Source organism: Rhizobium sp. BK399, assembly GCF_014194695.1.
Taxonomy (GTDB): domain Bacteria; phylum Pseudomonadota; class Alphaproteobacteria; order Rhizobiales; family Rhizobiaceae; genus Rhizobium.
Genome location: NZ_JACIAH010000003.1, coordinates 283,264 through 388,345 on the forward strand (window position 1 = coordinate 283,264; position 105,082 = coordinate 388,345).

A 105,082-nucleotide genomic window follows, 5' to 3' on the forward strand; every position below is an offset into this window, starting at 1 on the left:
TTGCGGCACGGGGACGTGGCGGTTTGGGGCGGCCCCTCGCGGCTCTTCTATCACGGTGTTCCCGAATTAAAGGATGGCGTCCATGCGATCGTCGGACGCATGCGCATCAATCTCACCTTCCGGGGCGCCTTGTAGCGCTCCATCTTCTTTCAGTTTGACGACAACAATCGGAGCGCCGCGGGAACCGCCTTATGGCCAAGTGGATCGTTAATTGGGGGGATGTGCGATTGTCGGATTTTTGCGATCTGGCCGCGTGAGGGCTAGCATAAGGAAACGGACGCTCATGTTTTCACAGGGCGGATACGGCGCCAGCACGAGCCGGCGCAAACTAGTCGGAACCAACGCCGTCGACATGTTCGTTGCGCGCGCCCAGGGCAATCCGGACAAAGCCCTCGTGATGACATGTATCGGGCAACTCGTAATCGCCGGCCATGCCGAGTTTCAAATGCTCGGCAACGGGGAAGTCGAAGTCCTGTTCACCTCGGGCGAGACCCATCTTCTCGCAGAGACGACAATCCTCAGGCTCGCTTGGTCTATCGATCAATCGGAGCGGCATGCACGCGCGGGCGAAGTGGCTCGAACTCTGGTCATGGGCCGGCCGCGAGCGTCTGGCGCTTCCCTATTTCCCCAGGCGAAACTTCGATTTGAAAGCAAGGATCGGAGTTTGGCGATGCGGCCCCGGCGGTAGGTTGGATCATCCGATCAAAGCAAGGAGTGACGGCAATGAATCTCATCGTCGAAATGAACACGCCGCGGACAAAGCTGCACCTGAAGCCCGCCTCGCCTCCCGCCGATGTCCTATCCTATGCGGTCGCCGCTTGCGACTTCGGCAGGGTGTTGGTCGCACGCAGCGCCAGTGGCGTTTGCGCGATCCTGCTCGGAGACGAAGCCGAAGAGCTGACGGCCGATCTCGCCAACCGTTTCCCGCAATCCACACTCGTTGCAAGTGAGGATGCCGTGAAGGACGACGTCGCAAAAGTCCTGCAATATATAGAAAAGCCTTCCGGCGGGCTCCATCTGAAGCTCGACTTGAGAGGCACCCCGTTCCAGCGCCGCGTCTGGGAAAAGCTGAAGACCATCCCGGTCGGCAGGACGGTCAGCTACAGGGAACTGGCGAGTTGGCTCAGCCCGCTCGCCAGTTCCCGTGCTGTCGGCAACGCCTGCGCCGCCAATCCGATCGCGCTGGCCATTCCCTGCCATCGCGTCGTGCGCGGCACCGGCGCGCTTGCCGGCTATCGCTGGGGCATCGAGCGCAAGCGTGCCCTCATCCAGAAGGAAGCGAAGGCATGAACAAGAACGCGATCGACATGGTACCGGCCTCAACGGTTGCATCCGCGGAAGCACGAATTGTCGCCTACGACTGGACAGCGCTTGCCGACGAACTCGACGGCTTCGGTTGCGCCGTCCTTCCCCGCCTTCTCACGCCCGACGAATGCAACAACATTGCGTCGCTCTATCCCGACGAAAGCCACTTCCGCAGCCATGTCATCATGGCGCGGCACGGCTTCGGGAAGGGTGAGTATCGCTATTTCAAATATCCGCTGCCCGATCTCATCGGCGGCATCCGCACGGCGCTGTATCCCCGCCTTGCCGTTGTCGCCAACGCATGGAACGAGCGAATGGGACTGGAGCAGCGGTTTCCAGACGAACACGCCGCATTCCTGCAGCAATGCCACGACGCCGGGCAGACGCGCCCGACACCGCTTTTGCTGCAGTATGTCCCAGGCGACTTCAACTGCCTTCACCAGGATCTTTACGGTGACCTCGCGTTCCCGATCCAGGTGGCGATCCTGCTCGCAGAGCCGGGCCGTGACTTCACAGGCGGCGAATTTGCACTGACCGAACAACGACCGCGCATGCAGAGCCGCGTCGAGGTCGTACCGCTTCGCCAGGGCGACGCTGTCGCCTTCGCTGTCCACAATCGACCGGTCCAGGGCGCCAAGGGGAATTACCGCGTAAACCTGCGCCATGGTGTCAGCCGTGTGCGCTCCGGCATGCGTCACACCGTTGGGATCATCTTTCACGACGCGCGTTGATCTCACAATTCCGGCGGCGCGCTGCCGCAGCGCCGGAATTGAACTTTGATTGGCTCTGCCAGTGCCAGAGGCCAGCCCGGCGGCGGCCCGTCAACGGCAGCGATCGTTGCGAATGCAAAACGCTGACCTTGACCTTTACATCTGACTTTCTGCGACAGAACTCCTATGAATTGCCTATTGCTGCGCTGCAATAATCGCCATAGGGTAGAGATGCTGAAATGGGAAGGTCCGTATGCCGCCAAGACCACGCAGCAATTCTCGCCCCGCGCGATCCGGCAAAGAGCCAATCGCTATTGATCTCGCCCTGCAGGGTGGTGGAGCGCACGGCGCGTTCACCTGGGGGGTCATTGAGCGGATTATCGACGAGCCCGGACTTATCATTTCAAGCATCAGCGGCACATCCGCCGGGGCGATGAATGCGGTCGTCCTTGCCCACGGCTTTGCAGTGGATGGAGAGACGGGGGCAAAATTGGCGCTGGAGGCGTTCTGGAGCCGCGTCAGCGAGGTTGCGCGCTTCAGCCCGTTTCAACGCACCGCACTTGACGTGTTGACCGGCAACTGGTCGCTCGACAATTCCCCGGCCTATCTTTTCTTCGACGTGATGAGTCGGCTGTTTTCGCCCTATGAGATCAATCCGGGCAATATCAATCCGCTTCGGGATATCCTCGAGGAAAGTGTTGATTTCGAGCTTCTGAAACACTCTCCCATCAAACTGTTCATCAACGCGACCAACGTGCGGACGGGTCTGCCACGGGTCTTTCGCAACGCTGAACTGAACGCCGATGTCGTGCTGGCATCCGCGTGCTTGCCGATGTTGCATCAGGCGATCGAAATAGACGGCGATCCTTATTGGGATGGCGGCTTCTCAGGCAATCCGCTTCTCACGCCGGTGGTTCGCGAGAGTGCGGCGCGTGACCTCGTGCTTGTTCAGGTCAATCCGGTCGAGCGCGCAGGCGTTCCCAAAACCGCGCGTGAAATTCTTAACCGCGTCAACGAAATCTCATTCAACTCCAGCCTGAAGAAGGAACTGCGAGCGATGGCCATACTTCAGCGGATGCTTTCGGAGAGCGGCGTTGCACCGGATGAGATTGCCTGGGCAAAGGAATGGTCGAGTGTCCGGCTCCACCGTATAGCCACGCCGCCGAGCATGGCGGAATTGAACGCGTCATCCAAGATGAATGGCGAATGGGAGTTTCTATCCATGCTCCGGCAAGAAGGGCAGGCAACCGCGCACGAATTTCTAGCACTGCATGGGGCAGATATTGGGACGCGGGCGACCTTCGATATTGAAAGTCTGCTCGATACGGTTCTGCAATAGGCGCTAGGAACCGTCATGGATATCATTGGTCGTCGTCATGACCAATCTTGTGATGTCGTTCGCGACCTTGCCGCGTATCGACGCGAGCTTCCTTGCCGAACCGGGCTGGGGCGCCACCTCGCTTTAGCGGTATGCGGGGTTTCGCATAAGGACGGTTATGTCGATCTCGCTATGGCGGCTATCGCAAGTGCGCTTGTCGCCCTTGTCGCCGTGATCACGATCGGAAATCTCTTCGGATCATTCTGACGGCCCGAAAGCAGTAGCGCTAAGCAAACTCGATTGACCATTGGGGGCGCTAAGCAATTCGGTCTAACATCCGTACGATATCTACGGGGTCGTAGGGTTTTGCAAGACGCAAGCAACCTCGGAATTTCTCAGGCATGCTTTCGGCCCCATATCCGCTGAGAAATAGGAAAGGGATGCCCCGTTTTGCCAGTTCCTCGGCAACGGGATACGACCTTTCACCATCCAAATTGATGTCGAGGATCGCGGCGTCGCACGGTTCATCGATGGCTGCACGAAAAGCAGTCTCGAGATCTCGGAACGGGCCAACCGCCACGTAGCCGGCCTCCACCACATCCTGCTCGAGCATCAGGGCGAGGATGGCCTCGTCTTCGACTAGGAGTATTCGCCGTGGTGTATCGCTAGACTTCGGCACAATACACCCTAACCCGCTGCTCGCCGGCGGCTTTGGAGACGATCGCGAACCGGCAGCGACAATGAACACCGAACTCCTTGCCTGTCGTACTCGATGTCCACTTTTCCGTTCAGATCAGCGGCGAGGATCTTTTCTGGCAGTAGTCGGCCAAATCCGGACCGCGTCGGTGGATCGACCAAAGGTCCGCCATGCTCAGTCCACTGGATCAGCAACCCGTCGTCGTGCAGTTCCCAGTCGACCGAAACATAACCACTCGCATCACTGAACGAGCCATACTTCGCCGCATTGGTGGCTAGCTCGTGGAAGGCGAGACCAAGTGCCAGCGCGGGCTTTGGCGGTAGGGAAACGAGTGGACCAGCCATACGTATGTTTTGGCCGTCCTCGCGCCGGAAGGGTGATAGCTCGTCGTCCAGAATGGTCCGCAACGACACGCCGGACCACTCTGTCTCAGCAAGTCTTCCATGTGTTTGGGCAAGTGCCCTGATCCGGGCCTCGAAGGAGCGGCAGTCCTCCCTTGCACTGGAGGAGAAAGACTGCCGCGCAATAGCAGTGACTGTAGCGAGCGTATTCTTTACACGATGGCTGAGCTCGGCAATGAGTATCTCTCGCTGCTCTTCGGCCTGCTTTCGCGCAGTAATGTCCATGCAAATGCCACTAAGTTTCTTCAGTGCGCCGTTGCTTTCCTCGAAGCAACGACCAAAGGCTTCCAGCCACCGTTGCTCTCCATCCGGAAGCAGCGCTCTGTAAATGGCGTGATAGGGCTCTCGTTTCGCCGCGGCGGTATGGATAGCGGACTCGACCTCGGCGATATCCTCCGGATGGATGTCTCGCTTGAACTCAGAGAACGACCCGTCGAAAGAACCAGGCTGACGTCCATGGATCAACTCCAATCCTGGCGACCAGATGATCTTGCCAGAGGTGAGGTCCCATTCCCAAGCGCCCATACCTCCAGCCTCAAGGGCCAACTGCAGTCGCTGCTCACTCTCCCGCAGTTCTTCTTCCGCACGTAGGCGGCTTTGCTCGGAACGAACCCGCTGTATGGCGAAGCCGAGTTGTCGAGCGATCGCTACGGCGACAGTTTCCTCCTCCGTGCTGAACGTATGCGGTTGATCGTAGTAGGCCATGAATTTCCCAATCACCCTCCCCTCACCGAACAAGGGGATGAATGCGAGCGCGCCGATCTTCTCCGCCTCGATAGTCGCTCGCAACTCCGCTGGCAGATCGGCCTCCTCGAGGGTCGACACATACATCGGCGTCGCATCGGTTGTTTCTGCCGTCCACGGGGAATGGCCGTCGACAGCGCGCCTGTGTGCCTGTGACAAGCCCCGCCACGCGACGAAGCGCATCACCTTCTGGTCATCGAAAAGCAAGATCGACGCTCGAGCGCATCCCAACGCGCTAGTGATTGCATCGAGGGCAGCATCAAAGGCAAGCTGCAGCTCTGACCCGTGATACAGGCGGTCCGTCATGCGATGGAGCACCGCCTGCTCCGCCGTTCGCTGCGCCAAAGCTTCCTCGGCGCGCTTCCGATCGGAGATGTCGCGGGCGATCTTCGACGCGCCGACAATCCGACCCTCCGCATCCTTAACGGGAGAGATGGTGAGAGAGATGTCGATAGGCGTTCCGTCCTTGTGCACGCGAACGGTTTCATAGTGCTCGATCCGCTGACCGCGTCGGATGCGATCGATGATATCCGCCTCTTCAGCAATCAGCTCATCGGGGAACAACGTTGTAACCGGTCTTCCAACGATCTCCGCGGCCGTGTAACCAAACAGCCGTTCGGCTCCTTGATTCCAACTCGTAATGATGCCGTCGAGGCCCTTACTAATGATTGCATCTTGCGAAGACTCCACGATAGAAGCCAGCCGCCGGGCCGCGAGTTCCGCCTGTTGGCGATGCTCAAGTTCATTTTGAACGGTGCGCAAGAGGCGGGCGTTATCAATTGCCATCGCAGCATGTGCAGCGATCCCGGCTACGATCTCCTCAGTTTCCTTGGTAAAGACACCCGGCCGGCTATGGCCGAAAAAAAGACCGCCCAGGACTTCGCTACTGCGTGATACCACCGGAACCGCCAAGTAACTCACGACTGGCAGGTGTCCCTTGGGCATGCCGTGATGCGGCTCGTTGTGCCCGTAACGCGCGTCCTTCCTGATGTCGTCAGAGCGAACGATGCCCTCCCCGCGGAAGGTAGGCTCAAAGACGCTTGTATTACGCGGCACTCCGAACCTCTCGAACGCTTCCCGCGGCGCCCCTGAGAGCGTGTAAAGCGTCAATCGTTCGCCTTTTGCGTCATTGAGATTGTAGAAAAAGGCGCCGAATTCGGCACCCGAGAGGCTCGTTGCGTTGTCAGTCACTGCCTGGACAACTCGTTCCAGTTCGAGGTCGCTCGACACAATGTGCGCTACATTGTTGAGCGCTTGAAAGCGTCGCTGTACCGCCTTTTGCCGGGAAATATCGAGAATGCTGACAAGCGAATGCTCGCAGTTTTTGCCCTCCCAGGCGATCGTCAGGAGGATCTCGAGATGCTGCCCTTTGAGCGTACGGACATGAGCCTCGCTCTCAAAGCGCTTACGGCCCTCCCAGAGGGCGACGATCTCGTCGAGGAAAACTTCCGACGTTTCTGGGAGGAAAGTTGCGCCCAGATTACCTGTAAGCTCAACCTTGTCGTGAGCCTCGAAGAGCTCCATGGCGTAGACATTAACGTCTCGCACGTGAACCAATTTGACCGCATCCGCTGTCGCTTCGGGATGCATTTGAAAGTAGCCACGTATGTCGTCAACCCCGTCTGCGCGAAGCTCTTCCAATCGTGTCACCAGGCGAGAGAAGTCCTGATCCCACAATGCAACATGGGCACCATCGAAAATCCGACGGTAATGCGCCTCGCTTTCATCAAAAACCTTCCAAGCGGCGCGCTGTTCCTGAGCATCGAGAACCGAGCAAGCCTCCGTAACCATGAAGTCCCCCATCGAAACGATATACAACGCAACTTGCTCCAAATGGTTCCGCAGTTCCTGAGCGAACGGGGCGTCACTCAAAGACTTCGTGAGGCAGGCGAGAAGTCGGATCGCAATTCCGCTGGGCAGCACGGATCAAGCCAAACGACGAGGGCGACACACCTCAGCCGAACGATTTGCGCGAGCGACGCAAGAACTTGAAGAGCCGCCGCTTCCGCATCTTGTCGCGATCAAGGACGGCGCGGTTGTAGGCTATGCCTACGTCGTCCTGTTTCGCAAGCGACCTGCCTACCGCCACACCGTCAAGCGCTCGATCTATGTTCACCACGACCACCTCGGCCAAGGCATCGGTCGCCTGCTGATGCACGACCTGATCGACGCTTGTGCCGCCGCCGGCTTCCGGCAGATGATTGGCTATATCGACGCCGAGAACACTGCTTCGCTCATGCTGCGCGAACGGTTCAATTTCGTTCGCGTCGGTCTGCTGCGCGGAGTCGCCTATCGCTACGGCCGTTGGGCAGACAGTGTTATGGTTCAGTGCTCGCTCGGTCCTGGCTCGACCGCGCCGCCACCTCCCCCGCCGCTCTCCACCCGTTGAGGCGCAATTCCAAGGCCGCTGACGGAGCGGGACACGAGTGCCGTCGCGGCCTTCGTCGCCCTCCACTTGAGCACTGGCGAACTATTTGTCGTACGGCCATGCGTTACATGGCGGATCGGGTTGAAACGGCCTCTTTATGCCTCTACGAAATCAGTGCCCCGTGTGATGGCCTCCCATGCGTCGATCTCCTCGACGACCTGATCGATTTTGCTTCGTGTACGACGCAAAGCGTCGCTTCCTAGCAGGAGATGAAGAGGAGGGTTGTCAGAGTTCACGAGTTCCAGGATCGCCTCCGCGGCCAGGACCGGATCTCCGGCCTGCCGGCCATCGGCAGCGTCAAAGGCCGCCGAACTTTTCCCGATTGTTTCAGCGTAGGCTTCACCGGCGGCGTCGCTCTTGCGGATTGAGTGGGCCGACAGGAAATCGGTTCGGAAGGCACCCGGAGCGACCGCGGTGACTTTAATGCCAAAAGGCTTGACCTCCGAGGCAAGACCTGCGGACATGCCCTCAAGGGCTGCCTTGGCGGCGGAGTACATCGCGGTTCCGACACCGGGCGCGCGGCCTGCGACGGACGTTATATTGATGATGTGACCACGTCCCTGCGCTCTCAGATATGGCAGGGAAGCCTTGATGATGCGAAATGGGGCGAAGACGTCGACGGCGAAAAGTCTTGCGACATCCTCGTTGGCGGCCATCTCGAGCGCGCCAAGCAGGCCGTAACCGGCGTTATTGACGACGATATCAATCTGACCCGCGATCTCAAACGCCTGGCGGGTCACAGTCTCCGCGGTCCCACCATCGCTCAGGTCGGCTGAAAGAACGTGCAAACGACCCGAACCGTCCTCTACCGGCCGATCGGTTCCCCGGACCGTGCCAATGACAGTATCGCCCCTTGCCAGCGCTGCCTCGGCCAGCGCTTTTCCAAGCCCGCGTGAAATGCCGGTAATGAACCAAGTGGTCATGAAATGCTCCTTTGCTTTCGGTAAGAAGGAGTTTGCCACACCGTCCGACGCTGTATAATCCGCGAAAAAGTAAACATCCTTGTTAGGTGGACTTAACAATGCAAGACATGTTGGCGGACAGGCTCCCGGCGGGGAACGACTACAACCAAATGCGCGCTTTCATCGCCGTTGCCGAATACTTGAGCTTCAGCCGTGCCGCTGAGGTGCTCGGCGTATCGCCTTCGGCACTCAGCCAGATGATCCGCAGCTTCGAGAAGCGGGTCGGAATGCGCCTTCTTCACCGAACGACGCGCAACGTGTCATTGACGGAGGTTGGCGAGAACCTCTTCCGACGGGTGAGACCGGCGGCGTTCGAACTGGGGGACGCCCTCGCACAGACAAGGATTGCTGGCGAGCGGCCGGCAGGCACTGTCCGTGTGCACGCGTTCCGCTCGGCCGCGCAGAAGCATATCCAACCAATCCTCAAGAGCTTTGCCGAACGCTATCCCGATATCGTGCTGGACATCACGATCGATGATGAGACGGTTGACATTGTGGCTGGCGGCTATGATGTCGCGGTGAGGATCGGCGAGGTCATCGAACGAGATATGGTCGCCGTCCGTCTGGGGCCCGAATTGCGGCAACTGGCTGTCGCGACACCCGACTATTTCAGCCAGCATGGTCGCCCCGAGCATCCACGTGATCTTGTCCACCACCGATGCGTACGGTGGCGCTGGCCTGGACATCAGGCTCCCTATGCCTGGGAATTCTTCGAAAACGACGCGTGGTTCAGCGTCGCCGTCAACGGTCCCCTCATCTTGAGCGACAAGGAGACGGCGTTGAATGCTGCTCTTCAAGGGGTAGGAATAGGATTTGCGGTCGAGGACACGGTAGCGGATTATATTGGGCAGGGGCGGCTAGTCAGTTGCCTCGAAGCTTGGTCCGCACCCTTCCCGGGTTGGTTTGTTTGCTACCCGCAGCAGCGGCAGATGGCGCCTGCCCTGCGAGCGTTCATTGATGCCGTCAGATCAGGTCCCGATGCTGGCCTATCAGGAGAAGCAAAGGTTGTCGTTTGAGCGAACGGACGAGCTTGCGCGCCTCTTCGACGTGCGACCGCCGTCGAGTGAAGGTAACGCAGACGCATATTGGAAGTCGATCGCTTCAATCTTCTCTGTGCTCTAGCGGCCGGATGACCACTTCGAACCGAAAGCAGACGACCGCATCGTCCGCAATCTCAAATACCGAGACTTGATGACCATGCCTAGGAGCCTAGATTTCGACTATGGGCATCTTTGACGTCGGGGACGGCACGCACCGAAAGGATTTGAAGCAGGGTCTGCGCCGGATCGAACGAGCCGACGGCCGGCAAGCATTTTTGCTACAGGCCGCGTTTGCGCTTGTCGATATCGCTATCCTCGCCTTCTTCATCTTGGGGCCATACCTCCGTTCAGGCCCCTCTTATCTCATTATCGATTACGCTATCGCCGTTTGGATCGCAGTGGAAATGATCGCCCGCGCGATTGCGGCGCCATCCATTCGCCAATGGATCCTTCGCCCAATGACGTGGATTGACGTGGTCGTCCTGGCAACCCTCGCCTTCCCGGATTTGCTGTTTAATTTCGCGTTCCTTAGAGTCCTTCGACTTTGGGCGATCGGTCGAAGTCCGCTGATTAAGGAAGCTCTCAGCAGGGCGGGCTACGTTCATCTTCTCGATGTTGTGAGAGCGATCATCAACTTCGTGGTATTCCTCTTCCTTATCACCGGCTTCGTCTATACCTCGTTCTTCTACGACAAAGTTGGGGGAGAAGGGTTCGTCGACGCGCTTTATTTCACGGTCGCGACCGTCACGACGACGGGCTTCGGAGATATCACGCTTCCCGGCACTGTTGGAAAGCTCACATCCGTCGTAACGATGATCGTTGGCATCTCGCTGTTCGTCCGACTGGCCCAGGCGGTGGTCCGACCCCATAAGGTCACATATGCCTGCCACCGATGTGGACTACTGCGACATGACGCGGACGCCGTTCACTGCAAGGCCTGCGGCGAAATCCTAAACATTCCTGACGAGGGCTCGTAAGGCTGCAGGCGATCCAGAGCATCCGATGGCGACTGGATCCCGGCTGCGGAATCGAAAAGCGGATACGCCACGGCGAAATTCGACTTTTCCTGTAGGTCGGTTATACCCCGGAAGGTGTTGGGCCCACCGCAATCAATAGGCTGGCTTCAGTTCTCGAAGCGGTTTGTTTTGCGCCACTCCTCGTACTCTCCGCGGGCATCGTCATGCAGTGGATAGTAGCGCTGCAACGACCCACCCTCCATAAGCTTCATTCGCGAGAACTCCTCCCAATCGTGATGCTTTTGCGATTCCTCGATCACCTTCGAGGCCATTGCGACTGGAAGCACGACCACCCCGTCGTCGTCTGCGACGATGATGTCACCGGGGATTACAGTGACACCACCACAGGCAATCGGGACGTTGACGGCATTGGGATAGATGCTGGTCTGCACATGATAGTTGGGCGTCCAGCCGCGCAGCCATAGGCAGAGATCTAGCTTCTCGACATTGGGCCGATCGCGCATGCACCCATCGATCACGATGCCGGCGCCGCCTCTGCCCTTGAAATACGTCGACATCATATCGCCGAAGACGCCCGAACTCATGTCGCCGCGGGCGTCGACCACGACCACATCGCCCTCTTGCGCGTGATAGAGCACGTGGCGGTGCAACTGCGTCTCCGGATCGGCATATTCTCCCTCGCTGAAGAGGTCCGGTCGCTGCGGCAAGAATTGAAGCGTCAGGGCCGGCCCGACGATCGATTTCCCGCGGTTCTGCGACACGGGACCGACCATGTGCGGATTGCGGAAGCCCATGTGGCCAAGTGTGCCGGCAACCGTCGCGGCGCCGATTTCCTTCAGTGCGTCGATCAGCTCCTTGGGCGGTCGCGTAATGTCGGGCGTATGCGTCATTTTAGACTCCGGTGGATGAAACTACCAGTTTGTGACAGAACCGTCGCGGCGCTTCAGGTGAGGCGCTTCCCAGAAACGAAAGCTCTCCGCCTTGACCGCCTCTTCGTTGACCTCCACACCGAGCCCCGGCAGATCGCTGACCGGGTAGTTGGGGCCGTCGAGGCGTGGCTGCACGGGGAAGAAGTCGGAATTATCGAAGCCCAGCTTTGCTTCGGGAGCCCTGGTCTCGAGCCAAGCGAAATTCGGCACCGCTGCGGCGAGGTGGATGGTTGCGGCCGTGCAGACTGGCCCGAGGGGATTGTGGGGCATCAGGTCCACATAGTGCGCCTCGCTCCAACCCGCGACCTTCATCGCTTCGGTGAGCCCGCCCACATTGCAAACATCGAGCCGGTTGAACTGATGGATGCCACGCTCGATGTAGGGCAGGAATTGCCACTTGCTGGCAAATTCCTCGCCTATCGCGAACGGGATGTCGGTCATCGTGCGCAGGGACTCGTAGGCCCCGGGTGTCTCGTCTCGTATCGGCTCCTCGAGGAAATCGAGCACGCCGCGGCCGAGCTTGTTACAGAAGCTCGCCGCCTCGGCCACCGACAGCCGATGATGATAGTCGATGCCGAGGACGACGTCGTTGCCCAACGTCTCGCGCGCCTTGTTCAGCATGGTTGCTGTAGGCCCGATCGACTCGCGCGGCTCAAAGATGTCCTTGCTGCTTTGCCCGATGGGGAAGAAGCGGATCGCCTGCCACCCTTGCGCGCGTAGTTCGCGAGCTCGCTCAATGGCTACATCGCCTTCGGCCTCGTCTCCGGTCGAGGCGAAGGTAGGTATGCGGTCGCGCTGCTTGCCGCCCAGCAGTTCGTAGACCGGCACGCCCAGCGCCTTGCCCTTGATGTCGTGAAGGGCAATGTCGATCGCGGAAATCGCCGCCTGCAGAACTCGCCCGCCTTCGAAGTATTGGCTGCGATAGACTTCCTGCCAGATCCGACCAATCTGCATCGGGTCGCGGCCGATGAGAAACTCGCGAAAGTGCTCGATCGCACCGGCCACGGCCATCTCGCGACCGCTTAAGCCGCTCTCGCCCCAGCCGAAGAGGCCGTTGTCAGTCTCGACCTTGACCAGCATTTGGTTACGCGTTCCGACCCATACCGGATAGGGCTTGATCGTCGTAATTTTAAGCTTCGTGGTCATCCACGCCCTCGTTTCACACGCATCCGCTTGGTCTCAGTTGGCCTTGAGGGCCATTTCTGTTTCACCGTCGAACAGATGCATCCGCTCCTGATCGAATTCGAGCCAAATCTGTTCATCAGGCGCGACGGCGATGGTCGGCGGCACGCTGACATTGACGATGGCGCCGGACAGAAACGCTTGAACGAAGGTGACATCTCCGGTCGGCTCTACCGTGTAGGCCTTGGCAGGGACGCTTCCGGGCATCGCACTCTTGTGCAGCTTGATCGTCGAGTGACGTGCGCCGAGCACGACTTTCCTGGTTTTGGCCCTTTCGACCTTCCGGGCGTTATTTGGCGAGAGCTCGAGACGCCAGCCCTCCGCGCTGGTCAACACAGTGTTTCCGCCTGCCGTTGATGCCTCTAGCGGAACAAGGCTCATAGCCGGGCTGCCGACGAAGCTGGCGACGAACATGTTGACCGGGTGGGCAAAGACCTGCGCCGGCGAATCGTATTGCTGCAGGTAGCCGCCGTTCATCACCGCCATCCTGTCGGCCATGGTTACCGCTTCGAGCTGGTCGTGCGTCACGTAGATGATCGTCGCCTTGAGGTCCTGGTGGAAACGCTTGATCTCCGACCGCATCTGCACGCGCAGCTTTGCGTCGAGGTTGGAGAGTGGTTCATCCATCAGAAATACCGCCGGATCGCGAACAAGGGCACGGCCCAGGGCCACGCGCTGCTGTTGCCCGCCCGAAAGTTCGCGTGGCTTGCGCTCGAGCAGCTGCGTCATGTCGAGCACTCGCGCTGCTTCCTTGACCTTCTTGTCGATCTCGTCCCTTGGCAATTTGCGCATCTGCAACGGGAACGCGAGATTCTTGTAGACCGATTTCTGCGGATAGAGCGCGTAGTTCTGGAACACCATTGCGATATCCCGGTCCTTGGGATCCAGGTGGTTGACCACCCGGTCGCCGATGACGATGTCGCCAGATGTGATGGGGATAAGCCCCGCCACAAGATTGAGCGTGGTTGTCTTGCCGCAGCCTGACGGGCCGACAAGCGCAACGAATTCGCCGTCGTTGACCGTCAGCGAAACATTGTTGACAGCCTTGAAGCTGCCATAGGTCTTGACCAGATCTTTGAGGACCACGTGGGCCAACGGCAACTCCCCTAGTGCTTGACTGCGCCTTCCGTGAGGGCGCGTACGAAGTATCGTTGCAGGACGAGAAACAGGACTACGACGGGCACGCTCATCATGAAGCTGGCCGCCATCAGGCCCGGAAAGTCCGTCGTATTCTCCGAGAAGAAGCGCTGGATGCCGACCGGCAGCGTCAACTGCTCGTTTTTGGAGAGGAAGGTGTAGGCGTAGATGTACTCGTTCCATGCGCCGATGAAGGAATAGATCGCCGTGGCAATGATTCCTGGCGCCGAGAGCGGCATCACGATCAGGACAAAGGCCTGGAACCGCGTTGCGCCGTCGATGCGCGCCGCCTGCTCGAGTTGCACCGGGATGTTGTCATAGAAGCCCTTGAGGAGCCAGATTGCCAGCGGCAGGCCGAATGTGAGGTAGGTGAGGATGAGCGACCCATGCGTGTTTACCAGCCCGATCGCGCGCATCAGGATGAAGAGCGGCACGAGAAAGATCACTGCCGGGAACATGTTGCGAAGCAAGACGGCGAAGAACAGAAAGTTCCGCCCCGGGAAGGTAAAGCGTGAAAACGCGTAGGCCGCAGGAACTGCCACGATCACCGAAAGGATGGTCGTGGCGGTCGAGACGAAAAGGCTGTTCCAGAAGAAGCGCAGGAAGTCCTGGCCGACGCTGTTTTGCGGATCGAGCAGCTTCTGGTAGCTGGCGAGCGTGGGTTGGTCCGGCCACCATTGCGGCGGGAATTGCATGGCCGCGAAGCCGGACTTGATCGAGGTGATCAGCATCCAGATCATCGGTAATGCAGTGTAGAGCAGCATGAACACAAGGAAGATGCGTCCGCCCCACCGCCATCCATCGATGCGCATGCGGCGACGCCCCTGGTCTCGATGAGGAGTCTCGGCAATCGTGCTCATTCGCTCGCATCCCTCTGCTCGTTGCCGCTCAGCGCACGGACGTAGAAGTAACCGAGCGACATCAAGATCAGGAACAGCAGCACCGAATAGGCCGATGCCACTCCCCAGCGCTGGCGGCCGAAGGCGAGCTCATAAATGTGGGTGATCCAGATATGCGAAGCGTTCGACGGCCCGCCGCCGGTCATGATCCAGGGGATGATGAACGAATTGAAGTTGGCCACGGCAAGCAGAAGGATCGTCACCGTCGAGACGTTTCTCAAGTGCGGAAAGGTGACGTGCCAGAATCGCTGCCATGCATTGGCCCCGTCCACCTTTGCGGCGCGCAGCAACTGGTCGGGAACCGTCTGCAGGCCAGCCATCATCATGATCATGGCAAACGGAAACTCTCGCCAGATATTGACGACGATCAGCGAGGGCAGCACGGTGCTGACGCTGTCGATGAAATTCGGCGGCCGGTCCGCCAATCCGAGGCCGACCAGCACCGCGCCAATGATCCCAAAGTCCGAATGGTAGATCCACTTCCAGATGTAGGACGCGGCGACCGCGCTGATGACCCAGGGAATGATCAGGACGGCGCGCAGGATGCCACGGCCGATAAAGTCACGATGGAGCGCCAAGGCGCAGGCAAACCCCAGGACAAATGAGATGAAAGTGGACCCGAGCGTCCAGACAAGAGTGTTCGAGGTGACCTTCCAGAACACCGGACTTGTGAGGATGGCGATGTAGTTGTCGATGCCGACAAAAATCTTGTCCCGGAGTTGCAGGCCGGGAGGCGTATTAAAGAACGAAAGCTCGATCGTGTAGTAGATAGGGTAGGCTATGACGATGAGCATCACGGCGATCGCCGGAAGTACGTACGCGTAGTCAGCGCGATGCTCCCAGATCTTTTGCAGCACGCCTGGCCTATCGGGTTGCAGTCTTCGGCGAGTCTCGGCCTTGCCAGTCAAGATCGTCACTGTGCGGTGCCCTTGTTCGTCGGAACAAACCGGCTGCGATCGGGGCGCAGCCGGTCAGATCTTCAGGCTTGGACTAGAGTCCGCCGTCCATCAGGTCTTTTACCTTCTTGGCTGCGTCGTCCGCTGCCTGGTCGACCGTCATGGCTCCGGTCAGGGCATTCTGCAGCATGTCCGGGACGATGATGTTCATGATCTCGGGGGACTGCGGCAGTGCCGGGAACGGGATGCCGTATGGCAGCATCGAGGTCGTGACATCGAGGAATTTGATGCTGTCCAGACGTTCCTTCATCCATTTGGTCTTGAAGCCGTTAAGGTTTCCCGGGTTCGAGCCGGCATAGGCCATCTTCAACGACCACTCGGGGCTCGTCCACATGCAGATGATAGCCTTTGCAGCCGGCTCGTCTACCTTGCCGCCCTCGACATATTCGGGCTTCAGGATGTGAATGTTGGAACCGCCAAACACGACGGCGCGCTTGCCGTCCGGGCCAGTCGGAATAAGGCCGTAGCGCATGTTGTCGATGACCGTCTGCGCCTTGGCCTTGTCCGTGTCCGTCGCCTTTTTCTGCAGGTCGAGCATGACGTTGTAGTCGGACGGGTGCGAGATCATCATGCCGAGCTGGCCAGCGAGGAAGAGGGGCTGGTTGTCGGCCTGCTGGTTGGTGAGCGCCGAAACCGGAACCGACTTGTCGCGAACGTACATGTCGTAGGAGGCTTGCAATGCCGCCTTGCTCTGCGGGCTATTGAGCTCGACTTCCTTGTAGGCCGGGCTCGCGGTTGCTTCGTCGAAGACGCCACCACCATAGGCCCACAGCTGCGGCATGAAGCGGTACGGCGTATTGCCGGCATTCTTGCGAGCCACGAGGCCGTAACCTGATATGCCGAGCTTGTCGTGGATCTGCTTAGAATACTTGACGACATCGTCCCAGGTTGCCGGAGCCTTCTCCGGATCGAGGCCTGCGCGCTTGAAGACGTCGGCGTTCCAGATGAACGCCATCGTCTCGTTGTTGGTGGGAATGCCGTAGGTCACCCCATCCCAGGTCACGGCCTTCATTGCGCCTGGCCAGAAATCCTCGGTCGAATATCCAACGTCCTCGGGTTTGAGTGGCTGCAAATAGCCCTTGGAGGCGAACTCGGTGCCACCCAGGATTTGCAGGCGGACCGCCATCGGCGCTGCATTGCCAAGGAGCGCGGTCCGGAACTTGTCCAGCAGGTCATTATAGGTGAGGGCTTGTTCCTCAAGCTGGATGTTTGGGTAGGTTTTGCGGAAGGTCTCGAAGAATTCCTTGTAATACTGGCGCAAAAGATCGGGGTCGCCCTCGAACACGCCTTGATACCAGAAAGTCAGTCGTCCCTTGTAATCGAGCGGGGTGACCTTGGCGCAATCGGCCGCCGTGTCGAAGTTCTCTGTGCCGGCAATGGAGCGCACATATTGCGGCGACCACTGGCTCAAGTCGACCGACGCCCCCAGCGCCGACGCGGACATCAACGATACCATCAAAGCAGTGGAGACAGTGCCGCGCAGGACGGCACCTCCGAGTGAAATCCTCGTCATAGGCATCCTCCAGGTTCTCCCATGCCGCTCTGCCTCGAGGCGAGCGGTCTTTGCTCGCCGGCTGGGCGTTGCCGCCAATGTATCCGTTCGAGCTGATTATACGTTTTCAGATCATGGATTGCCTGTCAATCGGAGAAATCGTACATTGTTTGTGGAAAGATCGCGTGATATCCGAGCAATCTATGTATTGATTGGAGACAGTCTTGGCCGAAACGAGCGATTTTAAAGCACAGCCACCCGATGGGATCGACGCTATCGGGGCCTCCAGCGAGGGCGCCTCGCTTTATCAACTGATCAGGGATGACATCATCGAAGGGCGGCTCGCTGCCAACGAACGGCTTGTCGTCACTGATCTCGCCCGGCGCCATGGCACCTCAACCAACCCAGTGCGCGAGGCTCTGCAACTGTTGCGCGGCGAAGGTTTTGTTACCTTCGTTCCTAACCGCGGAGCGCGTGTCCGGCCTATTGATCAGGACTTTGTTCGAGACATCTACGAGATAGGAGTCTTGATCGAGCCGGCACTGACGCGATGGTTCGTGAGTATGGCCACCGTCGAGGACATTGCTGAACTCGAACGCATCCAAGGGTTGATTGAAGAGAACGACTTCGCCGATACGGTCAGGCACAGCGAGCTGGACACCGCCTTCCACACCGTAATGTACCAGAGGCACTACAACCGCCACGCAGCCGAGCTTTGGTGGAAGCATCGCGAAGTGCTTCGAGCCGTGAGCCGGCGTTTCGACTTCACGCTCGCTCGGCGCGCCGCGATCCTTCGCGAGCATCGCGAGCTCATCGAGCATGTAAAAGCGGGAAACGCGAACGAGGCAGGCGAACTCATTGCACGCCATGTCGAAGGCTCCGGCCGGCACATCCTAGAACACATGCGTGCGCGTAACGCCGCTCGGGCAGGATAAAATACCTGGCCCCGCAACATCGCTATCCCGACCACTTCTGACAAAGGCAGTTGATATGAAAATCACCAGCGTTCGGCCGTGGCTAATCAAGTCCGATGCTTCTTATTGGGGAGAGTTTCTGTTCGTCGAGGTGACGACCGACGCGGGGGTGAGCGGCTGGGGCGAGATCACCACCACGACAAGGCTCGCCAATCGCGCCCTCTGTACGATCCTGCGGCAGATCGGTGCCGCTGTGACGGGCGAGGACCCGGCGCGTATCGAGTACCTGTGGCACAAGATATTCCGCAGCTTCACCTACATGGGCAGTCGCGGCGCCGCAGTCGAATGCGTCAGCGCCATCGACATAGCTCTTTGGGACATCCGAGGAAAAGTCCTGGATAAGCCGATTTACGAGCTGTTGGGTGGGCCGCTACGCGATGAGATCGCGCTCTACACCCACCCGAACCAGGCTAAGTTTACCAGCAAAGAGGCTGTGGTCCGCGAAATTCGAGACATCGTCGAGTCTGGCCACACTGCGCTCAAGTTCGATCCCTTCCCCCACCAAGGCCGCACCGCCGATGGGCTGCCTCGCGAACAGCGGGACGGCTACCTCGATGGCAGCATGACCCGCAAGGATGAGCGCGAAGCCGCCGAACTCACGGCTCTCATCCGCGAAACGGCGGGCCCTGATGTCGACATCCTCATCGATGCGCATGGCCGGTTCGACGTCCCGACCGCCATTCGACTTTGTCGGAGCCTCGAGGAAGCTGGTCAGATCGACTGGTTCGAGGAGCCCTGTCCGCCGGAGAGCCTCAACGCGCTGAGACAGGTCCGTGAGAAGGTCAGTGCCGCTATCTCTTGGGGGGAGCGCGGTCACACGAAGTGGGATTTCGTGCCGGTGCTCGAAAACAAGCTCGCTGACTACATTATGCCTGACGTCACTTGGACCGGCGGCATTACTGAACTCAAGAAGATTTCTGCCCTGTGCGAAGCCTACTACATCCCGGTCTCGCCGCATGACGCGGCAGGGCCGATCAACGTGGTTGCGGGAGCACAGGTGATGATGACCGTTCCTAACTTCTACAAACTCGAAACATCGGAGTGGAACCTTGGCAAATACGATCACCTCATCGACCGGCCGCTCGATGTTTCGAACGGCAGTCTCAAGCTTACGCCCAAGCCTGGTCTCGGCGTTGAGATGAACCGCGACTACCTTCAAAACCATGAGATAGAGCTGGACTAACTAGCAACGCACCACGCCGCCCCAGCGCGCGCGGCGATGAGCCCCGCCCACCAAAACGAGGATAAATCATGCCAGAGGCAGATGGAGCCGACGAGGCGCTCAATCGGGTGAACATGTATTCCAAGCCGTCCGACCTTCGCATCACCGACATGCGGGTAGCGGAAATTGTCGGGGCGCCGTTCACCACAGTGCTGCTTAAGATTTACACCAACCAGGGCATCGTCGGGCTTGGCGAGGTGCGCGACGGCGCCAGCGCCACTTACGCGCTGATGCTGAAGAGCCGGTTGCTTGGCGAGAACCCTTGCAACATCGATCGGCTGTTTCGCCGGATCAAGCAGTTCGGCGGGCACGGTCGGCAAGGCGGCGGTGTATCGGCAGTTGAAATCGCGTTGTGGGATCTTGCCGGTAAGGCCTATGGCGTCCCGGTCTACCAGATGCTCGGCGGCCGGTTTCGAGACAAAGTGCGCGTCTACTGCGATACCGACGCCACCGTGCCGAGCGGCACCGAGACCGGAAAGCGCCTCAAGCAGCGCATGGAGCTCGGCTTCACTTTCCTCAAGATGGATTTGGGACTGATGCAGATTGCGGATGTGCCCGGTGCGGTCGTGTTTCCTGCCGGCTCACTGGAAGGATACCGCGACCATCCCAGTCGCGGGCCATTGAAGACCATCGAAGAGCGCCGTGTGCGCAACGCTGCGTACGATTTGCATAACGTCCAGCACCCGTTTACCGGCCTCCACTTTTCAGACAAGGGCCTCGACCTGCTTGAGCAATACATCGCCGAGGTTCGCGAGGTCATCGGCATGGATGTGCCGCTCGCCATCGACCATATCGGCCATATCTCGATGCAGAACGGCATTCGCCTTGCCCGGCGAATTGAAAAATACGTGCCAGCCTGGCTCGAGGATGTGATCCCATGGCAGTATACCGAGCAATATCGCCAACTGCAGGACGCCACCACGGTCCCGATCTGCACTGGTGAGGACATATACCTCAAAGAGGGCTTCGAGCCTCTGCTCAACAGCGGCGGCGTCGCCGTCATCCACCCGGACCTGCTCACCAGCGGGGGCATCCTCGAGACCAAGAAGATCGGCGACATGGCGCAGGACAAGGGTGTCGCCATGGCCATCCACATGGCGGAAAGTCCAATCGCCGCAATGGCCGCGGCACATGTCGCGACCGCGACCGAAAACTTCACGGCGCTTGAATACCATTCCGCCGATGTCGACTGGTGGGACGATATCGTCACGGGCCTTCCCAAGCCGCTGGTGAAGAACGGCTTCATCACAGTTCCCGACAAGCCCGGCCTGGGGATTGACGACGTTGTCGATGAGGTGATCTCGCAGCATCTGCAACCGGGTGTTACCGGCATTTGGCAGCCGACGGATCACTGGGACGATGAATATTCCTGGGATCGCACCTGGAGCTGAGGCAAAAAGGAAAACGAAGATGAAGATCACCGATCTCCGCTGCGCCGTTATCGGGAAACACCCGATCGTCCGCATCGTTACGGACGAGGGCCTCTATGGCTTGGGCGAAGTCGAATTCACCAAGTCCTATCTCAAGCCCTGGGTGCTGCATTTCCGCGAGGCGCTGGTCGGCGAGGATCCGACCGACGTCGAGAGAGTAATGCTGAAGATCCGCCAACGCGGCTCTTTCAAGCCGTACGGCGCGGCGGTGAGCGCTATTGAACATGCGCTTTGGGACATTGCTGGCAAGGCCGCGGGCGTGCCCGTCTATAAGCTGCTCGGCGGCAAGGTGCGGGACAAGGTGCGCGTCTACAACGGCTCGATTCGCCAGAAACGCACGGGCGATCGGCCGGAGGATTACGCCGCTGACGTCAAGTGGATGATGGAGCAGCCGCAGAACTTCTTCATGGTCAAACAAGGCATCTCGTTCCACTCCAACATGAAGGACACCATCGAGGGCTTCCACTACGGCGTGACGCAGAAGAAGGCCGGCTATCACGGTGCCATGGACCAGGGCGTTATCAGCGAACGCGGTTTCAATCACATGCTTGACTGCGTGATCGCGATGAAGGAAGTGCTGGGCGACAAAGTCAGTCTGGCGCTCGACTGCGGCCCGGGCTGGATGCTCCCCGATGCGATCAAATTCGCTCGCGCGGTCGAAAAATACAATTTGATGTGGCTCGAGGATATGCTGACAGGCGACTACGTGCCGTGGGTCAATCCGCAGGCCTATCGGGAACTGACCACTTCCACCTCTACGCCAATCCACACCGGAGAGCAGATCTACCTGCGGCACAATTTCAAGGAACTGATCGAGACGCAGGCGGTGCGCGTCATCGGCCCCGATCCAGCCGATATTGGCGGCATTGCAGAGCTCAAATGGGTCGCCGAGCACGCCTACATGCACTCGATCCTCATGGCACCGCACGGCACCGCAAACGGCCTGCTGGGCCTCGGCGCGTTGATCAATGTCTGCGCTACGCTGCCGGCAAATTACGTCGCCTTCGAATATCCGAGCGCCTCCGACCCCTGGTGGGAGGATCTGGTAATCGGCTTGCCGCCGCAGATCGTGAAGGACAGCATGGTGGACCTACTGGAAGCGCCGGGCCTGGGGCTCGATATCGACGCCGAAAGGGCCAGGAGATATCTCAGAGAGGAAGATTCGGGGTTCTTCGACTGAACCTCACTCCACACGCGCTGAGGCCAAACGCAAAAAGCGTCCTCGACGCGTATGCGTGAGGAGCTTTCTACGAGGCGACTTGAATGGGCAACTGCCGGCGAGGCGGCGTCGAAAGCGGTGATGCGGCATAGGTCGGAGCGCAACCTCCGGGTACCGCCCCCCTGTTTCGACATTCGAATTCCTTGGACGCCACAAATACTACCTTATGGGTCCCGACATCCTGCCAGCTTATCAACGCGACGCTCGAGGGATAGTAGTGCGTCTGCAAGAGCCGGCACGCACTCAAGACCGGATATCCACGAGCCACATGCGAAACGCTCTTCTGCTGGCATTTTGCGACCGATAATCCGGGCAATACTCCGATGTTCGGCCCTCATGATGCGCTGGCGGAATCCATCGGATTGCCGGCCCTGTCTGTTTGAAATCCAACTGTCACTCCGGTCTGACCTCTGCGCACTTCACCGGCGAGAGCGGCGATTGGATAGCATCCTGACGAAGTACCGAATGAAGGATGCACTACGCCGATCGTATCCAGATAGCCTTTTTGCGATCAAACTCCTGGCCCTGCCAGAGCGCTCAAGGTGTCTGGCCTTATTGCGATTTCACCAGTCCCGAGAAACCGGCGACAGCCAGTAGGCTGAGCGCCCAGCCGATCACCGACTGGAAGAAATAGTACCTCAAAGTGAAGGTGCCGGTTGGTTTCAGCGAGTCCGGCCGCCAGTACTCCTTTTGTCCGATCGACGCCACCGGCAGAAGAACATCAAGCGAATACATCAATGCATTGAATTCCGGGTAGCTGGCTGCCTCCGGCTGATTGCGAAAACAGGTCAGTTGGTTCTGCCCGACTTCGGCACGTCCCCTCAGATCCTGTCCCGCAGACGGCATGAAGCGGGTTTCGGTTCGTTGCAGATCGCACATCGTCCATTCGGGGGAGCGCAGCACGACCGGGCTATTCGGTTTCATCGCGCCACTTCGGTAGGCAATCCCAAAGACCCCAGCGCCAATCGCCCAGAAGAGCATCAGCCAGACCAGCGCCAGAAGTGGCTGCCGCCCATAGCGCAGCGTCACCGCAAGGATGGCGTCCATAACCGCCAGGACGACCCTCAAGGCCGGGTTCTTGGCACGCGCCCGACGTGCCTTTCGCTGCAGCCGCTCCTTGGTGATGAGGACAGCGCGGGCTTCCTCGTCATGGCCCATTTCCCTAAGGACCTTCGACAGCTGCTCATAGGGTTGAGGCCAGAAGTCCGCCCCCCAGCGTTCAGGCGTTTGGCGTGCAAGCCAGTCAAGGCGGCTTTCCGCGTCCGCAGGACCACCGATAAAAGCGCCGTACCGGCAACGGTTTAAAAGCAAGTCGCCGGTTTTCGGCCAACTCGCCATCTCGTCATCAATCGCACCGATTGTCGTGGCTGTCAGGTCGAGTGTGCCCTCGACCGATGCGTTTTGCCGCAAAAAGAATGCGCCGTCGATCGTGGTTCGATTGAGCCGCAATGCATAGCCCCCCGGCTGCGAAAGTGAGGCCGACGTGCAATCAATGTCGCCACCAAATCGGGCACCGAGCAAACGTGTCTCGCCGACAATGATTGCCCCTCTTAGGGCGAGGTCGCCTGCCGCCACAATCCCGTCACCGTTCAGGACGACTTCTCCCGGCCGCTCCAGGCGAGCCCCGACCGCATTGACGTCACCACCAAGGCGGACGGCAGAAAGATTGAGACCACCACGCACATCGGCGCCGCGCAGCAGAATGCCCCCACTGGTTTCCAGTCCATCGGCGTCGAGCGCGATGCCGTCCGGCGAAGCAATCGAGACGCCATCCGCTTCGATGCTGCCGCCGATACGCGCGCCGGGGAGCCGGATTTCGCCAGTTACGATCGCGGCACGAAGCGAGAGGCAGCCCCGTGCTTCGAGCCTATCAGCCTGCAATCCGGGCAAGGCTGAGCCATCCAGGAACAGATTGTCGATAATCGCGGAGCGCAATATCGGCGAGGCTTCGAAATGGCAGTCCTTAAGGCCAATGTCGCGGGGAATTCTGCATCCCTCGAGGTCGAGGATACCGGTGATCCACGCTCCGGTCAGCCTTAGCCCTTTTTCATGGAGACGGTATTCATCGTTGCCGAGAATGAGATACCGCAAAAGCTCCGCCCGCACCGTTCGCTCGGGATCTTCGTCTCGCGGGCGCAGGCCGTCGCCTAAACGGTCGAAGTCGCCCATTTGGAGATGCGCAACCACCTTTTCTTCTGCCACGCTGAGCGGGCGATAGTCAGCAAGGCTTAGTGCGGCGGGAACGGCAGATACCGATTGCGAGGCTTTCTCGTTCATGAAATCGGCATCCGTTTGGATCCGGCTACATCTATTGATCCGACACAGCGTTGCAGGGGAGCAAACCTACGCGATTTGCGCATCATCCGATCGACTTGAGATGTCTGAAAATTCATAAGATCGTTCCCTCCAGCACGACGTCTACGCTAATCCCCGCCGGTGGGCGTGTCGCCAATCAAATGGGCGTTCCGACGTGGCACAGAGCATGTTCCGCACGTAAGCCTTGTGCCAGCGTGATTGATTTCGCCGTTTTGGATACAGGTCAAGAGATGGCACAAAAATGCGCTCCGATGCGGCGGCATATCGGACCACAGGCATAGTTTCTGGATTCAGTGCCGATCACAGTCCGATGCAGCCGATGCTAATGTGTTGCCAAGACCGACCAAAACTCGCGGATCGACATCGCCGCGCGAGTAGATGCATGAACTTAAACCTACCGACCCGGAATGCGCGCTACCACTCCACCTGAACCCGTTGAAAGCCTGCGCGATGCCAGACGACCAAGCAACATCCCAACCGCGCCGATCAGGATTGCCACAGGGCGTGGTCCTTCTCGCAAGCTTCCTGTTTGTGGTCTGGCTGGTGGTCAATTCATCGGTTGAAGCCCCGATCGTGGCCGTGGGCGCTCTGGTATCTTTCGTCTTGGCATCGATCTTCGTGCGTCGCGGCGATGCCTGGAAGATCACGGTAACGCCAACCAAGGTTCTGCATTCCATTGCCTATACCGGCGTTTTCCTCGTCGAGTTGGTAAAGGCAAATATGAACATGCTGCGCTATGTCTACGCGCCGCGCATTGTTATTCGTCCGGGGATCGTCAAGGTCAGGATGCCACTCACATCGCCGATCGGTCGGCTGGTCCTTGCCAATTCAATCGCGCTTACGCCCGGCTCGCTTGTCATGGATCTTAGAGGTGACGCCCTCTTCGTTCATTGGCTTGACGTAAAGACCACCGACCCGGAAGAAGCGACGCGGATGATCATCGGTCCTTTTGAGAAGCACCTGGGGGCGGTATTTGGCTGAAATCATCCTGCAGATTGCCGTGGTCCTGATCTTCTTCAGCATCGTCTTTGGTGTGCTGCGGCTGATCATCGGCCGCACGGCGATCGATCGTGTGGTGGCGATCGACATGCTGACCGTTGTGACTATCTCGTTGATAGCGCTCTACGCCCACATATCAGGACGCTTTGTCTATATCGACGTTGCACTTGTCTACGGACTGCTGAGCTTTCTGGCGGTTCTTGCCATTGCTCGTTTCCTGGAAAAGGGGCCATAGCCGCCATGCTCGAGATGCTCATCCTGTTGGTGTGCGGGAGCATTCTGGTGAGCGGAGTGCTGGCCGTCTTGCTGAGCAATCTCATGGCGGCGATGGTCAGCGCGGGTCTCGCAAGCCTGTTTGCGGCCGCGTCCTATGTGCTCTTGGCCGCGCCAGATGTCGCCATGGCCGAGGCAGCGATCGGCTCGGGCCTGGCAACACTGATCTTCCTTTACGCGATCCGCAAGACCAGAGGCGCAGGAGCGGTCGATGAGTGAGCTGATCGGCAGTCTGACGATCCTCGTTGGGGCGTTCTTCCTCTTTTCCGCGGGTATCGGGCTGCTGCGCATGCCTGATGTCTTCACCCGCATCCAAGCGGGCACCAAAGCCTCGACCTTGGGCAATATTCTCGTTCTTGCCGGACTTGGCATCTATCATCCGGACTGGTCGTTGAAGCTTTTGATCATCGCCTACTTCGTGCTGATGACCAATCCGCTGTCGTCACATGCGCTGTCGCGGGCGGCGCACGCAATCCGTACGCCGATGGCGGCGGCGACCGTCGTTGATGCCCTGCGCGACGAGAACGACCGTGCTGGCAAAGAGGGCTCGGCATGAGGCGCGTATTTGGCCTGCTCTGTGTGCTGATATTCGGCGTCATCTTTGCTTCACTCGTGAGCGACTATGACGAGCGCCAGACGCTCTCGGCGCTGGCAGTTCACTATCTGACTGAGGTGCCCGCCGATCTTGGTGCGCCAAACGTTGTGACCGGAATTCTGATTACCTTTCGGGGATTTGATACGCTCGGCGAAGTCGCGGTGCTATTCATGGTGGCGGCGAGTGTGGGCCTGCTCCTTACGGGCGAGGCGGGCGGGAAAGCACCTTCCCGCGATAGCGCATCCCATATCATTGGTCGCGGCCCGAGCGAACTGGTGCGCAATGGTGCAGAGGTGGTTCTTCCGCTGATCTTCCTGTTTGGCGCCTATGTCATCATGAATGGTCACCTGTCGGCCGGCGGTGGTTTTCAGGGGGGCGCAGTCGTTGCTTCCGGTGTCATGCTCCTGATGCTCGCCTACCCTTCCGGATCGATCAACCACGGCTTTCTCAGCACAACGGAATCGCTTGCAGGTGTGTTCTACGTCCTGATCGGCATCGTCGGTATTGCCTTCGGCAGCGGGTTTCTGGACAGCCATATTCTACCACGCGGCAATTTTGGGACGCTGATCAGCGCCGGGGCGATCCCGCTGATTTCGGCGCTCCTGGGCATCAAGGTCGGCGCGGAATTGAGTGTCATTATCGACCGGTTTCGCAGCTAGACGAGATGGGAAGCGCCATGGGGCTGCCGATATCACACATACTTCTGGCCACCGGATTTCTTCTCATCCTCATTGGTTTCTGGGGAATGCTGAGACATCGCAACATCCTTCGCATCATCATCGGTTTTTCGCTGATCGACACAGGCATGCACATCGTCCTCGTGGCGACCGGCTATGTCACCGGCGGGACGGCGCCGATTATCGACGAGGCACTCAGCGCTTCAGACGCGGCCAAGCACGCCGTCGATCCGATTCCGGCCGCGCTCGTCGTTACGGCCATTGTCATCGGCTTTTCGGTGACTGCAATCATGCTGTCCTTCGCGATCCGACTCCACGCCGTGAGGAAAACACTCTCGATTGACGCGCTGACGGAGTCCAAATGGTAGACAGCCTTCTGCAGCCGCTGAATATTTTCTTGCTTGGCATTGGCGGAGGATTTCTCATCCCCCTGCTCTACCGTATCGCCAAGCCATTGCCGGCGGTTGGTTTCGTCGTGGCGATGCTGGGAATGACCGTCATTTCATGCGTCTGCCTTTGGCGAATCCACAACGGCGAGCCGACCTTCGAGATCCTGACGGCTGGCAGCGTGCCACCGTTCTCGATCAATTTGCGGTTTGGTCCATGGGAAGGTTTTTTCTCTGTTTGCGTCAATGTTGTCGGGCTTCTTGGCGCCTGGCATCTCTGGGAGCGGCTGCGCTTAAACTATTCGGCACTTCTGCTGTACCTGATCCTGATCATGGGCATCAACGGGATGGTAATGACCCGCGACCTGTTCAACCAGTTCGTGTTCCTGGAGATCATGTCGATCGGGACCTACGGGCTTCTTGGATTGGAGCGGACCCCGGCAGCGCTTGCGGCCAGCTTCAAGTACATCATGGCGACGGTGCTCGCCTCCTCGTTCTTTCTTTTGGGCGCCGGGCTCCTCTATCATGTGACCGGTACACTCAATATCGACGAGATGGTCACCAACCGGGCGGCGATAACCGGGCCGATCGGGGCGACTGCGCTGCTGTTCGTGCTTGCCTGCCTCGTACTCGAGCTGAAGCCGTTCCCTGCCAACGGTTGGGGGCTCGACGTCTACGAGACGGCCCACAGCGGCATCGCCGCGCTTTCCTCCGTCGCAGTGTCGGCCGGCGTGTTCTTCGCTCTTTTCAAGCTGCTGCCGCTCTTTGAAGATCAGCTGGGCATTCTCGCAGTGTCGGGCGGCGTCACCTTCCTATTCTCCAATCTCGTTGGGCTGAGGCAGACAAGCGTGCAGCGGATGCTCGGCTACTCCTCGATCGCACAAATGGGGCTGCTGGTGCTGGCGCTTGCGCTGCTCCACCACCTCGAGGCCGAGCAGTCGCTGCCGCTGGTTGTCGGGGGTCTCTTCGTCAATCATCTGTTGGCCAAGGCCGGCCTGTTCTGGCTTGCCGGCATCGTCGAGCGCACCGAGGTCGACCGTTGGTCCGATATTGCCGGAAATCGTCTTTTGCTCTCGATCCTTGCAGTGTTCTTGGTCGCTATTTCCGGGCTGCCGCCCTTCCCAGGGTTCTGGGCGAAATGGGAACTCGTAATGCAAGCTGCAGCTGGGGAGCGATCTGTCTGGATCGCTGTCATCCTGGTCGGATCGCTGCTTGAGGCAGCCTATATGTTCCGCTGGTTCAAACAGGCGACGCGACCGCCGTCGAGCGCGAAAGACACCAGCTCTCCGACAGGAAACCCTGCCTCGCTCGAGCTTTCTCCATTCAGGTTGTTTCCGGTGGTGGCCAGCGCTGTGTTGCTGTTTGTGAGCGGCACCGTGGCGGCGGCTCTTGCGGGCGCAGCGTCCCCATGGCTTGTCGCGCCCCTTTGTGTCGGTGGCCTGCTTTGCCTTCTCGATGGGCTTCCGGGTAGGATCAAGTGCGTATTGATGCTGGCGGCGGTGCTGGTTGTCGGATCGTGGATCGCTGCCGACCTCGAAGGTTTGCCCCGACTGTTTGCTGCACTTCTTCTTGCCGGCGGTCTGGTCATTGCTTTTGCCAGTCTCTATCGGGCCGATCCTCGCCAGGGCTTCTATCCAATGATGGCGATCCTGCTTTTGTCGATCGCCGGTCTGTTGCGCGCCGCTACCAGCCTGGAGTTCTTCTTCCATTGGGAAATCATCACTCTCTCTTCCTATTTCCTGATCGCGCAACGGCCCGGTGCTCACTCCTATGTGTTGCAGTTCCTGCTTTTTTCCCTGGTATCGGCCTTTTGCCTGCTTGCAGGCTTTGGCGTTGCCACCGATGCCAACCGCAGCACCGCGCTTTCGGCTTTCGCTACGGCTGGCCCGGATGCGGCGCGTGCCTTCATGTTCCTCGCGATCGGCTTTCTGATCAAAGCCGGCGCGGTTGGCGTTCATGTCTGGCTGCCTGGCGCCTATGCCGAGGCTGACGACGACCTGTCGGCAATGCTTTCCGCCGTGATCAGCAAGGTTGCGGTCTTCGGGCTGTTCATGGTGACATACCTCGCCATTCGCTCTGACGTCGGACTCGAAATGGCGCACGTGATGGGTTGGATCGGACTACTGACGACCGTCGCTGGTGCCGTTATGGCGTTCCAACAAACCGATCTGAAACGAATGCTCGGCTATTCCAGCATGAGTCAGATTGGCTACATCATCACGGCGATAGCGTTGATGAGTCATCTCGGTTGGGTCACGGCGTTCTACCTTGTTGCCAATCATCTGATGGTCAAGGGTGTCCTCTTTCTTGCAGCCACAGCCGTCATTCTGCGAACCGGTACCCGATTGTTCGATGAGCTCGGTGGCCTCGCCAGGGAAATGCCTCTCACCTTTGCTTGCGTGATTGTTGCCCTTGTCTCGATGTCCGGCCTACCCCCACTTGCCGGCTTCGGCGGCAAGTGGTTGCTGCTAAGCGCAATGATGGACAGGGGCTGGTATGGTCTCGCGATCGTTGCCGTCCTCGCGACCTTCATCGGTTTCTTATACATGTTCAGATTTGGCTATTCGATCTTCCTTGGTCCAAGAAGCCCCGCAGCTGAGGCTGTGGCGGAGGCGCCCTTGCCGCTCTTGGCCGCGCAATTCGTTCTAGTCCTCGCAATTGTCTTGCTGTCGTTCTTTCCGAAGCTGGTAATGGATCCGGTGTCTGCGGCGATCGATCCTTATTTCGCCTCGACTCTGGTCTGGCAGGGGATGTCGCTTGAGACCATCTATGGCTACTGGAATCCTATCCCCATCATGGCAGTCACTGTCGCGATCACAGCGGTTCTTTTAGGGGGCTTCCTATTGGTCTATCGAACCGGGCGCGGGCGCTCCATTCCCGTCAGCACGACGCATTTTTATGCCTTCTATCGATCGGCGTTTGCACCGCTCGTTACCCCAATTGCAAACTTTATCTGGGACGGAATCTGCGATCTGACGATCGGCGCGGCGGGAGTAGTGCGAAGGGTCTACACGGGCAACGGCCAGACATACGCGCTCTATGTGCTCTACTATGCAATCGCGATCTATCTGCTGGGGACGTTCAGGCTTCTTCCAGCTTGATGTCCGGCAGCGGCCCAACAATCTTGGCCCCTGTCATCGCTATTGGCCGGCCGCCTGTGCGATCCCACCCAGAATGCGGCTCGGAAGGAAAATTATCAGTGATGCAGCGCCCTCGATCACCGATGCGCCGTCGGCCAGCATCGTCTGGCTAGCCGGCGCTTGGTCTTCTCTGAGAATACTGCGCATCAAGGCATCGTTGTTGACCACGTCCATTAGCGTGGGTGAACTGGCAAAGACACTATGCCTGCCACCATCGATGTCGGAGACATCGATAACCGCGATCTCTCTCTTTTGAAGGGCAGCAACCTCGGAGCCGCTGCCGACACGCGGGTGACCACCCGCCAATCGCCGGGAAAATCCGAGAGCGCGATCGCGCTGTGAGACGATGATTGCAAATGGTCGCGGGATGTCACCAATGTCGTCAATCTGGCTCAGGAAGACGTCGACATCGATATCAGGTGCGGCGAGAACGACGCCACCCAGCCGCTTCAACGTGCTGGTACGCCCCCTGAGGGCCAGATCGCGCAACGCTTCCGTGACGACATAGGCGCCCATGGAATGACCAACCAGGATGATTCTCGTTGCATTGGTCTCTGCGGCGATCTCGATCGTCTCGGCAAGTCCTCGCCGGCCAACGAGGGCACTGTCACGATCGAAGACGTAAAGCGGGATCGACGCTCCTGACGGCCAGGCGTAATGCAGCGAGACCGACTTGATATTGTAGTCGTAGCTGATCTGGGCGTTGCGGAAGACGCTGTCGGCGAAGTTGTTGTTGTATCCGTGAACGAAGATGAAAATCTCGCGATTTTCCGATGCCCGCTGCGCGAGCGCGACATTCATCTGCCTGATGAAGTCCTGCCGCTCGGCAATCGGCTGATAGGTCCGTGCTGAAAAGTGCCTGCTTGGATCAGGAGCACGGCCGCTTTTCTCGACGCGGCCGGCAACGTGGTTTTGTGGTATGCCAATGTCGAGTTTCGCAAAATTCAACGTCCTCGATCGCTCGGCCGAATACGGCAGCGAAAGATTGTCGGATCGGGCGCGGGTAGTCGCGACGTAGATTGGAACGATTGCCCGTGGTTCTGCTCCTGACGATGATGCCGTGGGAAGGCCAAGCACGGCGCGTGGTCCGCCACAGCCGACGAGAGCCAACAGGATGATCACAATGACTGACAATCGAATTGAGGACACGGGCTCGACCTAATTCCCTGGCAAGCTGCTAAAATCGTTCAACAACAAAGACAATCGGCTGGATCGTTCACCCTGGCCACACGCATGAGGCGAAGCACTTCCTTGTTCTAAGCTATCCGCGGCGGGTGCGGTAGACGAATTCCAGCTGTTGCTCGCAGCATCCAGATTTTCGTGTCGTTCCGGCGACAGAATGATGCGGAAAATCTTTGCGCCGATAGAGACCTCCCGCCGATTGCCAAAATCTGGACTGCAGGCATGTTTGCGGGATTCTATGCTGATCACTTCGCTTCTTGAACCGCTCTATAGTTCTTAACCAGAGCGCCTGCGCCTTCGGTTCCGAAGACCACGCAAGCCGAGCCGGACGTTAAAGGAGCACGATCACTTGAGTCCCTACTCAGGACTTCTACCGTTCGCGTTGATTACTGGCACAGATCGATTGATGTGTAATGGGCGCATATTTCCGATGCCCAGTGACGCATCAAACCCGCCAAAATGCATTTATCTCATTGAATCTATCCCATTTTTACAGCTGTCCGCGCATGGAGAAACGCCATCGCGCCAGTAGGTATCCGGGGGAACCGCCCATGAAGATGCATCTGGCTACTTCGAAATCCCGCGCAATGTTTGGCGTGTCGGTCGCTATGCTGGCGACCATCCTCCTGGCGGGTTGCCGAAACGAGGAGGAGGCTTCTGAGCGCCCTCCAAGACCGGTCAGAACCGTCGCGGTTTCATTCAATCCCGAGGATACATATGGGTCGCTCGTCGGGGAGATCCGTCCGCGTACAGAAACCAGCTTCAGCTTCAGGCAGGGAGGCGAGGTGCGCGAGCGCGACGTCGAGGTTGGCGACCTCGTGAAAGTGGACACCGTTCTCGCCCGTCTTGATACCGAAGACGCTCAGGACGCAGTGCGAAAAGCTGAAGCAAATCTCTTTGCGGCTCAGGCCCAATTCCAGAACGCAGAGACCGAGCGTGCGCGTCAGCAGCAACTTTATCCCCGCACATCAACCCGTCAGGCTTTCGATGCAGCGACCGCCCAGGCGAGTATGGCACAGGCTGGTGTAGACGCGGCACAAGCCGGTCTGCGAATAGCGCAGACCAATCTTGACAACCGCGTCCTGAAGGCAAATGCCGCAGGCGTCGTCACCGCGATCGGAGGTGAAGTGGGACAGATCGTCGGCGGTGGACAAATGGTGGTGCGGGTTGCCCAGCTTGGAACACGTGACGCGGTTTTCCAGGTTCCCGAAGCCACAATCCAGACGACCGGAGGCGATGCCCGCGTAGACGTGCAGCTTCTCAGCAACCCCGCCATCAAGGCGACAGGAACGGTTCGAGAGATTTCGCCGACTGCTGATCCGATCACCCGCAACTTCACGGTCCGCGTCGGGCTCGATACCGCGCCCGACGAATTCCGCTTCGGAAGTGCCGTGCGTGGTACAATCCGGCTTTCCGGTGAGCCCGCGGCGCGGCTGCCAATAACAGCACTTTTCAGCCAAGGTAGCGAAAGTGCCGTCTGGGTTGTCGATGCGGCCAGCAAGACGACAAAGCTTGTGCCGGTCGAGGTCCATCGCTTCGACACGAAAGATTTCCTTGTGACCAAGGGCCTTTCAAGCGGAGACAACGTGGTGGTTGCCGGAGTGCAGCAACTGCGCCCGGGCATGCCGGTTCGCTTGCTTGAAGGAAGCGTCGAATGAACGAGGGCTTCAATCTATCGCTCTGGGCGATCCAGCGACGGAGCCTTGTGATCTTCCTCGTGGTTCTAAGCGCCATAGCGGGCATCCTTGCCTACATCAATCTGGGACGCGACGAGGATCCAGAGTTTACCTTCAAGACGATGATCGTCTCCGCCGGGTGGCCGGGCGGAACGATTGAGCAGACCACGGATCAGATCACCGACCGTCTGGAAAGGACGCTCGAAGAGGTGCCCCACCTCGACAGTCTGCGCAGCCTGACAACGGCCGGACAATCAATCGTCTACGTGACGCTCGACGATTCAACGCCGCCCGATCAGGTCGGAGAATCCTGGTATCAGGCCCGCAAGAAAGTCGGAGACATGGTGTCGACGCTGCCAGCTGGTGTGCGCGGACCCTTCTTCAACGATGACTTCGGTGACACCTTCGGCATCATCTATGGCTTTACATCCGATGGCTTTACCGATCGCGAAGTCCGTGACTGGGCCTACGAGGCCCGCACCCGGCTGCTCAAGATCGACAATATCGGCAAGATTCAGCTTATCGGGACCCAGGACGAGACGATCTATATCGAATTCTCGACCGAGCGGCTCGCTAGCCTCGGCCTCAGTGCTGCAACAGTGATCGGAACTATACAGGCGCAGAACGCCGTCCTGCCTGCAGGTCTCATAACCTCGGCGCAGGATCGAACAATTCTTCAGGTTTCCGGCAGTCTCGCCGACGAGGCAACGCTGCGGCAACTGAACATTCCAACCGCATCCGGCTTCGTGCGTCTTGGAGATATTGCCAGTGTCGTGCGCGGAACCGTAGATCCGCCCCAGCCGCGATTCCGCATCAAGGGTAAGCCGGCTATCGGTATCGCCATCTCCATGGCGTCGGGGGGCGACATCCTGCAGCTTGGCCAGAATATCGAAGCGACGATGCAGAAGCTTGAGGACGATCTGCCAATTGGCATCAACCTCACGCACGTCGCGAGCCAGCCTGCGGTCGTCAAGACAGCGATCCGCGGCTTCACAACCTCGCTCGGCCAAGCAGTCGTCATCGTTCTCGGTGTGAGTTTCCTGGCTCTCGGAATTCGAGCCGGCATCGCGGTTGCCGTGTCAATCCCGCTTGTTCTTGCCTTGACCTTCCTGTTCATGGACATATCAGGCATTGCCCTGCAGCGCGTCTCGCTGGGAGCATTGATCATTGCGCTGACGCTGATGATCGATGACACGATGGTCACCGTCGAGACGATGATGGCGAAGCTTGAGCAGGGTTACGAGCGGGTTCAGGCGGCGTCCCACGCCTACACTTCAACCGCATTTCCGATGCTGGCCGGCACGCTGGTAACGATCGCTGGCTTCATTCCTGTCGGTTTTGCAAGCAGCTCTTCGGGCGAGTATGCGCGATCCCTTTTTCTGGTGATCGGCTTCGCGCTCATCGTGTCCTGGCTCGTGGCGGTGCTGCTGACACCGATCGTTGGTCTTGCCGTCCTGAAATCAGGGACTGCAACGGGTCCGAAGGAGGATGGAGCACTCATCCGCGGCTTCAAGAACCTCCTGTACGCCTGCATGCGAATGCGCCTCCTTGTCGTGCTTGCCACCGCCGCTTTGTTTGTGGCTGCTCTCCTTGGATCGTCCGCCATGAAACGGCAGTTCTTTCCAGCGTCAGACAGGCCGGAGCTTATCCTGCAGCTCACCCTGCCGCAGAGTGCATCGCAGGATGCGACCGCCGTTGACGTCTCGAAGGCGGAAGAAGTTCTGGCCGCCGACGAGGATGTGGCTGACTGGAGCTTTTATATCGGCTCCGATCCCGTTCGCTTCTACCTGTCGATGGACCTGCAGGCTCCAGCACCCTCCCGTGCCCAGGCAGTGGTGATCGCCAAGAGCGTTGGTGTGCGCGAGGCGCTGCAGGCACGCTTGCAAAAGGCGCTCGACGAGAAATTGCCCGATATCATCGTGCGCGTTTCGCCGCTGGAAATGGGACCGCCGGTTGGCTGGCCTGTTCAGTACCGGGTCAGTGGACCGGATATTCCGGGCGTGCGAAATGTCGCCTGGCAAGTCGCCGACGCCATCAGCAAGGTTCCGGGCGTCGTCCAGCCCAACCTCGACTGGAATGAGCCGGTTCGAAAAATCGTCATCAATGTCGATCAGGATCGTGCCCGGCTGGTGGGCCTCAATTCCTCTGTGATTGCCCAGACGCTGTTCGCCACGGCATCGGGAATTCCGATCACGCAGGTTCGGGACTCGATCTACCTTATCAATGTGGTGGCGAGAGCGGCCGCCGACGAGCGCGTCGACATCAGCACCATTCGCACACTGCAGATCCCCGTCGGCCCCAACAATACGGTGCCGCTCTCCAGCATCGCCACGATCGACTACCAGACCACACAGCCCGTCATCTGGCGTCGCGATGGCTCGACGACGATCACTGTTCAGGCAGACACCGCCGAAGGTGTGCTGGCGGCCGGTGTCGTCGAAGCTGCGGCTGCCAAGATCGATGAGCTGCAAAAGGCCAACCCGCGCTACCCGATCGAGGTAGGCGGTGCAGTCGAGGGGGCCGAAGAGGGGCTTGCATCGGTCGTCGAGATGCTTCCGGTGATGGCCGTCATCATCCTTATCGTGCTGATGTTCCAACTGCAGAGCGTACAGCGCCTGCTCCTCGTCATCAGCGTTGTGCCTCTGGGGCTAATCGGCGTCGTGCTGATCATGCTGATAACCAATACGCCGGTGGGCTTCATAGCCGTTCTGGGCATGATCGCACTTATCGGCATGATCACCCGAAACTCCGTGGTGCTCATCGACCAGATCGACCTTGCCATTGAAGAAAAGGGCCGGACGTGGCGCAGCGTGATCGACGTTACCGCCCAGCGTCTGCGACCGGTCTTCCTAACAGCGGGATCGACCGTGCTCGGAATGCTGCCGATCATCCGTGATCCCTTCTGGTCACCCCTCGCCTTTACCGTCATCGGCGGTCTCGTGGTCGCTGCGGCGCTGACGCTGATCTTCCTGCCGGTACTTTACGTCCTGTGGTTTCGCATTCCGGCTAAGGCAGAGGCCGAAAAGATCGAAACTTCCACGACTAAACCGGCTGCCGCTGGAGTGTGAGAGTTCTCCAGCCGCGTCTCATCGCGTGGTCGTGCTCAAAGCCTCGCTCGACGAGACAAAGGAACAGGTTGGGGTGACGCATTGCAAAGGACAACCGCTGTCAGCTAGGCTGCAGTCGGTCGGTGGCGTATTTGCGAACTTGCCACTGCCTGGGGTGCAATCGCTTTCGCGCTCAACGACATCCCTTTCCTCGGGCCGTTTGCTGCAACCGCGCTTCCGACACTGTTTGCCATTGCCCAATTCGACAACCGGCAGACGGCAGTGCTCATTTTCGCGAGCCTGAACGTCATCCAATTCATCATCGGGAGCTATCTGGAGCCGCGGCTCAGCGGTGCCTCGCTTGCAATATCCCCTTCGCCATAATGTGGGGCACATCTGGGGCTTTCATCGGCTGCCCACCCGATCGCGTTCATTGTTTATAGCGCAGGCACGCCATCGGGAAAGTGGGTCGCAACGCTGCTGTCGGGCGGTTCCAACGCAGACATGGACCACGGACCGTGAAGCTGGATCTCCGGCGTGCACAGAGATGTGTTTAAAGCCATCTAAAACAACTTGAAACGCTAAAAGCGACTTCCTCTGATGCTTGTGCATCTGACAGTTGAGAAAGGACGTCGACGGCGCTAGATTACGCTTGGGAGGAACATCGACTGCCATAGGCGGCTTTGCCGCAAGATAGGGACGAAGGCTGAAACCCAGCTTTCGCCGCGCGAAGTGCTCGCTTCAGTCGCTCGCAAACCAGTCCGCTTGCATCATTCAGACATCATCCGGCCCTCGCTCTTGGGCCCAAGAGGAGAGTTAAGAATGAATCGCATAAGTGTTCTCTCACGCATCCTGTCGAGCAGTGCATACCTGGCACAGAACTTCGAGCGCGAAACGATCGCCGCGATTTCGAGCGCTGGTTTTCGATGCAAACCCGTGACGCCAACCAGCGCCTCTCACGCCTGCGCGGGCGGCTTCGCCGCTAAGCCTGGCACGATACGTTGGAATGACGGCGGCAATATGGTTGCCGGGCAAGCGGCGCCTGGCGATTCCGTCTTGCCTACGGCCAACTGAGGGTGACGCGATGACGACAGAAGACGTCATGACTCCTGCCAGCTTGCACGAACGGCAACTGAACCACATGAGCTTTGCGAGCTCGGACTACGAGGCCGTTGATGCAGAGCCGGAGGAAGGTACGCCTTCGTTTTTATCTCCTTTTGAGTTCTCGACCGAGGGGCTCTCGCGGCCGGATCAGTTTGCGGCATGGCGCAATAGCTTCGCACCTATGCTTGAGCTTTCTGATACCGATCCAATGACGGCAAACTTTAGCGGCCGGCAGGAGCTTTGGGATCTTGGCAGTCTCGTCCTTGCCAGGATCAGCACTGACAGCCTCGCCTTTTCTAGCCTTCCAGGACATGTTCGGCGAGATCCGGTCGACCACTGGACCATGACAGTTCTGTTGTCCGGTCAAATAAGCACCAATGCGGCAAGGCACGAGTTTACCGCGGATCCGGGCGAGTTCCAGATCCATTCGCTTGGCCGTTCCTTCACCGGCGTCGTCGACAAAAGCGAGATGCTAATGCTGTTCGTGCCGCGGGATCTTTCTCTCGAAACGGCGGCCACCCTTGGCTCGGCCGAATTTTCGACACTCAGGTCAGGCATGGGACGACTGTTCTCGGACTATCTGATTGGCGTGAGTAATCGCCTGCCAACGCTGGTTCATGCCGACTTGCCTGGGCTGACCGCAGCGACACAGGCAATGATCCTTGCCTGCGTTTCGCCATCCGCAGACCATATCGAGGCCGCCGAAGGACCGATTGCCAATGTGCTTCTCGAAAGGGCGCGGCAGCTGGTGCGAAGCCGGTTGCTCGATCCGAAGCTCGGCAGTGAACTGATACGCCGAGAGCTCGGCATTTCGCGCACGCGTCTATATAACCTGTTTGAGCCTTTCGGCGGGGTGATGCACTACATCCAGCATCGTCGATTGCTCAGCGCCTACGCCGCTTTAACCGACCCCAACGATCGAAGGCTCATATTCCAGATTGCTGAAGAGCGTGGATTCAGCGACGGGGCCGAGTTTGGCCGCGCATTCAAGCGAGCGTTCGGCCACAGCCCGAGTGAAGTCCGGAATCGAAGCGGTGGCGGCATTCCGCTTTGCCCGGACCTTGAGGATTGCGCGTCCGAGGAAAGACTTGGTGTGCTACTGAGGAGGCTACAGGGATAGCTCCGGTGTGCGTGCTGACGGTCGAACACAAGGTCGTACGCATTTGTCAGAATCGGCGTCTCCGAGCGTTCTTGATGATCCGTGCTGGTAGGCCCTCACCGGACAAGAAAGCCAAGAGCGGCGGCGTTCGCAAGGTCGATAAAGAAAGCCGAAACGAGGGGCAGGATGATGAAGGCGATCGTTGCCGCGCCATGGATTTTGGTAACTGCGGTCATATTCGCGATCGCTGTGGGGGTCGCACCCAGCGAAATACCACAGAACCCGGCGGAAATGACCGCCGCTTCATAGTTGCGCCCCATGGCCGGAAACACCACAAAAAGTATATAGGCAATCGCAGCGATCGTCTGAATCGCCAGCACGATGACAAGCGCCAGACCGAGCCCACCTAATCCCCACAATTGCATGCTCATCAGCGACATCGCGAGAAACACGTTCAACGAGAGATCTGAGATAAGTGAGAGCGCGCGGCTGCGCGTTGGCCAAGGGAGGTTCGGTGCTATGGAGGGGATAGTGTTCGTCATCACAATAGCGACCAGCAAGCACACAACAAAGAGCGGAAGATTGATGCCGGCGTCCAGGATGATCTCATGGAGTGTGTATCCTATGAGGATAGCGATGTTCGTCACTAGGAGAGTGCGCAAGAGGCTGATGTAGCTGACCTCGTCATCGTGCGTGCTGGCAGCTGTTCGGGACACACCTATCGTAAGTTCTTCGTCTTTGCTTCCGCTCAGCCGATAACGGGTGATGAGGTACTGTGCGATCGGCCCGCCGATGAGACTGGCAATCACAAGACCAAGCGTGGCGCTGGCAATGCCAACCTCCAGTGCGCTCGTAAGCCCGAAACGATTGCTGATGATCGGAGCCCATGCAATGGTGGTGCCATGACCGCCGATCAGGGACGTCGACCCCAGTAATATCGCCATCCCTGGGGGAAGACCAAGCAGATTGCTGGCGCCGATGGCAATTGCGTTCTGGATGACCAGGAACACAAGCGTGATGGCAAGAAGGATCAGTAGTGGCTTTCCACCTGCCACCAGATCGGAAAGCCTGGCGTTAAGCCCGACGCCCGTGAAGAAGTAGAGAAGCAGCATGTCGCGTGCGGCAAGCGTAAAACTGATCTCGACGGAAAAGAATTCGTAGGCGGCAAGTGTCGCCAACGCCGCGAGAAGTCCGCCGGTGACTGCTTCCGGAATGCTCCACCGAGCTAGCATGGGAATGAAGCGATTGAGATTGGCACCAGCAAAAAAGACGAGAATTGCGATGGTAAAGGACAAAAGTCCCGGGACCTGTATCACCGACATGTGTCACCCTTACTGACATCCTGGCCTTGCCGCACTTGCAGTCGACTGTTGTTCCAGCGCGCCTCTGCCTGGATAACCGGCAGCTTAGAAGCGCCAGATTAGAGGGACGATGAACACTGACACGACGAAAAACCAGATCAGCAACGGCAATCCCAGTTTCCAGTAGTCGTTGAAGGCATAGCCCCCCGGGCCCATCACCATCAGGTTCGTCGGTGTTGCGATTGGCGTGAGGAAGGCGCCGGCGGCTGCAACGGCCGTGCTCATAAGGACGGGGCGCGGAGAAATGCCCATGGCGGTGGCCGCTGCGACGCCGATCGGGATGACAATCAATGCTGTTGCAGTGTTGGAGATGAGTTGCCCCATGATTGCCGTCAGAACAAACAGTCCGGCAAGCAGCGCAACCGGACCGGCGTCACCCACGAGATTCACCAGATGCTCCGCCATCAGCTTCGCCGCGCCTGTTTCTACCATTGCTGTCGAAAGCGGCATCATCGCGCCAACGAGGATGACGGTCGTCCAGCCCACAGCCCGATAGGCTTGTTCGACGCTCATGATCCCCGAAAGGATGATTGCTCCTGCAGCAAGTAAGCCAGCCACCGCCGGCGGCACGATACCAGTGGCAAGCAGCAGAACCATCGCAATCAGGATGATAACGGCCTGACGCGCGCCGGGACCCATCGGGACCGCTTGGCGTCGGACAAGCTCGGGCGAATTGACAACCAAAACGTCGGGATCGTTCAGGTGCACATCGAGCGCCTTCCACGTTCCCTGCAGCAGCATTGTGTCGCCTGCCTGCAGGACGATACCGCCCGCTTCCTTGGCGGCGCTGCCAGGCGATATTCCGGCGCCGGCGCGCTGGACAGCCAGAATGATCAGATCGCCGCTCTCGGTCACCATGCCGGGAAAAACTGCTTGGCCGATGAGGCCGGAGCGTGGCGGGATGACGACCTCTGCAAGGCCTGAGTTGCGATTGAACAAGGTCTCTTCACCCTGACCGTTCGCCTTGTCGTCGCGAAGGGCCAGGTGCATGTCGGCAGCGTAGGCCGCTGCAACGTCAGGTTCACCGCGCAAGATAAAATGATCGCCCTCAGCGATGGCAGACCTGCGCAGTGGACCGGCCGTCTCGCCCTCCTGAATGGCGACGAGTTGCAATCCCGGATGGCCCGAAAGATCGAACGCGCTCGCGGCTTTGCCGACATAGGGCGAGCTTGCACGCACTCGCATCTGGTAGATCCCGCTTGCAAGGCCGTATTGTTCTACCAGTGTCTTGGCATGGCGACTGAAATCGGCGGGCATAGTCGCGCCGTTACGCTCCGGAAGCAGCTGCTTTCCGAAGAGGATGATGATGGCCATGGTGCCTGCCAGGAGTGGGATGCCCGCAAGCGCAAATTCGAAGAAGCCGAACCCACCGACGCCTGCGTCGATGCCTGCTTCTGAAACCAGCACGTTGACCGGTGTTCCGGTCAGGGCCAGCATCGAGCCTGCATGTGCCGAAAACACCAGCGGCATGAGCAGCTGCGACGAACTGCGCCGAAGGCGGACAGCTATGACGACCACGACCGGCAGCAGGGCTGCGACAGCGCCATTGACGCTGATCAGCGCGGTCAGGAGCGATACAAGTGCCATGGTCAGGAGGAGAAGGCGTGTCCGGCTTTCCTCGCCGGCCCCGCGGATCAGCAGTTGTCCGGCCCAAGCGGTCACCCCGGTGACCTCGAGCCCGGAACTGACGACGAAAAGGGATGCGATGAAGATGACCGCTGGATCACCGAAACCGCCAAGGGCTTGTCCAAGCGTCAGGACACCACTCGCCCACAAGGCAAGTGCCGTCAGCATGGCGACGAAGACGACCGGCAGCTTGTTCCAGACGAACAGTACGACGGCAACGGCGATGATAGTCGCTGTGTATGCTATTGGACTCAATCGCCCTGCTCCCTCTTGCCTGCCCGAACCGTCCAAAATCAAGCCGGCCCCAGCGCAGGCGTTCATGAGCGCCGAGCGACTGCGGCCGACCAAATTAACCTTCCAGAACTCGTCAATCGTCGAGTGTCGCCATGAGTACACCCAAACGGCAGCCCTTCTCGTATTCCTTGAGGTTCACATATTCCTTGATCGTGTGGATCTCGGCTTGCCCGGCTCCGATGGTGATGGTTGGCACACCATGCTTGTCGAGCCAGTTGGCATCCAATCCCCCGTTCGAGAAGACATACACTGGCTCGATGTCAAGCATTTGCAAGGCCTTTGTCGCGCGCTTCACGATCGGCGTGTCCTTGCCCAACTCGAATGGCGGATAGGAGGGCTTGTGGCTGAATTTCACCTCTGCCTTGTCGCCCTGATAGTCGGTCACTTCGCTCTGCGCCTTCGCGAACGCCTCCTTGTAACCGTTGGCAATCTTCGTCGCGAAAGCAGCTTCCGGGCTGCGCGCTTCGCCCTTGATGAAGGCGTAGTCGGTTACGACGTTGGTCGCATCACCTGCGGGTTTGTTGTCCTTGCCACCGAAAATACCGACGTTGCTTGTGCCGCGACCATCCGGTTTGACCACTTTGCCGAACCAGCCGTTATGCTTTGCTTCCGCCAACGCCACGGCGCCAACCAGTGTCGCCGAAATACCCTTCTCTGGCGCAACGCCGGCATGCGACGCGCGACCTTTGATTTCGACTTCCCAGTTTTCCTGCCCGACAGCGCCGACAATGAGTTCTGAAGCCATCTGGCCATCGACATTGATGCACATTGCCGCGCCGTTGAGGTCAGCCGGGTTGAGTTCTCGTGCCCCATGCAGCCCACTCTCCTCGCGAACGGTAAACAGTAGGGTGATTGGCGGATGAGGCAGCTTATGCTTGATCAGCGTCTCGGCAACCACGACAAGGAGTGCCACCCCGGTTCGGGCATCGCCGCCAAGTGCCGTGGTCCCGTCGGACACGATGCGGTCGCCCTCGCGCTTTGGTTTGGCGCCCGCGCAAAGCGGCACGGTGTCCAGGTGGGTGGAAAAGAGAAGGCGTGGCCCGGGCCGCGTTCCCGGGATGTCCACGATCAGATTGCCCGTCTCCGTCGGCAGCGGAATACGCTTGTTGGCGTCATCGAAGCGAATAGCCGATTCCGGGACGCCGATCTTCTTCAAGGCGTCGCAGACGGCAAGGCCGATGTTCCTCTCAGACCCGGTGACACCCTCCACCGACAGGAAACGCATCAGATGGTCTTCAGCTGCGGCGACGTCGAGAGGAATTGAGATGTTGCTCATGATGTCCATCCGTTCGTTCGAGTATCTATTCGCTTGAGGATTGTCATAGGCCCCATGGCAGTCCGAGGGCCTTCCAGACCGCAAAGAGGCCGGTCCACAACACGAACATCAGCACCACATAGGGAAGCATCAGTGAGACGATCGTGCCGACACCTGCGGACTTGTCGTATTTCTGGGCAAAGCCGACGACGAGTGCGAAGTAGGCATTGAGTGGAGTGATCGCGTTCATTGGGGAATCGCCGACGCGATAGGCGGCAAGGACGGCTTCCGGTTCAACACCAAGCTTCATGAGAAGCGGGACGAAGACCGGAGCGAAGATTGCCCACTTGGCAATGGCGCCGGTTAGCAGCAGGTCGATAATCGCGACCACAACGATAAAGCCGATAAGCAGCGGCAGTGCGCCAATATTGGCTGCCTGCAACACGCCTGAAAGGCTGAGCGCCATGACGGTGCCGATGTTTGTATAGGTAAAATAGGCGACAAACTGGCTAAGAACGAAGAACAGGAAGATTGTGCCGCCCATGTTCTTGATCGACTTCTCGATCGCCGCGATGACCTCGGCCAGCGTTTTCAACGTTCCGGCGCCGATGCCATAGGTCCATCCTGTTACCAGGAAGATCAGCATGATGAGTGCAATCAGGCCGTTCATGAAGGGTGAGTTGCCGATGAGCTCGCCGGTATCGGGATTGCGCAGAGGCGCGCCGCTCGGGATGGTCAACAGCAGGAAAACAACCAGGAGACCGATAAGGCCGTATAGTGCGAACCGCAAGCCGCGTGATTCCTGCTCAGAAAGGGTGGCCCCTTGAGCCTGCACACCGCCTTCCGCCGCTGCCGGATCATACTCACCAAGCCTGGGCGCGATCATGCGATCGGTTATGAACGCTATCACCACGGTCAAAAACAGCACCGAGGCAATGGAAAACCAGACGTTTGATGCAAGACCGATTGAACGCGCTGGATCAACCAGATGCGCAGCGTCGTTGGTAAATTCAACGAGCACGGCATCGAGCGGCTTGATCAGCATGTTGACCGTGAAGGCACCAGCCACGGCGGCAAAACCAAGCGCAAGACCAGCCAACGGGTGCCGCCCGACTGCCATATAAGCCACACCGGCAAGCGGGATCAGCACCAGATAGCCGGCATCTGCCGCGATGCTTGCGAGGATACCGACGAAAGCCAGGATATAGGTCAGCGCCCAGCTCGGCGAGACAATGACGAGCTTGCGGATCAGCGCTGTGACGAGACCGGATTCTTCGGCCACGCCGGCACCGATCATGGCAGCGATCATCAATCCGACAGCCGTAAAACTCATGAAGTTGGGAATAAGGGACGAATATAGAAAGCGAATGCCCTCGACATTCAGCAAGCTTCGGATCGATGTCGACGCTTGCTCAATCTCGTGCGTGTCGGGATTGATGCGCTCATAGCTTACGGCCGCTCCGAAAGCGCCAAGTACGGCTGACAGGACGATGACGATGCCAATCAGGATCAGGAAAATGATCACAGGATGGGGAACCATGTTTCCCACTTTTTCGACGCCGTCCAGGAACCTCTGCATCGTGGTCTTTGATGCGGTATTGGCAGTGGCCATGTCTTGCCTCCAGTTGAACCGACGTATGTCGCACCCGATGGATGGTCAAATGAGCTTGCTAGGTGCGTTGCCTTAACAGTGGTCGGCCTGCGAAATGGCACGAATGGAGCGCTATGGATCAACCGCTTTGCACGTCGCCGGCAAGTGAACCCGTTGCTGCAACGACAAATATAATTTTATATTTCAATGCGTTAAACGCCATGCCTGCTCATTCACCAGAGCCGTTGCAGGAGCTAAAATCAGCGCGCTCTTTCGGTGACGGGAATGCCGCATATCGCAAAAATCCAGCCGGCGTCAGGATGGCCCGTGTTGAGAGAACGTGTTGGCCCCCATCGCCTGCTCACGCGAATGACACCGCCCGTCTTCATCGTTAGCGCGGGCAGGCTGCGATATAGCGCCGACCGTTGCGATCGCGAAACTCGCACTGGCCCGGACGACCGGCCACGTTTCCGATCACGGCGCCGGAGGCTCCACCGATCGCCGCGCCGACGGCCGCACCACGCACGTCGTTCGTGACGGCACCACCAACCACCGCACCAGTGGCGGCGCCGATACCCGCACCTTGTTGCGTCGGTGTGCAGCTCGCAAGCGCCAGGCCCGCCAACGAGAAAATCAGTAACCTCTTCATTAATCTCCCCTTTGCGACGTTTTACAAATCCGAAGACCGTAGGAGAAAGGCGTTGCTTGCAGTGACTATAGTGTGGCCAAGATGGCTGTGATCAGCATAGAATCCCAAAACCAAGCTCTGAGTTCAAATCTCTGGACAATGTGGCAAGGGCCGTCCGCCGGGGCGGAATGATCAGACTGTCCTCACACCCGCCTGGCAGCCCTCGATTACGGTCCACACCGCTTCACGTCGGCATGTTCATCCGCACAGGTCCAGTCCGCCGTGATGTCATGAGTCGCCTCAACAGACGGGCAGCTTGCCCTGAAGCCCGATAAGTCGACCTGCATCAAAGAACTCACTGCCTCTCCTCGACAATTTGCCCCGATATTGCTGACAATTATGCAACCAAAACACCAATTGCTACGGTTGACTTTCCCTGCGGCATCGAGCTTCTCTTACCCGAATGGGAGTGAATTTCGTGACCGAACAACCTGGCCCGTCTGCGCGACAAATTGTCGAGAAAGTCTGGCTATCTATCGCTGAGCGCAGGCTCCGCCCCGGTATTCAGCTCAAGGAAGAGCAACTGGCGGCGATTTTCAACGTCAGCCGCGCCCGCATCCGCCAGGCCCTCACGGTGCTTGAACGCGATGGTCTCGTCACGATCATTCCCAATCGGGGCGCGTTCGTCTCCAAGCCTTCGGTCGAGGAGGCCCGCGATGTCTTCTTCGTACGCCGCACGGTGGAGCGTTGCGTCGTCGAACGCCTGTGCCAGTCTGTCAACAAGACCGACCTCAGGCGGCTGCGCGACCATGTTGCCAAGGAACGGGCTGCCAATGCCGCGGACGTCACGAGCGACATCATCAAGCTCTCCGGTGGCTTCCACCTACTGCTAGCCGAAACCGTCGGCTCCGACTTCCTGTTCACGACGATGAGGGATCTGATCGCCCGCTCCTCGCTGATCACTGCTGTCTACCGCAACACGAACCGCCGCTTCAATTGCGGACCTGACGAGCACGAGGAGATCGTCGAGGCGATCGCCGCCAAGGATGCCGAGAAGGCCACTCACCTGATGGCCCATCACCTAGAGCACGTTGAATCAGAACTCGACCTGAGCGAAATCCGCGACCTTTCCCATGACCTGCGAGCAGCCCTTGCGTAGCTGTATCCTTAAGCAGATGTCGCCTCCTTGATAAACCCGATGCCGCCCGGGAGTTCACGGGGCGCGTTGTTTGTCGCGGTGACCCGGAAATTCTAGTTCGAGATAGCGGACGTCGATGACCGCCTACCGAACTTCACCCAAGGTCAGCGTCAACCGGATAGCTGGGAGCGAAGATCTCCGAGACCGGGGGATTGCTCCAGCTTCGTTCGGGATACTTGGCGATCAGCCCGTCATACTGCGCCTGCGCCTGTACCCGTGCCTTCTCCATGTCGAGGCCCGCAACCTTGCGGGACAGCATCGAGACGCGGCCGTCGACGAACACAGCGCGCGTCACCTTGCCCGAACCGCTGGTGACCAAAGTTGTAATAGGATCGATCGACGGCGCCATGATCACGTCGTCGAGATCGAAGACGGCGATATCGGCACGAGCGCCGGGGGACAGATGGCCGAGGTCCGTCCGGCCAAGCGCACGCGCGCCCCCAAGCGTCGCGGCATCGAAGAGATCGGCCGAGCGAAGCCGATCCGGCGCGCCATCGTTGATGCGGCCCGTGATCAACCCGACGAGCAGGTTCATCCACATGTCAGCAGGCGCCGTATCAGTGCCCATGGCGATGTTGATGCCACGTTTGCGGCAGGCCGAGAAGGAATTGAGCGTGCTCCCGCCGCGGCCCGAGACCAGCGGGCAATGAACGATGGAAACGCCGTTTTTCGCGTAGAGGGCAAGGTCCTCCTCCGTTGCATTGGTGGCGTGAGGCGCGATCAACCGGTCGCTCAAAAGGCCGGCCTTGGCAAGCCAGACAGGGGCGGTCGAGCCGTGCAGCATGCGAACCGTATCGACCTCCATGGCGCCTTGCGCCATGTGCAGGCGGAACTTGCAACCGAGTTCGCGGGCCGCAGCATCCGTGCGCTGGAGGAGTGCCAGGGTAGACGTCTCGACGCGGTCAGGCGCCAGCATTCCACGGACGAGATCGCCGTGACGACCGTTCTGCCGCTCGATGTAAGAGATAGCGTCCTTCAGGCCCTTCAAGCCGCGCTCCTCATCAAAGACCGGCACCATGCGCCCCGGTTCTTCCAGCACCATGCCGCCGGAGCGATAGGCGGGGCTGAGATAGACCCGGAGACCGAGTTCGCCGGCCGCATCAGCCGCCGCATCGAATTCGGCCACGGTCTCGCCCCACTCGCGGTAGAACAGCGAGGCGATCGGCGCTGCCGTCGTGATGCCGTTCAACAGCAACTGGCCAAAGGCGAAGCGCTTCTGGAAGGCCAGTTCGTCCTGGCTGTACATCTCATAGGGGCCGGCCTTGACATAGGAGCGCGGCCAGACGCGACCCTTGGCCCAGCCGGGATGATTGTCGATGGCGAGAATGGTCGTGTCGAGATCGGACAGTGCGTCGAGATCGATCAAGCCGGGGCTGATCAGTGCATTGCCGAAATCGATGCGCCGAGCCACTTCGCCAGGAAAGCGATGGCCGACGAAGAGAATTTCGTTGTTCTCGAATACCACTTCGCCATTGCGCAGCAGGCGGTGGGAGCCGTCCTGGTGGCCAACAACCCAGCTTGCGGTAAGAAGCGTACGGCCTTCGGGGCGGCGGCCGAGTTCCAGGGATGCTTTGTTCATCACGGCATCTCCACGATGGCCTTGCCCTTGCGGGCAACAACGCGGCCGTTCTTGACGACCAGTGGTCGGGGCGCGGTGTCGACGACGGCGTGCGCAAGTGTCTCCCCGGTCAGAAGCGTGAAATCGGCATTGCAGCCAACATCAAGGCCGTAACCGTCGATCCGCATGACGTCGGCGCCGCCCTTCGAAACGACGTTCAGAACATGGGCAAGCTCCTGGTCCGTGCGCAGTCCATTCTTCATGCCGATCACCTTTGCGCGGTCGAGCATGTCGGGCTGCCCCCACGGGCCCCAGGTATCGCGTATGCCGTCGCAGCCACCACCGACACGCACGCCCGCTTCCTTGAGCCGCATGATCGAGGGCACGTTGACGGACGGCGCACCGGTCGTCAGGATCGCAACGTCGAGACGGGCGATCTCTTCTATCAGTTTCCCGACCCTGACATAGTCATTCATGCCGAGCGCAAAGGCGTGGCTGATCGCCACCTTGCCTTCCATGCCGTTGGCGCGGATGCGTTCGAAGATCAGTTCCATGGTGAATGCGCCGAGATCTGCGGCTTCATGCAGGTGGATGTCGATCGGAACGCCGTGTCTCACGGCGAGTGCAAACAGGATGTCGAGTTGTCCCTTGGGATCGCGGTCGATCCCGCAGGGATCGATGCCACCCAGCACTTCGCAGCCCTGCCGCAGTGCCTCATCCAACAGATCCACCGTACCCGGCATGACCATGACGCCGGATTGCGGGAAGGCGACAATCTCGATATCGATGATGTCCCTCAGCGCGTCTCGCGTCCTCCACACCCCCTCAACCAGGGACAGCCCGTGCCTGGTGTCGATATCAACATGGCTGCGGATGTGGCTCGCGCCGTTCGCCGCAAGGCCGATCGCATGACGCATCGATTGCCGGTGTGCGTCGATGCCGATCTCCTGCCGGTTTTCTCTTTCGAAATCGATCCGCCCCTGCAGGATCGCGGGGCGATCGTTGACATGCCAGGGCATGCCCCAGGTCGTCTTGTCGAGATGGGTGTGGGCGTCGATCAGGCCCGGCACGACTATCGCGCCGTTGCCATCCTCCACGGCCATGCCGTCTTCTGGCCGATACGATCCAAGACCCGCGATCTTGCCATGCCTGATCAGGATGTCGCAGCTTTCGCCAGCCATCGGCCTGGCGTTGCGGAGTAAGAGATCGTGCATGGGGTACCTCCGTTTCGGCTTGTGCGCATCAGGTGGGCCAGTTGACAGGATGCGGCTCGGTCCGTTCGCTAAAGGGCGGACGGTTTTATCAATGACTTCAGGTTGGGAGAAAGCCCACACGGAAGGCTGGTCCAGCTCGTTTGCAGCCAGTCCAAGCCGCAACGCCTTGCTACACTGGCAGGGCGAATGCTCCTCCGCGAGCAACCACGTCCCTTGCTCCCGCGTCGGCTATTAAGGCAGCCTTCGAAGCTATGTCAACGCAAATTGTCTACAATATTTTACTGAGCCAAAGACTGTGGCTACGCTCCACAGGCTTGCAGGCCGCGCGTTTCACGGCAGTCAGAGCTTCCCCGATCAAAGGACAGGCCATACGTTGTCAACGCAAATAATGTATTGTAGACAATATTGGAGGCATTATCGTACCCAAGGCGAAGAGGAGTTGCCGACGATAACGCCGCAATCACGGGAGGATTGAATGAAAGGACTAACTCTGGCCGGCTGCCTCAGCGCAGTTCTCGGCGTACTGGCCACCGCTGCGATCGCCAATGCCGACACACTCGACACGGTGAAGCAGCGCGGCAAGCTGATCTGCGGCGTGTCGCTCGCGACGCCGGGTTTTGCGGCACCCAACGACCAAGGGCGCATGGAGGGCTTCGACGCCGACATCTGCCGGGCGATCGCGGCAGCAGCCTTGGGAGATGGTGACAAGGTCGAATATGTTCCGACCAACATCAACACCCGCTTCCAGGCCCTGCAGTCCGGCGAGATCGACGTTCTCTCACGCCAGACGACGCAGACCTACAGCCGCGAAGCCTCCCTCGGCCTCGATTTCGCACCAGTCGTCTTCTATGACGGTCAGGGTCTCATGGTGCCAAAGTCGCTCGGCGTCACCAGCGCCGCAGAGCTGAAGGACGCCGCAATCTGCACGCTGCCGGGCACGACGACGGCGCAGAACCTCAGCGATTTCTTCGGCAAGCTGGGCTCCAAGTTCGAGCTCGTCGTTTTCGAAAGCCCGGATGAAAACCGCGCTGCCTTCTTCAGCGGACGTTGCGACGCAATCTCCTCGGACCGATCTGACCTTGCCTCGATCCGCGCTGTCTCCAACAAGCCGGACGATTATGTCGTCCTGCCTGAGACGATCTCGAAGGAGCCGCTCGCACCAGCCGTTCGCCAAAACGATTCCAACTGGCGCGACGTCGTGTCCTGGTCCGTCTGGATGCTGATGGCGGCAGAGGAAAAGGGCATCACGAAGGCCAATGTCGATGAAAAGCTGAAGAGCGACGACCAGGAGATCCAGCGTATGCTTGGTGTTACCGACAATCTGGGTGAGATGCTGAAGCTCGACGACAAGTGGGCTTACAACATCATCAAGTCTGTCGGTAATTACGGCGAAGTCTTCGACCGCGCCCTTGGGGAAAACACCCGCCTCGCCATGACGCGCGGCCCGAACGCGCCCTGGAATTCCGGTGGCCTGCTCTACGCTCCACCGTTCCGTTGAGACAACATTGCGCCCGCAGCTTGCGGGCGCAACCACCTCGCGCGGTTTCTCATCGGAATGCTCTCAATGGCTTTCATGAACAACGCGCGCTTTCGCGCGCTCTTTTACCAGTGGATGGCAATCGGCGTCGTCGCGCTTGTCGCCTGGTCGATGTTTGCGACCGCAAGCAACAATCTTGCCAGACATGACATCACGACCGGCTTTTCCTATCTGTCGCGCCAGGCCGGTTTCGTCATCAGCGAGGCCGCGATCGCCTACGAGCCGACCGACACCGTTGCTCGCGCCCTCTTCGTTGGCTTTGCGAACACAGTCAAGGTTTCGCTGCTGGCCGGCTTATTTGGCACGATCCTGGGGCTTGCAGTCGGCATCGGTCGCATGTCGCGCAATCCATTGCTCCAGCGGCTGATGCTGTCCTACGTCGAGGCGCTCAGGAACATTCCGCTTCTGCTCTACCTCTTGTTCTGGTACGCGGTGATCATCAATGTGCTGCCGCCTGTTCGAGCAGCCCTGCCGCTCGCGCCGCATGTCTATCTCTCCAACAGCGGCCTGGTCATCCCCTCCATCAGCTTTGAGCGCGGCCTTTCCATTGCTCTCGGAGCAGTCGGGCTCGGCATCGTCTCGGCGCTCCTCATTCGACATATCGCGCTGCGCCGACGGCTTGCTACGGGCACCTCCAACCATGGCCCCCTCATCGCATTGCTCGCTACCATTGCTCCGATTGGCCTCGTCCTGCTGCTGGGCGACGTTAACATGGCCATCGACTTGCCGGAAAAGGGCCGCTTCCGCCTGACGGGAGGATTGCAGGTCAGGCCGGAATTTGTGGCACTCTGGTTCGGGCTTGCACTCAGCGTATCTGCCAACGTCGCCGAGATCGTCCGTGCCGGCGTCCAGGCCGTCCATAAAGGGCAATGGGAAGCATCGATGGCGCTCGGTCTGCCCCGGCGGCGAGCCATGCGCCTTGTCATCCTGCCGCAGGCACTTCGCCTGATCATTCCGCCGCTCACCAACACATATCTTACCGTCTTCAAGAACAGTTCTCTGGCGATCGCCATCGGTTACCCCGACCTCGTGATGGTGTCCAACACCGTCATGAACCAGACCGGACAGGCAATGGAAACCATTGCGATCTTCATGGGCGCCTATCTTGGCCTGTCGATCGCCATTTCGCTCATCATGAACTGGTATAACAAGCACGTTGCCCTGAAGGAGCGCTGACCGTGACGGAACTCCAACTCGTGCTCGGCACAACCACAGGCGACGCGCCTCCCCGACGGCTATCCCGCTGGTGGCAAGATTTCTTCGGGACGCCGGGCAACGTGCTGATCACCATCCTTTGCGGCGCAGCCGTCATCGGTATCGGCTGGCTCGCCACCCGGTGGCTGCTCATCGACGCAACGTTTGCCGGAACGCCTGAGGATTGCAAGGTGGGGAGCGGTGCCTGCTGGCCATTCCTCAGCGCCAAGCTTCGCTACATGGCATTCGGTTTTTATCCGTTCGAGGAACAGTGGCGGCCATTTCTTTCGCTGATTGTCTTCATCGGCGCGGCCGTCGCTTCCATGGTTCCGCAGCTATGGAGCCGTAACCTGCTGCTCGTTTGGGTGTTCGTCATCCTGCCCGTTCTGTATGGACTGATGGCTGGCGGCGTCCTCGGGCTACCCGCGGTTCCAACGACCCAATGGGGCGGCCTGCCGCTTTCCTTCATGCTCGCTTTCGTCGGGCTTTCCCTGGCGTTGCCGCTTGGTATCCTGCTTGCCTTGTCGCGCGCATCCGACCTGCCAGTGATCCGTGTGCTGGCGACCAGCTTCATCGAAATCGTTCGCGGCGTGCCGTTGATCAGCATCCTCTTCATGGCGACAGTCATGCTGCCGCTGTTCATGCCGGATGGTGTGACGGTCGACAAGCTTCTGCGTGCCCAGATCGCCATTATCATCTTTGCCGCGGCCTATATCGCCGAGATTGTGCGCGGCGGACTGCAGGACGTGCCGAGAGGTCAGCTGGAGGCGAGTGCATCACTCGGCATGGGCTATTGGTTGACGATGCTCACGATCGTGTTGCCGCAGGCAATCAAGAAGGTCATCCCACCGCTCGTCGCGCTCTTTATCAGTTTCTTCCAGGACACCACCCTCGTCACCATTGTCGGCCTGCTCGATTTCCTCGACACGGTACGCTCGGCCATGCGCGATCCCGCCTGGCAGGGTATTGCGGTGCTCGAAGGCTATGTCTTTGCTGCCGCCGTCTATTTTATCTTCAGCGCGCTGATGGGGGCTTACAGTCGCTTCCTCGAGCGTTATTTCAGGACGACTCATGATTAATTTCATTCACCTGCCAAGCACCCAAAAACTCCTGAAGTCCTTCGACCTCAAGGTGGAGTTCTTTGAGACACTGGTATCGACAGGCGTGATCGCCGGGCGTGACCATATGCCGTCGGCGGACCGCTTTGTTGGCTGAACGACAAGTTGGTCCGCTTTGGGGCCGTAAGCAAACGCAGCCCGAGTTCGCGTGGTGTTATCTGCCGATCTCCGGTGTGACATGCAGCCGGTGTCGTAGGAAATCTGAATTCCAGACGCCGTGCACAAGGTGCGGCAACGGATTGGTCTGCATCACGCTGAACATATAGCGCCCTTCAACTTTCTTGAAGGCTTCCCGTTCGAACCGCTGATCTATCGTGTTGACGTCCGTGCCGGGCGGGATATCCGCAACGATCGGCGCTAACTGCGGATTGGAATTGGGAATGACCAGACGGGTTGTCGTCTGGGTAACAGTTCCAACCGTTGTCTGGATGACGAGGAATCCCCTGACCTTGTTGTCGCGGGTCAATCCAACGTTCTCATACGTCACCTTGAACGCGTCGTTGTGTGGAATGAACGACACGAGAACGTTGTTCTGGTAAACGAGGTTGTAGACTTGGTTACCATTGGGAATGACCGCGACGTTGTAATCATTGATGTTGGATACCTCGAATGTGACGGCGGGTTTGCCCAATTCAGCCTCGAACGCGATGGCAAATGTGCCGGCAATCGGTGGCGCACCCCAAGGCTTGAGTTTGGTGCCATCGTCCATCTGGTCCCGCCACCAGAAACGTTTGGAGGCATCGCAGAAGACATTAAGCGTATACTTGTGCTGATTGGCGCTGACATCATCCCGCCACCAGATTTGCTCGGCGGGATGAATCTCCGAGTGGCAGCAGTGGCCCTTGTCGTAAATCCAGACACCGTAGATGCAGATATCCTGAGGCCCTCGTGCCAAGATCAAGTCGTTCAATGTCTGCGCCGTTCCGGAGTGGACATCGCCGTCAGGCTGTATTTCCGCTTCGACCAGGGCGGCCTCGGCGACACTCTCGCTATCGTCGCAATTGGGCTTGCCCAACTGGTGAAGACTCAGATTCCACTGGGCGCTCATGATGTCGGTGTACTCGCGTGGATGCCCGTCGGTGATAAGGTACTGGTACTTCTCGTTGGGAATGACGTCTATGTTGACGTCATGGTCTTCGTAGGTACCGTTGATATCGGCGATATGAACGCTATCCACTTTGCCGACCAGCGTCCGCTTGAAATAGACGACGGATCGGTGGTCACGCGGCTGTTTTTGCGGATACCAGAAGTTCAAGTTGTCAGGAATTGCTATATTGTTCGACGCCCGCTCGAAAGCGGCCGAGCCAATCTCTTCGGGGCCTCTGAAGTCGCTGCCGATGATCCCCATCTGGTCGGCAACCGCATGATCCCACATTGCTGCGTCCGAGCCGTTCTGGCCGCCCAGGAACGTGATGATTGTTTGGGCGCCGTCAACTTGCATCACCGTTGCCGCAGTGGAGGGATGTGGCGCATATGGCGGCGACACCACTGCCGTAGAGTTGTCTGGCAGGGCTCCATTCGCTCGTTGGCGCTCCCAGTGACCCGGGATGAACTGGCCGTTTTCCATGCGGCTCCGCGCCCAGACAAAGCCCGGTCGATCGGCGATTGAAAACACGTTCACGTACGAGATCTTGTCATTGAAACCGTACACAGAGAGATCCGGACAATCCTCCAGCAAGTCGATGGAAATGCCATAGCCGCCGCCATCATCGGCATGCTCGAAGAGTTGCGCCCCGAGCCCTGTTGGAATCCTGATGGAAGACACGACGTCGTTGAAATCGTCGGGTGTAAAAAAGCGGTAGCCACCCGGCGCAAGCGCTTTGCTTCGTCCTCCAAAGCCTGCGTCCTCATAAATTGTGACAACATCCGTGGTCATAGGCGTGCCTCCTCGCAAGTAGCTCGTCCATGAACCGCCGCTGCAAGTTGCTTTGACCGCAGTGGTCCGAAAACGAGAGATCGTTCATGGCCGAAATGCCGCGCACTGCTCCGCCGCCGCCAAACGGGACGGGAACCATTGGAGCACTCAAAAGTTGCGGGTTTTGCGATGCGTTATCCAGCGACGCCAGACGATAGCAGCAAGGAGGACCATGATGATCACAAAAAAGAGGAGTTCGGTCGTACCGTCGCCGCCGTCTGGGGAAACCCCGAACCATTGTTCGATGAAATCCATCTTCCTTCTCCCGTTGCTTCAAGGACTTGCGGGACCGTTGACGTGCGAAATAGCGGCCACGCGTGCTGCATCGACGCCACCTTGCGGTGGCGGAAGATATGTCATCTGAAATTTGAGTAGTGCCGAGCGACGAGGCGCGAATTCATGAGCTCTCTCGAGCGCTAGTCGGCTATCGCTTCCCCAACTATATTACCGGAAAACCTCGCAGGGAGCGAGAATAATTTCAACGTATCGAGGCATTGAGCGTGCCGGGTGCGCCAAGTACTACCCCAGGGATACGATATCGGTATCCATTGATCTCTAGACGCGGATGATCTCGATGTGCGCCGGAGGCGCGACCGAAGCGCTTCCATCCTCGCGGCGACGGAAGCGGCGACGATCATGGAGAAGCAGTTCCATGCCCGGGCGCCTCAGCTTTTGGGCGACACGCCGCCAATAGCAAGGCAAGCCCTGATATCGGCAAGGTTTCTGGCCTTTCGGCGTCGTAAACAAGCAGTCCGGCCCTAGGCGTCGCAACAATAAAAACCCGCTTGCTTTGTTTATAAATTTATCTATTACTAAACATATTGCTAAACATGAGAGTTGAGGAGTTCATGTTAGCATTTTCAGAAATGGGTGAACTTGCGCGGTCGGCGGGGAGCCGGCCTTTGGTTCTGGGAGGAACTAATGCAGAAGAAATCGAAAGCCCTTCTCGGGCTGGCCTCGGCGTTCATCATCTCGTCGGCGCTGCCCAATCTCGCCAAAGCCGATCAACTGACACTCTGCTGGGCCGCTTGGGACCCGGCGAATGCGCTGGTCGAACTCTCGAAGGATTTCACCGCCAAGACCGGCACCGAAATGAAGTTCGAGTTCGTGCCCTGGACGAGCTACGCGGACCGCTTCCTCAATGAACTGAACTCCCACGGCAAGCTATGCGACCTGATCATCGGCGACAGCCAGTGGATCGGCGGCTCGGCTGAGAACGGCCACTACGTCAAGCTCAACGACTTCTTCGACAAGGAAGGCATCAAGATGGATGACTTCGTGCCGGCGACCGTCGTGGGCTATTCGGAATGGCCGAAGAACACGCCGAACTACTGGGCACTGCCCGCCATGGGCGACGTCGTCGGCTGGACCTATCGCAAGGATTGGTTCGAGCGGCCAGAACTGCAAAAGGAATTCAAGGAAAAATATGGCCGAGATCTCGCAGCGCCGAAGACCTATGACGAGCTGAAGCAGATCGCCGAGTTCTTCCAGAAGCGCGAGATCGACGGCAAGACCGTTTACGGAGCCTCGATCTATACGGAGCGCGGCTCCGAAGGCATCACGATGGGCGTGACCAACGTCCTCTATGACTGGGGCTTCCAGTACGACAACCCCGACAAGCCCTACGAGATGGAAGGCTTTGTCAACTCACCTGACGCCGTCAAGGGCCTCGAATTCTACAAGGCGCTCTATGACTGCTGCACACCGCCCGGCAGCTCCAACGTCTACATGGTCGAATCCGCCGACGCCTTCAAGTCGGGCCAGGTGGCGATGCAGATGAACTTCGCCTTCACGTGGCCCGGCCTCTACAAGGACGAAAAGGTCGGCGGCGACAAGATCGGCTTCTTCCCCAACCCGGCCGAAAAAAAGCATTTCGCCCAGCTTGGCGGACAGGGCATCTCGGTGGTTTCCTATTCCGACAAGAAGGACGCCGCTCTGCAGTACATCAAGTGGTTCGCGCAGCCTGAGGTGCAGGCCAAATGGTGGCAGCTCGGCGGCTACTCGTGCCTGAAGTCGGTCGTCAACGCCCCGGACTTCGCCTCCAGCCAGCCCTACGCCCAGGCATTCCTGGACTCGATGGCGATCGTCAAGGATTTCTGGGCCGAGCCGAGCTATGCAACCCTACTCCAGGACATGCAGAAACGCGTTCATAACTATGTCGTGGCCGGCAACGGCACCGCCCAGGAGGCGCTTGACGGCCTGGTGAAGGACTGGACCGAAGTCTTCAAGGACGACGGCAAGATCTAGTGTCCGGCAGGACGCACAACATTCTTGCCAGAATGGCGGCCCGGATTGCCAAGACGGCCGGGCCGCCACGTGTCTCACATACGCAAAGACCAGGTGACACCTTGAACATTTCCTCTTCCTCCATGGTCGAGCAGGCAGCGGATGCGACTGCGAGAGCAACACCGGTATCGGTCGCTCGCCGGGTCCGCGGTCTGTCCGACCGGGCGATCGCCTGGGTGTTTATCGCCCCCACCATCATCCTGCTTCTCGCCATCAACATCTTCCCGCTCATCTGGGCAATCTATCTGTCGTTCACGAATTATCGCGCCAATCGCCCAAATGCGCCGGTTCAGAACGTCGGCTTGAACAACTACGAGCGCGTGCTGACCGACCCCGATATCTGGCAGGCGATGCAGACGACAGCCCATTTCGTGTTCTGGACGATCCTGCTGCAGACGATCATCGGCTTTACGCTCGCCTACCTGATCGACCGGAAGTTTCGCGGCCACGCCTTCTGGACGACCCTGATCCTGATCCCGATGATGCTGTCCCCCGCGGTCGTCGGCAACTTCTGGCGTTTCCTGTACGAGCCGCAGATCGGGCTCTTTGCCTATGCTGTTTCTCTGGTCACCGGCATTCCGACCGCTGATATCCAGATGCTCGGCAGCGTCACGCTTGCGCCTTGGGCGATCATCATTGTCGATACCTGGATGTGGACACCCTACGTTATGCTGATCTGCCTGGCGGGCCTGCGCTCCATTCCCGACTATATTTACGAGGCGGCGGAGGTCGACCGCGCCTCCGCATGGCGCCAGTTCTGGTCGATCACCGTACCGATGGCCCTGCCCTTCATCATGCTCGCCGTGCTGTTTCGCGGCATCGAGAACTTCAAGATGTTCGACATGGTCACGCTTTTGACCGGCGGCGGTCCGGGTTCGACCACCGAAGTCGCCTCGATCACCTTGAAGCGCGCGGCCTTCGAGAGCTGGGCAACCGGGCGGGCCTCGGCCTTCGCCATTGTCCTCTTCGTCGCCGTGTTCGGCCTCGCCAACATCTACGTCAAGGCACTTAACAGGGTGAAGCAACGATGAGTTCCGCCACCTCAGCCCATTCGGTCGTCGAACCGAGCTCGACCAGCAAGCGCATCGCCGGCGCCATCGTTATCGTCTACGCCCTGATCACGCTGATCCCGCTCGTCTGGATCTTCCTGACCAGCATCAAATCGCCGCCCGACTCGATCAGCTATCCTCCGAAGATCGTCTTTACGCCGACGCTGGAGGGGTACTGCAACCTTCTGACGACGAGAACGCGCCAGACGCCGGAATACATCGCCTCCCTGCCCGCCCCGACCGGCACCTGCGACGAGGTGACCCGCAAGCGCAACATGGTGATCGCCGGCCCGTCGAACTTCCTGCCGCGTTTTGCCAACTCGCTGGTGATCGCTTTTGGCTCGACCTTCCTGGCCGTCTCGTTGGGGACGCTGGCCGCCTACGGTTTCTCCCGCTTCAGGGTACCGCTCGCCGATGACCTGCTGTTCTTCATCCTGTCGACCCGCATGATGCCGCCGATTGCTGTCGCCATCCCGATCTATCTGATGTACCGCGAGCTCGGGCTTTCCGACACGGCGCTGGGCATGATCCTGCTTTACACTGCGGTCAACGTCTCGCTCGCCGTCTGGCTGCTCAAGGGCTTCATCGACGAGATCCCCCGCGAATATGAGGAAGCCGCGATGATCGACGGCTATACGCGGCTGCAGGCCTTCTGGAAGGTCGTCCTGCCGCAGGCAACGACAGGCATTGCTGCCACCGCGATCTTCTGCCTGATCTTCGCCTGGAATGAGTATGCCTTTGCGGCACTGCTGACCTCCGGCGAGGCCCAAACGGCGCCGCCCTTCATCCCGACCATCATCGGCGAAGGTGGTCAGGACTGGCCAGCGGTCGCGGCGGGAACGACGATCTTCCTCATCCCCATCCTTGTCTTCACTATTCTCCTACGCAAGCAGCTCTTGCGTGGCATCACCTTCGGAGCGGTCCGCAAATGACGCATCTGATAGAAACACCGCGCCCATCCCGCCCGAAGCGCCCCTTCTTCCTGCGTCGCGGCCCGATGGAGAACATCGCAACCGCGCTGATCGCCATCGGCTTCCTGATGCTCTTCCAGCCATTCCTGCTGGTCCTCTACACCTATTCGCTGGTGACACTGCTGGCCGGCACGGCCATGTTCATCATCGTCTCGAAGTTCCCGGAGTGAGCCATGGCCGATATCAGGATCGAAAACCTCCGCAAGCAGTTCGGCAGCTTCGTCGCCGTGCAGGATTCGAGCTTCGTCATCCATGATGGCGAGTTCCTGGCGCTACTCGGACCGTCTGGCTGCGGCAAGACGACGACGCTTCGCATGATCGCCGGCCTCGAACTGCCGACGAGCGGCAAGATCTACCTCGACGGCGAAGACGTCACCTTCAACCGCGCCAGCGCCCGCGACATTGCCTTCGTCTTCCAGCTTTTTGCGCTCTATCCGCATATGAACGTGCGCAAGAACATCGCCTTCCCGCTGCTGTCGCAAGGCATGCCGAAGGCGGAGATCCGTCAGCGTGTCGAGGAAACCGCGCGGCTGCTGCAGATCGATCATATCCTTGACCGATCCGTCTCCGGGCTTGCCGGCGGCGACCGCCAGCGCGTGGCGCTCGGACGAGCAATCGTGCGCCGCCCGAAGTGCTTCCTGATGGATGAGCCGCTCGGGACGCTCGACGCCGAGTTCCGCGAGGTCATGGTCCATGAACTGCGCGAACTCCACAACCGCATCCATGCGACGACGGTCTACGTGACGCATGACCAGCATGAGGCGATGGCGATGGCCGACAAGATCGCCGTGATGAACCACGGCGTCATCGAGCAGTTCGGCACGCCGCAGGAAATCTACAGCAAACCAGCGACCATGTATGTCGCCGATTTCATCGGCTCGCCGCCGATGAATTTCATGCGCTTCACCTCAGGCCTTCAGACGGGCGCACAATCGATCTCGCTGCATGGCGTCAACGTCAGTATTCCCGAGGTGCATCAAGATCTAGCGGAAGCCGAATTGGCGCTCGGCGTCAGGCCGGAGCATATCCGCTTCAGCGACGCCTCTCCGTTGCGTGGCGCCGTCTATGGCAGCGAATATCTCGGGACCAATCAGGTGGTGGCGGTCGAGACCTCGAGCGGCGTCATCAAGGCGCGCGTACCGGCAAACCGTAATTTCCATATCGGCGAGACGGTTGGCCTTGAGTTCAACCCGGCCAAGCTGGCGCTGTTCGATTGCAAGTCGGGCCGCGCCATTGCCTCGGCGCTGTATTCGGAGGAACGTCATGGCTGACGTCGCGCTCAAGGGTCTCAACAAGCGTTTCGGCGACACACAGGCACTCGCTGATCTGGACCTGTCGATCCGTGACGGCGAGTTCGTCGTCCTGCTTGGGCCGACGGGCGCCGGCAAAACGACGACGCTGCGCCTTATTGCAGGCCTGGAGCGCCCCGACAGCGGCCGGATCGAAATCGGCGGTCGCAGCGTTGCCGGCGAGGCACCGGCTGAAAGGGATGTCGCCTTCGTCTTCCAGCAATACTCGCTCTACCCGCACATGACGGTTTACGACAACCTCGCCTTTCCGCTGCGAGCGCCGGTGCGCAAGCTCGGGGCCGAGGAGATCGACCGCCGCGTCCGGGAGATTGCACGGATGGTCAGGATCGACCATAAGCTGGAGAACCGTTCGACACGCCTTTCGGGCGGCGAAATGCAGCGCGTTGCGATCGGCAGGGCGCTGGTGCGGCGGCCCGCCATCTACCTGATGGACGAACCGCTCTCCTCGCTCGATGCGAAGCTGCGGGCGGAACTGCGCCTGGAACTGAAGCGCATCCAGAAGGAGCTCGGCTCGACACTGCTCTATGTGACCCATGACCAGGTCGAGGCGATGACGATGGCAGACCGCATCGGCATCGTCGCGGGAGGCCGACTGCTGCAGGTCGGAACGCCGCGTGAAATCTACGGCAATCCCGCCAGCCTTCATGTCGCTGCCCGTCTCGGCCAGCCGCACATCAACCTGCTGCCCGCCGATCTCCTTCCCGGAGCCAATCCACCACCCGGGACCAGGACGGTCGGGGCGCGAACCGAACATCTTGAAATCATCGTTGACAAGAATGCCAATGCGGAAATCGACTGGATCGAGCACCTGGGAGACCAGAACCACCTGCACATCCGGGTGCGCAACCACAAGCTCGTCACACTTGCCGATCCATATCTTGCAATTCGGCCAGGTGATCGAATCAGCCTGACACTACGCGATCCGCTTTATTTCGACGCCAGCGGCCAGCGGCTGTGACACCGAACGAAACAAAACACTCGCATGAACAGACGGGTCTCTCTCCATGAAACACTTCTTCAATCGCCGGGAAACGATCGTAACCGAAGCCCTCGACGGCGTGCTTCTGACGAGCAGCCCCGGGCGCCTTGCCCGTCTGGACAGCTTCCCTGAGATCAAGGTGATCCTCCGCGCCGGCTGGGACCGGTCGAAGGTCGCGATCATCTCCGGCGGCGGCGCGGGCCATGAGCCTTCGCATGCCGGCTTCGTCGGCAAGGGAATGCTGACGGCCGCGGTATCCGGCGAGATTTTTGCTTCGCCCAGCGTCGATGCGGTGCTGACCGCAATCCGAGCCGTCACCGGCCCCAAGGGTGCATTGCTCATTGTCAAAAACTATACCGGCGACCGCCTGAACTTCGGCCTGGCCGCCGAAAAGGCGCGTGCCGAGGGGTTCGCAGTCGAGATGGTGATCGTTGCCGACGACATTGCCATCCCCGGCATCAACCAGCCCCGCGGCGTTGCCGGCACACTGTTCGTGCACAAGATCGCCGGCTACCACGCCGAATCCGGTGCTGACCTGAAGACGGTCACGGCACAGGCAGCTGCGGCAGCGCGCGACATCGTATCCCTCGGCATGTCACTTTCGACCTGCAGTGTACCAGGCCAAGCACATGAGGATCGGATGGGGGCCGACGAGGGAGAGCTCGGCCTTGGAATCCACGGAGAGCCCGGCGTCGAGCGCATCGCGTTGCAGCCGGTTGCAGATCTCGTGGCAACCATGAGCGAGCGGTTGGCTGCAAGGATTGATGGCGCGGGCGACTATGGGCTGCTGATCAACAACCTCGGCGCGGTACCGCCGCTTGAAATGGGCGTCATTGCCAACGCCGTGTTGTCCTCTTCTCTTGCCCGCCGCGTCCGGCTGATCGTCGGGCCGGCTCCGATGATGACCGCGCTCAACATGAACGGCTTTTCGCTTTCGCTGATCCGTCTGGATGCCACCCGCGAGGCCGCACTGAAGGCTGCGGTCGAACCGCACGCATGGGCACCCGTCGTCGAACGGCACGAGATCACAGTCATTCCTGCACCAGCAAGCACCTCCACCCTCGCCGAGGTCACTTCGGTCAGCGACCATGGCGGGAACCGCCGGCTCCTTGCCGCAGTTTGCGAGCATCTGATTTCCCTCGAACGCGAATTGAACCACCTGGATAGCCGCGTCGGCGATGGCGACACCGGCTCCACCATGGCAACGGGTGCGCGCAGCATCCTTTCCCGGATCGACGCGCTACCGCTGAATGACCCCGCCGCCACTATGGCCGCAATCGGCGAGGTTCTCGGTACGAGCATGGGTGGCTCGAGCGGCGTACTGCTCTCGATCTTCTTTACCGCCGCATCGAAAGCCATGGCGGAAAAGGCGGATCTTGCGGCTGCCCTGCTTGCCGGACTTGATCGGATGACGTTCTATGGGGGTGCCGCAGTCGGCGACCGCACGATGGTCGATGCGCTGGCGCCGGCGCTCGCGGCCTTGAGATCGGGTGGCGTAGCGGCTGCGGCAAGCGCGGCGGCGGCAGGCGCCGAGTCGACAAAAGCGATGCGGAAAGCAAGGGCCGGACGCGCGTCTTATATCGGAGAAAAGGATCTGGAGGGAGTGCCGGATCCGGGAGCCGTCGCGGTGGCAGGTGTATTCGAGGTCGCGGCACGGCTGACATGAGCTGGTGCTGCGGTTGGGAGGCTATCAGGTGCAGGCAGAACCGGTTCTTCTCGCGGGATTGATTGAGGCTTGCCGGGCCGCGATCACGGCAAATAGCGATCACCTCTGCGCACTCGATCGCGCGATCGGTGACGGCGATCATGGGACCAATATGCAGCGCGGCTGCGAGGCGGTCAGCGCCGAGGAAGCGACGGTCTCAGGCCTTCCCTTGCCCGAGGCGCTGGAACGGATCGGCCTAACCCTGGTGATGAGCATCGGCGGCGCCGCCGGCCCACTTTACGGGACACTACTGATTGAGATGGGGCGCGAGCTTCGCAAATCGGGCCGGGAACAGGATTTTTCGCTTGCCCTCAAGCAGGCCATCGATGCCGTGGCCCGCCGTGGGCGCTCGAACGCTGGCGACAAGACGCTGCTCGACGTCCTGTATCCGGTGCAGGATGCACTCGCACAACATTCCCCCCTGACGGATATCGTGCGCCGTGCAGAGCTTTCCGCCCGACTGACCGGCGCCATGAAGGCCATGCGCGGCCGCGCGGCCTACCTTGGAGACCGTTCGATCGGACATGTCGATCCCGGCGCTTCGAGTTGCGCCCTTCTGACAACCGCCATCTGTCGCTACCTTGAGGAGCACCGCCCGGAATGAATGCGAAGACCCCAAACGTCGGGATCGTGATCGTCTCCCACTCGCCGCTGGTCGCGAAAGGCACCGCCGAGATGGTGCGGCAGATGGTGGGTGACAGCGTGCCGCTTGCCTGGTCGGGCGGCAACAGTCGAGGCGAGCTTGGCACCGATGCCGGGGGAATTCTCAAGGCAATTGACGAGGCATGGTCGGAAGCTGGCGTCGCCGTCTTCGTCGACCTTGGGGGGGCCGAAACCAACAGCGAAATGGCGATCGAGATGCTCGGTTCTCCCCGCTCCCAAAAGGTTTCGATCTGCAACGCCCCTGTTGTCGAAGGAGCCGTTATTGCCGCTGCCGAGGCCTCCGGTGGGGCGTCGTTGGCCAAGGTGGTCGCGACGGCAGAGGAGCTATCACCCTGATGAACGGCGGTTTTCGTATTGGGGCCCACGAGGCCGGGCAGATCCATGCCAGTTGCCAGACCGAAGTCGAGGTGAAGCATGGCGTTGGACTGCATGCTCGACCGTCAGTGACGTTCACGCGGCTGGCAAAGTCGTTTCCGTGCTCGATCGAAGTCGCGGTCAACGGCAACGACGTCTGGTTGAACGGCAAGAGCATCATCAAGATCATGGGCGCCAAGATCCGCAAGGGTTCGGTGCTCAAGATCCGTGCAAACGGCATTCTCGCGGAAGAAGCCATCCGGGCATTGAAGGACCTCATCGAGCGCAATTTCGACGAGGAAAAGAAGCATGGCCGAACCGCTTAGACTGAAAGCCACCAGCGCCTCGCCAGGTAGTGCGAGCGGCCCGGCCTTCGTAGCCGAACCGGTCGAACCCGCCGCGTCAATCCCGTCAAGCTTATCCGGCCAGGTCGAGCTCGCAAGTGCGATCGAGAAAGCTATTCTCGAACTGCAGGAACTGGCCACCGGGACGGACCCGGAGGGCGGCGATATCGTCGAGTTTCAGATTGAGGTACTTCGCGATCCGACGCTGACCGAGGCGACTGGCGCGCGCATCGAGGCTGGCGAAAACGCGGCATTCGCCTGGGTCGGAACACTCGATGGATACATCCGGGAACTGGAGTGCTCGGAAGAAGCCCAATTGCGGGCGCGCGCCGTTGACATCCTCGATATCAAGAACCGCGTCTTGTCGGTGCTCACGGGAACGACTGTCGACGACTTTCCATCCGGATCGATCTATGTTGGAAAGGATATGGAACCCAGCCGTTTCCTAGCCCACGACTGGTCGGCCGGCGGTGGTATCGCTCTTTACGCAGGCAGCGCGGTCGGTCATGTCGCCCTGCTTGCCAGATCCCGGTCGATACCGATGGTGATCGGCGCCGGCCGCTTCGTAACAGCAGGGGGGCAACATATCGGAGTTGATGGTGACACTGGTATTGTCATTCTTCAGGCAGCCAAGTCGAACGCGACCTCGGCGGGACACGGCGATCCGTCAAAAAGCACTGCTCTGCCACTCGACAACGGAATTGTGTACACGTCGGACGGAACGCAAGTACTCCTGTCCGTCAATGTCAACGCTCCGACAGAAGTGGACGCGGTTCCCGCCGAGGTGACCGCGGGCATAGGGTTGATGCGGTCTGAATTCGCGGTGATGTCGCTCGGTGATGCAGCAAACGAAGAAAAGCAGCTTGCAATCTACCGACGCCTCCTGGAATGGGCAGATGGACGTCCTGTAACAATCCGCATGTTGGATGTCGGGGGCGACAAGCCGCTTCCGGGCATTACCGAGACCTGCTCGCTGCGCGGTATCCGTCTGCTTCTTGCCCGGCCGCAGATTGCGCGGGTTCAGGCGCGTGCGCTCCTTCGAGCAGCAGTCTTTGGCAACCTGCGTATCATGTTGCCAATGGTGACATTCCCTTCCGAAGTTGATGACATGCGGCAAATCTGTCGCGAAGAAGCCGGCGAACTTCGCCGCCGCGGCGTGCCGCACCGCACTCCGCCGATCGGCATGATGGTGGAGGTACCGGCAGCCGCGCTCATGCTCGACGACTTTGATGGCGCTGACTTCTTTTCGTTCGGCACGAACGACCTGACGCAATACCTCGTGGCCTCCGCACGTGACGAGGTCGGCTTCAGCCTGGAGCGAGAGCGAGTCGTACCGGCCGTGCTGCGCCTGCTGACCCAGGCGGTGAAGCTCGCCGGCGGCCGACCGGTCAGCATTTGCGGTGACATGGCCGGCGACCCGCTGCGCACGCCCGGTCTCCTCGCGGCAGGCATACGCCATTTTTCGGTGGCGCCAGCTCGACTTGGCGCGATAAGATCGGCACTCGTCGGCCTGAACGCCGATGGGACAAAAGCAGCCGGGGACTAGGGATGGCGCGCGAAGACACCGAAGACGCCATTATCGCCTACAAGGACATTCTGGCGCAGATTATCGACAACCGACCGTCAGGAACACGTCAGAGGCTGGCGACGGAACTCGGCAAGCATCGCAGCTTCGTCACCCAGATAACCAGCCCCACTTATGCGACGCCTCTTCCGGCGCGTCACCTCGCGACCATCTTCAGGGTGTGCCATTTTAGCCCCGCCGAACAGGACCGTTTTTTGGACGCCTATCAGGTCGCCCATCCCGGCAAGCTGCCGGAGTTTGGCGCCACGGAAAAACTGCGGCATCTTTCGATAATGGTGCCTGACTTCGGCGATGAACGCCGCAACCGGCTTCTGGAAGAGGCGATCACGGACCTGGTCCAAAAGATCGCCGAGATTTCGGGGCCGCCTGATTGAACGGACGGTTCGCGCGGAACGAGCGCTAGATGATCATCGCCTTGGGAGGGGTTTGATGAAGAAATTCATGAATGCAGCGGACACAATGGTCGCCGAAAGCGTCGAAGGCTTCGTGCGCGCCCATGAGGAGTTCCTTGTATTCGGCGCAGACCGTCAATTTGTCCGTCGTCGCCACCTCGTTCCAGGTAAGGTAGCAGTCATCTCCGGGGGTGGAGCGGGCCACGAGCCGATGCATGTCGGCTTCGTCGGTCGCGGCATGCTGGATGCAGCATGCGTCGGGCATATTTTCACGTCCCCTACTCCAGGCCAAATCCTCAGCGCGATAGAGGACGTGGACACCGGTGCCGGCTGCCTGCTGGTGGTAAAGAATTATGACGGCGACCTCATGAATTTCGAAATGGCGGCAGAGATGGCATCGAGCCGCCACCGAATTGAGATGGTGATCGTAAGCGACGACATCGAAACGGCAAGCACGAACGACGGCCGCGGTCGACGAGGCATTGCCGGTACGGTAATCATGGAAAGGCTTCTCGGCGCCGCCGCGGAAAACGGCATGGCACTCGCTGAATTGAAAACCCTTGCTGCCGGCCTCGCGTCCCGCGTCAGATCGATGGGTGTCGCACTGACCGGTGTCACGGTGCCGCACACGCGGCGATCGACCTTTTCACTCGGCCCCGAAGAAATAGAAATGGGTGTTGGCATTCATGGAGAGCCGGGCCGTTCAAGAGAGCCCTTCTCCAACGCGGACACCATCGTGAGGCATCTAAGCGAGGTGGTTTTCAACGAAGTCGCTCGGGTTTCTGACAAGGCATTGCTTTTCGTGAACGGCCTTGGCGGCACGCCGCCGGCGGAACTTTATCTCGCTTACAACGTCGCGCATCGCTTCATGCAGGGTCATGGTCTGCAGATCGCGCGCTCACTGGTTGGTACTTACGCAAGCTCACTTGACATGCAGGGCCTTTCGATCTCGCTCGCTCTGCTTCGTGACGAAGAGTTCGCTCTATGGGATTCGCCTGTCGCCACGGCTGCCTTGCGCTGGGGCTGCTAGGGATGGGTCTGTCGTGGCGACCTCAGCGCAGCGGCCTGCAACTCGTCGGACCCAAAGGTTGGAAAATCTTATAATTTCGGCGTCAGCATCTCGAAACGGTCACGGATCGTCGAGCAGGTATCGCCGCCAAGGCGCGCGATGGCATCGACTTGCCTGGGATCGACGCGCAGACCTTCAGGATCGACGACACCGTCGCGATAATGAGCATAGACGATCTCGCCCATGATGATCTGACGGGATTTCCCGAGCTCAAGCGTGACATGACGCCTGCACTCGAATGCTGCGGGTGCTTCCGCGATCTCCATGGCGAAGCGACTTTCTGACCCGCCATCGCCGTCAGTCCCGCCTCCTTGAGCTCGTCGACACCACGCGGATATTTTGACCCGCAGACATGCATCGCTTCGGCAATGGAAAACGACACAATGTTGACTGTGAAGACTTCCGTCATGCGGATGTTATAGCCCGTGTCCTTGAAAGACATGTCCGGATTGTTCTCGACGCCGAGCGCCAGGATGGGCGGATCGGCGGAGAGGCAATTGAAGAAGCTAAACGGGGCGGCATTGATACGGCCATGTTCGTCGACCGTAGTCACCAGCGCGATCGGTCGCGGAATGATCGTGCCAATCATCAGCTTGTAACGCTCACGCTCCGAGAGTGCTTCGAAATCGAAGGATATTGTCATCGGTCAGCCTGCTGCTCGCATCGGCGCGAAAGCGCTCATAGCGCCGGTAAAGGGTTTTGCCAGAGGCGATGCGTAAGAACCGCGCTTGCTCGTCGACAATCCGAGCGAAACCAGCGCCTCGGCCTGCTTCACCGCTACGGCGACCCCATCGACCACGGGCACGCCGTAGATATCCTGCAGCTCGCGCGCCAGATCAGTCATCCCAGCGCAGCCAAGCACGATCGCTTCGGCGCCATCCTCAGCAAGAGCACGCTCGATCTCGGCCCGGAGCTTGCCGATAGCGCCCGAAGTGGGATCTTCGAGCTGAAGAACCGGAATATCGGAGGCGCGCACCCTGGCGCGTCCGCCCATGCCGTAGCGTCGTACAAGATTGTCAATCAAGACACGCGAACGCTCCAGCGTCGTCACGACGGTAAATCGCTGCGCCAGGAAGCCTGCGGTGGCGACCGCAGATTCACAGAGTCCAAGCACCGGCACGTCGGCAAAGCTGCGCGCCGCGTCAAGTCCCGTATCGTCGAAGCAGGCGATGATCGCGGCATCGTATTCGCCAGCCCGCTCCTTGAGTTCGCTGAGAAGTCCCGGGATTGCGAGCGCCCCGTCATAATGCCCTTCAATCGATACCGGCCCCATTCGCGAGGTGGCGGCAATGATGACGGTGCCAGACGCCATGACCGCGCGGGCAGCAAGGGCTGCCTTCTCGGTCATGGTTTCAGTCGTATTGGGATTGACCAGAAGAATGCGCATTGGGGGTCAGCTTACCTTTGCCTGACGCCGACGCAGCATGAGCATGATGCCGAGCGCGACGAGGATGATAGTGAAGGAAAACAGCGTCGTTACCGTGCCGAGCGCGTATAGCACCGGCGTCGTGACGTTGGTGGTCATACCGTAGATTTCGAGCGGCAGCGTGTTGTAGCTGCCTGATGTCATCAGCGTCCGGGCGAATTCGTCGTAAGAGAGCGTGAAGCCGAACAGCCCGACACCGATCAGGCTCGGCGCAATCATCGGCAGCACGACGTGGCGGAAGGTCTGCCAAGAACTCGCGCCAAGATCGCGGGCAGCTTCCTCGTAGGCGGGCGAGAAACGGTTGAACACGGCGAACATGATGAGCACGCCGAACGGCAACGTCCATGTCAGATGCGCGCCGAAGGCCGACGAATACCAGGCAGGCTTCAGCCCGCCCTGCTGGAACACCACGCCGATTCCGAGCGAGATGATGATCGACGGCACCACGAGGCTGGCGACAGTCGCGTAAAACAGAAAAGTCGCGCCACGGAACCGGCGGCGGAAGGCAAGGCCCGCGAGCAGCGATACGACGACCGTGACAACCATCACCATCAGGCCGAGCGTAGACGACCGACGGAACGAGGCGCCGAAATCGCCCACCGCCTGTTTCTCGAACAGATTGTAGAACCAGTGAACGGAAATGCCGTTCAGCGGAAAGGTGAGGCCGCCATCCGGCCCCTGAAAGGACAGGATCAGGATCGCCGAGAGCGGTCCGTAGAGGAACAGCACGAAGACAAGGAAGAAGGCTGCGAGCACGTAGAATTCGAAGGTGCGCCTCTCGTGGTTCATCTCAAAGCTCCTTGCGGATATCGACGACGCGCAGGATGGCCGCGACCATCATCAGGACGACGACCAGAAGCACGACGGCATTGGCGGCGGCGGCAGGATATTGCAGCAGCGACATCTGGTTCTTCATCATCAGCGCCACTGAAGCGCTCTGCCCGCCGGACATCACCTGCACGGTGGAGAAGTCAGCCATCACAAGCGTCACAACGAAGATCGAGCCGATGGCGATGCCGGGCTTGGCGAGCGGGATGACGACGTTCCAGAGGATCTGCCAGCCGCTGGCGCCGGCATCGCGCGCTGCCTCGAACAGCGAGCGGTCGATGCGCATCAGCGTGTTGAAGATCGGTGTCACCATGAACAGCGTGTAGAGATGCACCATGGCGAGAACCACGGCGAAATCGGAATAGAGCAGCCACTCGATCGGCTGCGGGATGATGCCCGCCTTGATCAGCGCAGAGTTGACGAGGCCATTGCGGCCGAGCACCGGGATCCACGAGATCATGCGGATGATGTTCGACGTCATGAACGGCACGGTGCAGACCAGAAACAGGATCATCTGCGTCGACGTGCGGCGGATATGAAAGGCAAGGAAATAGGCGACCCAGAAACCGATGAAGACGGTCAGCGCCCAGACGATGACGGTGAATTTCAGCGTATTGAGATAGGTCTTCCACGTCACCCACGAGCCGAGCGTCTCGGTGTAGTTCATCGTCAGGAAATCGGGATAGAGACCGGCGAAGTCGTAATCCCAGAAGCTCACCACCGCGATCATCGCGATCGGCAGGATGAAGAAGAAACCGAGGATCAGGATGAGCGGCGTCGCCTGGAGATAGGAGGCGGCCCACGGCGCAAGCCGAAAGCCAGCACTGCGGACCCGGTCAGTCGTCTCGTTTGTCTCTGCTGAAGCGATCGTCGCCATCTGCCATCCTCTCGGATTTGCCTTGAAACGGAATTGAGAGAGGGATCGAAGACCCCTCCCCAACCCTCCCCACAGGGGGGAGGGAGTTCTTCTGTTGCACCCTCCCCACAAGAGCGAGGGCGTTTTCTGCCGCCACGCTCCTCGGGAGGAACCGGCTCCTTGCCGCAGCGCCCACGCTCCCTCCCCCTTGTGGGGAGGGTTTGGGGAGGGGAAAGCGGCACCCGCTGTGGCGGATGATGGCCGCCTTAAGCCGCGATGAACTCGTTCCAGCGGCGAACCATGTAGCGGTCTTCGTCCATGACGGAGTTCCAGCACGCGACATGACCCATGCGCTCTTCGAACGAACCACCGTCGCGAACGGCGCCGGCCTTCTCCATGACCTTGCCTTCCGGCGAGAGGATATCGCCCTGGGCTGCCTTGCCTTCGATCCAGTAGCCCCACTCGTCAGCCGTCATGAAGCCCTTGGCGGTGTCCATGCAGGCAGAGTAGTAGCCCTGGCGGTTGAGGTAGCCGCCGACCCAGCCGGATGTGTACCAGTTGATGTACTCGTAGGCCGCATCGAGCTCGGCACCCTTGAGGTGCGAAGCGAGGCCGAGACCGCCGCCCCACGAGCGATAGCCTTCCTTGAGCGGCTGGTATTTGCAGGCGATGCCCTTGGAGCGAACAGCGGCGACAGCCGGCGACCACATGGACTGGATGATGACTTCGCCCGAAGCCATCAGGTTGACCGACTCGTCGAACGACTTCCAGAAGGCGCGGAACTGACCGTCCTGCTTTGCCTTGATCAGGAAGTCGATCGTCTTGTCGATCTCTTCCTTGGTCATGTTGCCCTTGTCGGCGTACTTGATGTTGCCGAGCGCTTCCATGATCATCGCGGCATCCATGATGCCGATCGACGGGATGTTGAGGATTGAGGTCTTGCCCTTGAACTTCGGGTCCATGATATCGGCCCAGGTCGAGATCTCGCGGCCGACGAGATCAGGGCGAATGCCGAGCGTGTCGGCGTTGTAGATCGTCGGCATCATGGTGAAGAGCTCGGTCTCGCCCTTGGCGAAGGTCTTGGCGTCGGCTTTTTCGACGTAACCGACCGTGTGCGGCGCGGTGCCCTGCGCAATCACGCTATCCGGCTTCAGCTTGCCGTTCTTGAACAGCGGAACGACCTTGTCGTAGTACTTCAGCTTCTTCACATCCATCGGCTGGATGACGCCGGTCGGATAGACCTTCTTCAGGATCCAGTATTCGATGTCGGCGATGTCGTAGCTGTCAGGCTGCGTCACGGCGCGCTGCGCGGCGGCGTCGGAATCCGTCGCCGTCATCTCGAGCGTGATGCCGAGGTCCTTCTTGCACTGCTCGGCGATGGCGTTGATGTTGGAGACGCCGGTGCCGAACTGGCGAAGCGTGATGTTGGACTGCGCCCAGATGGTCGGGAAGCCGGTGATCAGGCCGGAGCCGGCGGCAGCGCCGAGGGCGGCAGCACCCGTCTTCAGCAGGCTGCGGCGCGACACGCCCTTGCCCATCAGACCCTTCTTGGTGGTTTTCGTTGTATCAGTCATGTCAGTTCCCTCTGGTTTTTGTGGTAATGAAGATTCATGCCGAAACGCGGCCCAGGAGAACGGCGTCCTCCAAGGCCCAACTCAGGGACACCGCATCGCCGACCGATGCGGGGTTGGCGAAATAATCGCCATCGGACGCAATGACGGTGAAGTCATCGCTGCCCGCGCCGGCCACGGTGAGCTTCACCGAGGCGCCGCGATATTCGATGTTGGAGACGACGCCGTTGAAACCGAGCGTCTTGTCGGAAGCGGTATCGAGCCGCACCCGATCTGTGCGGATACCGATGTCGACACTCTCGCCGGCGTGCTTGCCGTTGCCGCGCACCGAGAATGTCTGACCTTCCGGAACCTCGAGCGTCGTAACACCGTCTTTCGAGGAAACGACGCGGCCGGAGAGAACATTGTGATCCCCCATGAAGCGAGCGACGAAGGCGGTGGCCGGCTCCTCGAAGACCTTGCGCGGCGTTGCCGCCTGCTCGATCTTGCCGTCGTTCATGATGACAATGATATCGGCGAGCGCCATCGCCTCTTCCTGGCTGTGCGTCACATGCACGAAGGTGATGCCGAGGCTCTTCTGCAGCTTTTTCAGTTCGGCACGCATGCGGATCTTCAGGAACGGATCGAGCGCCGACAACGGCTCGTCGAGCAGCAGCGCTTCCGGATCGGTAATCAGCGCGCGTGCCAGCGCCACACGCTGCTGCTGCCCGCCTGATAACTGTGCTGGCCGCCGCGTCGCATAGGCGTCCATCTGCATCAGTTTCAGCAACTCGAGCGCCTTGGTCCGCCGTTCGTCCTTCTCGACACCCTTCATCTTCAGGCTGAAAGCGACGTTGTCGACGAGGTCGAGATGCGGGAAGAGCGCATAAGACTGGAACATCATCGCCGTGCCGCGCTTGGCCGGCGGAAAGTCGGTGACGACTGTATTGCCAAGCCTGATATCACCGGACGAAATGCTTTCGTGCCCGGCGATCATGCGCAGCGTTGAGGTCTTGCCGCAGCCGGAGGGGCCGAGAAAGCAGCAATAGGAACCGGCCGGTATCTTCAGGCTGATGGAATGGACCGCCGTGGTGGCGCCATACACCTTGGAAACTGATACGATATCGATCTCTGCGGCCTTCGACATTGGTCTTCCCCTGTTCGAGAAGGACAATGCATCCGCCGTGCCAGTTCCTATTGCGGTGCATCAAGCGTCGAAAAATCAAACACTTCGCTTTGCAGAAGGGTCACACATCAAAATTGCGGCACCAACATCACCTGCCCAGAAAATAGGCTATCGTTCGCACTTCGTGCAAACGATCGTATACAATTTAGCCATCTCTTTGAGCGCAAATTCCGTTTAACTTTTACGGGAAACGCAGATATCATTTCCCGGTCAAAAGGTATTTGTGTTCATGAAGCCCACCGCAACCGCCGTGCATACCACAGAGGATTCAACCGATACGGGCGCACAACAGATCCGCGACGCGATCCGCGATGCGATCGTCGAGCGGCGGCTGTCGCCGGGAACAAAGCTATCGGAAAGCGATGTCGGCAACCTGTTCAACGTCAGCCGTACGCTTGCGCGCGCCGCCCTGCAGGCTCTTTCCTATGAGGGCCTGGTCAGCGTCGAAAAGAACCGTGGCGCGTTCGTCGCCTACCCCTCGCCCGATGAGGCTCGCCAGATTTTCGCTGCCCGCCGCCTGGTCGAGCCCGGGATCTTGCGGGAGGCTGCAGCCAGAATCACGCCTTCGCAAATCCAGCATCTGAAGCAATTGCTCATCGCGGAAGGCCGCCTGATGAGCGAGCGCGGCCAGATGGCACGACGTGCCGAGATCAAGGCATCGGGCGACTTTCACCTGACGCTTGCCGCCATATCCGGCAATGCGATCATGCAACGTTTTATGGATGAACTCGTAGCCCGCTCGTCGCTGGTGATCGCCCTTTATGGTCAATCGACCATATCGAGTTGCGGTCATTCCGAGCATGGCGATATCGTCGCCGCGATCGAGAGGAACGATCTCGACGAGGCATGCAGGCTGATGCTGCACCACATCGCGCATATCGAGGCCGATCTTGATCTTCGCGAACGCAAGAGCGTCGGTCTCAAGGAAGCCTTCGAGGGGTGAGGTCAGATTAACCAGAGCCGAAGGCGTTGACCGGGTACTGCTGGTTTCCAAGTCTGCCATGAGCGGAAGGGCATCATCGGATGCCCGACCCGCATCGGGATCGCCGAGACAAATGCTCGACAGGCAGCAGAAAAAGAGACTACCGGCGGCGCAAAGTCATGGTCCGCTTATGGCCTGCCGAGAGCGGACGATAATCGGCGCCTCTTTAGCTGGAGGCGGCACAGATAGTCCGACCCTTCCATCAGATACGCGGGAACACCGTCGTCTTCTTGACGGTTGCATAGGCGAAACTTGTGTCGATCCCCGCGATCCCTTCGATGTTGTGAAGCTGTTGCCTGACGAACTGCTCGTAGTCCTTCAGACTTTGAACGAGGACGCGCAGGAGATAGTCGGCCTCCCCCGTCATGACGTAGCAGTCCTGTATATTGTCGATGGAGCGGACCTTTCGCTCGAAGGCCGCGATCGCCGCCTCCGAGTGGCGCTCGAGCCTGATGCGGACGAACGCGGTGATTGGAAGCCCGTAGGCCTCCTCATCCACGATAGCGGTGTACCCCTTGATGACACCGTTCTCTTCCAGGAGCCTGAGACGGCGAAGACATGGAGACGGCGAAAGCGCCACTTTCTCGGAAAGCTCTTGGTTCGATAGGCGGCCGTCCCGCTGCAGCGTAGAGATGATCTGTCGGTCCTTCTCGTCCATGGCCCTCCCTCATTGGCAGAATCTGCCAAATATCGTTCCTGATGGGATCAACATAGCAAGAAACTGCCTGAGGAAGAAGCATATCATGTCACTCAATTTGACATCGAGGTTTCTCATGGCCGACATTACTACGACTTTCCCCAGACCGACGATCAAGTGGAATGAGACTGCCGCTGCAGGTTATGTTGTGTTGGCGCTCGTCGTCCTCATCTGGGCTGGGTTCGCGCTCACCATGCGAGCCATGGGCAAGTCACCGCTCGCTACTGCGGATGTCGCCCTGATCCGCTTCGCCGTGCCTGTGGTGGCGCTCCTGCCCTTGCTGTTCGGCCGCCTGCATCTGCTGCGGCAAGTCGACCGCAAGGCCGTCCTGTTGGTGCTGGCAGGTGGCGTGCCTTTCTATTTCATCGCGTCTGCGGGAGCCAAGCTGACCTCAGCGGCCTATGTTGGCGCATTGATCCCCGGTACGACCCCGCTCGCAATGGCCCTGATCTCGCGCTTGTTCATGGGTCGGAGACTCTCTACAAGACAAGCTCTTCCGATCGGACTTATCGTGGGTGGCGTCGTACTCATGATCGCTGGACAACGCCACGCTGTCACCGCGGAGACACTGCGGGGCGTCGGACTGCTTCTGCTCGCGAGCCTCATCTGGGCCGGATACACGATCGGGCTGCGGCATACCGGGTTGGACGCGATCTCAAACGGCCTCCTACTTTCGATCGGTTCCCTGGTGGCTATCGTACCTATGATGCTCGTCGGGCTGGTCGGAAGCAATTTCGGCCACTTCAGCCTCGGCGAGGCGCTGCCTTACGCACTCGTCCAGGGTATCGGGACGGGGCTGGTCTCGACCTTGGGCTACGCGTTCGCGATCTCGCGGCTCGGCGCGTCCCGAAGCGCCACGATCGGGTCCCTGTCTCCGGCGCTAACGTCCCTTTTAGCTATACCCCTATTGGGAGAGTCGCTCGCCGTCGCGACCGCCATCGCCGTCGCCCTGATGACATTCGGCGTAATCTTGGCGAATCGTACGGGCGAACGAGTTCCAGAATGACGGCTCGGCGCTTTGACTCCATGGAATAGGCGCGTCCCACGCCTCGAAGCGACGTGTCAGCAAATTCAGGGCTGTAGGCGCTCCGTGAACCGCCGTCGTTTAATGCGCACCTCCCGGTCAATGCCAATCGAGGTAATGGCGCGCGCTGCGCCCTTGGCGACTTGAGGTTTCACGTCATGCCGCCCCAGTCCCTCAACACTTAGGCAAACGCCTTAATATTATTGACAGGTGGTCCTGCTCGTTATAGTAAGGCACATGCCTTATCATTCCGCACCCCTGGATCTCGCCTTTCACGCCTTAAGCGACCCGACCCGCCGCGCGGTGGTTTCGCGACTGTCTGAGGGCGAGGTACCGGTGAGCCTCCTGGCCGAGCCGTTCGACATGGCCCTGCCTTCGTTCGTCCAGCATCTCAAGGTTTTGGAAGATTGCGGGCTGATTGCCAGCGAGAAGCGCGGGCGCAGCCGCTGGTGCCGGTTGGTACAGGCGCGGTTCGACGAGGCGGCGGACTGGATGGAGGCAGAGCGCCGGCGCTGGACCGACCGGTTGGATCGGCTGGAAGTCTATTTGGACAAGACGAAAGAGGATGGTGAAGGCAATGGCAAACCCGTTTGATACATGGTCGCTTGATCGAGAGATCGTACTGGTGAAAGTTCTGAACCATCGACGCGACAAGGTTTTTGCGGCGTGGATGGACCCCGGGGCGCTAGCCGAATGGTACGGTCCGGCCGGCCTGAAGATCGAGAGCTACGAGGCCGACATACGCGAGGGCGGACTCTGGCGGTTCGACATGGTTGGCCTGTTCGAGGGCAAAGAACAGCGTTTCCCGAACCTCATGCGCTTTCTGGAGATCGTGCCAAACGAGCGGATCGTGATGGACTATGGCACGCCTGATCCCAACGACCCCGACCGCTTCCGCGCCACGGTGACCTTCGATGAGCAGGCCGACGGGAAGACCGTGCTCACCATGCGCCAACTCCACCCCACCCGCCAGCGACGTCAGGTCGTCATCGGCTTCGGCGCGGTTGAGTATGGGCTACAGACGCTGGATGGCCTCGCAGCTTGGTTGGACGGCTGAGTATTTGGCCAATCAGCGCCGTCTGTACACCTTCTGTGAATTGGGTTTGTTGTGGTTCTGACAGAAAGCAGGCAGACTGCGCCGGGCAAACTTGGGAGAACGCTTCATCGTCCTCCCTCCTGCCGCCGGTTTCGACTGATCGCCAGGAAGCCCTCCGCCTCATTCCACATAGAAGACCATGTTGCCGTTTCGCGCTCTCATCACCCATTCAATGTCATTGGGCGTTAGCTTCTTGGCCTTCAGTTGATCAACAAGCCATTTGTTCTGGCGTGCTGCGTTTCGGATCGCGTTCACATGCTGCGCGTCACCCGGCGATGGATGCGCACCTGTTTCATGCGCCGTACGGTAGCTTACGACTGAGAGTCGCTTCCCGTGATAAGTCCGCACATACGCAGGGAGATTTTCGCTCCAGTTCATTCTCCGGTGTTCTTGCCTCGTCTGTTGCGCTGCAGCCAGCAGGGCGGTCGGGATCGTCGAGACCGCAATGCCCAGGACAATAGCCAGCTTCCTCATGACGCCCTCCGAAGAGAAAGGTTGCCGGACGATCTTACGCGATATGGAGGCAGCAGGCACCGTGGGAATCGCCGGTTTGCATCACGGGCAGAAGGCAATGATGGCCCGGGTTGGGTCCCTGCGGACCAAAGGGCGATCCAAACCCTGCCTGATCCTGAGACGGGCCGACCTCCCCTCCGAAGTCAGCGATCAATTGATGGTCTACACGGCTTATCAGTTGGGGGCATGTTGTTAGTGAGCCGCGATTCACGTAGAAGAGGGCTCCCATCAAGTTCACCCCGGAGCTCCCGTGCATATCGGACCGCAACAGCGGATTTACGTCTGTTTCTTCCTGTTCGCCGTCTCCATGGGCGCCATGCTTTCGCGCCTTCCGGACATTCAAGATGCGCTGCAGATCGATAAGTCCGAGCTTGGCCTGACTCTGATCGGAGCCGCCATTGGCGCCCTGATTTCTTTGACGTTCTCGTCACCGATCGTCGCCCGCCTTGGAGCTCGAACGACCGCCTTCCTGACCGTCTTGGGTACCTCCGCTTGCCTTGCCCTCGTGCCATGGATGAGCGCCGCTCCCCTGGTATTCGGTATTCTTCTTTGCGAAGGACTTCTGGCGGGGGCGCTGGAAATCAATCTCAACGTCGAGATCGATCGGATCGAGGCGCAACTGGGGCGCGGCGTCATGAACCGGGCGCACGGTTTCTGGAGCCTCGGCTTCTTCGTCACCGCGCTGATATCGGCCGCGGTCCGTCAGGCTGGAGTGTCAATGCAGCTCCATTTGGCTTTGACGTTTGGCTTCGTCTTGGTCGTTGGCACTCTGGCAATCGCAGGCATGCGCAATGCTCCAGCCAGACCCACGCAGGAGCATTCCGACACGGGGCGCATCGCGCTACCGACCATTGCGCTTCTTCCTCTGTGTGTGATCGGTATCGCTGCTTTCCTGGTTGAGGGTGCAGGCATCGATTGGTCTGCAATCTATATGCGCGACGTATTCCAGTCTGAGCCCTTTGTGGGCGGCCTGGGTCTCACGCTTTTCACCTTCTTCATGGCTATGACGAGGATTTTCGCAGATCCGTTCGTCGATCGCTTTGGCTCGCGGGCGGTAGCATTCACTCTGCTGTTGGTGTCGGCAGCCGGTCTGAGCGCAGTTTGGCTTGCGCCGCATCAATTGATCGCCCTTTTCGGGTTTGCCCTCATGGGCGGCGGCTGCAGCGTGGTTTATCCGCTTGCGGTTTCCGCGGCGGCCCAGCGGTCGGACCGAGCCTCTCATCTCAATGTCGCAGCGCTCGGTCAAATGTCGTTTGTCGTGTTTTTCCTCGCTCCGCCACTCCTCGGTTTTGTAGCGGAGCATTTTGGTATACGGACAGCATACTTGGTATGTTTGCCCGTGATCCTGGGCGCACTGATATGCGTTCGCGCCCTCTCCGCCCGGCGCCCGTTGGCCGTCGCATAGGGTTGGCTGCCAATCGCACCCTGCTTTTCCGATGACGGCAACACGAATGAGGTCGGACTTTGAGGTTCGTAGTGACCTCTTCTCTTCGTTGCAGGAGGTGCCGGCAACGAACCGACGTCCTGGACGAATCGCTCCTCCCAAATTGCGACCCTATAGTCCCCTATTCGCCCGCTAGACTTCCACGAGCCGAGCCGAATTCATTTGCCTAAGAGGCGGAATGGCGGGAAATTGACTGGGGTTGTCTGCTGAGCAACCAAGTGTGGCAACGGCATGATGACGGGAACGTCCTCCAGGGAGGAGAAAATGGCCGACCATTCAAAGCTCAAGGGACCCGATCTGGCCCTCGGTATTGCACTCGCCGAACTGGCAGACGGAGGCAAGCTGGTCGGTCATTGCGACGGCGAACCGGTGCTCTTGGTGCGCCGCGGAGCAGAGATATTTGCGGTTTCTGCCAGTTGCTCCCACTATGGCGGACCACTGGTAGACGGTCTCGTCGTCGACGATACCGTTCGCTGTCCTTGGCATCACGCCTGCTTTGACCTTCTCACCGGAGACGCGCTGCGGGCGCCGGCCCTATCGCCACTCGCTTGTTGGTCGGTCGAGCAGCGCGACGAAAGGATCTTCGTCGGCGAGAAGCGCAAGAAGCTGTCCCCCACCGCGCGCGAAAGCAAGACAGGTGCTCCACCAGAGCGGATCGCAATCGTCGGCGGTGGGGCGGCCGGTTTTGCCGCAGCGGAGAGGCTGCGGCGGGAGCAATATCAGGGCGACATTGTCATGATCAGCGACGATGAGGCAGCGCCCGTCGACCGCCCCAACCTCTCAAAGGACTATCTCGCAGGCAAGGCTCCCGAAGACTGGATTCCGCTGCGCAACGAAAACTTCTATGCCAAGAATGGCATCGATCTACGCCTCGGCACCAAGGTCACCAGTATCGATATCGGTGCCAGCGAGGTCGCGCTCGCCAACGGAGCACGGGTAGCATTCGACAAATTGCTGCTCGCGACCGGTGCCGAACCGGTGCGACTGACCATCCCCGGCGCCGACATGCCTCATGTCCATACGTTGCGTTCGCTGGCCGACAGCCGCAGGATCATCGCACAAGCCGGCGCCGCGCGACGCGCTGTGGTACTCGGCGCCAGTTTCATCGGTCTCGAGGTTGCCGCCGCTCTTCGAACCCGGAGCCTCGAAGTGCATGTGGTGGCGCCCGGTGAACGGCCCATGGAACGAGTGCTGGGACCACAGATGGGCGACTTCATTCGCGCTCTGCATGAGGAAAATGGCGTCGTCTTCCACCTGGGAGATCGGGCGGCGAGTATTAGTGCGAGCGAGGTCCTGCTGAGCAGCGGCAGCACCCTGGGCGCCGACATCGTCGTTGCCGGCATCGGTGTGCGGCCGCGGGTCGATCTTGCCGAAACAGCCGGTCTCGCCACTGATCGAGGCGTCCTGGTCAGTTCCTATCTCGAAACCAGCGTCTCCGGCATATATGCAGCCGGCGACATCGCGCGGTGGCCTGACACCCACAGCGGCGAAAACATCAGGGTGGAGCATTGGGTGGTGGCGCAGCGGCAGGGTGCTACCGCGGCGCTCAACATGCTCGGACACCGGAAGAAATTCACGGATGTACCGTTCTTCTGGAGTCAGCATTACGACATTCCGATCAATTATGTCGGCCATGCCGAGGGATGGGACAAAATCGAAGTGGAGGGCGATATTGCCGCTAGGGACTGCCTCGTGCGCTACAAGCGTGGTGGGCAGGTCCAGGCAGTTGCCACGATCTTCCGCGATGTCGAAAGCCTCCGAGCAGAACTGGCGATGGAGCACGGCACGGCCTAGAACGTGACGGGATCATGAAGTATGCATGCGTTTTGCCCGAGCGACCGGCAAAACATCCAGACTGGCCCAGGAGTGGAATCCCCAGCGACTGGAAGCGTCCGCTCGAACGCTGGTTATAAGCGTCCATAAGCGACAGGATCGGTACCCAAAACAGCATACCACCACTACGCGTGCATTTCAGGGTTAGGCGTCGGTCAGGGCAGCCCGTGTCTTGTCGAGCGAGAGCTAAGAAAGGGCCCACTTCTGGCACTTTGATACAGGGCATGCAGCGCTTCCAAGTGCCTACGAGATCGTTAGTTCCGATTCCCGATTCCACCAAGCCGCCGGTTCTGCCGGCGCTTGGGTTGGAAGGCGTAACAGTAATCGCAGCACTAGCTCAGCATGGCGGAGGAGAGCCGCCCCCGTCATTTGCTGGCTAGTTTGAACAAACCGCGGCTTCCCGTTCAAGCTTTCGCGCATACTCGGTAAGTGGGTAGCAAAGCACAAAGAAGATGACAGCGACTAGCCCGTAAACCTTGAAAGGTTCGAACGTCGCGTTGTTGATCGCGTTTGCGGTCCTCATCAGTTCCTCAAAGCCAAGAATGGACGTCAAGGCTGTGCTCTTGATGAGCTGCACGAGAAACCCGACGGTCGGTGCCCGGGTTATCCTGAAAGCCTGTGGGAGGATAATGAGCCGAAGCTCTTGCAGGCGGTGCAGACCGAGACTTGCGCCAGCGTCCCACTGACCGCGCGGGAGCGCCTCGACGCCGCTCCGCCAGATCTCCGCGAGATACGCGCTTGCATAAAATGTCAGCCCACATACGGCAGCAGTCCAGGGCTCGATGCGGAATCCCAACATGGGCAAGCCAAAAAACATCAGGAAAAGCTGCATGAGGAGCGGCGTCCCCTGGAACAGCGCGATGTAACCTGACGCCAGGCGCCGTGGCCAAGAGGCCTTCGATATACGAGCAAAGAGGATTGCCATGCCGACGCTCGCCCCGCCAACAAACGCAGCAATCGACAGAAGAAGCGTCCAACGCGTCGCGAAGACAAGATTGCGCAAAATATCCCAGAACGTGAACTCGATCATGATATCCCCGCTCCAAGGAACCGGCGACCACCAGCAATCAGCAAACGCCTGAGGCTTGCTGACATGGCAAGATAGATCATCGTCACGACAAGATAGGTCTCGAATGAACGAAAGGTGCGGGCTTGCAATAGATCGGCCTCTTGCGCCAGTTCGCGAACGGAAATCTGTGAGACCACAGCCGATTCCAGCATCATGATGACAATCTGACTTGTGAGGGCCGGAAAGATAATCTTGAGCGCCTGGGGCAAGACGACTTTGAAAAATACGTGCCTGGGCTTCAGTCCAAGCGCCCGTGCGGCCTCGCCTTGCCCCTTGGGGATAGCATCAAGCCCAGCGCCTACCACCTCGGTCGTGTAGGCCGCCATGTTGAGGGTCATGGCGAGTATTGCCGCGGTCACCGGATTGAGACGGATTCCGAGGCTTGGGAGGCCAAAGAAAATGAAGAACAACTGGACCAGAAACGGCGTGTTACGGATGACTTCAACGTAGATGCCAACAGCCCGGCGCAACCAGCCGAACCGGCTTCTTCGCGCCGCAGCGCCGAAAACACTGAGTACCGTCCCGAAGACGGTGGTGCAGGCAATCAGCAAAAGCGTCATGCTTGCGCCATATGCAAGCGCTCCCGCGCCGCCCCAAAGCCAATCGAAGCCAAGGCTATAGGTCATCGCCACTCCTTTCACGGCGGGGAGCAGTCATACGATCAATCCTTGAGATTTTCAGGGTTGAGTGGCGTCTTCAGCCAGGCCTTCGAACTAGCGTCGAGTTTCCCCTCCGCGATCATCTTGGCAACCACGTCATTGACGGCGTTCTTCAGGCCATCCTCGCTCTTGCGAAGAGCAATGTGAGAAGGCGACGTCAAGAGCTGGAACTTTTGTTCCGGTTTCAAGGCGTCCTGACGTGCCAGAACCTGCGCTCCAACATCGTTGCCAACCACCATCAATTGCGTTTGACCCGAGATGAAGGCCTGGATAACGGAATTGTAGTTTTCGAAGCGCTGGATTGTTGCCGACGCGGGGGCGGCTGCCGTCAGGGAGGTGTCTTCGAGCGTGCCGCGGTTCACGGCAATCGTTTTGTCGGCGAGGTCGTCCTTGCCGCTGATGGCGACGGCTGCCGGCCCTATGACCGCGATGTAGTACGGTGCGTAAGCGGCAGCGAAATCAATTACTTCTGCACGCTCCTTGGAATAGCCGACGCTCATCAGAATGTCGACGCGCTTATCGTTCAGATAGGCAATTCGGTTTTGTCCGGTGACGCCTACGAGGTTGAGCTTCACGCCAAGACTGTCGGCAATGTTCTGAGCGACATCGACATCGTATCCCTTGAGGCTCATGTCCGCGCTGGCCGATGAAAATGGCGGGAAGTCGGAGAAAATGCCTACGCTGATTTGGCCAGCAGCCTTGATGTCGGCGAGGTCGTCGGCATGGGCCGACAGTCCGACCAGAGCGAATGCCGCGGCAGTTGCGATGGTTCTTCCTAGTTTGCTGATATTCATTTTATGTTCCCTTTTTCTTGGTTCTAGATGGAGACGGCGATCCCAACCTCTCAGGCGGCGTTACGCACGGCGGGGCTGAGCATGGCGAGGCAAAGCAATTCGAATAGGACCTGCGCGGCAATCTGGGCCGTGTTGGTGGTCGCGTCATACTGCGGCGCCACTTCCACCACGTCACCGCCAACAAGATTTACTCCGCGGAGGCCTCGCAAGATGGCGAGAACTTCTCTCGGAAGCAATCCTCCAACCTCGGGTGTCCCGGTTCCCGGCGCAAAGGCGGGATCAAGGCTGTCGACGTCAAAGCTAATGTAAGTTGGACCGGAGCCGACGACCTCGAGGGCACGTGCGATCACGGCCTTGATACCCATCTCCGCGACTTCCTCGGCGTGTATTACCGTCATGCCCGAAGCAAAGGAGAACTCCCAAAGATACTCGGCTCCGCCTCGAATGCCTATCTGGATCGTTCTTCGAGGGTCAAGGACGCCGGCAAGGACGGCCTCTCGGAACGGAGCGCCGTGGTGGAACTTGGAACCCTCGTATGGGCCAGCCGTATCGCAATGGGCATCGATGTGAATCATGCCAACAGGGGCGCGGCTCGCGAACCCCTTGAGGATGGCACCGGATATGGAATGATCTCCACCAACCGACAGGGGGATCACTCCAGTATCGGCGATCATGCGGTAGCTGGCTTCGATGTCGGCATGGCATCCCGCGAGATCGAAGCGGCTTCTCATCGGAACATCACCGACGTCGGCGACCTTGAGCGTGCCCATTGGAGCAACCCCGAGAACATGCTCGTAGGGCCCGACGCGTTCGATCGCCCGAACGGCTCTCGGACCCAACCGCGACCCGGCGCGATTGGTGACACCAAGGTCCATCGGCACGCCGATCAAGGCCACATCCAGTGCTGCAAGCACATCCGATCTGATGCCGCCCTCGATAAAAGACGCGCCAAGGAAGGTCGCCGGATCTGCAAACGGCCACTTGCGGCTGTCGCCATCTTTGAAGACACTTGCCGCAACTTCGCGAAAGTGTGGATCGTGCATTTCGCCGCCGGCGGCATTGCCGAAGCGACGGCGAAGGTCCTCCAGAAAGTCCTGGTCAATCGTCAAGATAAGTTCCCCGGTTCTCGGTCCGAGATGGCATCATTCGCCCAGCCAGAATCCTTTACAACCTTGATATTTCGTGAGGGCCTATAACGATTTCTGATAGTCTGGCAGCCTCGACCGCCATTTTCGACGACAGGCCCGTTCAGATAACTTTATAAGGGCATGGGCGATCCCCGGCCCGTTGCCTCGCGGATGCAGATCGTTCAATGTCGAATTTCGCTGTCATGAGCACATTCGGATAGCTCGCCTTTAACGCAACCGAAGACGCTGTCGAATGCTTGATCTCGATTCATATCTGCTACGGGCTTTCCTGACGGTCGCCGAGATCGGAACGGTCAACGGCGCCGCTGCCAAATTGCATCGAACTCAAGCGGCGGTCAGCATGCAAATCCGCAAGCTCGAAGAGCTCGTGGGGGTAACGCTCTTTTCTCGATCCTCCAAGGGACTTGAGCTCACGGCTCACGGCCAGGTCATGGTGGCCTATGCCCGGGAGATCGTGCTGCTCAGCGATGAGGTCGGCCGTCGGCTCACCGGAAAGGTACTCCAAGGACGCATCCGTCTCGGGGTCGTCGAAGACTTCGCCGCCAGTCGACTGATAAACATCCTTCGTGACTTCAGGGCCCAGAACCCGAAGGTGGACATCGACATAATCGTCGAGCCCAACCGGCGTCTGGCGGAAATGTTCGAAGAGGGGAAGCTCGATCTTGCCGTGTGCGACATCACCGTTCTCAACAGGAAACCAATCCTGATCTGGACCGAATACCTGACATGGGTCGTCAGATCGGATTTTGTGGTCGACGCCAGCAGACCGCTCCCGGTCATCATGTTTGACGAGGGTTGCCCCTGGAATCTCCAGACGATCGCCACGCTGTCGCAGCGAAACATAAAATGGAAGACGGCCTGCGTCGCGTCCACGTTGGTTGCCATGGCGACGGCGGTCAGGGTTGGCATAGGTGTCGGTCCCATGCTTGAAGCCACGATTCCCGAGGGATGTCGCGCGCTCGACAAGGCCGCCGACCTACCCGGCGCCGTCCGCATCGAGATTGGATTTTATGCTCAGTCCGAGGCGTCCGAGGGCGCCCGCTATCTTGTCGAGTTCGTGTCGCGACACACCGCGATGACGGACCGCCCATAACATTCCGTTATAGCCGCGAAAAATAAAACGGCCTGTTCAACTGGCGCGGTGGCTGCAATTTGGCCTTGGCAGCAACCGACGCGCCAATTGAAACAGGGAAACCGGCCGATGGCTATCGAGCACGCGTCCGTCGACGAGGCGTCGCCACTTCAAACAGTCCATATCATCGGCCAGACCGCCAATTTCGCCGCCGGAAGCAGCATACGCGCACAGGCTGCCGAGATCCTTGATCGTATCGATGCCCTGCTCGCGATGGAGGGTACAGACAAGTCAGAACTGATCCAAGCCAACATCTGGCTTCGCGATCTCGGGTCTTTTGCCGAGATGAACGCCGCTTGGGAACAGTGGGTAACTCCGGGCATAACGCCTCGCCGAACAACTTTTGAAGAGCATGGTCTACCAGCACTATGTGACCTTCGAGTCGACGTCATCGCCTGGCGAAAGAGCCAGGAGTTTGCGTCGTCGTAAGGTACAATTCAAAGCCGTAGAGCACGCCCCGTACCACGACAAGCGATTGCCTGGTGGAGCTTCACGTTGTGGGGCAAGCCCGATCTCGCTGCGCGTGTCCTCGAAGCGCTGACGAGGTTTTCAAGAACGCGGTTCGGCAGCACATGGTGCTTTTCCTTCGCCTCGCGCAGCTTGTCTTCGCCGCGGCAGCTTTTTGGCCCTCTCGAGGGCAGCGGAACGGCCGCCGTCTGACAGCGCCTTGGTGTTGGCTTTTCCAATTGTCGCCTTCCCGCGCTTGGCATCTGCACTACTTCATCTTCGCTTCTCAAGGGGTAGTGGGAGGCCTCGGATAGTTATTGCGGAACCCAGCCGAGGCCCTCTTTTTACCGCAGTGTTTCACCGGGCCGAAAACTCTGAGCCTCCCGCGCTACCGCCTCTAGTGCGCCAGCAACGGAACCGAATTCTTCCGCCGGTGTTGTTGTCTCACCGCAAATATCCCATGGAGGAAGCAAGCGATGAGCATTTTTGACCGCATTAGGAACGCCATTTTGGGCGACGCACAGGCGGCGGCACCTGTCCGACCTGCTTCTCCCTTGACTCCATCACCGGATTTACCCGCCGATATCGTTCCGCCGCCAAGACCCGGCGCACCGCAGTCGGGTCAGATTGCCGAGCGACCGCCGATTATTACCGATCCGGCGACAGGTGCACCTCCGCCTGCCCCAACTCCTGCAGTGGATATTGAGGACGTACTCGATGAAGCCGTGAGAAACTCGGGACAGAAGCTCGATTGGCGCCATTCGATCGTCGACCTCATGAAGGCCGTGGGGATGGACGCAAGCCTACAGGAGCGCAGGGAACTGGCTAGGGAACTTGGCTATGCCGGAGGCCCAAACGACAGCGCGAAGATGAACACCTTCCTGCACAAGACACTGATGAAGAGGCTGTCTGAAAACGGCGGGAGGGTACCGCCCGACCTACTTGATTAGCATCTCGCGGCAAGCGACAGGGCATCCCCGGCCACCGGCGCAACATCGATCCAGACAACGCGATAAGCTCGTGGTGAGATTCTGAGCTTCCGGGCGTTTGAGCCGGAAGCAATCCTGGGCAGCGTGTCGTCTGATCGCAGGCCTCCTATCCGGCCACGATACCGACAATCACAGTTCCCCAGGTTGTGAGCAGGATATGGCCGATCGGAACGGTCGGCGTGTAGCCAAGGACGGCAACGCTGCTTTCCGACCTGTCCTGGACGGCCGCCATGCCCGCTGTCATCGTCTGCGCACCAGCCAGCCCTCCGAGCAACAGGATGGGATTCATCCGCAACACGTAGCGCCCGAAGTAAAGGCCAGCCAGCAAGGGAACAATGGTGACGACCATGCCGCCCAGCAACAGGCCGATCCCGGCTTCGGCGATGGCCGAGACGAAGACAGGCCCGGCATGCAGACCGGTCATGGCGACGAAGGCCGCCAGACCAAGCGCTGTCATGAGGGACACGGCGGCGTCCGGTATCCGACCGAAAAGCGGAAACTGCGTGCGCAGATGGCCGACCAGCAAGCCGGCGAGCAGAGTTCCCACGCTGGTGCTCAGGGAAATCTTCATGTCACCGATCGGAACGGTGACGATAATGCCGACCAGACCACCAAGGAAGATTGCCAGACCGAGCACAAAGAAGTCGGTGGTCGTTGTCGGCGCGACGATGACGCCAATCTGCTTGGCCGCCTGCGACACGACATTGTCCGGGCCTACCAAACGGAGGATATCGCCCCTTTGGACCGCAACGCCCGGAGCCAAGGGAATTTCGTGGCCACCGCGCGTGATGCCGCGCAGATAGAGACTTCGTGCCCAACTCTCTTTCGAGAGATGCTCGATCGTCTTGTTGGCGAAGGTCCGGGATGTCACCAGGACGTCGGCCACCGAGACCGGGATATCGAGCAGGTCGCTATCCTCGACCTCCTCCGCCCGCGGTCCGAGCACGTTGATCAGCGCCTCGCGAGATCCTGAGACGGCGACGATGTCACCGGCTTCGAAGACGATTTTCGAAGGGTCTTCCACGATCGCGCCTCGTCTTCGCAACCGCTGAACGAACAGCCGGTGATAGGGAAAGGACTCCTCTGCAGCCGTCATCGACAAGCCTACAATCGGCGCACCCTCGGCAATGCGATACGCGCGAACTTCAAACCTTCGCCAGGCCGAAGCGACGCCCGGCACCGTGCGCGTCATCCCAAGCTCACGCTCCAGTTTGAGCGCTTCGGCGCGCAAATCCACGCCCAAGAGTTTCGGACCGACGAGACTGCAGAACAGGATGACGCCCACCGCACCGAAGACATAGCAGACTGCGTCGGCGACAGCGACGTGAGCGACGAAGCGGGCGCGATCTGCGTCCGGCAAGGGCAACGCATTGATCGCCTCGGTTGCCGTTCCCATCGCTGGGCTTTCCGTAAGTGCGCCCGATACCAGCCCCGCGGCAAAGCCCGGGTCGAGACCCAGCATGGTCGCGACGACTATGGCAGTCAGCAGACCGGTCACGCAGACGACAACGGCAAGCAGCACGGGCTTCATCCCGTCCCGCTTGAGGGCCTGTAGAAATTGCGGGCCGACGGAATAGCCGATGCCGAAAAGGAAGAGGAGAAACAGGAAGGATTTCGCCATTCCGGCGATCGGCACCTCGGCGATCTGCCCGATAATGATGCCGGCAAAAAGGGAGCCGGTGACGGGACCGAGACTGAACCCGCCGATTTTCACCCCGCCGATCAGGTATCCGAGGCTGATTGCAAGAAACACGGCAAGCTCAGGATACCTGACCAGAATTTGCTCGATCCACGCCATGACCATTCCCCCGAATGATGCCTTGGGCGGCGTCCGAGTTACAGCGCCGCCGGCAACCTACGTTCACCGTGCGCCGGCCGCGGTGGCGCCAATTGGCTGACAAAGACGCCGCCGCCGCGGGTCAGCGTTTCGCCTTGGCGGCTACCGCATCAGGCTTGACCAGCTTCAGTCCCCTCGCCTTTTCGTAGCCATGGATCTCCTTCACATCGAGCTTGCGCATGAAATCGATCGTCTCCTGCGTCAGCACCTGGCCAGGCACCATGATCGGAAATCCAGGCGGGTAAGGAATGACAAAATTGGCCGAGACCATTTCCGGGCCCTCGCGCAGTCTTCGATCGCATTCGGCACCGTTCAGCGGCACGTATTCGCACAGCGATGCATCGTAGGCGTTGAAGAACGCGCTTCGCATGTCACCTTCGGGCGTCGTGCGACCCGCATCGCTGCGGTACAGCTCGTGGAAATGGCTGAAATTCGGAAGGCCCGGCACATCCGTCATCAGCGACTTGACGCGCGCCTCGAAAGCGGCGCGCTCGGCTTCGCCACCATCTGCCAGCCGCTTCTCTATCCCGTGGCAAATCTCGACAAGGACCCGGATGAGGTGGGCGACATCACTGCGCGTATTGTTGATGTTCGACTGCAGCAACACGCTGTTACGCGAGGTCTTGTTCAGCTGGATACTGTACTGGTTTGCCAACAGCCCCTTGAACTGCGTTCCGTCGAAGCCGGCGGTGCCGCAAACCAGCGTCATGCGCGTCGGATCGAGGTAGAACTCGTCCTCTCGCATTGCCTTGACGGCCGTCGCCCAGTTGGAACCCGGTGCAAGATAGTCCTTGAAACCGGACTGCCGGTAGGCCTCCGGGATCATTTGGTCAGCACCGAGGACGCGGAAGTATTTCGAAATCAACGGGTGTTCGTTCACCGCCTGCCGGATCTTGAGCGCGATCTCGATCGCATTCATCACCAGCCCGTACCCTTCGAGCTCCATCTGTCGGCGGGCGACATCGAGACTGGCGATGAGCTGCTGGTTCGGGCTCGTCGACGCGTGCGTGAAGACCGCCTCATGGAACTGGGCCTCGACCGTATGAAAATCGACGTCCTTGACCAGCAGCATGGACCCCTGGCGGATAGCCGACATCGACTTGTGCGTCGAGTTGGTCTGGTAAACCCGAAGACGCACGAGGCGCGGGTCGGGGATCAGTCGCGTGGCAAGCAACATCTCGTCCGACGGGCTGTCGCCAAGCTCGGCGTGCTGCTTTTCGTAGGCCGTGACGGATGCGGGATCGCGCAGCCATTCCTCGATATCGGCTGCAGCGCCCATCGCCGTGCGCGGACGCAGGAATGGCGAGAAGCGGGCAAACCCTGACCAGGCCTCGTCCCACAGGAAAATGAGGTCAGGCTTGATGGCAAGGCACTCCTCCATCACCCGCCTGACGTTGTACATATGCCCGTCGAAGGTGCAGTTGGTGAGGTCAAGCAGCTTCAGCCGATCGAGCCGCCCCTCTGCGCGAAGCGCCAGCAACGCCTGCTTGATCGTAGCGAGCGGCACGGCGCCATACATCGAGTATTCCGTCATCGGAAAGGCTTCGACGTAGTAGGGCTGCGCCCCAGTGAGAACCATTCCGTAGTGATGCGACTTGTGGCAGTTGCGATCGACCACGGCGATGTCGCCGGGCGCAAGCAGCGCCTGGACGGCCATCTTGTTGGACGTCGACGTACCATTGGTAACGAAAAACACGTGATCGGCGCCAAAGGCGCGCGCGGCCATCTCCTGCGAACGCTTGATGTTGCCCGTCGGCTCCAGAAGGCTATCGAGGCCCCCTGTGGTGGCGCTGCTTTCCGCCAGGAACAGGTTGAGGCCGTAAAATTCGCCCATGTCGCGAATCCAGTCGGACTTGAAGACCGACTTGCCGCGCGCGATCGGCAATGCATGGAACGTACCGATTGGTCGGCGTGCGTATTTCTTCAGATTGTCGAAGAACGGCGTTTCAAAGCGCGCCTGCACGCCTTCCAGAACCGCCAGGTGCAATTCGAGCAGTTCCTCGACCGCATAGAAAATGCGGCGGACGGCATCGGCTGCCGGATCGCCGGCGATTGACTCGACATCGCGGTCGGAGAGCAGATAGACGTCGAGTTCCGGACGAATGCGCCTCAGCGCGCGGGCAAGGCGCAGCGCCGATGCGTCGGGACTGTCGGTTTCCCCGAGCGGATCCAGAACCGAGCGAAGCACTGACACATCGTGCCGCGAACGGTAGGGGAACCCTTCTGCCAGGACGACGGAAACGACGTCCGGGTTCAGCACCGCAGCACAGACGGCGTCCTCGAAGGAACCAACGATGACGGGTTCGTAGACGAAAGCATCTTCCCGACGACGCAGCCGGCGGATTTCCTTGGCGAAAGCCGGCCACCGCTCGGCCGGCTGGCTGTTGACGAACAGCACTTCGAAATAGGGCCGATGTCCGCCCGCCTCGCCCGTGGCAGGCGGCATGATGTCCGCCACTTCATCAGGGGACATCTCTTCATGGGCGTCCCACTCGCCTGCACGGCCGCGATAGGCGTGCGTCAGCAGTCCGTTGGAGATACGTCGCGCCAGTCGTGCGGTCCCGCCCGCGTCGTCGGTGGCAATGCGCTCGCGCAGCGCCGTCAGCAACCGCTCTCCGGGATAGGCGTGGTACTCCTCTGCCGCGGCAAGGTTCGCCAGTGCTGCCTCCAACACTGCCCTGTCGCCGCGCTTTGCTGCCCACGCGTCCGCTAGGCTGGTCACAGCACGCCAGTTGTCGGCGCGCGCCTGATGTATCAATAGGAATTGATCGATATGTGCGCTCTTGACTGGCATCCCGATCTCCATATTTGGGTCCGACTGCGGTCTCGCTGCTCTGCTATCCGCAGCTCCCGTGCGTGTGCCGATGGGGCTGCGCTGGCGGCCAGGTCAAATCACGGTGGCACCCACTCAGCATGCTACCCACGTGCCACGAGTCCGGTTCTCCCGGTCAGCCAATTCCACATGATCGCGAAGTCGATATTCGCTCAACAACGGGTACTTGCGAAGGTAAAATACCGTAAGATACCACCAAGATGAGGTATCTTACTCTCCTGCCGCTCTGTGCCTCACGTCTATTTCAGCCTAAAGAAACCCAAATAACGCTTCTTCAACGTCGGTTCATCGGCCACATTGTGGACGGCCGGTGATGAGCCGACCGTCGGTGATGGCAAAGGGTTGCCAGTTGTCTTTCTTCTCGAAAAGTCGGCCGAGCCGTTTAAGTTCGTCCTCAACCAGGAAGGGCACGACCTTAGTCAGTTGAACCTCCTCCTCTGTGTTGGTGAGACGGTATCGCGATCCATTGGCCAATGGCCAGATCGGACTGATGATGTTCTCAGGTTGCCTGGATCGACCTGAACCATAGGAGACCGAGTTGAATGCGAGCGTCCCGAACGTGCTCTCGATTCCACTATACGAAGGTCTCGCCGATACCTTAGTGCAATGGCTGTATTTCCTCTTTGGTGACTTGTTACTCGGCAGCAAGCTAACACCAGGAGGCTCTCATGTCCCAGAACCAGCCAGCGGTTTCGCGTCGTACACTTCTTGCAGTAGCAGCATCAATCAGTGCATTGGGCGTGCTTCCAGAAGCGTTTGCCGCGAGCGGCGATCCAAACGCGATCAAACCATTCCGATTCTCGGCTAAGGATGCGGAGCTATCCGACCTTGCCCGGCGGGTCGCGGCGACCAGGTGGCCTGACCGGGAAACGGTCAAGGATCACTCGCAGGGCGTCCAGCTCGCTACCATCAAGAAGCTCGCCGATCACTGGGCCAAGCACTACGACTGGCGCAAAATCGAAACGAAACTGAACTCCTACCCACAGTTCACCACGAAGATCGACGGGTTGGACATTCACTTCATCCATGTGAAATCTAAGCACACAAACGCCCTGCCGATCCTTGTCACCCATGGATGGCCCGGTTCCATCATCGAACAGCTCAAAATCATCGAGCCCCTGACCGATCCGACCGCGCACGGCGGCAGTGCCGAAGACGCCTTCCATGTCGTCATCCCATCGCTTCCCGGCTACGGCTTCTCCGGCAAGCCGACGGAGCCCGGATGGAACCCTCCTCGCATCGCCAAGGCCTGGGCCGTGCTGATGCAACGCCTCGGCTACGCAAAGTACGTCGCGCAGGGCGGCGACTGGGGCAATGCGATTACCGAACTGATGGCTGTGCAGGAACCTCCGGGATTGCTCGGCATCCATACCAACATGGCGGCAACCGTTCCCGCCGACATATCCAAGGCACTATCCGCCGGCAGCCAGCCCACCGGCCTTTCGCCTGATGAAAAACGAGCATGGGATCAGCTCGACGATTTCTACAAAAATGGTCTTGGTTACGCCATCGAGATGAACAACCGGCCGCAGACGCTTTACGGCATCGTCGACTCACCGATCGGGCTTGCCTCATGGATGCTCGACCATGACATCCGCAGCTATGACATGATCGCTCGCGTCTTCGACGGCAAAACGGAAGGCCTGACAAAGGACGATATCCTTGACAACATCACGCTCTACTGGCTGACCAACACGGCGATCTCTTCCGCCCGCCTCTACTGGGATAACGCGCACTTTCCTTCGGGTGGTTTCTTCGATCCGCGCGGCATCAAGATACCGGTCGCCGTCAGTGCCTTCCCGGACGAGATTTACCAGGCTCCCCAGAGCTGGGCCGAGAAGGCATACCCGAAGCTCATCTTCTACAACCGGCCTCCCAAGGGTGGCCACTTCGCAGCCTGGGAGCAGCCGATGCTTCTCACGGGCGATCTGCGCGCCGCCTTCAAACCGCTCCGCAAATCGATCTGACGGCGGCTGCGGCGTTCTCCGATGCCGCAGCTCATTCACCATTCCCATCCAATGGATGAAGGAGAAAGACAATGTCAGACAACCAGATCGTCGATTCCAGCTTCACGGCCATCATCAACGCACCGATCGAGAAGATCGACATCCCGACGTGGTGCTTCACGCTGTCCGAAAAGGAATACCAGGGCTGCTCGCCCGCCCATATCGCTGCCGGCTTCACGACCGCTCCGGACGGAACGCGCATGTCGATCAACGTCGAAACGATCGGCGGCAGCCTGATGGTGCAGCACTACGTCGAAACGCTCGGCGAAAAGGATCATCTGATCCTTGATTCCGACTCAGATGTGTTCACGCCGACGGGCCGCGTAACCATTCACGTGACCTGGGAACTAAGCGTCAAGGCAATCGACAAGAATCGCTGCGAATTCACCAACCGGGTGCAGTCCTTTGCGACCCAGGAAATGCTCGCATCCCTCGATCGGCAGGGCATCCCTTTCGAAATCTTCCGCACACAGCGCCAGCCGATGTCGATCGCCCACAACAAGGGCGAGACGCCGCTGTTCGCAGCCAGCATCGAACGCCACGCGCTTCGCAGCCAACAGCCCTCGAAAGCAGCCTGAAGCTCAAAGGAGCCGATAATCATGCATCTGTCCTACGAGCGCGCTACCACCGGCCTTCTGGTGGTCGACCCATACAACGACTTCATCTCTGAAGGCGGCAAGATCTGGCCACGCATCAAGGAAGTCGCCGAAACCAACAATTGCGTGTCGCACATGGAGCAAGTCCTCAATACGGCACGACAGGTCAAGATTCCCGTCTTCTTTGCCATGCACCACAGGTACCGCGAAGGTGACTACGAGAACTGGAAGTACATCGCGCCCATTCAAAGACTGGCGTGGAACCGTAGGAGTTTCGAATACGGCACCTGGGGCGGCGAGTTCAAGGCCGAGTTTGTACCGGCGTCCGGCGAGATTGTCGCCTCGGAGCATTGGTGCTCCAGCGGCTTTGCAAATACCGATCTCGACCTTCAGCTCAAGAGGCAGGGCATTCACAAACTCATTGTCATCGGACTGATCGCACACACCTGCATCGAGGCGACCGTGCGTTTCGCGGCAGAGCTTGGATACGACGTGACAGTCGCGAAGGACGCCGTGGCCGACTACTCCGACGAGATGATGCACGCGGCGCTGGTGATCAATATGCCGAACTATGCGAGCGCGATCGTAACCACTGAGCAGATTGTCGCTGCGCTAACGTCCATGGAGCCGGTGGCGCCCGCCGCCTAATACAACCGTCATATCGGCTGCCCAAAAATATCAACGCTACTCGTGCGTCGTACGAGACAATAGGCGACGTCGGTTGGTTCCATCGCAGCTTCACGCCGTTGATGCCTCGATCAATGCCTTCGCCTCGAGGAGCCTGGGGCTGCTGAAGCCTTCAGTGAATCGCCGATAGATGGGAAGGAGAACAGTCGGAACGCTTGCCTCGCGGAAGGCACCAAGGCTGACGCCCGCGCTCAATTCCCAATATAGTGCTCCCTGCTTCGATGCTTCCGCCATCGCCTGCTGAAAGAGACCTTCGATCAGGGACGTCTCGCTTAAGCCTTGCGCCCTAAGAACTTCTGCTTTCCGCCTCAGAATTTCGGGCACCATCCAACGGTAGCCTTTCTCTTCTGAGAAAAGCAAAGCGTTGCCGACCTCGTTCAAGGCCTCGTTGAAACGCCCCATCGACTGTAGCGCAGCCGCTAACTCACAAAGGTAGAACGGATAAAACAACAGGTAGGCCCCATTACGCAGTTCCGCGAGTCCGGTTCGAAGAGCCTCGATACCAGCGGCCGGGCTACCCAATCGATAGGCGAGACTGCCCTTGATGCACAAGCCGGCGGCATGGAAGGGTTGAAGACCATGCTTGGATGCCTCCACCAAAAGCTCCTCACCCCATTCCTGCGCGCGGTCCAGATCGTTAAGCGTCAACGAAACGAAGGAAGCCGACCATGCGAGCGCGACGCATAGGACGAATGGCTGCCGTGTCTCTCGTGCCTCCTGTATGGCGACCTCTGCCGTAAGAATTGCGGCGTCCAGTCGGCCACCTGCGATCAGGTTCACTGTGTTGTGAGCCAAGGACGATGTTCGTACGTCCGCTTCCAATCGCAGCAAGTCTGTCCGGCGATTCTCCAGCGGATAGTGTGTGGCCGCCCATTCCAGCCTCTCACCAGCTTCCTGATGGAGCGCCTGATAGGTTTGGGGAATGCCGACAAGCCATGCGGCCGTTGCGCGTCCACGCACGTCCTGCTCGTCAACTGCCCCCTCATATTCGCGCGCATAGGTTAGAGCGTCGCTCAATTCCGCCGAGCGGGCGGAGAAGAGCCATAGGGCGCAGGTTAGGCGCTGGCGATAGTCGTAGTCGTTCAGATCTCTGGCAAGTGCCAGCGCGCCGGTGAGCACTTCCTTTCCGCGCTCGTTCATTCCCTGAGTGTAGATGAGTGCGTACCCTAGAGCACATCGCAAGACCATCTCGGTGCGCGAGCCGCTTTCTTCTCCGATGTTCTCCAGCGCGCGCTCAGCCCAGTCGCCGGCTTCGGAGACCAGCGATATTGCCGTCCAAAAGTCGCTTGACGCGGCGGCAAGCTTCGCGCCGAGCACGCCATTGCCGCTGTCCGAGAACGCCCATCTCAAGGCCGCACGTACGTTGTCGGTCTCCTTTCGGTAGCGACCAATATTGTCGAGTGCTGTCTGAAGGGAGCGCTCCTCCGAAAAAGGTTTGAACAGCTTGAGGAAGTACTTTGCAACTCGACACATTGTTCGCCGAAATTCGTCCCGAACTCCGAGCTTTTCCAGCGAGTAGACCCGCACAGTCTCAAGAAGGCGCCAGCGCGGAGCAGCGTCGAAACCGTCGAATGCGATCAACGATTTTGAGACAAGATTCGATATCGCCAGCGCCGTTTCCGCTTCCCCGTCGCCGCTGACGGCTACCGCCGCGTCCAAAGTAAAGCCGCCGGGAAAAGTCGCCAGGCCACAAAGCAACTCCCGCTCGGTGTCCGGCAGAAGTTGATAGCTCCAGTCCAGGGTAGCGCGGAGCGTCTGATGACGAGGCAATGCCGTCCGGCGCCCGCCAGTTAGCAGTACGAAACGATCATCCAGCCGGCCGGCGATCTGCTGTATTCCCAACGTCGCAGCGCGGGCCGCTGCAAATTCGATCGCCAGCGGTATGCCGTCGAGATGCCGGCAAATCCCGGCAATAGCCAAGAGCTTCTCCGTGTCGGCCGCGAAATCCCACTGCAGCGCTCGAGCGCGTGCCACAAATAGCTGGATGGCACTGTGTTCGAGAGTGCCGGTCGCCTCCTCCCTGGCTGGCACCTCCAACGGCGGGACGCGATAAGCGAACTCTCCCTCGATTCTCAGCAATTCTCGACTTGTCGCAAGGACCGTCACATTTGGGCACGTGCGGACGAGTGCCTCGATCATCATTGCGGCAGCATCGATGACGTGTTCGCAGTTGTCGACAACGAGCAGCATGGTTCGCCCGCCAATGCACCGCGCGACGATCTCGGCCGAGATCTCATCACCTTGAAGTTGCAGGTCGAGAGTTTGAGCCAGAGTTGTCGGAACAAGGTTGGGGTCCTGAAGCGAAACGAGCTCGATGAAGAAGGCGTCTCCTTCGACGCTGGGCAAAAGACTACGGGCGATTTCGGATGCAAGTACCGTCTTGCCGATCCCACCGGGGCCTGTCAGCGTCACGACCCGATAAGCAGATGCGAGCGTAAGAAGCTCAGCCACGGCACTCTCACGACCGATAAGATCAGATATCGACGCCGGGATCTTGGAAACGTAGCGGGCGTCGGCTGAAGGAGTTCTAACGGACGGCGCCGTTTCGTTGAACGATGGCGCGCCAGATTTCCAGTTGCCAAGAAGTCGATATCCACGGCCTGAGATCGTCTTAAGCAGATTCCGGTCTTTTCCCAAAGCCTTTCGAATGGCCGATATGTGGACCTGGAGTGTATTTTCCTCAACAACGATCCCAGGCCACACGCGGCGCATCAGATCGTCCTTTGACACGGCGTCTCCGGCGGCCACTACAAGGACCTCGAGGATGTCGAATGCGCGGCTTCCGATCGGAACGGGTGCGCCGAGAGCCCGGAGTTCCCGCTTTGCGAGATCCATCTCCCAACCACAGAATTCGAAAAGGCCCCGTTCGATCTGTCCCAAAGCGATCCGATCTCTCTTGCCAATGCCAGATAGCATAGCGGCATCTGTAACCGCCGCGGCGATTTGTGACGGCGGAGGCGCCGCACCGGATACTTCAGGATATTTCAGATTCTCTCAAGCCACTTAAGTCGCTTCACAGGCGGTATCGGTTTAGACAATAGCCATTCTTACTGGCGAGGTTCGCGCTCGCAGCGCATTGCAGGCACAGGCACTACTTCCACGAGAATTTCTCTTTGAACCGGAGGAGAATGGCATGTACAATGGCGGTCTGCTTCAGACATCCCAAAGTAACAAGACATCAGCATCCGACGCGCCGTCCGTATCCGTCGTGAGCAACAATGATGAGATCGGCGAGATCTTGCCCGAGCCGTTGCGGTCGCGCGGCTGGCGACCTGAAATTTTCGGATCAGCGGATGAATTTCTCTCCGCCCGGCGCGTATCGAGCTTCGGGTGCATCGTCCTCGATGCTGATCTGCCCGATCTGGATGTCCAAACTCTCACCCGGATCATCTGCTTTTACGCGATGCATTGCCCGGTAATTCTACTAACGAGCCACGACCATCACGGCATGACCATGACGGCATCTCGGTTCAATTTTACAATTATGTCGAAGCCGGTGAACACGGTTGCTCTTGTCGAAGAGATACAGGCCGCCATTGCATCAACCATCAAGGTCAATGAACTCGACCGGCGTTATCGGTCGCTCTCGGTGCGCGAGCGCCAGGTTATGCAGTTCGTGGTGGCTGGGCTACTCAACAAGCAGGTCGCCTATGAACTGAGCCTCAGCGAAATCACGATCAAGGCCCACCGCGGGCAGGTGATGAGGAAGATGCGGGCACGATCGTTGCCAGAGCTCGTAAACATGGCTGCCAAACTCGAACTTGCCGCTGCACCGTTACACTAAACGCGGGTCAAGCCGGGGCGCCATTTGCACCGGCTCCGATGAGACACCGAGAAATAAGCTTTCGCAACCAGCGCTCCAGTGTTCCTCCCGCCGTTTGGAGCTCGCGGATCCCCCTCCCACGATCCGCCAAGGCCGTCTCCACTGCGCCTGGAGACGGCGTTCTCTGCGTTGGAGCGTGGGGCGCCGATCGTATGGAATCGATCATGCGAGTGATATTGGGCATATCAGGCTGGCGGACAGCGCCGATAACCGCCAGCTCTGCCCCCTTGGTCATTTGCGTTCGCCAAAGATTAGCCGTTGGTAATCGGCAAGCATCTTTGGGTCTTCGATCGATCCGTGATGGTGAAGCAGCCGCCAGGCGTCGTCCTTTCGGACAAACCACCGCGTCGTCCGAAAGGCGACGTCGATCGTCTCGCGCGGTGTCTTGCATTGGCCTCGCTCGCGACCGACGAAGAGATGCCAATCAGCTCCGCCCTGGCTCGTGAAGTCGTGAAAGGTGACGTGGACCTCAGCCTGGCCCTCGAAAAGCCTGGAGTAGCCTTCGGAGATCGAAGGCCACCCTCGGCGGATGCCGCCGATGGGATTGTCCATGCTTGGAGCCTCCCCGTCGAACCAGACCGACGCCAGCCCGGCCATATCGCAGCTGTTGAAGGCTCTATAAAACTCTATCAGAGCGTCGAGAGGACTACCGTCACTGGCCTTCGTTTCGCCTCCACTGATTTCAATGAGACGCCGTTCCATCGCCAATCCTTTCGTTTCTTCAAAGGCGGCCGTTGGGAAATAGAAACCTGACCAACCTTCTGCGTGCTATTTCGATCGTGGCTTGCTTATCAAAAGCGCGATCCGACACACTCCCAGGCTCAGGCTTGCGTCCGTCCTTCGATGACTTTGAGAGCATCCTGGTACAAGCGCCGCGTCAGATCGCCGGCGGACAGCCTCGGTGCGAGCTTCGCCGCCTGCCCTGACCAAAGATTCGTGAAGTCGCTCCTGGCCGCCTCCTCCGCTTTCACCTTGAGTGCGACGAGAGCGGCTGCTGCGGTTGGAAACGGTGGGACGCTTTCGGAGAGCGGCCCGAGCTCGTGCATTATGCGATTGACCACGCTTCTGGCGGGCCTGCCGGTGAAGACGTTGGTGATCGCGGTGTTGTCGTCGCGCGCATCACCGAGCGCTTGCGCATGGACGGCAGGGATCTTTGCTTCGGGGCAAAAGAGGTACGCGGTTCCGATCTGAACCGCGGAGGCACCGAGCATCAAGGCGGCCGCTACGCCTCGCCCGTCAGCAATGCCTCCTGCCGCGATGACAGGGATGTTCACGGCGTCAACAACCTGCGGAACCAGCGCCATCGTTCCAACCTGCGTGAACATGTCATGCGTCAGGAAGTTTCCGCGATGGCCACCGGCTTCAAAACCCATTGCTACGACAGCGTCGACGCCGTTTTCTTCTAACCAAACGGCCTCGGAGACAGTTGTGGCCGAAGAGATGATCTTCGCGCCGGTCGCCTTCACTCGCCGCACCAACGACTTCTCCGGCAACCCGAAGTGAAAGCTCACGATCCCCGGCTTGAACTCCTCCACCACCTCGCAAAAAGCGGAGTCGAAGGGCGCACGTCCAGCTCCCGCCACCGGTGCTGCCGGGTCGAGGCCGCTCTCGACGTAGTATGGCGCGAGTAGCGCCCTCCATCGCATCTGCGCGGCTGGATCGAAGGGCGGCGTGTGATGCGCAAAGAAGTTCACGTTCAAAGGCGCCTTCGTCGAGTTCCGGATACTCGTCAAGGCCCCCTTTAGCTGATCAACGCTCAGCAGCGCGCTCGGCAGTGACCCCAGGCCCCCTGCTTGCGCAGCCGCGACCACCATCTCATTCGTGGTCGAGCCAGCCATGGGCGCTTGAATGATAGGGATTTCAATCCCGAGCAAGTCGAGAATTCGGCGATCAGGCCAGCGCGTCATGTCGGACTCCACGTCAATTCTTGGCCCGACCCTCATAGCTCTGGTGCTCGTTGCGGTCCATTGCACCTTGGTGTCTACGCGCACCATCGATCCCAAAGTATCGGGGACACCTTGGTACAATAGCGCCTCGAGGAAATCGGCGCGATGGTTGTGGAGAACGCAGGGCGTAAGCCCCTTGGGTCCCGGCGTGGCCGGCACCACACATCAATTACCAAACAGGCCGACCTGCCCTCGAGGTGGGGCGAACGGCTTTTGCGTCAAAATGGAGGCATGTATGAGTGTGCAAAAGACCGTCGTGGTAACCGGCGCCTCGCAGGGGATCGGTGCCGGTATCGTGAAGACCTTCCTCGACAAGGGCTACAATGTCGTCGGAACCTCGAGACGCATTAGGGAGACCGCACTCTTCGACCGTGCTGAACGCTTGGAACTCGTTGACGGCGACGTCAGCGATCCAGACACCGCCGAACGGGTCGCACAGCGGGCAGTCGAGCGGTTCGGATCTATCGACGCCCTGATCAATAATGCGGGAATCTTCTTCACAAAGCCCTTCCTGGAATACACAGTTGACGATTTCCGGCAGCTCTCCGCGACCAACGTGGAAGGCTTCATCCTTTTCACCAATCATGCGATCAGACAGATGCTTCGCCAGAAGTCTGGCGGAAGCATCGTCACCATTACGTCGTCCCTTACGGATCACCCGATCGCGGGCGTGAAGGCGTCGTTGCCGATGATCACGAAAGGTGGACTCAACGCGATCACCAAAAGCCTCGCGCTGGAATTCGCCGCCGACAACATTCGCGTCAACGCGGTGTCGCCAGGCGTCGTCGACACGCCGCTGCACGCGTCCAACCCGAAGGACTTCTTGAAATCGCTGTCGCCGATGGGAACGATCACCGCGGTGCAGGAGATCGTCGACGGCGTCGTCTATCTGACGGAGTCCGCAAATATCACCGGGGAGGTGCTGCACGTCGACAACGGCGCACATCTCGGCAAATGGTAGCCCGCGGCCCAGAAGCGCGACTGGAGGAATTGGCAATTGCCTTGCCTCCTCCGCCCACCCCTTTCGGCGCCTACGTAGAAGCTGTCCAGTGCGACACCCTTTTGTTCCTCAGCGGCATGTTGCCAGTGGTCGGACATGATCCGGCTTATTATGGGCGCGTCGGCGAGGAATTGTCTGTCCTCGAAGGTTATGACGCGGCGCGGACGGCCTGCCTCAGCGGCCTTGCCGCTGCCAAGGCGCAGCTCGGATCGCTGGATCGCATTCGTCGCATCGCCAAGCTCGGCGTCTACATCGGTACGCCGGGAGATTTCCGTGAACATCCGAAGGTCGCCGACGGCGCCTCGGAACTGCTGCTCGATGTGTTCGGTGCGGATCGGGTCCCGCCACGTATCGTCCTCGGCGTCGCCAGCATACCGCTCGGCATGCCGGTCGAAGTCGAACTCGTTTTCGAGATCGAGCGCTAAACCTTTCTCTTTCAATCTGAACGATGGAGTAACTCATGAAGATCAAGCCAACGAATCCGAACAACGTCGTCATTGTCTCGTTGAAATTTCTGACGGCCACCGCCCTTCTGATGCTGCCCGCTCTCGCGCTTTCCGGCCAGGCGGTCGCCGAAAAAACCACCCGTCCGGCGGGCGAGCAAGCTCAGCCTGCAAGCGAGCATACGCAGATCAAGGTCGACAAAAGAACCCCGGCGTACTGGCGGGTGACTTTCGACAACCCGCCGTTCAACATCTTCGGGCCGGAGACCATTCCGCAGATGGAGAAGGTCGTCGCCGAGATCGAGTCGGATCCCGACCTGCGCGTCGTTGTCTTCGACAGTGCGGTGCCGGGCTTTTTCCTGACCCACTACAACTTCACGCCCCCACTTTCCGAATCCACCAGCCTGCCGTCAGGGACGACGGGACTTCATCCGCTTCCGGACATGTTGGTTCGCATCAGCAAGGCGCCGGTGGTTTCCATCGCACTGATCCGCGGACGCGCAACGGGAGTCGGTAGCGAACTTGCGCTGGCGAGCGACATGCGCTTTGCGAGCCGAGAGAAGGCAATCCTTTCCCAATGGGAGGTCGGCGCAGGCTTCGTACCCGGTGGTGGTCCTATGGCCCGGCTTCCCCGTCTTATGGGCCGGGGCCGAGCGCTTGAGGTTCTGCTCGGCTCCGACGACATTAGTGGCGATCTCGCCGAGGAGTACGGTTACGTCAACCGGTCGTTCCCCGACGACAGGCTTGACCCCTTCGTAGACGCGCTTGCCACTCGCATCTCCGGCTTCGACCGCCAGGCGATTGCCGACACCAAACGTCTCGTCGATTATGCAAGCCTGCCGTCCGACCCCGAGATCGGCGCCGGGTGGGACGCGTTCATCACGTCCGTACAGCGCCCGGTCGCACAAAAGAACATCGGCAAGCTGATGGATATGGGTCTGCAGACCAATCCTGATATCGAGGCCAGACTTGGTCACTACACGGGAACCTTGGCAGACAAATAGATGTAGCGTGTGTTCGTACAGGCCTTGGCTGGTAGTAGGGACACCTCAAATGACCGCGCACAAAGCAGGGCGAACATGATTAGGAAGCGCGCACCGATTGCTCGCCGGGATCAAGCCGACCTTCCACGTCGAGGCGATACGCCCATGACGCGCGTGAAAGCGGTGCTAAACGCCGCCTCGGAACCATATCCAACCGAGGCAGCTACCCGAGCCACCAAACTGCCCTTCTGGCGACACCATTGGATAATGGACGATCCCCCCGAGGCGAGCGCATCGTGTGCCTCGTCGCGGGAAGTTCCCCGCAGCAATTTTACCGAGGGATGACAAGATGAATATTCAGGAGCGTAGCACGAGTGCGACAAAGACAGTGAAGAATGTCGACATGAAACTGGAGGTCGTCGTGATCCCAGTTTCGGACGTCGACCGCGCCAAGGCATTCTATACCGGACTTGGATGGCGTCTCGACGCCGACGTGCCCGGCAAGGACGGCTTCCGCGTCGTTCAAGTCACGCCGCCGGGATCGCCCTGCTCGGTGATCTTCGGATCGAACGTCACATCCGCGGCGCCGGGCTCCGCTCAGGGGCTGCATCTTGTCGTATCAGACATTGAGATGGCTCACGCGGCACTGGCCTCACATGGTGCTGAAATGAGCAACGTCTTCCACGACGTCGGTGGCGTCTTTCACCACAAAAACACCGATGGACGGCTGCCCGGCCCACACCCTTCGCGCGCCAGCTATGGATCGTTCGCATCCTTTAGCGACCCGGACGGCAACGGATGGCTCCTCCAGGAGATTACGACGAGGCTACCGGGTCGGATAGAGGCCAACGGCGCGACGTTAGCCTCCGGCAGCGATCTGGCAGCAGCCCTTCGGCGCGCTGCGGCTGCCCATGGCGAGCATGAGAAGCGAAACGGGGGCAAGCATGACCATGACTGGCCCGATTGGTACGCCGCATACATGCTTGCCGAGCAAGCAGGGGCCGATCTTCCGGAATGACATGATCAACTGCGCGCCGCCCCAACGGACTAGGTGCCTTGGCGGCGGCGAACTTCCGATATTCCGCGGTCGGCAGCCGCCCCATCCCCAGTTATCGAGGGTAAGCGCGATTTTCGATGCGCATTGACGGCTGCTGCACTGCTGGCCTCGCATCAGTACCGAGATCCGGCTCTGTTAGGCGGTGGATGTTTTCGAGAAGTTGATTGGTAGCAGGTCGCCGATGTCGGCGTCGTCGTCTCGCTGCGGCAACTCAGTGAGCGCGTGTCGTAGCCAGATCAGAGGGTCGACGCCACAGGCGCGGCATGTCAGCATGAGACTGTAGATCACGGCGCTGGCCTTGGCTCCGTCAGCAGTGTCGCTGAACAGCCACGATTTTCTTCCGGTCGCAAAAACCCTAATGTCGCGTTCCAGAATGTTGTTATCGATCGGCATCCTGCCGTCGCTGGTGTAACGCGTCAGGTAATCCCATTGGTTCAGGGTGTAGGACACAGCATCGCCGAGCTTGGTATCCGGTACGACCTTCGG

General features: G+C 59.6%; 95 protein-coding genes and 4 pseudogenes (1 of these 99 cut by a window edge). 58 read left to right on the forward strand and 41 right to left on the reverse strand.

Annotation, left to right across the window (positions count from 1 at the left end):
* Nucleotides 1-135, forward strand: partial view of a DNA oxidative demethylase AlkB gene (gene alkB, locus FHT97_RS10250; protein ID WP_183861862.1) — the end only. 516 nt of this gene lie to the left of the window's left edge; 135 of the gene's 651 nt are visible here — the last part of the coding sequence; its start codon lies beyond the left edge, outside the window; the stop codon is at nt 133-135.
* 193 nt (nt 136-328) lie between these two features.
* Here alkB and FHT97_RS10255 read toward each other — a convergent pair whose 3' ends face one another.
* Nucleotides 329-544: a hypothetical protein gene (locus FHT97_RS10255; protein WP_183861864.1), complete on the reverse strand. Its 216-nt coding sequence runs from the start codon at nt 542-544 to the stop codon at nt 329-331.
* A 179-nt stretch (nt 545-723) separates the two neighbouring features.
* Between FHT97_RS10255 and FHT97_RS10260 the strand changes: the two genes are divergently transcribed.
* From FHT97_RS10260 to FHT97_RS10270, 3 genes are all read left to right on the forward strand, one after another.
* On the forward strand, nt 724-1,290 hold the full coding sequence (locus tag FHT97_RS10260; RefSeq protein WP_183861866.1) for a methylated-DNA--[protein]-cysteine S-methyltransferase: 567 nt from the start codon (nt 724-726) through the stop codon (nt 1,288-1,290).
* Entirely contained in the window at nt 1,287-2,036 is a 750-nt protein-coding gene (locus FHT97_RS10265) for a 2OG-Fe(II) oxygenase (RefSeq protein WP_183861868.1), read from the forward strand. The genes FHT97_RS10260 and FHT97_RS10265 overlap by 4 nt, the downstream gene beginning before the upstream one ends.
* A gap of 232 nt (nt 2,037-2,268) precedes the next feature.
* A complete protein-coding gene (locus FHT97_RS10270; RefSeq protein WP_183861870.1) occupies nt 2,269-3,354 on the forward strand; it encodes a patatin-like phospholipase family protein in 1,086 nt (361 codons plus the stop codon).
* A gap of 295 nt (nt 3,355-3,649) precedes the next feature.
* Here FHT97_RS10270 and FHT97_RS10275 read toward each other — a convergent pair whose 3' ends face one another.
* Both FHT97_RS10275 and FHT97_RS10280 read right to left on the reverse strand, forming a co-directional pair.
* Nucleotides 3,650-3,946, reverse strand: a complete 297-nt coding sequence (locus FHT97_RS10275; protein WP_071224919.1) for a hypothetical protein — start codon at nt 3,944-3,946, stop codon at nt 3,650-3,652.
* A gap of 74 nt (nt 3,947-4,020) precedes the next feature.
* A complete protein-coding gene (locus FHT97_RS10280) occupies nt 4,021-6,966 on the reverse strand; it encodes a PAS domain S-box protein (RefSeq protein WP_246712593.1) in 2,946 nt (981 codons plus the stop codon).
* Between the two features lie 88 nt (nt 6,967-7,054).
* Between FHT97_RS10280 and FHT97_RS10285 the strand changes: the two genes are divergently transcribed.
* Nucleotides 7,055-7,564 (forward strand): N-acetyltransferase family protein, encoded by a 510-nt coding sequence (locus FHT97_RS10285; RefSeq protein ID WP_348649618.1) that lies wholly within the window; start codon nt 7,055-7,057, stop codon nt 7,562-7,564.
* 134 nt (nt 7,565-7,698) lie between these two features.
* Here FHT97_RS10285 and FHT97_RS10290 read toward each other — a convergent pair whose 3' ends face one another.
* Nucleotides 7,699-8,526: an SDR family NAD(P)-dependent oxidoreductase gene (locus FHT97_RS10290; RefSeq protein WP_183861874.1), complete on the reverse strand. Its 828-nt coding sequence runs from the start codon at nt 8,524-8,526 to the stop codon at nt 7,699-7,701.
* Nucleotides 8,527-8,624: 98 nt separating this feature from the next.
* Here FHT97_RS10290 and FHT97_RS10295 point away from each other — a divergent pair, with 98 nt between their 5' ends.
* Both FHT97_RS10295 and FHT97_RS10300 read left to right on the forward strand, forming a co-directional pair.
* On the forward strand, nt 8,625-9,581 hold the full coding sequence (locus FHT97_RS10295) for a LysR family transcriptional regulator (RefSeq protein ID WP_183861876.1): 957 nt from the start codon (nt 8,625-8,627) through the stop codon (nt 9,579-9,581).
* 206 nt (nt 9,582-9,787) lie between these two features.
* Nucleotides 9,788-10,582, forward strand: coding sequence for a potassium channel family protein (locus FHT97_RS10300; RefSeq protein ID WP_183861878.1), 795 nt, complete (start codon nt 9,788-9,790; stop codon nt 10,580-10,582).
* Nucleotides 10,583-10,728: 146 nt separating this feature from the next.
* Here FHT97_RS10300 and FHT97_RS10305 read toward each other — a convergent pair whose 3' ends face one another.
* The 6 genes from FHT97_RS10305 to FHT97_RS10330 form a co-directional block, all read right to left on the reverse strand.
* Nucleotides 10,729-11,472, reverse strand: coding sequence for a ribonuclease activity regulator RraA (locus FHT97_RS10305; RefSeq protein ID WP_183861879.1), 744 nt, complete (start codon nt 11,470-11,472; stop codon nt 10,729-10,731).
* Between the two features lie 21 nt (nt 11,473-11,493).
* On the reverse strand, nt 11,494-12,657 hold the full coding sequence (locus FHT97_RS10310; RefSeq protein WP_183861880.1) for a mandelate racemase/muconate lactonizing enzyme family protein: 1,164 nt from the start codon (nt 12,655-12,657) through the stop codon (nt 11,494-11,496).
* Between the two features lie 33 nt (nt 12,658-12,690).
* Complete coding sequence (locus FHT97_RS10315) at nt 12,691-13,788, reverse strand: ABC transporter ATP-binding protein (protein ID WP_183861881.1); 1,098 nt, start codon at nt 13,786-13,788, stop codon at nt 12,691-12,693.
* Between the two features lie 11 nt (nt 13,789-13,799).
* The gene (locus tag FHT97_RS10320; RefSeq protein WP_112660778.1) at nt 13,800-14,690 is read right to left on the reverse strand and encodes a carbohydrate ABC transporter permease; all 891 of its coding nucleotides are present in this window, start codon (nt 14,688-14,690) and stop codon (nt 13,800-13,802) included.
* Nucleotides 14,687-15,646: a sugar ABC transporter permease gene (locus FHT97_RS10325; protein WP_183861882.1), complete on the reverse strand. Its 960-nt coding sequence runs from the start codon at nt 15,644-15,646 to the stop codon at nt 14,687-14,689. Before FHT97_RS10325 ends, FHT97_RS10320 begins: the two co-directional genes overlap by 4 nt.
* 73 nt (nt 15,647-15,719) lie before the next feature.
* Nucleotides 15,720-17,198, reverse strand: a complete 1,479-nt coding sequence (locus FHT97_RS10330; protein ID WP_183861883.1) for a sugar ABC transporter substrate-binding protein — start codon at nt 17,196-17,198, stop codon at nt 15,720-15,722.
* A gap of 203 nt (nt 17,199-17,401) precedes the next feature.
* Between FHT97_RS10330 and FHT97_RS10335 the strand changes: the two genes are divergently transcribed.
* The 4 genes from FHT97_RS10335 (at nt 17,402) to FHT97_RS10350 (ending at nt 21,983) form a co-directional block, all read left to right on the forward strand.
* Nucleotides 17,402-18,112, forward strand: coding sequence for a GntR family transcriptional regulator (locus FHT97_RS10335; protein ID WP_183861884.1), 711 nt, complete (start codon nt 17,402-17,404; stop codon nt 18,110-18,112).
* A 55-nt stretch (nt 18,113-18,167) separates the two neighbouring features.
* Nucleotides 18,168-19,334, forward strand: coding sequence for a mandelate racemase/muconate lactonizing enzyme family protein (locus tag FHT97_RS10340; protein WP_183861886.1), 1,167 nt, complete (start codon nt 18,168-18,170; stop codon nt 19,332-19,334).
* Nucleotides 19,335-19,402: 68 nt separating this feature from the next.
* Nucleotides 19,403-20,764 (forward strand): mandelate racemase/muconate lactonizing enzyme family protein, encoded by a 1,362-nt coding sequence (locus FHT97_RS10345; protein WP_183861888.1) that lies wholly within the window; start codon nt 19,403-19,405, stop codon nt 20,762-20,764.
* Nucleotides 20,765-20,783: 19 nt separating this feature from the next.
* Nucleotides 20,784-21,983, forward strand: coding sequence for a mandelate racemase/muconate lactonizing enzyme family protein (locus tag FHT97_RS10350; protein ID WP_183861890.1), 1,200 nt, complete (start codon nt 20,784-20,786; stop codon nt 21,981-21,983).
* A 591-nt stretch (nt 21,984-22,574) separates the two neighbouring features.
* Here the strand turns inward: FHT97_RS10350 and FHT97_RS10355 are convergent.
* Entirely contained in the window at nt 22,575-24,299 is a 1,725-nt protein-coding gene (locus FHT97_RS10355) for a hypothetical protein (protein WP_183861892.1), read from the reverse strand.
* Between the two features lie 543 nt (nt 24,300-24,842).
* Between FHT97_RS10355 and FHT97_RS10360 the strand changes: the two genes are divergently transcribed.
* From FHT97_RS10360 to FHT97_RS10390, 7 genes are read left to right on the forward strand one after another with little or no spacing between them, the layout of a single operon-like run.
* Nucleotides 24,843-25,319: a Na+/H+ antiporter subunit E gene (locus FHT97_RS10360; protein WP_259127514.1), complete on the forward strand. Its 477-nt coding sequence runs from the start codon at nt 24,843-24,845 to the stop codon at nt 25,317-25,319.
* The gene (locus tag FHT97_RS10365) at nt 25,312-25,572 is read left to right on the forward strand and encodes a monovalent cation/H+ antiporter complex subunit F (RefSeq protein ID WP_183755403.1); all 261 of its coding nucleotides are present in this window, start codon (nt 25,312-25,314) and stop codon (nt 25,570-25,572) included. Before FHT97_RS10360 ends, FHT97_RS10365 begins: the two co-directional genes overlap by 8 nt.
* A gap of 5 nt (nt 25,573-25,577) precedes the next feature.
* Entirely contained in the window at nt 25,578-25,829 is a 252-nt protein-coding gene (locus FHT97_RS10370) for a hydrogenase subunit MbhD domain-containing protein (protein WP_183755402.1), read from the forward strand.
* Nucleotides 25,822-26,166: a monovalent cation/H(+) antiporter subunit G gene (gene mnhG, locus FHT97_RS10375; RefSeq protein ID WP_183861894.1), complete on the forward strand. Its 345-nt coding sequence runs from the start codon at nt 25,822-25,824 to the stop codon at nt 26,164-26,166. Before FHT97_RS10370 ends, mnhG begins: the two co-directional genes overlap by 8 nt.
* Nucleotides 26,163-26,864: a hydrogen gas-evolving membrane-bound hydrogenase subunit E gene (mbhE, locus tag FHT97_RS10380; protein ID WP_183861896.1), complete on the forward strand. Its 702-nt coding sequence runs from the start codon at nt 26,163-26,165 to the stop codon at nt 26,862-26,864. The genes mnhG and mbhE overlap by 4 nt, the downstream gene beginning before the upstream one ends.
* 17 nt (nt 26,865-26,881) lie before the next feature.
* A complete protein-coding gene (locus FHT97_RS10385; RefSeq protein ID WP_183755399.1) occupies nt 26,882-27,250 on the forward strand; it encodes a cation:proton antiporter subunit C in 369 nt (122 codons plus the stop codon).
* Nucleotides 27,244-30,369: a proton-conducting transporter membrane subunit gene (locus FHT97_RS10390; protein ID WP_183861898.1), complete on the forward strand. Its 3,126-nt coding sequence runs from the start codon at nt 27,244-27,246 to the stop codon at nt 30,367-30,369. Before FHT97_RS10385 ends, FHT97_RS10390 begins: the two co-directional genes overlap by 7 nt.
* Before the next feature lie 39 nt (nt 30,370-30,408).
* Here the strand turns inward: FHT97_RS10390 and FHT97_RS10395 are convergent, their stop codons facing one another.
* Nucleotides 30,409-31,557, reverse strand: coding sequence for an alpha/beta fold hydrolase (locus tag FHT97_RS10395; RefSeq protein WP_259127522.1), 1,149 nt, complete (start codon nt 31,555-31,557; stop codon nt 30,409-30,411).
* A 584-nt stretch (nt 31,558-32,141) separates the two neighbouring features.
* Here FHT97_RS10395 and FHT97_RS10400 point away from each other — a divergent pair.
* From FHT97_RS10400 to FHT97_RS10420, 5 genes and pseudogenes are all read left to right on the forward strand, one after another.
* The gene (locus tag FHT97_RS10400) at nt 32,142-33,248 is read left to right on the forward strand and encodes an efflux RND transporter periplasmic adaptor subunit (RefSeq protein WP_183861900.1); all 1,107 of its coding nucleotides are present in this window, start codon (nt 32,142-32,144) and stop codon (nt 33,246-33,248) included.
* A complete protein-coding gene (locus FHT97_RS10405) occupies nt 33,245-36,334 on the forward strand; it encodes an efflux RND transporter permease subunit (RefSeq protein ID WP_183861902.1) in 3,090 nt (1,029 codons plus the stop codon). The genes FHT97_RS10400 and FHT97_RS10405 overlap by 4 nt, the downstream gene beginning before the upstream one ends.
* A 135-nt stretch (nt 36,335-36,469) precedes the next feature.
* Nucleotides 36,470-36,835: pseudogene (locus tag FHT97_RS10410) on the forward strand (AI-2E family transporter); the annotation flags it as partial.
* A 300-nt stretch (nt 36,836-37,135) separates the two neighbouring features.
* Entirely contained in the window at nt 37,136-37,387 is a 252-nt protein-coding gene (locus FHT97_RS10415) for a hypothetical protein (RefSeq protein ID WP_183861904.1), read from the forward strand.
* Between the two features lie 10 nt (nt 37,388-37,397).
* Entirely contained in the window at nt 37,398-38,537 is a 1,140-nt protein-coding gene (locus FHT97_RS10420; protein WP_246712595.1) for a helix-turn-helix domain-containing protein, read from the forward strand.
* 95 nt (nt 38,538-38,632) lie between these two features.
* Here FHT97_RS10420 and gltS read toward each other — a convergent pair whose 3' ends face one another.
* The 5 genes from gltS to FHT97_RS10445 all read right to left on the reverse strand — a co-directional run bounded on the left by gltS (nt 38,633) and on the right by FHT97_RS10445 (nt 45,292).
* The gene (gene gltS / locus FHT97_RS10425; RefSeq protein WP_183861906.1) at nt 38,633-39,838 is read right to left on the reverse strand and encodes a sodium/glutamate symporter; all 1,206 of its coding nucleotides are present in this window, start codon (nt 39,836-39,838) and stop codon (nt 38,633-38,635) included.
* A gap of 84 nt (nt 39,839-39,922) precedes the next feature.
* On the reverse strand, nt 39,923-41,758 hold the full coding sequence (locus FHT97_RS10430; protein ID WP_183861908.1) for an SLC13 family permease: 1,836 nt from the start codon (nt 41,756-41,758) through the stop codon (nt 39,923-39,925).
* Nucleotides 41,759-41,870: 112 nt separating this feature from the next.
* Nucleotides 41,871-43,082: a M20/M25/M40 family metallo-hydrolase gene (locus FHT97_RS10435; protein WP_183861910.1), complete on the reverse strand. Its 1,212-nt coding sequence runs from the start codon at nt 43,080-43,082 to the stop codon at nt 41,871-41,873.
* Between the two features lie 34 nt (nt 43,083-43,116).
* Nucleotides 43,117-44,664 carry an AbgT family transporter gene (locus tag FHT97_RS10440; RefSeq protein ID WP_183861912.1) on the reverse strand — a complete coding sequence of 516 codons (1,548 nt, stop codon included), beginning with the start codon at nt 44,662-44,664 and terminating at the stop codon, nt 43,117-43,119.
* A 370-nt stretch (nt 44,665-45,034) separates the two neighbouring features.
* Complete coding sequence (locus FHT97_RS10445) at nt 45,035-45,292, reverse strand: glycine zipper domain-containing protein (RefSeq protein WP_183755391.1); 258 nt, start codon at nt 45,290-45,292, stop codon at nt 45,035-45,037.
* Between the two features lie 442 nt (nt 45,293-45,734).
* On the opposite strand from FHT97_RS10445, the gene FHT97_RS10450 reads away from it, so the two are divergent.
* Nucleotides 45,735-46,430 (forward strand): GntR family transcriptional regulator, encoded by a 696-nt coding sequence (locus FHT97_RS10450; RefSeq protein ID WP_183861914.1) that lies wholly within the window; start codon nt 45,735-45,737, stop codon nt 46,428-46,430.
* Nucleotides 46,431-46,563: 133 nt separating this feature from the next.
* Here FHT97_RS10450 and FHT97_RS10455 read toward each other — a convergent pair whose 3' ends face one another.
* Both FHT97_RS10455 and FHT97_RS10460 read right to left on the reverse strand, forming a co-directional pair.
* Nucleotides 46,564-48,048, reverse strand: coding sequence for an amidohydrolase family protein (locus tag FHT97_RS10455; protein WP_183861916.1), 1,485 nt, complete (start codon nt 48,046-48,048; stop codon nt 46,564-46,566).
* Complete coding sequence (locus FHT97_RS10460; protein WP_183861918.1) at nt 48,048-49,241, reverse strand: amidohydrolase family protein; 1,194 nt, start codon at nt 49,239-49,241, stop codon at nt 48,048-48,050. The genes FHT97_RS10455 and FHT97_RS10460 overlap by 1 nt, the downstream gene beginning before the upstream one ends.
* Before the next feature lie 475 nt (nt 49,242-49,716).
* On the opposite strand from FHT97_RS10460, the gene FHT97_RS10465 reads away from it, so the two are divergent.
* From FHT97_RS10465 to FHT97_RS10480, 4 genes are all read left to right on the forward strand, one after another.
* The gene (locus tag FHT97_RS10465) at nt 49,717-50,739 is read left to right on the forward strand and encodes an amino acid ABC transporter substrate-binding protein (protein ID WP_183861920.1); all 1,023 of its coding nucleotides are present in this window, start codon (nt 49,717-49,719) and stop codon (nt 50,737-50,739) included.
* A 66-nt stretch (nt 50,740-50,805) separates the two neighbouring features.
* Nucleotides 50,806-51,954 (forward strand): ABC transporter permease subunit, encoded by a 1,149-nt coding sequence (locus tag FHT97_RS10470; protein WP_183861922.1) that lies wholly within the window; start codon nt 50,806-50,808, stop codon nt 51,952-51,954.
* Between the two features lie 2 nt (nt 51,955-51,956).
* Complete coding sequence (locus FHT97_RS10475; protein ID WP_183861924.1) at nt 51,957-53,051, forward strand: amino acid ABC transporter permease; 1,095 nt, start codon at nt 51,957-51,959, stop codon at nt 53,049-53,051.
* Complete coding sequence (locus FHT97_RS10480; RefSeq protein ID WP_183862038.1) at nt 53,044-53,187, forward strand: hypothetical protein; 144 nt, start codon at nt 53,044-53,046, stop codon at nt 53,185-53,187. Before FHT97_RS10475 ends, FHT97_RS10480 begins: the two co-directional genes overlap by 8 nt.
* Before the next feature lie 57 nt (nt 53,188-53,244).
* On the opposite strand, the gene FHT97_RS10485 is transcribed toward FHT97_RS10480, so the two are convergent.
* Nucleotides 53,245-54,966, reverse strand: coding sequence for a hypothetical protein (locus tag FHT97_RS10485; RefSeq protein ID WP_183861926.1), 1,722 nt, complete (start codon nt 54,964-54,966; stop codon nt 53,245-53,247).
* 147 nt (nt 54,967-55,113) lie between these two features.
* Nucleotides 55,114-55,260 carry a hypothetical protein gene (locus FHT97_RS10490; RefSeq protein WP_183755383.1) on the reverse strand — a complete coding sequence of 49 codons (147 nt, stop codon included), beginning with the start codon at nt 55,258-55,260 and terminating at the stop codon, nt 55,114-55,116.
* Between the two features lie 666 nt (nt 55,261-55,926).
* Here FHT97_RS10490 and FHT97_RS10495 point away from each other — a divergent pair.
* The 13 genes from FHT97_RS10495 to FHT97_RS10555 all read left to right on the forward strand — a co-directional run bounded on the left by FHT97_RS10495 (nt 55,927) and on the right by FHT97_RS10555 (nt 67,673).
* A complete protein-coding gene (locus FHT97_RS10495) occupies nt 55,927-57,252 on the forward strand; it encodes an ABC transporter substrate-binding protein (RefSeq protein WP_114713745.1) in 1,326 nt (441 codons plus the stop codon).
* A gap of 101 nt (nt 57,253-57,353) precedes the next feature.
* Nucleotides 57,354-58,322: a sugar ABC transporter permease gene (locus FHT97_RS10500; RefSeq protein ID WP_183861928.1), complete on the forward strand. Its 969-nt coding sequence runs from the start codon at nt 57,354-57,356 to the stop codon at nt 58,320-58,322.
* Nucleotides 58,319-59,272, forward strand: a complete 954-nt coding sequence (locus FHT97_RS10505) for a carbohydrate ABC transporter permease (protein WP_016555185.1) — start codon at nt 58,319-58,321, stop codon at nt 59,270-59,272. Before FHT97_RS10500 ends, FHT97_RS10505 begins: the two co-directional genes overlap by 4 nt.
* Nucleotides 59,269-59,481, forward strand: coding sequence for a hypothetical protein (locus FHT97_RS10510; RefSeq protein WP_007814759.1), 213 nt, complete (start codon nt 59,269-59,271; stop codon nt 59,479-59,481). The genes FHT97_RS10505 and FHT97_RS10510 overlap by 4 nt, the downstream gene beginning before the upstream one ends.
* 3 nt (nt 59,482-59,484) lie before the next feature.
* A complete protein-coding gene (locus FHT97_RS10515) occupies nt 59,485-60,582 on the forward strand; it encodes an ABC transporter ATP-binding protein (protein ID WP_183861930.1) in 1,098 nt (365 codons plus the stop codon).
* Nucleotides 60,575-61,579 (forward strand): ABC transporter ATP-binding protein, encoded by a 1,005-nt coding sequence (locus FHT97_RS10520; protein ID WP_183861932.1) that lies wholly within the window; start codon nt 60,575-60,577, stop codon nt 61,577-61,579. The genes FHT97_RS10515 and FHT97_RS10520 overlap by 8 nt, the downstream gene beginning before the upstream one ends.
* A gap of 46 nt (nt 61,580-61,625) precedes the next feature.
* Nucleotides 61,626-63,266 (forward strand): dihydroxyacetone kinase subunit DhaK, encoded by a 1,641-nt coding sequence (locus tag FHT97_RS10525; RefSeq protein WP_183861934.1) that lies wholly within the window; start codon nt 61,626-61,628, stop codon nt 63,264-63,266.
* Between the two features lie 28 nt (nt 63,267-63,294).
* Nucleotides 63,295-63,909, forward strand: a complete 615-nt coding sequence (gene dhaL, locus FHT97_RS10530; RefSeq protein WP_183861936.1) for a dihydroxyacetone kinase subunit DhaL — start codon at nt 63,295-63,297, stop codon at nt 63,907-63,909.
* The gene (gene dhaM / locus FHT97_RS10535; protein ID WP_183861938.1) at nt 63,906-64,304 is read left to right on the forward strand and encodes a dihydroxyacetone kinase phosphoryl donor subunit DhaM; all 399 of its coding nucleotides are present in this window, start codon (nt 63,906-63,908) and stop codon (nt 64,302-64,304) included. Before dhaL ends, dhaM begins: the two co-directional genes overlap by 4 nt.
* Nucleotides 64,304-64,648: an HPr family phosphocarrier protein gene (locus FHT97_RS10540; RefSeq protein WP_114713753.1), complete on the forward strand. Its 345-nt coding sequence runs from the start codon at nt 64,304-64,306 to the stop codon at nt 64,646-64,648. Before dhaM ends, FHT97_RS10540 begins: the two co-directional genes overlap by 1 nt.
* Entirely contained in the window at nt 64,632-66,212 is a 1,581-nt protein-coding gene (locus tag FHT97_RS10545; protein WP_183861940.1) for a putative PEP-binding protein, read from the forward strand. Before FHT97_RS10540 ends, FHT97_RS10545 begins: the two co-directional genes overlap by 17 nt.
* 2 nt (nt 66,213-66,214) lie before the next feature.
* Nucleotides 66,215-66,625 carry a hypothetical protein gene (locus tag FHT97_RS10550; RefSeq protein WP_114713755.1) on the forward strand — a complete coding sequence of 137 codons (411 nt, stop codon included), beginning with the start codon at nt 66,215-66,217 and terminating at the stop codon, nt 66,623-66,625.
* A 55-nt stretch (nt 66,626-66,680) separates the two neighbouring features.
* Entirely contained in the window at nt 66,681-67,673 is a 993-nt protein-coding gene (locus FHT97_RS10555; RefSeq protein ID WP_183861942.1) for a dihydroxyacetone kinase subunit DhaK, read from the forward strand.
* A gap of 68 nt (nt 67,674-67,741) precedes the next feature.
* On the opposite strand, the pseudogene FHT97_RS10560 reads toward FHT97_RS10555, so the two are convergent.
* From FHT97_RS10560 to FHT97_RS10585, 6 genes and pseudogenes are all read right to left on the reverse strand, one after another.
* Nucleotides 67,742-68,355: pseudogene (locus FHT97_RS10560) on the reverse strand (flavin reductase family protein).
* 3 nt (nt 68,356-68,358) lie between these two features.
* The gene (locus FHT97_RS10565; protein ID WP_183861944.1) at nt 68,359-69,099 is read right to left on the reverse strand and encodes an aspartate/glutamate racemase family protein; all 741 of its coding nucleotides are present in this window, start codon (nt 69,097-69,099) and stop codon (nt 68,359-68,361) included.
* Nucleotides 69,100-69,105: 6 nt separating this feature from the next.
* Nucleotides 69,106-69,927, reverse strand: a complete 822-nt coding sequence (locus FHT97_RS10570; protein ID WP_183861946.1) for an ABC transporter permease — start codon at nt 69,925-69,927, stop codon at nt 69,106-69,108.
* Between the two features lies 1 nt (nt 69,928).
* Nucleotides 69,929-70,843, reverse strand: coding sequence for an ABC transporter permease (locus tag FHT97_RS10575; protein WP_183861948.1), 915 nt, complete (start codon nt 70,841-70,843; stop codon nt 69,929-69,931).
* A gap of 245 nt (nt 70,844-71,088) precedes the next feature.
* Nucleotides 71,089-72,396, reverse strand: coding sequence for a PotD/PotF family extracellular solute-binding protein (locus FHT97_RS10580; protein WP_183861950.1), 1,308 nt, complete (start codon nt 72,394-72,396; stop codon nt 71,089-71,091).
* A 34-nt stretch (nt 72,397-72,430) separates the two neighbouring features.
* Nucleotides 72,431-73,519: an ABC transporter ATP-binding protein gene (locus FHT97_RS10585; protein ID WP_183861952.1), complete on the reverse strand. Its 1,089-nt coding sequence runs from the start codon at nt 73,517-73,519 to the stop codon at nt 72,431-72,433.
* A gap of 268 nt (nt 73,520-73,787) precedes the next feature.
* On the opposite strand from FHT97_RS10585, the gene FHT97_RS10590 reads away from it, so the two are divergent.
* Nucleotides 73,788-74,501 (forward strand): GntR family transcriptional regulator, encoded by a 714-nt coding sequence (locus FHT97_RS10590; protein ID WP_210296667.1) that lies wholly within the window; start codon nt 73,788-73,790, stop codon nt 74,499-74,501.
* 241 nt (nt 74,502-74,742) lie between these two features.
* Here FHT97_RS10590 and FHT97_RS10595 read toward each other — a convergent pair whose 3' ends face one another.
* Nucleotides 74,743-75,198: an Lrp/AsnC family transcriptional regulator gene (locus tag FHT97_RS10595; RefSeq protein WP_016555203.1), complete on the reverse strand. Its 456-nt coding sequence runs from the start codon at nt 75,196-75,198 to the stop codon at nt 74,743-74,745.
* A gap of 115 nt (nt 75,199-75,313) precedes the next feature.
* On the opposite strand from FHT97_RS10595, the gene FHT97_RS10600 reads away from it, so the two are divergent.
* The 3 genes from FHT97_RS10600 to FHT97_RS10610 all read left to right on the forward strand — a co-directional run bounded on the left by FHT97_RS10600 (nt 75,314) and on the right by FHT97_RS10610 (nt 77,318).
* Nucleotides 75,314-76,243, forward strand: a complete 930-nt coding sequence (locus FHT97_RS10600; RefSeq protein ID WP_183861954.1) for a DMT family transporter — start codon at nt 75,314-75,316, stop codon at nt 76,241-76,243.
* A 255-nt stretch (nt 76,244-76,498) separates the two neighbouring features.
* Nucleotides 76,499-76,855 (forward strand): metalloregulator ArsR/SmtB family transcription factor, encoded by a 357-nt coding sequence (locus FHT97_RS10605; RefSeq protein ID WP_183861956.1) that lies wholly within the window; start codon nt 76,499-76,501, stop codon nt 76,853-76,855.
* Nucleotides 76,839-77,318, forward strand: a complete 480-nt coding sequence (locus FHT97_RS10610; protein ID WP_183861958.1) for an SRPBCC family protein — start codon at nt 76,839-76,841, stop codon at nt 77,316-77,318. Before FHT97_RS10605 ends, FHT97_RS10610 begins: the two co-directional genes overlap by 17 nt.
* A 159-nt stretch (nt 77,319-77,477) precedes the next feature.
* Here FHT97_RS10610 and FHT97_RS10615 read toward each other — a convergent pair whose 3' ends face one another.
* Nucleotides 77,478-77,831: a hypothetical protein gene (locus tag FHT97_RS10615; RefSeq protein WP_183861960.1), complete on the reverse strand. Its 354-nt coding sequence runs from the start codon at nt 77,829-77,831 to the stop codon at nt 77,478-77,480.
* Nucleotides 77,832-78,120: 289 nt separating this feature from the next.
* Between FHT97_RS10615 and FHT97_RS10620 the strand changes: the two genes are divergently transcribed.
* Together FHT97_RS10620 and FHT97_RS10625 are read left to right on the forward strand one after the other, a co-directional pair.
* Nucleotides 78,121-79,275 (forward strand): MFS transporter, encoded by a 1,155-nt coding sequence (locus tag FHT97_RS10620; RefSeq protein ID WP_183755366.1) that lies wholly within the window; start codon nt 78,121-78,123, stop codon nt 79,273-79,275.
* Nucleotides 79,276-79,578: 303 nt separating this feature from the next.
* Complete coding sequence (locus tag FHT97_RS10625) at nt 79,579-81,108, forward strand: FAD-dependent oxidoreductase (protein ID WP_183861962.1); 1,530 nt, start codon at nt 79,579-79,581, stop codon at nt 81,106-81,108.
* 415 nt (nt 81,109-81,523) lie between these two features.
* Here FHT97_RS10625 and FHT97_RS10630 read toward each other — a convergent pair whose 3' ends face one another.
* The 4 genes from FHT97_RS10630 to speB are packed head-to-tail and all read right to left on the reverse strand — an operon-like array spanning nt 81,524 to nt 84,778.
* Nucleotides 81,524-82,177 carry an amino acid ABC transporter permease gene (locus tag FHT97_RS10630; protein ID WP_183861964.1) on the reverse strand — a complete coding sequence of 218 codons (654 nt, stop codon included), beginning with the start codon at nt 82,175-82,177 and terminating at the stop codon, nt 81,524-81,526.
* Nucleotides 82,174-82,842 carry an amino acid ABC transporter permease gene (locus FHT97_RS10635; RefSeq protein WP_183861966.1) on the reverse strand — a complete coding sequence of 223 codons (669 nt, stop codon included), beginning with the start codon at nt 82,840-82,842 and terminating at the stop codon, nt 82,174-82,176. Before FHT97_RS10635 ends, FHT97_RS10630 begins: the two co-directional genes overlap by 4 nt.
* Before the next feature lie 35 nt (nt 82,843-82,877).
* Nucleotides 82,878-83,669 carry a transporter substrate-binding domain-containing protein gene (locus FHT97_RS10640; protein ID WP_016555211.1) on the reverse strand — a complete coding sequence of 264 codons (792 nt, stop codon included), beginning with the start codon at nt 83,667-83,669 and terminating at the stop codon, nt 82,878-82,880.
* 50 nt (nt 83,670-83,719) lie between these two features.
* On the reverse strand, nt 83,720-84,778 hold the full coding sequence (gene speB, locus FHT97_RS10645) for an agmatinase (protein ID WP_183861968.1): 1,059 nt from the start codon (nt 84,776-84,778) through the stop codon (nt 83,720-83,722).
* A 271-nt stretch (nt 84,779-85,049) separates the two neighbouring features.
* Here speB and FHT97_RS10650 point away from each other — a divergent pair, with 271 nt between their 5' ends.
* The 3 genes from FHT97_RS10650 (at nt 85,050) to FHT97_RS10660 (ending at nt 87,346) form a co-directional block, all read left to right on the forward strand.
* Nucleotides 85,050-85,910 carry a LysR substrate-binding domain-containing protein gene (locus FHT97_RS10650; protein WP_016555213.1) on the forward strand — a complete coding sequence of 287 codons (861 nt, stop codon included), beginning with the start codon at nt 85,050-85,052 and terminating at the stop codon, nt 85,908-85,910.
* Between the two features lie 108 nt (nt 85,911-86,018).
* The gene (locus tag FHT97_RS10655; protein WP_183861970.1) at nt 86,019-86,378 is read left to right on the forward strand and encodes a Rid family hydrolase; all 360 of its coding nucleotides are present in this window, start codon (nt 86,019-86,021) and stop codon (nt 86,376-86,378) included.
* Nucleotides 86,379-86,872: 494 nt separating this feature from the next.
* On the forward strand, nt 86,873-87,346 hold the full coding sequence (locus tag FHT97_RS10660) for a DUF3597 domain-containing protein (RefSeq protein WP_183861972.1): 474 nt from the start codon (nt 86,873-86,875) through the stop codon (nt 87,344-87,346).
* 145 nt (nt 87,347-87,491) lie between these two features.
* Here the strand turns inward: FHT97_RS10660 and aspT are convergent, their stop codons facing one another.
* The 3 genes and pseudogenes from aspT to FHT97_RS30780 all read right to left on the reverse strand — a co-directional run.
* Nucleotides 87,492-89,183: an aspartate-alanine antiporter gene (aspT, locus tag FHT97_RS10665; protein ID WP_183861974.1), complete on the reverse strand. Its 1,692-nt coding sequence runs from the start codon at nt 89,181-89,183 to the stop codon at nt 87,492-87,494.
* Between the two features lie 121 nt (nt 89,184-89,304).
* Nucleotides 89,305-92,016, reverse strand: a complete 2,712-nt coding sequence (locus FHT97_RS10670) for a decarboxylase (protein WP_183861976.1) — start codon at nt 92,014-92,016, stop codon at nt 89,305-89,307.
* Between the two features lie 324 nt (nt 92,017-92,340).
* A pseudogene (locus tag FHT97_RS30780) lies at nt 92,341-92,502 on the reverse strand (type 1 glutamine amidotransferase domain-containing protein); the annotation flags it as partial.
* 221 nt (nt 92,503-92,723) lie between these two features.
* On the opposite strand from FHT97_RS30780, the gene FHT97_RS10675 reads away from it, so the two are divergent.
* From FHT97_RS10675 to FHT97_RS10685, 3 genes are all read left to right on the forward strand, one after another.
* On the forward strand, nt 92,724-94,022 hold the full coding sequence (locus tag FHT97_RS10675) for an epoxide hydrolase family protein (protein WP_183861978.1): 1,299 nt from the start codon (nt 92,724-92,726) through the stop codon (nt 94,020-94,022).
* A gap of 71 nt (nt 94,023-94,093) precedes the next feature.
* Nucleotides 94,094-94,639, forward strand: coding sequence for a hypothetical protein (locus FHT97_RS10680; protein ID WP_183861980.1), 546 nt, complete (start codon nt 94,094-94,096; stop codon nt 94,637-94,639).
* An 18-nt stretch (nt 94,640-94,657) separates the two neighbouring features.
* On the forward strand, nt 94,658-95,305 hold the full coding sequence (locus tag FHT97_RS10685; RefSeq protein WP_183862032.1) for an isochorismatase family cysteine hydrolase: 648 nt from the start codon (nt 94,658-94,660) through the stop codon (nt 95,303-95,305).
* A 90-nt stretch (nt 95,306-95,395) separates the two neighbouring features.
* Here FHT97_RS10685 and FHT97_RS10690 read toward each other — a convergent pair whose 3' ends face one another.
* On the reverse strand, nt 95,396-98,224 hold the full coding sequence (locus FHT97_RS10690; protein WP_183862034.1) for a winged helix-turn-helix domain-containing protein: 2,829 nt from the start codon (nt 98,222-98,224) through the stop codon (nt 95,396-95,398).
* Nucleotides 98,225-98,477: 253 nt separating this feature from the next.
* Between FHT97_RS10690 and FHT97_RS10695 the strand changes: the two genes are divergently transcribed.
* Nucleotides 98,478-99,128, forward strand: a complete 651-nt coding sequence (locus tag FHT97_RS10695) for a LuxR C-terminal-related transcriptional regulator (protein ID WP_183755355.1) — start codon at nt 98,478-98,480, stop codon at nt 99,126-99,128.
* Between the two features lie 270 nt (nt 99,129-99,398).
* Here the strand turns inward: FHT97_RS10695 and FHT97_RS10700 are convergent, their stop codons facing one another.
* Together FHT97_RS10700 and FHT97_RS10705 are read right to left on the reverse strand one after the other, a co-directional pair.
* The gene (locus tag FHT97_RS10700) at nt 99,399-99,869 is read right to left on the reverse strand and encodes a nuclear transport factor 2 family protein (RefSeq protein WP_183861982.1); all 471 of its coding nucleotides are present in this window, start codon (nt 99,867-99,869) and stop codon (nt 99,399-99,401) included.
* Nucleotides 99,870-99,988: 119 nt separating this feature from the next.
* Complete coding sequence (locus FHT97_RS10705) at nt 99,989-101,074, reverse strand: nitronate monooxygenase family protein (protein ID WP_183861984.1); 1,086 nt, start codon at nt 101,072-101,074, stop codon at nt 99,989-99,991.
* A 274-nt stretch (nt 101,075-101,348) separates the two neighbouring features.
* On the opposite strand from FHT97_RS10705, the gene FHT97_RS10710 reads away from it, so the two are divergent.
* Genes FHT97_RS10710 through FHT97_RS10720 form a run of 3 tightly spaced genes read left to right on the forward strand, consistent with a single transcriptional unit; the run spans nt 101,349 to nt 103,560 of the window.
* Complete coding sequence (locus tag FHT97_RS10710; RefSeq protein ID WP_183861985.1) at nt 101,349-102,074, forward strand: SDR family oxidoreductase; 726 nt, start codon at nt 101,349-101,351, stop codon at nt 102,072-102,074.
* Entirely contained in the window at nt 102,068-102,538 is a 471-nt protein-coding gene (locus FHT97_RS10715; RefSeq protein ID WP_183861987.1) for a RidA family protein, read from the forward strand. Before FHT97_RS10710 ends, FHT97_RS10715 begins: the two co-directional genes overlap by 7 nt.
* 35 nt (nt 102,539-102,573) lie before the next feature.
* Complete coding sequence (locus FHT97_RS10720; RefSeq protein WP_183861989.1) at nt 102,574-103,560, forward strand: enoyl-CoA hydratase/isomerase family protein; 987 nt, start codon at nt 102,574-102,576, stop codon at nt 103,558-103,560.
* 110 nt (nt 103,561-103,670) lie between these two features.
* Here the strand turns inward: FHT97_RS10720 and FHT97_RS30785 are convergent.
* Nucleotides 103,671-103,772: pseudogene (locus tag FHT97_RS30785) on the reverse strand (AraC family transcriptional regulator); the annotation flags it as partial.
* 116 nt (nt 103,773-103,888) lie between these two features.
* Between FHT97_RS30785 and FHT97_RS10730 the strand changes: the two are divergent.
* Nucleotides 103,889-104,557: a VOC family protein gene (locus FHT97_RS10730; protein ID WP_183861991.1), complete on the forward strand. Its 669-nt coding sequence runs from the start codon at nt 103,889-103,891 to the stop codon at nt 104,555-104,557.
* A 174-nt stretch (nt 104,558-104,731) separates the two neighbouring features.
* Here FHT97_RS10730 and FHT97_RS10735 read toward each other — a convergent pair.
* The coding region (locus FHT97_RS10735; protein WP_183861993.1) for a transposase at nt 104,732-105,082 on the reverse strand (351 nt) is incomplete at its 5' end.

Excerpts from the sequence above, each read along its gene's own strand:
- FHT97_RS10435 (WP_183861910.1), bottom strand. The coding sequence starts at position 43,082 with ATGGACATCATGAGCAACATCTCAATTCCTCTCGACGTCGCCGCAGCT.
- FHT97_RS10565 (WP_183861944.1), bottom strand. The coding sequence starts at position 69,099 with ATGCGCATTCTTCTGGTCAATCCCAATACGACTGAAACCATGACCGAG.
- FHT97_RS10610 (WP_183861958.1), top strand. The coding sequence starts at position 76,839 with ATGGCAAACCCGTTTGATACATGGTCGCTTGATCGAGAGATCGTACTG.
- FHT97_RS10580 (WP_183861950.1), bottom strand. The coding sequence starts at position 72,396 with ATGACTGATACAACGAAAACCACCAAGAAGGGTCTGATGGGCAAGGGC.
- FHT97_RS10635 (WP_183861966.1), bottom strand. The coding sequence starts at position 82,842 with ATGACCTATAGCCTTGGCTTCGATTGGCTTTGGGGCGGCGCGGGAGCG.
- FHT97_RS10450 (WP_183861914.1), top strand. The coding sequence starts at position 45,735 with ATGGGAGTGAATTTCGTGACCGAACAACCTGGCCCGTCTGCGCGACAA.
- FHT97_RS10585 (WP_183861952.1), bottom strand. The coding sequence starts at position 73,519 with ATGTCGAAGGCCGCAGAGATCGATATCGTATCAGTTTCCAAGGTGTAT.
- FHT97_RS10630 (WP_183861964.1), bottom strand. The coding sequence starts at position 82,177 with ATGATCGAGTTCACGTTCTGGGATATTTTGCGCAATCTTGTCTTCGCG.
- FHT97_RS10495 (WP_114713745.1), top strand. The coding sequence starts at position 55,927 with ATGCAGAAGAAATCGAAAGCCCTTCTCGGGCTGGCCTCGGCGTTCATC.
- FHT97_RS10730 (WP_183861991.1), top strand. The coding sequence starts at position 103,889 with ATGAATATTCAGGAGCGTAGCACGAGTGCGACAAAGACAGTGAAGAAT.
- FHT97_RS10460 (WP_183861918.1), bottom strand. The coding sequence starts at position 49,241 with ATGCACGATCTCTTACTCCGCAACGCCAGGCCGATGGCTGGCGAAAGC.
- FHT97_RS10615 (WP_183861960.1), bottom strand. The coding sequence starts at position 77,831 with ATGAGGAAGCTGGCTATTGTCCTGGGCATTGCGGTCTCGACGATCCCG.
- FHT97_RS10650 (WP_016555213.1), top strand. The coding sequence starts at position 85,050 with ATGCTTGATCTCGATTCATATCTGCTACGGGCTTTCCTGACGGTCGCC.
- FHT97_RS10540 (WP_114713753.1), top strand. The coding sequence starts at position 64,304 with ATGAACGGCGGTTTTCGTATTGGGGCCCACGAGGCCGGGCAGATCCAT.
- FHT97_RS10260 (WP_183861866.1), top strand. The coding sequence starts at position 724 with ATGAATCTCATCGTCGAAATGAACACGCCGCGGACAAAGCTGCACCTG.
- FHT97_RS10340 (WP_183861886.1), top strand. The coding sequence starts at position 18,168 with ATGAAAATCACCAGCGTTCGGCCGTGGCTAATCAAGTCCGATGCTTCT.
- FHT97_RS10670 (WP_183861976.1), bottom strand. The coding sequence starts at position 92,016 with ATGCCAGTCAAGAGCGCACATATCGATCAATTCCTATTGATACATCAG.
- FHT97_RS10705 (WP_183861984.1), bottom strand. The coding sequence starts at position 101,074 with ATGACGCGCTGGCCTGATCGCCGAATTCTCGACTTGCTCGGGATTGAA.
- FHT97_RS10515 (WP_183861930.1), top strand. The coding sequence starts at position 59,485 with ATGGCCGATATCAGGATCGAAAACCTCCGCAAGCAGTTCGGCAGCTTC.
- FHT97_RS10570 (WP_183861946.1), bottom strand. The coding sequence starts at position 69,927 with ATGAACCACGAGAGGCGCACCTTCGAATTCTACGTGCTCGCAGCCTTC.
- FHT97_RS10465 (WP_183861920.1), top strand. The coding sequence starts at position 49,717 with ATGAAAGGACTAACTCTGGCCGGCTGCCTCAGCGCAGTTCTCGGCGTA.
- FHT97_RS10290 (WP_183861874.1), bottom strand. The coding sequence starts at position 8,526 with ATGACCACTTGGTTCATTACCGGCATTTCACGCGGGCTTGGAAAAGCG.
- FHT97_RS10270 (WP_183861870.1), top strand. The coding sequence starts at position 2,269 with ATGCCGCCAAGACCACGCAGCAATTCTCGCCCCGCGCGATCCGGCAAA.
- FHT97_RS10415 (WP_183861904.1), top strand. The coding sequence starts at position 37,136 with ATGAATCGCATAAGTGTTCTCTCACGCATCCTGTCGAGCAGTGCATAC.
- FHT97_RS10440 (WP_183861912.1), bottom strand. The coding sequence starts at position 44,664 with ATGGCCACTGCCAATACCGCATCAAAGACCACGATGCAGAGGTTCCTG.
- FHT97_RS10680 (WP_183861980.1), top strand. The coding sequence starts at position 94,094 with ATGTCAGACAACCAGATCGTCGATTCCAGCTTCACGGCCATCATCAAC.
- FHT97_RS10370 (WP_183755402.1), top strand. The coding sequence starts at position 25,578 with ATGCTCGAGATGCTCATCCTGTTGGTGTGCGGGAGCATTCTGGTGAGC.
- FHT97_RS10525 (WP_183861934.1), top strand. The coding sequence starts at position 61,626 with ATGAAACACTTCTTCAATCGCCGGGAAACGATCGTAACCGAAGCCCTC.
- FHT97_RS10350 (WP_183861890.1), top strand. The coding sequence starts at position 20,784 with ATGAAGATCACCGATCTCCGCTGCGCCGTTATCGGGAAACACCCGATC.
- FHT97_RS10700 (WP_183861982.1), bottom strand. The coding sequence starts at position 99,869 with ATGGAACGGCGTCTCATTGAAATCAGTGGAGGCGAAACGAAGGCCAGT.
- FHT97_RS10385 (WP_183755399.1), top strand. The coding sequence starts at position 26,882 with ATGGGGCTGCCGATATCACACATACTTCTGGCCACCGGATTTCTTCTC.
- FHT97_RS10455 (WP_183861916.1), bottom strand. The coding sequence starts at position 48,048 with ATGAACAAAGCATCCCTGGAACTCGGCCGCCGCCCCGAAGGCCGTACG.
- FHT97_RS10485 (WP_183861926.1), bottom strand. The coding sequence starts at position 54,966 with ATGACCACGGATGTTGTCACAATTTATGAGGACGCAGGCTTTGGAGGA.
- FHT97_RS10600 (WP_183861954.1), top strand. The coding sequence starts at position 75,314 with ATGGCCGACATTACTACGACTTTCCCCAGACCGACGATCAAGTGGAAT.
- FHT97_RS10265 (WP_183861868.1), top strand. The coding sequence starts at position 1,287 with ATGAACAAGAACGCGATCGACATGGTACCGGCCTCAACGGTTGCATCC.
- FHT97_RS10575 (WP_183861948.1), bottom strand. The coding sequence starts at position 70,843 with ATGGCGACGATCGCTTCAGCAGAGACAAACGAGACGACTGACCGGGTC.
- FHT97_RS10280 (WP_246712593.1), bottom strand. The coding sequence starts at position 6,966 with ATGGTTACGGAGGCTTGCTCGGTTCTCGATGCTCAGGAACAGCGCGCC.
- FHT97_RS10555 (WP_183861942.1), top strand. The coding sequence starts at position 66,681 with ATGAAGAAATTCATGAATGCAGCGGACACAATGGTCGCCGAAAGCGTC.
- FHT97_RS10305 (WP_183861879.1), bottom strand. The coding sequence starts at position 11,472 with ATGACGCATACGCCCGACATTACGCGACCGCCCAAGGAGCTGATCGAC.
- FHT97_RS10405 (WP_183861902.1), top strand. The coding sequence starts at position 33,245 with ATGAACGAGGGCTTCAATCTATCGCTCTGGGCGATCCAGCGACGGAGC.
- FHT97_RS10445 (WP_183755391.1), bottom strand. The coding sequence starts at position 45,292 with ATGAAGAGGTTACTGATTTTCTCGTTGGCGGGCCTGGCGCTTGCGAGC.
- FHT97_RS10545 (WP_183861940.1), top strand. The coding sequence starts at position 64,632 with ATGGCCGAACCGCTTAGACTGAAAGCCACCAGCGCCTCGCCAGGTAGT.
- FHT97_RS10300 (WP_183861878.1), top strand. The coding sequence starts at position 9,788 with ATGGGCATCTTTGACGTCGGGGACGGCACGCACCGAAAGGATTTGAAG.
- FHT97_RS10590 (WP_210296667.1), top strand. The coding sequence starts at position 73,788 with ATGAAGCCCACCGCAACCGCCGTGCATACCACAGAGGATTCAACCGAT.
- FHT97_RS10655 (WP_183861970.1), top strand. The coding sequence starts at position 86,019 with ATGGCTATCGAGCACGCGTCCGTCGACGAGGCGTCGCCACTTCAAACA.
- FHT97_RS10310 (WP_183861880.1), bottom strand. The coding sequence starts at position 12,657 with ATGACCACGAAGCTTAAAATTACGACGATCAAGCCCTATCCGGTATGG.
- FHT97_RS10720 (WP_183861989.1), top strand. The coding sequence starts at position 102,574 with ATGAAGATCAAGCCAACGAATCCGAACAACGTCGTCATTGTCTCGTTG.
- FHT97_RS10715 (WP_183861987.1), top strand. The coding sequence starts at position 102,068 with ATGGTAGCCCGCGGCCCAGAAGCGCGACTGGAGGAATTGGCAATTGCC.
- FHT97_RS10640 (WP_016555211.1), bottom strand. The coding sequence starts at position 83,669 with ATGAATATCAGCAAACTAGGAAGAACCATCGCAACTGCCGCGGCATTC.
- FHT97_RS10595 (WP_016555203.1), bottom strand. The coding sequence starts at position 75,198 with ATGGACGAGAAGGACCGACAGATCATCTCTACGCTGCAGCGGGACGGC.
- FHT97_RS10320 (WP_112660778.1), bottom strand. The coding sequence starts at position 14,690 with ATGAGCACGATTGCCGAGACTCCTCATCGAGACCAGGGGCGTCGCCGC.
- mnhG (WP_183861894.1), top strand. The coding sequence starts at position 25,822 with ATGAGTGAGCTGATCGGCAGTCTGACGATCCTCGTTGGGGCGTTCTTC.
- FHT97_RS10490 (WP_183755383.1), bottom strand. The coding sequence starts at position 55,260 with ATGGATTTCATCGAACAATGGTTCGGGGTTTCCCCAGACGGCGGCGAC.
- FHT97_RS10550 (WP_114713755.1), top strand. The coding sequence starts at position 66,215 with ATGGCGCGCGAAGACACCGAAGACGCCATTATCGCCTACAAGGACATT.
- FHT97_RS10710 (WP_183861985.1), top strand. The coding sequence starts at position 101,349 with ATGAGTGTGCAAAAGACCGTCGTGGTAACCGGCGCCTCGCAGGGGATC.
- FHT97_RS10625 (WP_183861962.1), top strand. The coding sequence starts at position 79,579 with ATGGCCGACCATTCAAAGCTCAAGGGACCCGATCTGGCCCTCGGTATT.
- gltS (WP_183861906.1), bottom strand. The coding sequence starts at position 39,838 with ATGTCGGTGATACAGGTCCCGGGACTTTTGTCCTTTACCATCGCAATT.
- FHT97_RS10505 (WP_016555185.1), top strand. The coding sequence starts at position 58,319 with ATGAGTTCCGCCACCTCAGCCCATTCGGTCGTCGAACCGAGCTCGACC.
- mbhE (WP_183861896.1), top strand. The coding sequence starts at position 26,163 with ATGAGGCGCGTATTTGGCCTGCTCTGTGTGCTGATATTCGGCGTCATC.
- FHT97_RS10345 (WP_183861888.1), top strand. The coding sequence starts at position 19,403 with ATGCCAGAGGCAGATGGAGCCGACGAGGCGCTCAATCGGGTGAACATG.
- FHT97_RS10330 (WP_183861883.1), bottom strand. The coding sequence starts at position 17,198 with ATGACGAGGATTTCACTCGGAGGTGCCGTCCTGCGCGGCACTGTCTCC.
- FHT97_RS10420 (WP_246712595.1), top strand. The coding sequence starts at position 37,398 with ATGACGACAGAAGACGTCATGACTCCTGCCAGCTTGCACGAACGGCAA.
- FHT97_RS10390 (WP_183861898.1), top strand. The coding sequence starts at position 27,244 with ATGGTAGACAGCCTTCTGCAGCCGCTGAATATTTTCTTGCTTGGCATT.
- FHT97_RS10675 (WP_183861978.1), top strand. The coding sequence starts at position 92,724 with ATGTCCCAGAACCAGCCAGCGGTTTCGCGTCGTACACTTCTTGCAGTA.
- FHT97_RS10520 (WP_183861932.1), top strand. The coding sequence starts at position 60,575 with ATGGCTGACGTCGCGCTCAAGGGTCTCAACAAGCGTTTCGGCGACACA.
- FHT97_RS10605 (WP_183861956.1), top strand. The coding sequence starts at position 76,499 with ATGCCTTATCATTCCGCACCCCTGGATCTCGCCTTTCACGCCTTAAGC.
- FHT97_RS10660 (WP_183861972.1), top strand. The coding sequence starts at position 86,873 with ATGAGCATTTTTGACCGCATTAGGAACGCCATTTTGGGCGACGCACAG.
- dhaM (WP_183861938.1), top strand. The coding sequence starts at position 63,906 with ATGAATGCGAAGACCCCAAACGTCGGGATCGTGATCGTCTCCCACTCG.
- FHT97_RS10295 (WP_183861876.1), top strand. The coding sequence starts at position 8,625 with ATGCAAGACATGTTGGCGGACAGGCTCCCGGCGGGGAACGACTACAAC.
- FHT97_RS10480 (WP_183862038.1), top strand. The coding sequence starts at position 53,044 with ATGATTAATTTCATTCACCTGCCAAGCACCCAAAAACTCCTGAAGTCC.
- FHT97_RS10470 (WP_183861922.1), top strand. The coding sequence starts at position 50,806 with ATGGCTTTCATGAACAACGCGCGCTTTCGCGCGCTCTTTTACCAGTGG.
- FHT97_RS10510 (WP_007814759.1), top strand. The coding sequence starts at position 59,269 with ATGACGCATCTGATAGAAACACCGCGCCCATCCCGCCCGAAGCGCCCC.
- FHT97_RS10355 (WP_183861892.1), bottom strand. The coding sequence starts at position 24,299 with ATGAACGAGAAAGCCTCGCAATCGGTATCTGCCGTTCCCGCCGCACTA.
- FHT97_RS10400 (WP_183861900.1), top strand. The coding sequence starts at position 32,142 with ATGAAGATGCATCTGGCTACTTCGAAATCCCGCGCAATGTTTGGCGTG.
- FHT97_RS10695 (WP_183755355.1), top strand. The coding sequence starts at position 98,478 with ATGTACAATGGCGGTCTGCTTCAGACATCCCAAAGTAACAAGACATCA.
- aspT (WP_183861974.1), bottom strand. The coding sequence starts at position 89,183 with ATGGCGTGGATCGAGCAAATTCTGGTCAGGTATCCTGAGCTTGCCGTG.
- FHT97_RS10275 (WP_071224919.1), bottom strand. The coding sequence starts at position 3,946 with ATGCTCGAGCAGGATGTGGTGGAGGCCGGCTACGTGGCGGTTGGCCCG.